Raw genomic sequence first — 113,017 nt, 5'->3', positions numbered from 1 at the left:
CACGGCTCGCAATGCGGCTTCTGCACCCCCGGCTTCATCGTGTCGATGGCGGTGGCGCATCTCAAAGGCAGCCGCGACCACGACAACGCGCTGGCGGGCAACCTGTGCCGCTGCACCGGCTATGCCCCGATCATCCGCGCGGCCGAGGCGGCGAAAGACGCCCCCGTGCCTGACTGGATGAAAGACACGCCCCCCGGCCTGTCGGCGCCGGAAACGCTGGACGAGCTTGCCACCGCCTATGCCGAACGCCCCGACGCCACGCTGATCGCCGGTGCGACGGATGTCGGGCTCTGGGTGACCAAATCGCTGCGAAATCTGGACGACGTGATCTTTCTCAACCGCTGCCAGGAGTTGCAACGGATCGACACATCGCAAGACAGCCTGCGCATCGGCGCGGGCGTCACGATGAACCGCGTGATGGACGCGGTGCAGGCAGACTACCCGTCTTATGCCGAAATGATCCGCAGGTACGGCTCGGAGCAGGTGCGCGCGGCGGCGACCATCGGGGGCAACATCGCCAATGGCTCCCCGATCGGAGACAACCCGCCCGCGCTAATCGCGCTTGGCGCAATATTGCACCTGCGGGCGGGCGATCACCGCCGCGATATGCCGGTCGAGGAATTCTTCATCGAATACGGCAAACAGGACCGCGCCAGGGGCGAATTCGTCGAGGCGGTGACCCTGCCCCTTGGTGAACAGGCGTTTCGCGCCTACAAATTGTCCAAGCGGTTTGACCAGGACATTTCCGCCGTCTGCGGCGCGTTCAATATCCGGGTCGAGAGCGGCAAAGTCGCAGACGCCCGTATCGCCTTTGGCGGCATGGCGGGCACTCCGAAACGGGCCACCGCCGTTGAAGCCGCGCTGACCGGGGCGGATTGGTCCGAGAAAACCGTGCGGGCGGCGACGGCAAAAATGGCCGAGGCCTTTACACCGCTTTCGGACATGCGCGCCAGCGCCGACTACCGGTTGCAGGCCGCGCAGAACATGCTCTTGCGGTACTGGCACGAGGATCAGGGCCTGAACATCAATGTGCTGGAGGTGCCGGCATGAGCGTCTCGAAGCCGCTTCCGCATGACGCCGCGCGCCTGCATGTGACCGGACAGGCCCGCTATGTTGATGACATCCCCACCCCGAAAGCCACGCTGCATCTTGCCTTCGGGCTGAGCACGATCGCGGCCGGACGTATCACGTCGATCAATCTTGACGCGGTTCGGGCCGCCGAGGGTGTCGTCGGGGTCTGGGAGGCAAGGGACCTGCCCAGCGACTGCGACTGCTCTGCGTCAAACCATGATGAGCCGTTGTTGTCGGGGGCCACGATCCGCTATCTTGGCCAGCCTGTCTTTCTCGTCGCCGCCACCAGCCACCTGGCCGCGCGCAAAGCGGCCCGTCTTGGCCGGATCACCCATGAGACGCGCGACGCGATCCTTACGGTCGAGGAGGCCATGGCGACCGACAGCCGCTTTGAAGACGGGCCGCGCATCTGGGAAAAAGGGGATGCGGGCGAAGCGATCGACACGGCCCCCCGCCGGATCAGCGGCGTGATCGAGATGGGCGGCCAGGAGCATTTCTACCTCGAGGGCCAGGCCGCCCTCGCGCTGCCACAGGAAGGCGGCGACATGGTGGTGCATGCCTCGACCCAGCACCCGACCGAGATCCAGCACAAGGTCGCGCATGCGCTGCATCTGCCGATGCATGCCGTCCGGGTAGAGACGCGCCGCATGGGCGGCGGCTTTGGTGGCAAGGAAAGCCAGGGAAATGCGCTCGCCATTGCCTGCGCCGTGGTCGCGGCTGCCACGGGACGGCCCGCCAAGATGCGTTATGACCGCGACGATGATTTCATGATCACCGGCAAGCGGCACGATTTCCGCATCGCCTACAGCGCCGGGTTCGATGAGACCGGCGTGATCCGGGGGATCGAGTTCGAGCACTACACAAGATGCGGCTGGGCGCAGGATCTGTCGTTGCCCGTGGCGGACCGTGCGATGCTGCACGCCGACAATGCTTATCACCTGCCGCATGCGCGGATCGAAAGCCACCGGCTCAAGACGAATACGCAAAGTGCAACCGCCTTTCGCGGCTTCGGCGGCCCCCAGGGGATGCTGGGCATCGAGCGGGTGATGGACCATATCGCGCATGAACTGGGCAGGGATCCGGTCGCGGTGCGGCGGGCGAATTACTATGCCGCAAACGTCGAGGGGGGCCAGCCCCCCACGCCTGCGGCGCCCCCCCGGAGTTTGCCGGGCAAGATGAAGGAGCGCGATATCGCCGCACGCGGCTCTGAAGAGCTGGTTCAGGATACCGGCGCGACAGGCGCGGAGGCCGAGCAGACCACGCCTTACGGACAGGTGGTCGAAGACTTCGTTCTGAGCGAGATGACCGACCGCTTGCTGGCCACATCCGATTACGAGGCCCGCCGCGCGTCGGTCGCCGCGTGGAACGCGGAGAACGCTGTGATCAAGAAGGGTCTCGCCCTTTCGCCGGTGAAGTTCGGAATCAGCTTTACCCTGACCCATCTCAACCAGGCGGGTGCGCTGGTGCATGTCTACCAGGACGGGTCGATCCACATGAACCACGGTGGGACAGAAATGGGCCAGGGCCTGTTCCAGAAGGTGGCCCAGGTGGCCGCCGACAGGTTCGGCGTGCCGGTGGAGAGGGTCAAGATCACCGCGACGGATACCGGCAAAGTGCCCAACACCTCGGCCACCGCAGCCTCGTCAGGGTCGGATCTGAACGGGATGGCCGTCAAGGCGGCCTGTGATACGATTCGCGACCGCATGGCGAACCATTTGGCCAGCCTGCATCAATGCGACGCCCGCGATGTGGATTTCGCCGAAGGGCAGGTCGCGGTGAAGGGCGAACGCTACAGCTTTGCCGACGCGGTGCAGATGGCCTACCAGGCGCGGATCAGCCTTTCGGCCACAGGCTTTTACCGGACACCGAAACTGAGCTGGGACCGGATCAAGGGGGCGGGCCGCCCGTTCTACTATTTTGCCTATGGCGCCGCCGTGAGCGAGGTGGCGGTGGATACGCTGACCGGGGAATATCGCATCCTGCGCACCGATATCCTGCATGATGCCGGGGCGTCGCTGAACCCGGCAATCGATATCGGCCAGATCGAGGGCGGATTCGTGCAAGGCGCGGGCTGGCTCACGACAGAAGACCTGGTCTGGGACGACACGGGCCGGCTGCGCACACATGCACCCTCGACCTACAAGATACCCGCCTGTTCGGATCGCCCGCGCGTGTTCAACGTCGCGCTTTGGGACGGGCGCAATCGAGAGGACACGATTTACCGGTCCAAGGCGGTCGGAGAGCCGCCCTTCATGCTGGGCATTTCGGTGTTCCTGGCGCTGTCGGACGCGATTTCGACATGTGGCAACGCCTATCCGGCGCTTGATGCCCCGGCCACACCCGAGCGGGTCCTGGCGGCGATCAAGAGGGTGCGCGATGGCGTTTGATCTGGCAGAGCTGCGCGCCGCGGTGGCGCATCATGGCGAGGTCGCCCGTGTGGTGATTGCCGAGGTGCAGGGGTCCTCACCGCGCGAGGTGGGCGCGGCCATGCTGGTTTGGGATGGCGGGCAATCCGGCACGATCGGTGGCGGCGCCCTGGAATATCAGGCGGCGCAACAGGCGATCCGGCAAGGCGGGTTCAGCAAACATCCTCTTGGCCCGGCTTTGGGCCAGTGCTGCGGCGGCACCGTGACGCTCTGGACCGAGAGTTTCGATGCAGGCGCAGTTGATCGGCTGGAAGGCGAAACCGTTATCGCACGCGGGTCAGGCGAGATGCCGCTTGCGGTCAAACGCTTGCTCGGCTGCGCGCGCAACCAGGGCGTTCCGATCCGGCCGCGCATGGTGCAAGGCTGGTTTGTCGAGCCGATCGCACAGACCACCCGCCCGGTCTGGATCTGGGGCGCGGGCCATGTCGGGCGCGCCTTGGTCGATGTGCTGGGGCCGATCCCGGATATCGACATCACATGGGTCGATACAGCGCCAAATCGCTTTCCCGACCCCATGCCGGATGGAGTCAACGCCCTGCCGGCCAGCGATCCCTTGCGGGTTGTGCCACACGCCCCGCGCGAGGCGGCGCATATTGTTGTCACCTATTCCCACGCCCTCGATCTGTCCCTTTGCGACGCGCTTTTGCGGCATGGCTTTGGCTTTGCCGGACTCATCGGATCCGATACGAAATGGGCTCGCTTTCGGGCCCGTCTGCGCAAGATGGGCCATCCGGATGCACAAATATCTGGCATCTGCTGCCCGATTGGGCAAAAATCCCTCGGGAAACACCCGCAATCGATTGCCGTTGGGGTCGCCACCCAGCTATTGAGCCTTCCAAACTCCAATGCAGGTGCCCTGTGCCCAACGATCTCCTTCGCCTCTCCGGCTTGACCAAGGCATACCCTGGCGTTGTTGCCAATGACGACGTGTCCTTCGACATCCGCGAAGGGGAAATTCACGCGCTTCTGGGCGAGAACGGCGCCGGCAAGTCAACGCTGGTCAAGATGATCTACGGTCTGGTGACCCCGGACAAGGGGACAATGGCCCTGCACGGGGCGCCGTATGCCCCGTCCGAACCCAGCGATGCCCGCAAGGCGGGTGTGGCGATGGTGTTCCAGCATTTCTCGCTCTTCAATGCGCTGGACGTGGCAGAAAACGTGGCGCTGGGGATGGAAAACCCGCCGCCGCGCCGCGACCTCGCCCGCCGGATCCGGGATGTGTCGGAAACCTATGGCCTGCCGCTCGATCCGGCGCGCATCGTTGGGACGTTGTCCGCGGGCGAGCGCCAGCGGGTCGAAATCATCCGGTGCCTGCTGCAAAACCCGCGCCTGCTGATCATGGACGAACCCACCTCGGTGCTGACACCCCAGGAGGTGGAGATCCTGTTCGAAACGCTCCGCAAGCTGAAATCCGAAGGCACGGCAATTCTCTATATCAGCCACAAACTGGAGGAGATCCGCACGCTGTGCGACCATGCGACCGTGCTGAGGCTGGGAAAGAAAGTCGCCACCTGCACGCCGTCCGAGACGACCGCGCGTGCGATGGCGGAAATGATGATCGGGGCGAGTTTTGCCGCGCCAGCGCCAAAGACGAAGACACCCGGAGACGTTCTTTTGCGCGTGGACAGCCTTACCATGCCAGCCCCTGCGGCCTTTGGCACGCCGCTGCGCGACATCAGCTTCGAGCTGCGCGCCGGAGAAGTGCTGGGCGTTGGCGGCGTCGCTGGTAACGGGCAGGACGAGTTACTTCAGTCGCTCTCCGGGGAACGGCCGCCGCCGCGCGGCACGATTTGGGTCAAGGGCGTGGATGTCAGCCGAGATGGCCCGGTCGCGCGGCGTGCAGCGGGGTTCCTGTCTGCGCCGGAGGAACGTTTGGGCCACGCAGCCGCGCCTGACATGAGCCTGACCGAAAATGCAGTCCTCACTGCCGGTCTGCGGGAAGGCCTGGTTCGCAATGGCCTCATCAACTGGCGCCACGCAGACGCTTTTGCACAAGGTGTCATCGACCGCTTCGACGTGCGCACTCCGGGCACCCATGTTGCGGCCCGCGCGCTGTCGGGCGGCAACCTGCAAAAATTCGTCATTGGCCGCGAGGTGGCGCAAAACCCGGATATCCTCGTGGTGAACCAACCGACATGGGGTGTCGACGCCGCCGCCGCCGCCGCGATCCGGCAGGCCTTGCTGGACCTGGCCACGGAGGGCACCGCGATCCTTGTCATCAGCCAGGACCTGGACGAGTTGATGCAGATTGCAGACCGCTTTGGGGCGCTCAACGAAGGGCGGCTGTCGGAGCTCAAGCCTGTGGGACAGCTCACCATGGAGGAAATCGGCCTTATGATGGGTGGCGCGCATGACATGGAGGTGGCGCATGTTGCAGACTGATCCCGGCGCGCAGTGGAACTGCAAAGCTGCAAAGTCTGATTTGCAAATTTTTGCGGAGACAACGCCTGACGGGTGCGCGCGCTTCCGCCGTTCTTCTCTTTCCAAATATGCAGATCCCGCCGCCTGCCACCTGGCACATTCGGAGGGATCTGCATGATCCGGCTTGAAAAGCGCCCGCAGCCCTCGAAAACCTGGACAGTGGCGACGCCGATCCTGGCAGTGGTCCTGACGATGATTTTCGGCGGTATCATGTTCGGCCTGATTGGCACATCGCCGGTCGAAGCGATCCGGACGATTTTCTGGGACCCGTTGTTCCACCCGCAATTCGCGAATTTCTCGCGGCCGCAACTCTTGGTCAAGGCCGGCCCGTTGATCCTCATTGCCATCGGCCTGTCCATCGGCTTCCGGGCCGGCATCTGGAATATCGGGGCCGAGGGCCAGTATATCATGGGAGCCATCGTCGGCGCGGCAGCCGGGCTGGCGCTTTATCCGATGGAGTCGGCGCTGATCCTGCCTTTGATGATCGTTGCAGGCGCCCTCGGGGGGTGGGCCTGGGCGATGATTCCCGGCCTGCTCAAGGTGAAATTCGGCACGAATGAAATCCTCGTATCGCTGATGCTGGTCTACGTGGCCGAGAATATCCTTGCCTCGGTCTCCTCGGGCGTGTTGCGCAACCCCGAAGGCATGGGCTTTCCCGGGTCACGCAACCTCGCGCAATGGTCCTCGTCCCAGAACCTCGACTTGATCCCGGGTACGGGGATGCATCTGGGTGTTCTGTCGGCCTTCATCGCGGTCATCCTCGCTTATGTGCTGCTCACACGGCATATTCAGGGGTTCAACATTCGCCTGTCAGGGCAGGCCCCGCGCGCCGCGAAATTCGCGGGAGTGGCCCCCGCGCGGATCATTCTGTTCTGTCTCGGGATGGCCGGGGCGCTGGCCGGAATGGCGGGCCTGTTCGAGGTCACGGGGCCCGCAGGGCAAGTCAGCATCGACTTCGGGTCGGGCTACGGCTTCACCGCGATCATCGTGGCCTTTCTGGGCCGCTTGCATCCGGTGGGTATCCTGCTGGCCGGGCTGCTGATGGCGCTGACCTATATCGGCGGCGAGTTGGCGCAACTGATGCTGGGCGTGCCCGGCGCGTCGATCCAGTTGTTCCAAGGGATGTTGCTGTTCTTCCTGCTGGGGGTCGACGTTCTGACAAATTATCGCGTCCGGTTCGGCGCAGGCGAGGTGGCATGATGGACCTGAGCAACATCAATCCGATCCTGCTGATCGCCTCGATCATGATCTCGGCCACGCCGATCCTGCTGGCCGCTCTGGGTGAAATGGTGGTCGAGAAATCAGGCGTTCTGAACCTCGGGGTCGAGGGCATGATGATCTCGGGCGCCGTGATCGGTTTCATCGTCGCGATCAACACCGGCGCGCCGCTTCTGGGCTTTGCCACGGCGGCGGTGGCGGGTGCGGTCCTGTCGCTGAGTTTTGGCATTCTGACGCAGGTGCTCCTGTCCAATCAGGTGGCCACTGGTCTGGGCCTGACACTGTTGGGGCTGGGGCTGTCATCGCTTCTGGGCAAACCGTATGAGGGGATGAAAGCGGAAACCCTGCCGAAGCTCGACATCCCCGTTCTGGGCGATCTGCCCGTGGTGGGGCGGATGCTGTTCAGCCATGACATCATGGTCTATCTCAGCCTCGCGCTGGTGGTCGCGGTCTGGGCCTTCCTCAAGTACACCCGCGCGGGGCTGATCCTGCGCGCGGTGGGCGAAAGCCATGACAGCGCCCATGCGCTGGGCTACAAGGTGGTGCGCGTGCGCCTGCTGGCGATCATGTTCGGCGGCGCCTGTGCCGGTCTTGGGGGCGCCTATCTGAGCCTCGTGCGGGTTCCGCAATGGACCGAAGGCATGACTGCCGGGGCCGGCTGGATCGCGCTGGCCATCGTGGTGTTTGCCAGCTGGCGCGCCGGGCGGGTCCTGATCGGAGCCTATCTTTTTGGCGGGATCACTGTGCTGCAACTCAATTTGCAAGCCGCCGGATTGACTTGGGGTGTGCAATACTTGTCGATGTCACCGTATCTGATAACCATCCTTGTGCTTGTTTTCATCTCGTCCAACCGCAGCCGCAGCAATCATGACGCGCCCGCGACCCTTGGACGGACCTTCCATGCAACCCGCTGAGACCACGTGGGCGCATCACAACCAACGGGGCATCTGCTGCCTCACCAACCGGGAGTAACACTATGATCCGCAGAACACTTCTAGCGACGGCCGCCGCCGGCCTGACGCTGGCCCTCGGCGCGCCTGCCATGGCGCAAGACGATCCGACGAAAGCCTGTTTCGTCTATGTCGGCCCCATCGGGGACGGGGGCTGGACCTATCAGCACCACCAGGGCGCGCTGGCCTTGCAAGAGGAATACGGCGATGCCGTCGAGATTGCTTATCAGGAAAGTGTGCCGGAAGGCGCCGATTCCGAGCGTGTGATCACCCAGATGGCGCTGTCGGGCTGTGACATCATCTTCACCACGTCCTTCGGTTACATGGACCCGACCAACAACGTCGCGGCCAAGTTCCCGGATGTGAAGTTCGAACACTCCACCGGCTACAAGCGCGAGCATCCGAACGTGTCGACCTATAACGCGCGCTTCTACGAAGGCCGCGCCGTGGTGGGCCACATTGCTGGCAAGATGACCGAGACCAACAAGATCGGCTATATCGGGTCCTTCCCGATCCCCGAGGTGATCATGGGCATCAATTCCTACTATCATCACGCCAAGCTGGCGAACCCGGAGGTCGAACTGGTCGTGACATGGGCCTACACTTGGTTCGACCCGGCGAAAGAGGCCGACGCGGCGCGTGCGATGCTCGATCAGGGCGTTGACGTGATCACCGCGCACACCGATTCAACCGCGCCTCTGGCGGAAATCGGCAAGGAAGATGGCTCTGCATGGGGCTTTGGCCAGGCATCCGACATGGCGGCCTTCATGACCAACGAGGACGGCACACCGGGACCGCGCATCGCGTCGATCATCGACGACTGGTCGCCCTATTACATCAAGCGCGTGGGCCAGTTGATGGACGGCACCTACGAGCAGATCGACAGCTGGGCCGGCATGCCCGAAGGGGAGGTCGTGATCGGCGAGATGAACGACGCGATTCCCGATGACGTGAAGGCCGAGGCGGAAGCCCTGATCGCATCGATCGAAACCGGTGAATACCATCCCTTCACCGGCCCGATCAACAAGCAGGACGGATCCGCATGGCTTGCCGAGGGCGAGACGGCCAAGGACGGCACGTTGCTGGGCATGGATTTCTACATCGAAGGCATCACCGGCGACATTCCGAATTGATTGACCGCAGGTCGATATGAAAAGACGCAAAAGCCCCGCGATATGCGGGGCTTTTGATTTTGCAGGACCCGCATTTTCAAGCCGATGGTTTACGTGGCCGCAAGACCGTCCGCTTCGATCTGTTCAAACAGGGCGTCGAACTTGTCTTGCAGGCGACGCGGCCTGTGGCTGACGGATTTCGCCGCTTCGTAATTGTCCATCTTGCCGTCGCCTTCGACGACAATCATACCCGCCATGGCAAGCGACACATGCGGCTGGCACACGTATCCGTAGAACCCTGGCACCTGGAGGTTCAGTTCGACCTCTTCATTGATCCCGCCGCGCCAGTCGTCGGCCCCGTCGGGCAGCATCCCGTCAACAGATACCGTGTTATGCCCCCGGTCAGTGGGGATGAAACGCAGGGTGTCACCGGGCTGTGCCACGATGATGTCCGGGTAGAACACCATATTGATCCGCTCTTCGGGGTGGCGGTTCAGCATTTCGACGTCCAGCGTCTGCTGCGCGAAGGCCCGTCGCGGTGCCAAGGCTGCCGCTGTTGCAGCGCTTGCGGTCATTAAAAGCTGTCGGCGTTTCATCATGAATGGCATTATTCTGCTCCTGAACATTCTTCATGTTGCTGCGTGCACACAGGTTCGTTGCTGTGCAAATTGCAGCCTGCGTTGTCTCACGCATCAACAAGTAGGAGGAATGGAGCCGTGGAAACGCCCGTCTCACAGAGATGTCAGACGGGGTGGACATGCTGAAATCTTGGCTACATACAACGTGCCATTCAGTCAGATTGAACCGACATCAGGTAAGCAACCAGATCGGCCATCGGTTGCGGAACAAGGATGGGCTGAGCATCGGCGAGTTTCATCGGTACATTCGCAACCCCCTCGAAATACGGCCCGAACACCGGCATCGGGGATCCATGGCTCACAAGTGGGTCTGTCCCGTCGATCCGCTTGAGAACCCGCTCCAATGGAAATGTACCGTCATTTCGGCTGGAAAGCGTGGTGAGGTCGATCGGTTGCAAGACAAGCGCCGGGGCCAACGGACCCTGCCCCTCGGCATCGGCACCATGACAACTTGCGCAATGCGTCTGGTACAACGCGCGCCCTTGGTCAGCATCTTGCGCTGGCAGGGCCGTTGCCGACAGACACAGCGCGATAAGGCAGGCAGTGGATCGTCGCATGGGCTTTCTCCTTCTGTCTGAAACACGGGCAATTCTAGGCGCCGTGACAAAAACCCGCGTTGATCGGGATCAATCGCTTTGTCGTTTCCGTCAGGCAGGCTAACCTTTGTGGCGGATGCACGGGAGACGACGATGCGGTATGTGTTGATCTGTTTGATCTGTCTCGCACCGCCCCTTCGGGCGCAGGACACCGATCTTGAGCTGGTTCTGCTGGCCGATGCGTCCGGCTCCATCGACCAGCGCGAGATCGAGTTTCAGCGCCAGGGATACGCGCAGGCGATCACTGATCCCGAGGTGCTCGCTGCCATTGCCGATACGGCCTATGGCTCGATCGCCGTGACCTATGTCGAATGGGCCGCCAACCAGGCCGTTGTCGCCGACTGGCGCCGGATCGACGGGCCGCAGAGCGCAGCCGATTTCGCCGCAGAATTGCTGAACAAACCGCGACAGGCTTACGGCCGCAACGCCATCGGTGCCGCGCTGATCGAAGGGTTGCGGCTGATGGACACCAATGAATTCGACGGCTGGCGGCGGGTGATCGACTTTTCTGGGGATTCCGCGCGCAGCTATTCCGGACCCTCCATCGCCGAGGCGCGCGACACGGTTGTCGCCGCTGGCGTGACAATCAACGCCTTGCCGATCCTGCGTCCCGACGACCCCGGCCGCGCGCAAGGCGGGCTGGAAGCGCAATACGAGGCGCAGATCATTGGCGGGCTGGGCGCCTTCGTCGTGACGGCCGAGGATCGCGCGTCGTTTGCCGACGCGGTGAAACGCAAACTGATCCTCGAGATTTCAGGCGAGATGCCATCGCGCGACGTGGCGGATGTGTCGTCCCCCCGGCCCTGACCTGCAAGCCCCTTGGAAAGGGTCCTGCGCGCGCAAAGACGGGGTCGAAAGCGGTGATGCGCCGTCCCGGTCCGGGCTGCACGTCCCTTGCGTTTGCCGCCCCCGCCTGCGCGGGACACCCGGTCCGGGGCTTATGCGCGTTCAGCGGCCACCAGTGTGCGGGCAAGATCACGGAACGCCCCGGCTTGCGGGCTGTCGGGTTTCGACACGACGATCGGCGTGCCGTCATCGGATGAGGTCCGGATATCTATATGCAACGGGATCTCGGCCAGCAGGGGTATGCCCAGTTTCGCGGATTCCGCCGAGACACCACCGTGACCGAAGATGTGTTCCTCGTGGCCGCAATTCGAACAGATATGCGTCGACATGTTCTCGATAAGCCCGACAATCGGCACGTTCATCTGGTTGAACATATCGATCCCCTTGCGCGCATCGAGCAGCGCCACGTCCTGCGGCGTCGAGACCACGATGGCGCCATCCACATGGGCCTTCTGTGCCAGCGTCATCTGCACGTCACCGGTGCCCGGTGGCAGGTCCACCAACAGGACATCCAGAGCGCCCCATTGCACCTGCATCAACATCTGCTGCAAAGCGCCCATGAGCATCGGGCCGCGCCAGACGACCGCCTGGCCTTCGTTAACCATCAGCCCGATGGACATCATGGTGACGCCGAAATTGCGCATCGGCAGGATCGTCTTGCCATCAGGGCTGGCGGGACGACCCGACACACCCAGCATGCGCGGCTGGCTGGGGCCGAAGACATCGGCGTCAAGAAGACCGACCTTGCGGCCCTCTGCCGCCAACGCGCAGGCAAGGTTCGCCGACACGGTGGACTTGCCCACGCCCCCCTTGCCCGAGGCAATCGCGATGATCCGGTCAACGCCGGGAATTTTCTCGGGGCCTGCCGGTTTCGACTTGGCCCCGCCTTTCAAATCCGGCGGCGGTTTGGGCGCGGAATGAGCGGTCATCACTGCCGACACAGATGTGACGCCCAGTGCCTTGACCGCGTCCTCGGCCGCCTGCCGCACAGGGCCATAGGCTTCGGCCCGGTCCTCTGCCACCTCGACGACGAAACGCACCGCGTCGCCATCCACATGCAGCGCCCGCACAACGCCGGCAGACACGATATCCTTGCCGGAGTCCGGATCGGTCACGGATTTCAGCGCGGCAATGACCGCCTCTCTCTCGATGGCCACGGTCAGTCCTGTCCGGTGATCTTGCCGGTCACGACATGTTCGAGGTCAAGCTCATCAATCGTCAGCACAACCTTCGCGTCAAATGTCTTGCCGCTGATGTCGGCGTTGCGCATCGCCTCTTCGATGACCTGCTGGGACGTCACCCCGACCTGCTTGAGGAACTTGCGCATCGACATGTTGAAATCATCGCTCATATTTTCTCTCCTTGCGGTCCCTGCCCATGTCCGACGAGCTAGAGCAGTGACGGGTCTAAGCCAGCGCCCCGGTGCATTCAACCAAGCCGCACCCCGCGCAAGTCGGCAGCGGGCGTCCCGCTTTTTGTCCCGGCTGGCCAAGCGACGCCGGCGATGCCGCCTTTATCGACGCCTCAGGTCCCGACGCGCAGCACCGCAGACCTTTGCCGAAGCATCGCGATGACGCTGAGCGCGGTGATCTTGCCCGTTGCGGGGTTCTCATCGCTCGGCCGATTCTGGATCTCCATGGTGAAATCCGAACTGTCCGAGGTCACACGCACCGTGTGCAGATTCCGCTCCAGCGCCGGATCAGCCCAGACCTCCATCCGCGTGCAGTCCGGCCCAAACCCGGCAAGGCTCACCGCTGCCGCCACGTTCACATTCGCCGGGAACACCTTCGCAACCTCGCTGACGGTACCGCCAAGAACCAGAAACGGCTCGGACAAATGGCCAAGATCGATCTTGTTTTCCACGACATATGGCGCCTTGACCAAGCCCGCCACGGGCTTTCGCGTCTCGATTACCACGGAATGCAATTCGCCCACCGCGGCACCCTTGATCGCGTCCAGCCCCAACATCGCGCCCGACGGCACAGAGATCCGCGCGCCCGTGGTCTCGGCCAGATCGAACAGGGCTTGCTGGCCCAGTAGTTGGCTTGCCGACAGGACAACCAGTTCCTTGCCGGCCTCGATGACGGGTCGCGCCAAATCCATGAAAAGCCCCGGCGGCAAGGTTTCGATCACGATATCGGCATGTGCAGCGATCTCGTCCAAAGCATAGACCGGCACCGCCCGCGACAATGCCGCGTTGGCCTCGGCCGCCCGCGCATCACTGCGCGCACAGATACCGGTCAAAGAGCAGCCCGGTATCGTGCCGCGATCCAGTTCCAGCGCCACGCGCATGCCAATGGCGCCTATTCCGGCAATCCCGACCCTCATGCGCGGTACCGCCGGGTCATTTCGACAATCCGGTGCCCTGCCGCCACCGACGCCGCGTGATCCTGCGAAAAATTGAGCCGCACGCTAGACGCGGTATGCGGCGCGAACTCCGATCCCGGCGTCACTGTCACCCCGGCCTGTATCCGCAAGAGCCGCACGAATTCCTCGGGCGACACGACCAGCTGCGGCAGTTTCGGGAACAGATAGCTTCCTGCCTGCGGACAGGCGGTCGGGAACCCGGCGTCGCGGAAGATGGCCAGAAGATCGTCCCTGATCGCCTCATGCTGCGCGATGCGCTCCTGCATCCAGCCTTTCGGTTCATGGAACCACGTCCGCAGCGCCGCTTGCGAATAACCGGCCGCGCGCAGCGACACGATGGCTTGCAGCTTTTCCATCCTGTCGATCAAGGCTGCCGCCCCGAAGGCGACGCCAAGGCGAAAGCCACTGAGCGATTCCGTCTTCGACGGCCCCATGATCGTAATCACGTTTTCGGGCCGGTCTGCACAGGCGCGCAGATGGGTAAAGCTTTCACCGCTGTAAAGCAGCCGGGAGTAAAGCTGATCCACGATCACCGTCACACCATGCCGCGCCGCCAGCCGCGCGATTTCGCGGATCGACGCCTCGGGCGTCACGACACCCGTCGGGTTGTTCGGGGTGGAGAAGACAAGCACCTCGGCCCCTGCCGCAAACGCGTCTTCCAACTGGCCAAGATCGGGACCGTTCTTTGCCGCACTGTCCTGATAGTGCAATGTCACGGGCAGGATCTCCCCACCGAAAAACGTCACCAGCTTGCGGTTGGCGAAATAGTCCGGCTCCAGCACCACGACCTTGGTGCCCTGGTCCACCACCGCCCCAAGCGCGAGAAACAACGCGCCTTGCGTGCCCGGCGTGATGATCAACTCGTCCACCGGATCGACGGGTGCGTTGGTAAAGGCGGCCAGGCTGGCTGCCACGGTCTCGCGCAGATCAGCCGCGCCACGATACTCGGTATAGGCCTGCGCGCCCCCTGTCGCGAACCCGGCCTCCCATGCGTCACGGGCACCCGGTGTCGGCGTAAAGGCATCCACGTCACCATGCGAAAAATCCACCGGCACACCGGGCAGGATATCCCCACGCATCACCGATTGCAGATCGTCGCCGGTCTGGCGCGCTTCCTGACCCGGTGCATTCTCGGCCCCCAGCCGCGCAAATTTTGCGTCCAGCCTGCTCATGAGTCGCTCTCCCTATTCTGATCTTTGCATTGCATAACCCGCCCAGACGATCTCTGCCAGTTCTCACGACACGCGGGTCTTGCGCCGCCGGGACAGACCCTCTTTCCTCATGCGACAGGAAATGACACGGGTTTCGGGGTCCGACATCAAAAGCAACAGCCTTCTGGGGGCCGGCGCCCAAATTCCGCCACTTGCCTGTGGCAGGACAATTCGCAAAACTCAGCGAAACGGGTAGAGCCAGACCCGGTAATCATCCACGAGCGTTTGCGCATGTTCGATCTGCTCCGGTGTCATTTTCTTGACCACCTCCTCGACCGAGACCGCCGCGTCGGGGTCGCCGCCGATCGTGCTCAGCTGGTACCAGAGGAAGGCCCGCACGAGATCGGGGGCGGGCATGCCCAATCCGGTCTCGTAATACCATCCGACACCCGATTGCGCGCCCGCATGGCCCTTCATCGCGGACCGCAGGTACCAGTCAAAGGCGCGGACATAGTCCTGCTCGACCCCCAGACCCAGCGCGTACATCACACCGATCAGTTCCTCGGCCTCGGCATTGCCCGAGCGCGCCGCAGGCCAGAGCGCCTCGCGCGCTTCTGCAAACTGCCCCTCCTCCATCAGGTCGCGCGCGTCCTCGATATCGGCAAGGGCCGGTCCCGCAAACGTGCACAGAACAAACAACCATCCGCTCGGCTTCATCTTGGTTTGCTCTTCCCTTTGTGCCTCGGCGCCCGGATGGCCCTGGCCGAGCCGATCACTGCCGAGGATTTCATCGATTTCGACGCGGGTCAGGCCAAACTGGGCCAGCTTTTATTCTACGACAAGATCCTGGCAGGCAACAGGAATATTTCCTGCGGCACCTGCCATCATCACGATCTCGGGGGCACTGACGGTCTGTCGCTCGGCATCGGTGAGGGGGGCCGCGGCCTTGGTCCGGACCGCACGCCCGGCGATGGCGCGGACCGCATTGCCAAGCGCATACCGCGCAACGCGCCGGCGCTGTGGAACCTTGGACACAAGGACGTGGACACCCTTTTCCACGATGGACGGCTGGAGGTGTCGGATATCTACGGCAATGGCTTTGACAGCCCGGCGGAAGAATGGCTGCCACAGGGGCTTGAAACGGTGCTGGCCGCGCAGGCGCTTTTGCCGATGGCATCGCAGTTCGAAATGGCTGGCAACGTTGGCGAAAACGCCGTGATCGGAGCGGTGACCGACCGGATCGATCTGGGTTGGCCGATCCTCGCCAAGCGGGTGCGCACGATCCCCGAATACGGCGCCATGTTCGTTGCGGCATTCGACCATATCGACCGGCCCGAGGATGTCACGATTGTCGAGATCGGAAATGCACTGGCGGCCTTTATCGGAACGGAGTGGGCAAATTACGATAGCCCCTATGACGCGTTCCTGACCGATGGAACCCCGCTGCCTGCCGATGCCGAGCGTGGGCGGCACTTGTTCTTTGGCAAGGCAGGCTGCGCGCAGTGTCACAATGGGCCGCTGCTGAGCGATCAGGATTTCCACGCGATGGCGCTGCCCGCCTTTGGCCCCGGCCGCACGCGCCGCTGGGATCCGGTCCCGCGCGACGTCGGGCGCATGGGCGCGACCGACGATCTGGAAGACGCCTACCGCTTTCGCACACCGCAGCTGCGCAATGTCGCGCTGACCGCGCCTTACGGGCATAACGGGGCCTACACCTCGTTGCGCGATATGGTGCGTCACATGGCCGACCCGGCCAAGGCACGGGCCGATTGGACCCCGGCACAGGCAAAACTGCCCGAAATTTCATGGCTGCACGAGATTGATTTCGTGATCCGGTCCGACCGTTTCGAAATGGCACGACAGGCGGCAACACTCGATACCCGCCCCGTGACGCTCTCCGAGGCAGAGGTCGACGATATCGTGGCGTTCCTCGAAAGCCTGACCGGTAAAACGGCCCTGGACCGCCCTCTGGGACGGCCCGACAGGGTGCCAAGCGGACTGCCGGTCGATTGAGTCGCGAAAAAACGCGGGCAGATGGTTTATTCCACGCTTTCGTGGATTTGACCGTGTTCAAGACGCCTTGAGGAAGTCTCGGATCACCGGTTGTTTGGCTGGTTTTTTCGACAGGCTCTTGAGCAGTTTTGCCAGCTTCGGCTCGCTCACACGCTTGGCTGCATCCTTGGCGCTGAACCAACGGCGCTTGCGTTGGCCGCGCTCTTTCCAATTGCGCTTCAGTTTTTCGACAACCATCGGATAGACATCGACCTCGCATTTCAGCGAGCTGCCATCGCCAAGCCTCTTCTTGTAGGTGTAGGTGCCGATCACATCCTGCCCGATATAGCCAACCGCGCCCGCCTCTTCCAGCGCTTCGATCTCGGCGGCAGTCCACGGCTTTTTGCCATCCATGGTCCATCCCTTCGGCATGATCCAGCGCCCGGTATCCCGCGAGGTGACCATCAGCACCCGGAAATCGCCGTTGTCTTTCCAACGCATTGGCAATGCCGCGATTTGTTTGCCAGTTTCGGCCATGCCCCACCGTTACTTGTTGTTAAAAATGCACTCGATATCCAGAAAATACATATCTTGCATACATTTGGCAAACATACCGCGTCCAGATGACAAGACCTTAAAGACCACTCAGGTCTTTCAAATGCGTCAGGACGGCATCAACGCCGTCCTCTTGCCGTATCGACGCAAAGACGAAGGGCCGATCGTTGCGCACTCGTGTCGCGTCGCGCTTCATCACGTCGAGGGACGCGCCGACATGCGGGGCAAGATCGGTCTTGTTGATCACCAGGATGTCCGACCGGGTCAGCGCCGGGCCGCCCTTGCGCGGGATCTCCTCTCCCGCCGCGACGTCGATCACATAGAGCGTCACATCGGCCAGTTCCGGGCTGAAGGTGGCCGACAGGTTGTCGCCACCCGATTCGATCAATACGACCTCGACATCCGGGTGGCGTTTGACCATCTCGGCCACGGCGGCAAGGTTGATCGACGCGTCCTCGCGGATCGCGGTGTGCGGGCAGCCGCCGGTTTCCACCCCGATCACCCGGTCCTGCGGCAGGATCTGCATCCGCATCAACGCTTCGGCGTCTTCCTGCGTGTAGATGTCATTGGTGATCACCCCCACCGAATGAGTCTCTTTCAACCGTTTGGCGAGCGCCGCCGTGAGCGAGGTTTTCCCGGCCCCCACCGGGCCGCCGATACCAACGCGTAAGGGTCCATTGCGGGAGGTCATGTGCGGAAAATCCTTGGGCTGAGGGTTTCGTGACGCATTGCCGCGATATCGGCGGCAAAGCTCTGGTTTGTCAGATCGTTCAGGGTCTTGTCCTTGCTTGCCCTTGCGACGTCCGAGCAAAGCGGCGCAAGGGCGGCGACGATCCGCTGCGCCTCGGTCTGGCCCAGCGCCATCAGGCGTTGGCAGGCGGCGACCACGGCACTCACCCAGGCATGCAGGTACATTTGCACCGCAAGCGTCAGCGGCAGGTCAAGTTGGCGGATACCGACTCCAAGAGCGACAGGATAAGTCAGGCCCGTCGCCTCGACGTGCCAGGTCGCGCGCAGTTGGGCACAAAAGGCCGCCCCCTGCGCGTCGATCTCCAGCAGACGTTCGCGGCTGGGGCAGACGGCCCGCGCAATCTGGTCCACCTCGATTGGATTGACCGCATGGGCCGCAACCCGGATCAGGATCGCGTCGACCATCCCGTTTCCGTCGCGCAGCATGTCCGACAGCCAATCCTCCACTGTTGCGGGCGTGACGACCCCGTCGGCAATCGCCTGCTCCAGCCCGCTGGAATAGGCGAAGGCCCCGATGGGAAAGCCCGGCGACAACCATTGCGCCAGCGTCAGGACCGGGTCAGTGGGCGTGCGAATGGGTCCGTCCATGACCATACGCGCCTCCTTCGGGGGTGAACGGTTCGACACGTTCCATCACCGTGGCACCCAGCTTTCCCAGCATGTCACGGATCACGTGATCGGGCTGGATCAACAGGCGGGTTTGTTCAACCTGGCACGGCGTGTGGCGATTACCGATGTGCCATGCAAGGCGGACGAGATCGTCACCGGTGATCTCCAGAAGCGGTTCCGGGGCGGCGATCACCTCGATCTCGCGCCCGTCCCCGAGTTTGAGCGCGCCTTTTTGATCGAGCGATGTGGTCTGTTCCAGATCGAGCAGGAAGGACAGGCCGCCATCGGTGGTCAGAACGCGCCGCCGCAGGAAGCGGGACTCGTAGCTTAGGGAAATCGTGTCGGCAGGGGTGCCGTGGGTGTGGGGGTGGTAGGTAGAGGCTGTGAGCATCTGGGACTTCTCAGGTTAGCGATGTGACGCGACCGACCAGGCGCATCAGGCCGCGTTGCGACGTGCATGCCCTTGGACCGGCCCGCATCAAAACAGGAAATACCGCTGCGCCATCGGCAGGACCTCGGCGGGTTCGCAGATCAGCAATTCGCCATCGGCGCGCACTTCGTAGGTTTCAGGGTTCACCTCGACCTTGGGGGTGGCACTGTTCAGCTTGAGGTCAGACTTTCCGATCCCGCGCGTGTTCTGCACGGCCAGCGTTTTCTTGGCGATGCCAAGCGTGTCGCCGATGCCATCTGCCTGCGCCGCTTCGGACACGAAGACCACCGCAGAGTGTTCGACGCTGCGCCCGTAGGCCCCGAACATGGGCCGCGAATAAACCGGTTGCGGCGTCGGGATCGACGCGTTGGGATCACCCATCTGGGCACAGGCAATGGTGCCGCCCAGCAGAACCATATCGGGTTTCACGCCAAAGAACGCCGGGTTCCAGAGGCACAGGTCGGCGCGTTTGCCTTCCTCGATGCTGCCGATGTGCTGGCTGATACCATGCGCGATGGCCGGGTTGATCGTGTATTTCGCGATATAGCGACGGACGCGCATGTTGTCGTTTTCGCCGGTTTCCTCGGCCAGCCGCCCGCGTTGCTTGCGCATCTTGTCGGCGGTTTGCCAGGTGCGAATGATCACCTCGCCCACCCGGCCCATCGCCTGGCTGTCAGACGCGATGATCGAAAACGCCCCCATGTCGTGCAGGATATCCTCGGCCGCGATGGTCTCGCGCCGGATACGGCTTTCGGCAAAGGCGATGTCCTCGGGAATGCATTTGTCGAGATGGTGACAGACCATGAGCATGTCGAGATGCTCTTCCAGCGTGTTCACCGTGAAAGGCCGCGTCGGGTTGGTCGAGGACGGCAGGACGTGCTCTTCGCCACAGATCTTGATGATGTCCGGCGCGTGCCCGCCCCCTGCCCCTTCGGTATGGAAAGCGTGGATCGTGCGGCCCTTCATGGCCTTGACGGTGTGTTCGACAAAGCCGCTTTCGTTCAGGGTGTCGGTGTGGATCATCACCTGCACATCCATCGCGTCGGCGACACTCAGGCAGCAGTCGATCGCGGCCGGGGTGGTGCCCCAATCCTCGTGCAGTTTAAGCGCACAGGCCCCCGCCTTGACCTGTTCTTCCAGTGCAGCAGGCAGCGACGCGTTGCCCTTGCCCGCAAAGGCGAGGTTCATCGGAAACGCATCGGCGGCTTGCAACATGCGCCCGATATGCCAGGGACCCGGCGTGCAGGTGGTGGCCAAAGTGCCGTGTGCGGGGCCGGTGCCGCCGCCCAGCATGGTGGTCAGGCCGGAATGCAGCGCGTCCTCGATCTGCTGTGGGCAGATGAAATGAATATGGCTGTCGAAGCCGCCCGCTGTCAGGATGCGCCCCTCGGCCGCGATCACCTCGGTGCCGGGCCCGACGATGATGTCGACGCCCGGTTGCGTGTCGGGATTGCCCGCCTTGCCGATGGTGTGGATGCGCCCGTCGCGCAGGCCGACATCCGCCTTGTAGACGCCGGTATAATCCACGATCAGCGCGTTGGTGATGACCGTGTCCACCGCCCCTTCGGCGCGCGTCACCTGGCTCTGGCCCATGCCGTCGCGGATCACCTTGCCGCCTCCGAACTTGACCTCTTCTCCATAGACAAGGGCATTCCTGCCGCTGCCAGCAACGGTCGCTGTCCCGACAGCCTCGGCAGTCAGGTCCCGTTCCACCTCGATCACCAGGTCGGTATCGGCCAGCCGCAGCTTGTCGCCCACGGTGGGTCCGAACATGGCGGCATATTCCGCGCGTTTGATCTCTACTGGCATATCATTTCCGTTTGATCCCACGTTTCGTCAGGCGGCGATGGTTGGCGCGGATCTTCTGCCGGATCGGCTTGACCGCCGCCGATGCGATGACATCCGCGTTTTCGCCCGCCCATGCGGCCCGCGATGCGTCCTGACCGCCCTTTGAAAAGGCAAAGAGTTTTTCGGTCAGCATCCGGCTGTTTTCAGAGGGCGGCACGGACCAAACGCCCATTGCCCCCAACAGGCGCATCGCAATCACGCCCTGCGCCTGTGCCTTTACAAGGCCGATCTGCACAGCGTTGGACCAATACTCGACCGGCATTACACCCCTGGCCATCCTAAAGCGCTCCCATGACCTGTTGATTGAAACCGATCACACGACCGGCGCCCACCAAGGGGATCACCTGCACCTCGCGGCGTTGTCCCGGTTCGAACCGCACCGCCGTTCCCGGTGCGATATCAAGGCGATGCCCGCGCGCCGCATCCCGGTCGAACTCCAGCGCCGGGTTGGCTTCAGCGAAATGATAATGGCTGCCAACCTGCACCGGACGATCACCGGTATTGGCGACCATCAGCGTGATCGCTTTGCGGTCGGGGTTCAGGGTCAGCGAGCCTTCCGCCGGGAACAGTTCTCCGGGGATCATTTGCGCGCCCGCAAGCGCGCGGCGGCAAGCCCGCCGGCCACGGCGATGAGACCAAGCGCGGAAACCACCGTCAGCCAATGCGCGCCATCATGTGGATGCACATGCGCGCCGGGATGTGCCATGGCGGCAGACGCCCAGGTCAATGCCACCGCAGCCAAAGCAAAACAGTTTTTCATGGTCATACCTCTTCGCTTCTTCTCTTTGACAAACATGCAAATTCACCGGATCGGATTGTGCACCGTCACGAGCTTGGTGCCGTCTGGGAACGTCGCCTCGACCTGCACTTCGTGGATCATTTCGGGCACACCCTCCATGCAGTGGTCGCGGGTGATCACCTGCGCCCCGGCCTGCATCATGTCGGCCACGGACCTGCCGTCGCGCGCGCCTTCGACCACCGTATCGGTGATCAGCGCAATCGCCTCGGGATGGTTCAGCTTCACGCCACGGGCCAGCCGTTTGCGCGCCACTTCGGCGGCCATGGCGACAAGCAACTTGTCCTTTTCGCGGGGGGTCAGATTCATGCCTTACAGTCTCCAGGATCGCGGCAGGGTGTCATCGCTCAGCCTGTCCAGAACAGGGAGCAGGGTCCGGCGCAATGCAAGGCCATCCGCCGCCAGCGCGCGCAGGACCAGCAGACCGTCCTGCACCAGCGACACGCCTGCCGCTTTCGGCAGCATCGCGCGCATCGGTTCCAGGTGCGCTTCGGCCTCCGGCGCGGCAAACACCACAAGTGCCATCGCACGCGCACCAGCGCCAAGTGCCGGACGATCGAGCGCCGTCGCGATATCGCCGTTCAGGGCACTGGCGTCGCGGAACAAGGGCTCGCCGCCCCGGTCAATCGAGATACGATCGGCGAACCGCGCCCGGGTCACGACCTCGCCCATGGCAAGACGTCCGAACAGCACTGGTTCAACGATCAACACACGGGCGTCATCCGCCATCTTGACATGAAGCGACCGGCACAACGCACCGTTCTGGAACAGGATCGTTTCCTGCGGCAGCCAATCAATCCGCGCGCCCCGGTCCGCGACCAGACGGGTGCGCACCTGCGCCGTGCTGTCATCGGCGGTGCGATACACGCGCTCCGCCGCCTGGGTGGTCAGCCGCAGCCGCGCATCGCGCCGTGCCTCGGCCGACACCGAGAACGTGTCCCCGCCTGTCAACCCGCCGGAGGTGTTGAGTATCACTCCCTCCACTGCATCGCGGGCCGGGGTCACAAGTACCTTGGCCGATCCGGTCTGATGCAAATCCGCCAATACCGACGCAGCGGCATCGCGCAGCTTGGCGGCAATGTGCATCTTGCCGTGGGCGCGTGGCGGAAAGGTTGGCAGAGCGGTCAGATGCGTCATGGGTGTCAGTTGTCGTCCGTCATGCGGGGCCGTTTGAACCCGGCTTACGCATCTGGGCAGGAAATGAGATGAGTCGGATGCGTCTCGACCCGCACGCCAGCCCTGCGTGCATGATTATTGGGCTATATTCGCCTTGCTGCACATAATTTGGGCGCCCTCGAAAAGGCGTCGTCACTCCAGCTCCGCACAGTCCGGCAATTTGTTCAGAACCACGTCACGTGACGGTCGCACGCTGTCCGGCAGATCCCGCAAGACCTCGTCCACAACCTCGGCGCTCAACTCCGCCACCTCGCAGGAATAGTCGCCGACCGTTCCCTCGGGATTGCTGTCCTGCCACGCCCGGAAATCCTGCGTCTCGAAGGCCAGCGCGGCCCCGCCACCGACGAACGGCACGGCCACGACCAGGCGCCGCAACCGCGCCTTGGCCTTGGCGCGCGCGACGGCCCGGGCCATTTCCTTGCGGTGGCGCACTGCCGCAGCCGATGCGCTGGCGGACACTGCAGCAACCTGGGCCGACAACGTCAGCGCGTGCAGGCCAAGGGTCACGACGCTGACCGCCAAGGCTGCGCAAAGCCACAACAGGACCACCGTCGACCGCACCCATCGAAACAGGCGCAGCATGGCTCAACGCAAGCTTTGCAACAGCGCCTGCGACGGCGTTCCCGTCACCGGCAGGCCGCGACTGCTCTGATAGGCGCGGATGGCGGTTTCGGTATTCGGTCCGATGACCCCGTCCACGCCTTGCGTATCAAAGCCCCGCTCGGTCAAACGCGTTTGCAACGCGACCCGGTCCGCCTTGGTCAAGCCGTTGGCATCGGGTGGAAAGCGCGCGCGGAGCGGCCCCGCGCCACCGATCCGGTCGGCCAGGTGCCCGACACCGATCGCATAAGCATCGGAATTGTTGTAGCGCTTGATCACACGGAAATTCGAGGTGGTTGCAAAGCGTGGTCCCCCGGGCTGCGGCTGCAGTGACCCGTTGGGCGACGCGCTGCCCCAGCCAAGGCCCCGCGTCCAGCCATTGCGTTGCAGGTACGCGGCCGCGGAGGCCAGTGCATCCGTCGGATCATCTGACCAGATGTCGCGCCGCCCATCGCCGGTATAGTCGACGGCGAATTGCAGGTAAGAGGTCGGAATAAACTGCGTATGTCCCATCGCGCCAGCCCAGCTTCCGGTCATCTGCGCGGCGGGAATATCGCCATTTTTGAGAATTTTCAGCGCCGCGATCAATTGCTGTTCAAAGAAACGTCCACGCCGCCCGTCAAACGCCAGCGTCGAGGTCGCCGAGATCACCGGCACCTGTCCGCGTCGTTCGCCATAGAAACTCTCCAGCCCCCATATCGCGCAGAGGATCCGGGCATCGACGCCGTAGCGCTCCTCCAGCGCATTGAGCGTGCCACGGTGGCGGTCAAAGGCGGCGCGGCCCTTCCGGACCCGCTCGTCCGAGGCCGCGATGGACAGATAATCCTCAAGGCTGCGCGTGAATTCGGTCTGGTTGCGGTCGCGCGTGACAACGCCGGGCAGGTATCCGGTGCCCCGGAATGCCGCCACAAGCGTGGATCGGGAAATCCCCTGCGCCGCGGCGCGCCCCTGAAACGCGGCCACCCAGTTGTCATAGGCGCCGTTCGGCACAGGCCGCAAATTGGCGGGCAAACCTGTTGCCGTGCCGGACGGGCCGGGTCCGCTGCGCGAACAGGCGGATAGGCCAAGGCCAATGAGCCCCAACCCGAAAATGCGTCGGTTCATCTGCATCGCTCTGCCCACCTCATTCTGCGTTTTGCAAGAGTGTGCAGCCAAGCCGGCGCCCGCGCAATGCGGCATCCTGCGACCCCGCCCTTGCCTGCGGATCGCCGCCATGCACCCAAGGGGCCGGACCTGTCGGCAACTGGTTTGACACCTTGGCGTTTCCTGCCAAACTGCCGGCCACCGGACCACAAGGACAGCTTGATCACATGCCCACGCCCTGCATCATCTGCGTCGCCATCACCGGGTCGCTGCCGACCAAGGCCGACAATCCCGCCGTGCCCGTCACGGCATCGGAACAGATCGAAAGCACCCATGCAGCGTTCGAGGCCGGGGCCACGATCATGCATGCCCATGTGCGCAACGATGATGAAACGCCAAGTTCGGATCCGGACCGGTTCGCGCGGCTCAAGGACGGCGTGGAAAAGCACTGTCCGGGCATGATCGTCCAATTGTCGACGGGTGGACGATCGGGCGCCGGCAGGGCGCGCGGCGGCATGCTGCCGCTCGGGCCGGACATGGCGTCGTTGTCCGTCGGGTCGAACAACTTTCCGACCCGCGTCTACGAGAACCCGCCCGACCTCGTGGCGTGGCTCGCCTCGGAGATGAGGACCTACGGCATCAAGCCCGAGATCGAAGCCTTCGACCTGTCGCATATCTTCCGCGCCGCCGCGATGCACAAGGCAGGCGAAATCACGGACACGCCTTACGTGCAATTCGTGATGGGCGTGAAGAACGCGATGCCGGTCGATCGCGAGGTGTTCGATTTCTATGTCCACACCGTCAAGCGCCTGTTTGGCAACGACGCGCCGTGGTGTGCCGCCGGTATCGGGGCGAACCAGATCGTTCTGAATGACTGGGCAATCTCGTCTGGCGGCCATGCACGCACTGGGTTGGAGGACAATGTCCGGCTCGACCGCGATACGCTAGCCCCGTCCAACGCGGCGCTGGTCAACCGCGCGGTCGAGCTGTGCGAGAAATATGACCGCCCCGTCGCCACATGGCAGCAGGCGCGCGCGATGCTTGGCCGGCGCACCATCGTCGCCTGACGCCGGCTTCTCCGGTTTTCAAATATCCTGCGGCTTCGAAGGCTTCCGGGGGCTGGTCTCTCCTGTCTTCGTCACCGCAAACAGGCAATGCGTTCTCGTATCACCCGATAAAAAAACCCCCGCATCCTGCGATGCGGGGGTTTGATTTTCGTATCCGACAGATCGCGATCAGTCGTCGTCGCTTTTCAACGCCGCACCAAGGATGTCGCCCAGCGATGCGCCCGAATCGGAGGATCCGTACTGCTGAACCGCTTCCTTCTCTTCGGCGATTTCGCGCGCCTTGATCGACAGGCCCAGGCGGCGGGTCTTGCTGTCCACGTTGGTCACGCGCACATCGACCTTGTCACCGACACTGAAGCGCTCGGGGCGCTGTTCGGCCCGGTCGCGGCTCAGGTCCGACCGGCGGATGAAGGACTTCATGCCCTCGTACTCCACCTCGATGCCGCCATCCTCGATCGCGGTCACCTGCACGGTGATAATCGAGCCGCGCTTCGTGCCACCGACGGCCTCGGCGAACTTGTCGCCGCCCAGCGCCTTGACCGACAGCGAAATCCGCTCTTTCTCAACATCCACTTCGGTGACAACGGCCTGAACCATGTCGCCCTTGCGGTAGTTCTGGATCGCGTCTTCGCCACGTTCGTCCCATGACAGGTCGGACAGGTGAACCATGCCGTCGATGTCGCCTTCGAGGCCAACAAACAGACCGAATTCGGTGATGTTCTTGACTTCGCCTTCGACTTCTTTGCCCTCGGGGTGTGTTTCTGCAAACACTTCCCACGGGTTGCGCATGGTCTGCTTGAGACCCAGCGACACGCGGCGCTTGGCGCTGTCGATCTCCAGCACCATGACCTCGACCTCTTGCGAGGTGGACACGATCTTGCCGGGATGGACGTTCTTCTTGGTCCAGCTCATCTCCGAGACGTGGACAAGGCCCTCGACACCGGGTTCCAGCTCAACGAAGGCACCGTAATCGGTGATGTTGGTCACGCGGCCCGTATGCACGGATTCCAGCGGATACTTCGCTGCGACCAGATCCCACGGGTCTTCCTGAAGCTGCTTCATGCCAAGGCTGATGCGGTGGGTTTCCTTGTTGATCTTGATGACCTGAACCTTGACCGTCTCGCCGATGGCGAGGATTTCCGACGGGTGGTTCACCCGGCGCCATGCCATGTCGGTCACGTGCAGCAGACCGTCAACACCGCCAAGGTCCACGAAGGCCCCGTATTCGGTGATGTTCTTGACAACACCGTCGACGGCCTGACCTTCGGACAGGTTGCCAATGACCTCGGCGCGCTGTTCGGCGCGGCTCTCTTCGAGGATCGCGCGGCGCGAGACAACGATGTTGCCGCGGCGACGGTCCATCTTGAGGATCTGGAACGGCTGCTTGAGACCCATCAGCGGGCCGGCATCGCGCACCGGGCGCACATCGACCTGGCTGCCGGGCAGGAAGGCCACGGCCCCGCCAAGATCGACGGTAAAGCCGCCCTTGACCCGGCCAAAGATCGCACCTTCGACGCGGGCGTCGTCGGCATAGGCCTTTTCGAGACGATCCCATGCTTCTTCGCGCCGCGCCATTTCGCGGGAAATGACCGCTTCGCCGCGCGCGTTTTCCGCAGAGCGCAAGAAAACCTCGACCTCATCACCGACAGAAATGTCGGGCGCTTCGCCAGGGTTTGCAAATTCCTTGAGATCGACGCGGCCTTCCATCTTGTAGCCGACGTCGATGATGGCCTGGCCCGCCTCGACAGCGATGACCTTGCCTTTGACAACGGACCCTTCGTCCGGTGTGTCCATTTCGAAGCTTTCGTTCAACAGCGCTTCGAATTCTTCCATAGATGCGTTATGAGCCATGTGGCGTCTTTTTCCTTTACGTATCATTTTTCTGGCCGCGCGGTTGTCTCCGCCGGTCTGGGGTGATGCCCGCACTTGTGGCGAACGAATTTGGTCAGGGCATTCACAAAACAAAGAGGGCCGGTAAGTGCCGACCCCTGCTCGATCAATGTCTTGCGGCTATGTTTGCCCTCTGCGACGCGCGGGAATTACCAGAACCCGGGCAGCAAGGCAAGTGTTTACACCGCGCATGTGTCCTTCAGGGTCTGCCGCCGGAGCGATACGGGGCGACTGTCTGCATCATCGCGGCCTGCGTTGTCGGGCCGCTTCGATCACGTCCACCGTCTGCGCCACGGCTTGCGCAATGGTCAGGTCCGATGTGTCCACGACCACCGCGTCCTCGGCCGGGCGCAGCGGGGCATCACTGCGGTTCATGTCGCGGTCATCCCGCGCTTTCACCTCTGCAAGCACCGTCGCGAATTCCGTGTCGTAACCCCGGTCCCGAAGTTCCTCGAAGCGCCTCTGCGCCCGGACTTCGGCGCTTGCGGTCACGAACAGTTTGACCTCGGCCTGCGGACAGATCACCGTGCCGATGTCGCGCCCATCAAGAACCGCCCCGCCAGAGCGCCGCGCAAAAGCGCGCTGAAAATCCAGCAGCGCCGCGCGCACCTCCGGGATCACCGCCACCTTGGAGGCCGCCTGGGCCGTTTCGGCGGTGCGCAGGGCCGGCGTGCCAAGGTCTTCGGCCACAAGGGCATGCGCGGCAGCGATCGGATCTTCCCCGGTCAGCATCCGTGCCCCAACCGCGCGGTAAAGCAGCCCGGTGTCCAGATGCGCCAGGTCGAAATGCGTCGCGACCGCCTTGCTGATCGTGCCCTTGCCAGCCGCAGCTGGTCCGTCGATGGCGATCGTGAAAGGTTGCATCAGTCCGGCTTTCGAAAGGTCATGTAATGCGGCATGCGCCCTTCGCGCAGCGCTTTCATCTCGTAGCGGGTGGAATACCAGTCCTCCCAAGGGTGGCGCCAGTCACCGGGCCGTTCGGCCAGCCATTCGAACCCGGCTTTCGGCACTTCGATCAGGGTTTGGCGGACGTAGTCTGGAATATCGGTGGCAACGCGGAATTCGGCCCCCGGTGCCAGCACGGTGTAAAGCGGGGCAAGATGGTCCTGTGTGACAAACCGCCTGCGATGATGCCGCTTTTTCGGCCATGGATCGGGATAGAGCAGGAACGCCTTCTCGATCGACCCACCGGGCAGAACGTCGAACATGTTGCGCACATCGCCGGGAAAGACCCGCAGGTTGCTGACATCGGCATCGCGGATCTTGCGCAGGAGCATGGCAACGCCGTTGATATACGGCTCGCAGCCGATAATCCCGACATCGGGGTAACGCTGCGCCTGGTGCACAAGATGTTCGCCGGCTCCGAAGCCGATTTCGAGCCAGACAGGCTTGTCTCCGAACATCGCGTCCAGCTTGAGAGGCGCGCGATCCGGGTTGTCTTCCCATGTCACCGGTCCGGGGCTGAGCCTGGCCAGATCCTCGGTCAGATAGGCCTCCTGCGACTTGCGCAGGCCCTTGCCCTTGAACCGGCCATAGAAATTTCGCCATGGTGCGCCGGAGGGGTGCTTTGTCTTTGTCTTGTTCATGCCGCCCCGTTTAGCGTCGGCATCGGCTGGTCGCAACGGCGGTCAGCTTCATGGATCGATCAGGATGGATCCGAGCACATCAAGACCATCACCGGCATGACGCACGACCAACACTTCGCCCGACCGTGTCGTGGTCCCGGTAAGCGCGCGAATATTGACCTGGTGACTTACGACAAAGGGGCGCCCCTGCTGATTTTCCAACAGTTCCAACGCCGCGTCCGTTCGACTGTCGCGTGCCGCGAAATCGCGGAAAAAGGAATTGAATGCGGGCGTGTCTTCTACCGGAGCCAGCGACAAAAGCGTGGCGGTATCCCGGCTCCGGCACCATTGGCTGGTCAACACCACATCAAACGCGTGACCACGGTCGCGAAAGGCGGCACCGAGCCGCTCTGCCTGTGCCCGGCCCCTATCGTTCAGATTGCGCTGGGTGCTGCAATCGCCCAGCGCAAAACGCGCCGGATCACCGGTACCGGGGGCCAGCGCATGTCTCATGATTGCGAACGCGCCGGGGGTATCCAGCGCGTCCCAATCGTTGGCCCAAACCAGCCCGGGCCAAAGCAGAGCGAGGAGCAGGACAGCCCGATGGATCATGTTTGCTCGTCAAGGAAGTCCAGAAGCCCTTGCCAACTGCCCTGATCCGCAGCGAGGTCGTAATCGTTCGAACCGAACACCGTGAAGCTGTGGCGGGCACCGCCGAACACCTCTGCCCCGTGGGTCACACCCGCAGCCTGCAATTCATCCAGCAGCGCCGCAAGGTCAGCCATCCCGGACACCGGATCCGCGGAGCCATGGAACATCATGATCGGCGCGGTGGCAGCAGAGTAATCCTGCCCCTCGGGTGTGCCCAGACCGCCGTGAAAGCTCACGAAGCCATCAAGGTCCGCCCCTGCGCGCGCCGCCTCGAGCACCGCCGCGCCGCCAAAGCAATAGCCCATCATGACATGGGTATCGGTGGCCCCGGTGATGTTCGCGGCCTCTTCGATCGCCCCCATCAGCCGCGCCCGGAATTCCTCGCGGTCGCTGTACATCGCGCCGGACAGGGCACGATATTCATCGACGCTTTGCGGGGTCTCCTCCGCGCCATAGACGTCGATTGCAAAGGCGGTGTAGCCTAGGGCTGCCAGCATTTCGGCGCGGCGTTCCTCGTAATCGGTCATCCCGTCCCAGTCATGTACGATCAGAACGGTGCCCTTCGGCGTGATCGCCGTGTTGGTGGCGACGTACCCTTCATACTCCCGGTCACCGACGGTGTAGCTGTGGTACTCGGCGGACATCTCGGCCTGTGCGGCAGTCGCGGTCAGGGCAAGCGTGGCCAGAAACGGTTTGAACATGAGGATCTCCTTTTTGTTGTGCTGTGGCACTAAAGTTAGCGCTGGATGCAGAAAGACAAACCGCGGCCGCTAGCTGCCGCCGCCCGTCACTGTCAGCCCAAGCAGCCGCCAGACCTGCATCCCGCCGCGATAATAGGAGATCTTGTCTGCGGGAAACCCCGCCTCGACCATGTTGCGGATCGCGGTCGGAGACTGGCCACACCAGATGCCGTTGCAAAACAGTGCAACCTGTTTGGCCCCCGCGCAGTCCCAGCCCTCGAAATCCGGTTCGCAGCCCAGCTGGCCCAATTCGTCCAGGACATAGGGATAGGGGATGTTGATCGCGCCCGGGATCGTCCCCCCCTCGAACCAGTCCGATGTGCGGCTGTCCACGACCACCGCATCGGGGTCTTGCAACAGGTCGATCAATTCCAGCTCTCCGATGGTGCTGACACCCTCGGCGGGCGTGATGGGCTGGATACAAAACTCCGGACAGGGCCGGGAGGTACGGGCCCATTCCCCCGTTACTTCGTTCTCGGTGTCCTGAACCCGTCCGATCTCGACCGGACCGTTTCGGGTTTCAACGGTGGTGGTTGGCATATCCTTGGAAATGCCCACCTCGGTTTCCGCCCCGGCCGCCGTGGCCAAGGCAGCCAGAGCAACGCTCATTGCGATCTGTCTCATCGGGTCTCCTCCTTCGACATGTCAGCTTGTGTGACAAGCCTAGCCGTCGGCGGCCCCGGAGTCACCGGGGGATCAGACCTCTTTCGCCAGCGCCTCGGCCAGATCGGTCCGTTCCCAGCTAAACCCGCCATCCGCCTCGGGCGCGCGGCCGAAATGGCCATAGGCCGCCGTGCGCTCGTAGATCGGCTTGTTCAGTTGCAGATGGGTCCGGATGCCACGCGGGGTGAGGTCCATGACCTTGGGGATCGCCCGCTCGATCGCCGCGGCGTCGATCTCTCCGGTGCCATGCATGTCGGCATAGATCGACAGCGGCTTGGAGACGCCGATCGCATAGCTCAGCTGGATCGTGCAGCGCTCTGCCATGCCCGCCGCGACCACGTTCTTCGCCAGATAGCGCGCCGCATAGGCCGCCGAGCGGTCCACCTTGGTCGGGTCCTTGCCCGAGAACGCACCACCGCCATGCGGGGCCGCCCCGCCATAGGTATCGACGATGATCTTGCGGCCCGTCAGGCCCGCGTCGCCATCCGGTCCGCCGATCACGAATGTGCCGGTCGGGTTCACCCACCATTCGGTATCGTCCATCAGCCAGCCTTCGGGCAACACCTCGCGGATGTAAGGTTCGACGATTTCCCGGATATCCTCGGAGCTTTGACGGTCATCGGCGTGCTGGGTCGACAGCACGACGGAGCGCACGCCCATCGGCTTGCCATTCTGATAGACCACCGAAACCTGCGACTTGGCATCCGGGCGCAAAAGCGGCTCGGCCCCCGATTTGCGCGCCTCCGCCAGTCGGCGCAGGATCGCGTGGCTGAACTGGATCGGTGCGGGCATCAGCGCGTCCGTCTCGTTCGTGGCATAGCCGAACATGATCCCCTGGTCACCCGCGCCCTCATCCTTGTCGCTGGACGCATCGACGCCCTGTGCGATATGCGCGGACTGGGGATGCAGCAGGTTGGTGATCTCGCAGGTTGCGTGGTGAAACTTGTCCTGCTCATAGCCAATGTCCTTGATACAGGCGCGTGCGATATCGGGAATACGCGCCATGTAGCCGTCCAGGCGGGATTGATCTGACAGGCCGACCTCGCCGCCGATCACGACGCGGTTCGTGGTCGCAAAGGTTTCACAGGCGACACGGGCTTCGGGTTCTTCGGAAATCAGCGCATCAAGGATCGCATCCGAGATTCGGTCACAGACCTTATCCGGGTGGCCCTCGGACACGGATTCCGAGGTGAAGATGTAATTTTGTCTGGACATGAGTGCTCCATTGGGGTCTGCCGTCACGTCAGGAAGCCGTTGTGACGGGAATGAGGCTTTGCGTTACGCCCGGGGCGCGGATTGGTCAATGGGATTGCGCTGTTCGCGAATGACCAGCGCCCCAAATGCCACAAAAGCCGCGAGCAAGGCCAGCCAATCTCCCGAGCGCGCATAAAGCGTCGGGGCGCCAGCCACCGGCACGGGCACATCCAGAAATCCGGCCCGCCCCAGAGGCAGCGCGTCGATGATCCGGCCCGCCGGGTCGATCACGGCCGAAATGCCGGTATTGGCCACCCGGATCATCGGAACCCCTTGTTCAATGGCCCGCAAGCGCGCCTGCGCCAAATGCTGTTGCGGCCCCGCATAGGTGCCGAACCACGCATCGTTGGTGATCTGGAGAAGAAGGTCCGGCCGCGATGGCGCGCCATTCACATCTTGCGGAAACACCGCCTCGTAACAGATCAGTGGCAGCGCCTGTCCCAACTGACCAAGATCGACCAGCGCTGGCCCCGGCCCTGCCGAATACCCCGCATCGGCGCGCGCGGCGAGGCCAAGGATATCGAATCGCGCGAAAAAAGATGCAGCCGGCATGTATTCGCCGAAAGGCACCAGATGGTGCTTGTCGTAAAGATCAGAGACCGCGCCCCGCGCGTCCAGCCGGACCAGCGAGTTGAAATACCGCCTCTCTTCTTCGCGCTGAATGCCCAGCACCACCGGCGTGCCGGCGGCAGCTTGCGCGATCACGTCAAAGGTTGCACCCGCGTCGTCCAGCAAGTTCGGCACCGCCGTTTCCGGCCAGACGATCAGATCGGGTTCGGGCCGCTGCGCGGTGAAATCCACCTGACGGTTGAAAAAGACCGGCATATAGGCGCGGTCCCATTTCTGATGCTGCGGCGCATTGGGCTGGATCAGGCGCACGACGGGACGATTCGTCAGGTCTTGCAGCCCCGGGGTCAGGGCTGTGCCGCCGATCCACAGGGCACCTGTCGCCCCGATCACCGCACCGCCGATCACGGCAGAGCGCTGCAAGATTGCCTGCGCGGCCAGCGCCGCGAGCAGCAATGTCACCAATGTCAGGCCATGCGGCCCGAAAACGGCGTGCCACTGCGCAGCCGGCGTGGGTGCCCAGACATAGCCAACCAGCCCCCACGGAAACCCCGTGAACAGGTAAGCGCGCACAAGCTCCATAACGGCCCAGCACAGCGCGATGCCATAGGCCGAACCGCTGACCCGCCGCCCCAGCCAGAAGGCCAGGGCCCAGAGCAGGGCAAGACCGCATGACAGGCCGATGACCGCGAACGGCGCCATCCAGCCCGTCAGGGCCGCATCCACCTGGAACGGCTGGTAAATCCAATGCAATGAGACCGCGAAATAGCCTGTTCCGAACAGCCAGCCCGTCCAGCCCGCCGGGCCCGATGCGCGATCCGCGCGTGACAGCACAAAAAGCGCCACCAGCGCCGCAATGGCGGCCCACCACAGATCGAAGGGCGGCTGGCCCAGCGCAAAGCCTGCCCCCAGCGCCAGTGCTCCGAAACGGCGGGCCAGTGCCATGGTATCAGGCGCTGGGGGCCGTCGCGGCGTCGGCAGCCTCGTGCGCCCGCGCCATGTCCCCCTTGGCGGTGGAGATCAACCTAACCCGCATGCGTTTTATGCGGCGGGGATCGGCGTCGATCACCTCGAACTCGGGGCCTTGCGGGTGCGGCACGACCTCGCCCCGGGCGGGCACATGGCCGGCCAGCATGAAGACCAGCCCTCCAAGCGTATCGATTTCCTCGCCGTCGATATCGTCATGATGCGTCAGCCCCATGCCGATCTCGGCCTCGAATTCCTCAAGCGGGGTGCGGGCGAACGCAAGGTAGACGCCCTGCTTTTCGCGGGTGAAATTGCGACCTTCGTCAAGATCGTGTTCGTCCTCGATGTCGCCGATGACCTGTTCGATCAGGTCCTCGATCGTCACCAGCCCGTCAACCCCGCCATATTCATCGATCACCAAGGCCATGTGCCGCCGCTCGGTCTGCATCTTCGCCAAAAGGACACCGATCGGCATCGACGGCGGCACGAACAAGAGCGGCCGCAGCATCTCCTTGAGGTCGAAATCACCGTTGTCGCCATTGAAGCCGTATTTGAGCGCGATATCCTTGAGATGCGCCATGCCAATCGGTGTATCGAGCGTGCCGGTATAGATCGGCAACCGGGTCATCCCGCTTTCGCGGAAGACACCGACCAGCTCTTCCTTGGTGATCGCATCCGAGACCGAAACGATATCGGCGCGCGGCACCGCAACATCCTCGACGCGCATGCGGCGCAGGTTCATCATGCCGTGTATGGGTGTCATTGCTCGGCTTACCTGGGGTGATGGCACGCTTGCACCCTCGGACTCGGTGCCGCCGAACATGCCGCGCACCCGCGTCAGAAATCCGCGCTCCATTGTTGTGTTGTCCGTCCCTCGCGCGCCCTGCGCCGCGTTAGACGAGTCGTCGTTGTCGTCCATCTTTACCTGTTCCAATGGGACCCGTCCCGGGCCTGATACTCGATATATGGGTCCGCGATCCCCATCTTGCCAAGTATCCGCCCTTCAATAGCTTCCATCAACGTGGCATCACGGTCACGAATGTGATCGTAACCCAAAAGATGCAACACCCCGTGCACAACCAGATGGGTGATGTGATCGCGCAGCGGTTTGCCCGCGGCTTGAGCCTCCCGCAGGCAGGTTTCATAAGCAATGGCGATATCGCCCAGCGCCTCGCCCATGAGCGGATCGGGCGGCGGCGGAGCGGCGGGCGTTTCGCCATCCCTGTCGGGCGCAAGATCAAGGGCGGGCCAGCTCAGGACATTGGTGGGGGCAGGTTTGCCGCGAAATTCGGTGTTCAGCCGGGCAATGCGGGGATCGTCACAGGCCAGGATCGCGATTTCATACCCGGCAATCGGCAACGCCAGATAGTCCAGTGCGGTGCAGGCGGCCTGTTCGGCCAGCGACGCAAAGCCGGTCGCTGTCCAGCGCGGGTCCTCGATGACGATGTCGGTCAATGTGGTCACTGGCTGTCCATTGGGGGCCAGCCCCCAAACCCCCGGAGTTTATCTGGCAAGATGAAGATCAGGGCGTCTCCGCATCCTGCTCATAGGCGTCGATGATCGCCGCCACAAGCGGGTGGCGCACAACATCCTTGCCGGTGAAGTAATTGAAGCTGATTTTCGGGATCGTCTTGAGCAACCGTTCCGCATCCGAAAGGCCAGAGGCAACGCCGCGCGGCAGATCGACCTGTGTCCGGTCGCCCGTGACCACCATGCGCGACCCTTCGCCAAGGCGGGTCAGGAACATCTTCATCTGCATCGAGGTGGCGTTCTGCGCTTCGTCCAGCACCACGAAGGCGTTGGACAGCGTCCGACCGCGCATGAAGGCCAGGGGCGCGATCTCGACGGTCTTTTCCTCGATCATCCGCGCCAGTTGCTTGCCTGGCAGAAAATCGTTCAGCGCATCGTAAAGCGGCTGCATGTAGGGATCGACCTTGTCCTTCATGTCGCCCGGCAGGTAGCCCAGCTTTTCGCCCGCCTCGACTGCCGGACGGCTCAGGATGATCTTGTCGACCTGCCCGGTGATGAACATGTTCACGCCCACTGCCACCGCCAGATAGGTCTTGCCCGTGCCCGCAGGCCCGATACCGAACGCCAGTTCGTTTTCGAACAGCGACCGGACATAGGCTTTTTGCGCATCGGTCCGCGGCTCCACCAACTTCTTGCGGGTCTTGATTTCGACCTTGCCGCCCTCGAACATCTCGATCTGGCCCTCGGGCACCGCGTCCTCGGGCGCCATGCGAAACTCGCGGTCAATATCGGCGGGATTGACACTCTTGCCCTGTTCGAGACGCTGGTAGAGCGCCATGAGCACCTCGCGGGCGTCGGCCTGCGCATCGCGGTCACCATGGATCGCCAACTGGTTCCCCCGGCGCAGGATCTGCACGCCCAATCGCGTTTCGATCTCGGTCAGGTTGCGGTCATATTCGCCGCACAGGTCGATCAGCAAACGGTTATCAGGGAATTCTACAAGCGCATCTGACAATATGTCTGTGGTCACGCGGGTCTCCGGATCAAGGGTGGCGGCATCAGGGTGTCAAGTTCCGTCACGCAGCGCAAGCGCTCACCCCACCGATCAAAGAGGGTCCCCGATCAGCCCGGTCGATCCAGCCTTGAAATTGCCGATCGCGGTGTTGGGTTCATCGGCATTGCCCGAACAGATCGGCCGGCCCCGCGCATCGAGCCGCGGCGTCAGGTACCCTTCAACCCCGTCGTCGATGATCCAGTGATCGCAGCCGTTCGGATCAATCCAGATACCCGCCTGCAATTCGCTCAGCGGCTTGGCATCCCAGCCACGATCGACGCTTTTGTCGGGGGTCGACCTTTCACAGGCCGCCAAGGACACGCAAACGAGGGTTAACATGGTGATCCGAAGCATCGCGGGTCTCCTCAGCGCAGGCACAGGATTTCCACCCGGCGATTCTCGGCCATTCCGGCCGCACTTGCATTGCTGGCGGTGGGGCGGCCTTCGCCGAACCCCCGAACAGAATAAACCCGCGCGCCCGCCTGTTGCGCGACTTGGGCGACCGCCCGGGCGCGCTGTTTGCTCAACCTCATGTTGTAAGCCTCGGAGGCGCGGCTGTCGGTATGGCCTTCGATCACGAACCCGTTGGCCGACCGCGACGCGAAGAACCGTCGCAGCCCCGCGACGCCGGCAGGGGAGATCCGCGCGCTGCCGGTGTCGAACATCGTGTCGGTGGGCACGACGCCACAGCGGCTGATCTCGTGGCAGACCGGCGTTCCATCGCGGCGCAGATGCGGGCTCATGAACCCTTCGATCCCGTCATCCATGGCCCAGTGTTCACAGCCATCCGGATCGATCCAGACCCCGGGGATGTATTTTTCCGCCTGTTGCGCCATGCCGAACTGGGGCACGGCCAGCGCCACGCTGAAGACCAACACGGTCAAACGACTCATCATTCACATACCCCTCGACGGTGGTGCCTGTCCTGCCCGGAGCCAAAACACCCGATTCACCTGCATACTACCAAAGACAGCGGGGCTTGGAAGGGTAAACCTCAAGATGTCGTAGGTGCGTCACCCTTGCGTCACTCCGCCAGCTCGCCCTTGAGCGAATTGCGTCCCGACTCGACGATGCGCACGCGTCGCAGATCGCCAGCCTGCAAGCCGTCTGCCTTGACGTGCACCGCGTGCAAGTGATCGGACTTGCCCACCATCTGCCCCGGCAGGCGCCCCGGCTTTTCGAACAGAACCCCGACCTCCTGGCCCAGCATCGCATCCTGGGCTGCCTTCTGCTGTTCGGTGATCAGGGCCTGCAAACGCTGCAGGCGGTCGTCCTTGACGTCTTCGCTCAACTGGTCGCGTTCGGCCGCGGGCGTGCCGGGCCGGGTGGAGTATTTGAAGCTGTAGGCATAGCCGTAATTCGACGCGCGGATGATGTCCAAGGTCGCCTGGAAATCCTCTTCGGTCTCTTCGGGGAAGCCGACGATGAAATCGCCGGACAAGAGCAAATCGGACCGCGCGGCGCGCAGCTTGTCGATGATCGCCAGATAGCTTTCCGCCGTGTGCTGCCGGTTCATCCGCTTGAGGATACGATCAGAGCCGGACTGCACCGGCAGGTGCAGATAGGGCATCAGTTTCGGACAGGTGCCATGTGCCTCGATCAGGTCGTCTGTCATGTCGTTGGGGTGGCTGGTGGTGAAGCGGATACGCTCCAGCCCGTCGATATCGTTGAGCGCCCAGATCAGACGCGCCAGAGACCAGTCGCCACCCTGCCCGGCGCCGTGATAGGCGTTCACGTTCTGGCCCAGCAAGGTGATTTCGCGGACGCCGCGTTCCACCAGGTCGCGTGCCTCGGTCAAGACACGATCCGCCGGACGGCTGACTTCTGCCCCGCGCGTATAGGGCACCACGCAGAAGGCGCAGAACTTGTCGCAGCCTTCCTGCACGGTCAGGAACGCGGTCGGGCCACGCCGGGCCTTGGGGCGGTTCTTGAGAACCTCGAACTTGTCCTCTTCGGGAAAATCGGTGTCCAGCGCCTTTTCGCCGCCTTGCGCCTTCGCTTCCAGCTCTGGCAGACGATGATAGCTTTGCGGGCCGACAACCAGATCGACCATCGGCTGGCGGCGCATGATCTCCTCACCCTCGGCCTGCGCGACGCAGCCGGCGACACCGATCTTCAGGCCCGGCTTGTCTGCCTTCAGCCCCTTGAAACGGCCCAGCTCGGAATAGACCTTTTCCGCCGCTTTCTCGCGGATATGGCAGGTGTTGAGCAGGATCATGTCTGCATCATCGGGCGTTTGCGTCTCGACATAGCCCCGACCGCCCAGCACCTCGGCCATGCGTTCGCTGTCATAGACGTTCATCTGACAGCCATAGGTTTTGATATACAGCTTTTTCGGCTCAGACATGGTCGAGTCCTCCGGGCAGGTTCAGAGCGTGGCGATACCGCATGTCACCCCTGTCTTGCAATGCACGCTTTTTTCATCGATTCTGCGAAAAATTCCCGCAGAGGACCCTTCATGCGTTTTGCAGGCTACACGGAGTTTCTTTCAAAGGCCCCCCGCGCGATTGCCAAGGGGCCGGTGGCGCTTGTCTTTGTCGAAGACGCGGTCGAGATCGACACGACGCTCCGGCACAACCTGCAACTCGGGTTTGCATCGGTGGTCGCTTTCATGTCACCGACGTTTTCAGTGGCAGACGACGTGGCCGAGCAGATCATTCGGGTCGACGCCGACCTCGCCCGTGACAACAACCGCGAAGAGATCGTGAATGCGATCATCGCCAAGGCGCCCGGCGTCTGGTTCTACACCTGTTACAATACCGAGTACCTGTTCTTCCCGTTCTGTGAAACGCGCACGATCACAGAGCTTTTGGCCTTTCACACCGAAGAACGGCGCGACGCGATGCTGTGTTATGCGGTCGATCTCTATGCCGGGGATCTGGACACCCATCCCGACGCCGTGTGCCTGGACGACGCACATCTCGACCGGTCAGGGTATTATGCGCTTGGTCGTCTCGACCCGGTCACGCACCATCCCCGGGACCGGCAGCTCGATTTCTTCGGCGGCTTGCGCTGGCGCTACGAGGAACATGTTCCCGCAGAGCGCCGCAAGATCGACCGCATCGCGATCTTTCGGGCCAGGCCCGGGCTCGAATTGCGGCAGGACCACACGTTCAATGACGAGGAGTACAACACCTATTCCTGTCCGTGGCATCACAACCTGACGGCGGCCGTGGTATCATTCCGCACGGCCAAGGCGCTCAAGCGCAACCCCGGCTCCACGTTTTCGATCGACACCTTTTGCTGGCACAATTCGGTGCCCTTTGAATGGCACTCGCGGCAATTGCTGGACTTGGGGTTGATGGAATCGGGCCAGTGGTTCTGACCTGGCCTTCGGTCAGTCCAGATCCTCCGTCACGATCCGGCTTTCCCCGACCCCCAATGACAAGAGCGCAGCCTGGATGTCGGCGATCATCGGCTCGGGGCCGCACACATAGATCGGGCCGTCCGAACCTTCGATGATGCCTTCCAGGAACTCCGCATCAATCCTGTCGCGAGAAAATTCACTGTCGGGATCATCCGTCACGACGAAATGACAGGTCAACCCCGGCATCGACGTAAACGTCTCTCGCAGGATGATGTCGGCCTCGGTCTTGTTGGAGAACACGAGCTGGCAATCTTCGAGGGTGCCATGGGTTTGCAATCGCCGTTTCAGGACCGCGATGAACGGCGTGACCCCGGCGCCACCGGCAATGAAGATACCCGGCCCCTTGTCTTCGATCGCGCCCCATGGCGCACCGATCTCGACCTGATCGGTCATCTGCATTCCACCGATCTGCTCGGTGACGCCGCCATGGTCGGGATAGGACTTGATCACGAATTCCAGCGTCGGATCGGTGGGCAGCCCGGTGAAGGTGAAGGGGCGTTGCTCGTCCCGCCAGCCGTCTCGGGCGAGCGCAAGATCACAAGCCTGACCGGGGACGTAATCGTAAGTGTCGGGCTTGTTGAACACCAGGTGATAGGTATCGTGCGTCACCGGTTCGATGCTTTGCAGCGTCAGCGTATGGGTCATGACAGGAAGCCTCCTTTTGCGACGTCAACGATCCGCCAAGGCCCCTGTTCCGATCCGGGTCAAAGATGCTCGTATTGCGGCATCCCCAGAACATGGAACCCGCCATCGACGCGCAGGATCTCGCCCGTTGTGCAAGCCCCGGCGTCCGAAGCAAGGTAAACCGCAGTGCCACCCACCGCCTCGAGCGTCGCATTCGACCGCAGCGGCGCGTTCTGATCGGTATGCTTGTACGTCTTGCGTGCCCCGCCAATCGCGGCCCCCGCCAGCGTTTTCATGGGTCCGGGCGAGATCGCGTTGACGCGAATCCCCTCCGGACCCAGATCATTGGCAAGATACCGGACCGAGGCCTCAAGCGCGGCCTTTGCCACGCCCATGACATTGTAATTCGGCGTCACGCGCGTCGATCCCATGTAGGTCAAAGTCAGCAGCGTGCCGCCGTTTTCGACCATCAGGGGGTGCGCCCGCCGCGCCACGTCAATGAAGCTGTAAGCCGAGATATCGAGCGAGCTTTTGAAATTGTCCCGAGACGTGTTCAGGATCCGGCCCTGCAATTCGGATTTGTCGGAAAAGGCGATCGCGTGAACAACAAAATCGATCGTCGGCCACCGCTTGCCCAAGGCCTCGAAGGCGGCATCCATCGACGCGTCATCCGTAACGTCGACATCAACCATGAAATCGGACCCGACACTGGCCGCCAACGGCTCAAGCCGCTTGCCGAATGCCTCGCCCTGGTACGTAAAGGCCAGATCCGCCCCGGCCTCGGCCATTGCCTTGGCGATTCCCCATGCCAGGGACCGTTCGTTGGCAACGCCCATGATAAGGCCGCGACGGCCCTGCAATTGTCCACTCATGCTCAATCCAAGTATTTCGACATCAACATCGACCCGTTGGTGCCGCCAAAGCCAAAGGAATTGGTCATCACCGTATCCAGCCCTGCATTTTCCACAAGTGCCGTTGCGATTTCTTGGGGCTTGAGCGCGGGATCAAGCGTTTCGACGTTGATCGACGGGATGATGAAATCGTCCCGCAACGCCAGCAGGCAGTAGATCGCCTCTTGCGCGCCAGTTGCGCCCTGGCTGTGGCCCGTCATGGATTTGGTCGAACTGACCGGCGGTGTCGATCCGTCGCCGAAGACGCGCCGCACCGCTTCGATCTCACCGACATCGCCCACCGGGGTCGACGTGCCATGCGCATTTATATAGCTGACGGCGCGCCCCTCCGGCAAAGTCCTGAGCGCCCCGCGCATGGCGCGCTCCCCGCCCTCGCCGGACGGCGCGACCATGTCGGCCCCGTCACTGGTCGCCGAGAACCCGGTGACTTCGGCATAGATCGTGGCCCCGCGCGCCAAGGCCCGATCCAGCGATTCGAGAACCACCATCGCACCGCCGCCCGAAATGACGAACCCGTCGCGCCCTTCGTCAAAGGCGCGTGACGCTTTCTGTGGCGTATCGTTATATTTCGATGACATCGCGCCCATCGCGTCGAACAGGCACGACAATGTCCAGTCCAGCTCTTCGCCACCGCCCGCGAACATCACGTCCTGCGCGCCCAGCGCGATCTGCTGCGCCGCCATGCCGATGCAATGCAGGGAGGTCGAACAGGCGCTGGTGATCGAGAAATTCATCCCCTTGATCTGATACGCAGTGGCGAGATTGGCACTCACCGTGGACGACATCGTCTTGGGCACGGCAAACGGACCGATCCGCTTGGTCCCGCCGGTCTTGAGCACTGTCTGGTGTGCCGCCAGCATGGCACTGGTCGACGGCCCCCCCGACCCGGCAATCAGCCCGGTCATCGGGTCCACCACATCCGCCTGGGTCAGACCGGCATCGGCAATCGCCTGCCCCATCGCGATATGCGCATAGGCGGCACCGGGCCCCATGAAGCGCAGGGTGCGCTTGTCCACATGATCAGCGAGGTCCAGGTCGATGGCCCCGGCCACCTGGCTGCGGAACCCATGTTCCGCCATTTCGGCATTCGCGGTGATCCCCGAACGGCCCGCCTTCAGGCTCTCGGTCACTTCCGTTGTATTGTTCCCGATGGATGAAACAATTCCCAATCCTGTCACGACGACACGGCGCATCACGGCTCCTTACAATTGTTGCAGGCGTGTGTAGGCAAGGTGGGGCGCATGGGCAAGCACTTCAAATGCCGACCGCGCTGCGAACTGCGCACTGCCGCGACATATCAGGTTTCCGACAGCGCGACCTTCATGTCCTTGACCTGATAGATGGTCTCTCCATCCGCCTCGACCCGGCCGTCGGCGACACCCATGGTCAACCTGCGGGTCTGCACCGCCTTGGTGAAATCCACGTAATAGGTCAGCATCTTGCGATCCGGCCGCACCATGCCCGTCAGCTTGACCTCGCCGACACCCAGCGCATACCCGCGCCCCTGCCAGCCGCGCCAGCCAAGGTTGAAACCGGTCAGCTGCCATAGCCCGTCAAGCCCCAGACATCCCGGCATGATCGGATTGCCGGGGAAATGACATTCGAAGAACCATAGGTCTGGCTTGATGTCGAACTCGGCCACGACATGGCCTTTGCCGTGTTCCCCGCCATCCGCCGAAATATCGGTGATACGATCCATCATCAGCATCGGCGGTTCCGGAAGCTGTGCATTGCCCGGCCCGAACAGCTCACCCCGCGCGCATTTCAAAAGCTCGTCACGGTCAAAACTGCGTGGATAATCAGTCATATTGGGCAAGGCTCCCGTATCATCTTGCAATATTCCGATCCGTCTAGCACCCGGCCTGACGCGCGCGCAAGCCCGCCATGACGGCGACCTGAGACAAGGTGCTGCAGGAAAATGGTTTGAAATCCGGCGCCATCGCCCTCTATATATGACAGAAGGAAACACGGGTTAATCATGTCTTCAGCAGCAATCGAACGTGGAACAGACTGGCTGGCAGAAGGCGGCGTTCGTCCGACGCGCCAACGCGTGGCGCTTGCGTCCCTGCTCGTTGGTGACGGCAACAACCGGCATGTGACCGCCGAAAGCCTTTTTGCAGCCGTTCAGGACACGGGTGAGCAGGTTTCACTCGCCACCGTCTACAATACGTTGCGCGCCTTCTGCGACGCCGGCTTGATGCAAGAAGTGACCGTCGACGGGGCCCGGAGCTATTTTGACACCAACACGCATGATCACCCCCATTTTTTCTGGGAAGAAGAAGGCCGTCTGACCGATGCGCCAGCCGATGAACTCGAAATCGCGCGCATTCCTGGCCCCCCCGACGGGGCCGAAATTTCAAGCGTGAATGTGGTGATCAAGCTGCGGCGCACTTGAAACGGGTTCACCACGTCGATCGGACCGGCCCAGACCAGCGTTGAAGTCCCTGTCTAATCTGACCCAGCGCTGGTTCCGGGCTTACCCTGTTGGCCAATACGGCCCCGCAGGCAGCATTAATTTTTAATACGAAGTTTCACTATTTTCGAACCGGATATCTGCCGCATGCCCTGGCTGGTGGCAGATACGGTCAAACCCATGTCACTCCACATGATTTTCCCTGGCGATCCGCCGCTTTCACGGCTGATGGCGACGGCACGGTTTTAGTCAAAATCGACCTTTAAGCTCTCGTTCACACCCCACCCCTCATCACCCGAAGCGGGGGCGATTTGGATGAGTGGAGTGGGCATGGAACCCTTGACCGACGTTTTCGGAACGCAAACTTCTGCGGCAGCGATGGCCATTGGACTTCGGGGGATCGTTGATTGGAGCGTACAGCAGCCGTTCCTCGATGTCTTCAAAACCGCCCGTCCCTGGTCGGGAAATGCAGATGGACAATGGGGCGCCTATCGCGAGGCGGATTTCGAGGCGATGGGGCTACTGGATGAAAATGGCTGGCTGACCCGAATTCCCGACGATATTGAGCAGGTCCAGACCCTCATCCTCACCGAGATGCCGGCCGCTGCCAGCTCGACCGCCGGGCTTTACCGGCTGAGCTATGACGGCGCGGGCGACATCGGCGTCTCCGGTGCCGAAATCGTATCCCGAACCGATGGCGAGATCTGGTTCGATCATCAACCGACCGGAAACGGCATGGTGGTGATTGCGATCCGGTCGACCGATCCGCAGAACACCGGGGATTACCTGCGCAATATCGAGGTGGTAAAGCAAGAGCACATCCCGGCCTACGAGGCGGGACAGATGTTCAATCCGCTTTGGCTGGACGTCATCGCCGAGTCCCATGCGCTGCGTTTCATGGATTGGCAAGAAACCAACAATTCAACCATCCGAAACTGGTCGGAACAGCCGCAGCAGAACGATTACACCTACAATTCCGGTGTGCCTTTGTCGGTGATGGTCGCGCTGGCCAACGCAACCGGGACAGAGCCCTGGTTCAATATGCCGTTTCACGCGGACGAGGCCTATATCCGCGAGTTCGCAAGCTATGTGCGCGACGCCCTCAACCCCGATTTGCGCGCGCATTACGAGTTTTCGAACGAGGTCTGGAACTGGATGTTCGACCAGGCGACGGATTCGGCCGACGCGGCCCGCGCCCGGTTCGGGCAGGACCTCGGGGATGGCTGGATGCAGGAATACGGGGCGCGCTCTGCGGAAATGGCACGCGTTCTCGACGACGTCTACGCCGGTGCCGAAGATCACTTGGTCAAGGTTCTGGCGACGCACACCTATTGGCCGGGGCTGGAGAACTCGATGTTGGACGCCCCGGCCTGGCAGGCCCTGAGCGGAGCAAACGCCGCACCGTATCAATCCTTCGACACCTATGCGATCACCGGGTATTTCGGCAACAGCCTAGGCACGGATGCCAAGGCCAACATGGTCCTTGACTGGATCTCTGAAAGCGAAACGCAAGCCCGGCAGGACGCCGCGGCACGAGGCCTGAACGGTGCGGCGGCGGATGCTTATATCGCCGAACATCGCTATGATCTGGCGGTCGATATGGCCATGCGCGAATTGCGGGACGGATCGATCTCCGGCAATTCAGACGATTCGTTGCAAGGCCTGTTCGAGATGTTCCGCTATCACAAATCGGTGGCCGATTCCCGTGGGCTGGACCTTGTCATGTACGAAGGCGGCACGCATGTGGCGGGTGTTGGCGCCTGGGTGGACAATGACCGCCTGACCGATTTCTTCATCCACCTGAATTTTTCGGATGGCATGGGCGAGCTTTATGCCGAGTTGCTCGACGGCTGGGAAGCCGCAGGCGGGACGCTCTTCAACGCCTTCGTCGATGTCTCGGAGCCAACGAAATGGGGCAGCTGGGGATTGCTGCGCCATCTTGACGACTCCACGCCGCGGCACGATGCCGTGGTCGATTTCATGCGCGACCACCCTGCCCCGGACCACATGAAAGACGGCACCTGGGCATCCCAGCCGGTCGACTTTGGTCCCGCGCCCATACCCGATGCGGATTTCGATCCCGCGCCCGATCAAACGCCGGTCGCCGAGCCTGACCCGGTACCGCAGACAGACGCCGATCCTGATCCCGTTCCCGATCTGGCCCCGAACCCGAACCCGCCCGCCCCATCGGACGACGTGCGCGAATATGTGTTCGGCAACAGCCATTATGTCTGGGCGGTGGGCAACCCGGAGCTTTCTGTTGCACATTGGGTGACGAAAATGGCGGAGTCGGCGGGCCATTCATATGCCACCGCACTGCAAACGGGCATGCTGACACTGCATGACGATCTTCCCCCCGATCCGCATATCACCCTGCCCACGGTCCGCGAGGCCTGGGACCCCGATACCGGCCAGAGCTTTGCCGATGCAGAGTTCAACCAGATCACGATTTCCGCGGTGAACTTCGTTCAGGGTCAATCACCCGACACCCCCTACTGGATCGATCCGAGCACATCGCCAGTGGAGTCGGCGCTCCGGATCATCGAATGGGCCGAAAGCCGCGCGCCCGGCGCCGCGATCAATATCTACGAAACCTGGCCGCACCTGGCGGGTTTCATCTCCTCTTTCCCGCCCAGCGCAGCAGAGGTCGCCGCCTGGGAATCCTACATGATGGGCGAGTGGCATGATTGGTGGGTGTCGCTGACCGAGGAAATTCGAAGCGCCCGCCCTGATCTGGATGTCCGCCATATCAGCGTCGGCCCAGAGGTTGCGGCCATGCTCGACGATCCGTCTCTTGGCCTGACAGGGCTTGGACCGACTGATTTGTATATCGACGATGCACCGCATGGCACTCCCACGCTCTACTTCCTGGCGTCGATGCTGCATTATGCAACCGTCTTTGGTGAAACGCCGCCCCGGGACTTGTCACTTCCCGACAGCGTGCATCCTGCGATTGCTGCAAATCTCGACGCGATCGTCGAATGGATCGAGGATCGCACTCAGGGGCCCTTGCCGAACCCGATTGTCAATCCGTACCAGGATCAGGCTGACCCAAGCTCAGACAGTGGCGCCGACAATCAGCGGATCGCGACGCCCGGCAACGACGAGGATCGCATCACGTCCGATGATGCATCTGGCAGCATCGATGGGGCCACAGGTCTGCAGACCGCGGTCTTTGACGGACACCAGAGCGGATACACTGTTCGTTTCGAGGACGACATCATCCGGGTGGAACACAGGGCCACCGATTCCAATATGACCCTTCGCGATGTCGACACCCTGGATTTCGGGCAGGAAATCGCCCCGTTCGGCGACAGCGGAATGCCGATCGAACTGTTCGATGGCATGGCCGATCTGGACGCCGCGTCGATGGCGGCGCTGACCGAGCTTTATATTGCGTATTTCAACAGGGCCCCCGATGCCATTGGCCTGTTCTATTGGGGCGACCAGATGGCCGGCGGAATGAGCCTGACTGAAATCGCCGGGCATTTCTTTGACCAGCCGGAAACCCGTGCGCTCTACGGCGATTTGGAGGATTTGCCGGAATTTGTGCAAACGGTCTACCAGAACGTACTGGGCCGCGCGCCGGATGCCGTCGGGATGGCGTATTGGCTCGACCAATTGGAAGGTGCTGGCCCCGTCACGCCGCCAACCTTCATCCAGTCTGTCATATCGGGCGCCAAGGCAGATACCGGCGGTGCGGTGGATGCGGCGTATCTTGCCAACAAGGTCTTGCTGGGCGGCCATTTTGCCATCACGCGCGGTATGTCCGACGTGGAGGACGCGGCCCTGCTCATGCAGGGGTTCGATGGCTCGGCGACCAGCACGCAGGCCGGGTTCGATCAGACTGATGCAGTTTATGCCGATATCCTGTCCGGGGCAGATGACGGGTTCCTGATGCAGCTTGTCGGGATCGCGGACACGCCGCTGGTGTAACACGTGATCACGCGGGGCGGCCCGGCCCGGTCGGGCGGCCCCGCGCAAGCCAATCAGGTAGCGAAAGAGCTGGAGTATTGACAGCAGTGCGGGCATCCGGACACCTCTCCTTGGTATTGGTTTGAATAAGGCGCTTCCGCCTTTCTCCCGCCCAGTTTTCGTGCCAAACCTTTAATAAGGTCTTTCGCGGACCCGGGATGCGTCGAATTGTACATATCCCGATATTCGGTTTGCGCCGTGGCGGCTCTTCTGGAAGACTGTTGGCGATGGTGGCTGGCACCGCGTGTCGGCCCAAAAGGGAATACGGTGAAAATCCGTGACTGCCCCCGCAACTGTGAGCGGCAAGTGCATCGCGCAAAACCACTGGGCCAAGAGCCTGGGAAGGTGCGACAGGCATGACGACCCGCGAGTCAGGAGACCTGCCATCATGAAAGAACTGAACCCGGGCGGGGTGCACCGGAGGACGATCCGCGCGGCGCGTCGGGCGCCCAGGCTCCGTCTCTCTTGTGTGCCATTCGCCCTTGTGCGGAGGGTGCTGTCATGTCTATCGAACGAACCTTGACCCAGTTGCAGGTCAATCCAACCACGCCAGAGCGGGCGCGCGAGATCGGCCAGCTTGGCTACATGCAATGGCTTGACGGGCTGCCTGGCGATGCCTGTTACCTGACCGAGGCGACCTGCGCCTATATGGCGGCGGCCCCGTTCGAGGCGACCGATCCTGCGGTTGCAGAGTTTCGTGCGTTGTTGAAACAGTCGCTGGATGCACCGATGCAGCCGCTCGATCTTGCCCTGCCGAAACCACGGCGGCGCGGCGGCGCACGGGAACGGCGGTTGTCACTATAGCGCCGCGCCCCCCGGGACCAAGGATCACCCCGCGTCCGACAGGGCGCACTCCAGTTCGTCCAATGTCGGCGGGTTGCATCCGGCGCGGCTGCAATTGATCGCGGCGGCCCGTCCGGCGCGACCGACAAGATCCGCGACCTGGGCCTGGGTCAATGTGCCCACCCCGTCTTGCGACAGTGCCCCGATCCGCGCGAGACCCGCCAACAGCGTGGCCATGAACGTGTCCCCCGCGCCAACGGTATCGACAAGTCCGGGCACACGTGGTGCGGGCGCCTTGACATGGATGTCGCCGCACCAGGCTTCGGCACCATCCGGTCCTTTCGTCATCACGACGAGGTTCGCCGCGGTTGTCTTGCGCAGCAGATCGAGCGCCCCCTGCTGCGTCATGTCGGGATACAAATCACCGAGATCTTCATCGCTCAGTTTGAGAAGATTGGTCTTTTCCAACATCCGACCGATCCGGGCGCGGTAGCTTTCGACATCGGCGACCACGGATATCCGCACATTCGGGTCCAATGACACGAGCGTTCCGCTATCGAACGCTGCTGCGCAGGTTGTCTCCCACGCCTCGGCATCCGCCCCCATCGTCAGGGCAAGCGACCCCGTGTGCAGCGCCGCCGTGTCCGCCGGGATCACCTCTTGCAAGAATGCCGGCGTGACAGTGCGTTCGGCGGTTCCATCGCGTTCGAACCGATAGTCCGGGATGCCATCGCGCACCGTCACCCGTGCGATGGTTGTCGGGGCATCGCTGCGCCCGCCGCTGAGCGTGACATTCGAAGACTTCAGCGTGTCTGCCAAATGATCGCCCCAGGAATCGGTCGAAATCGGGGTGACATAGCGCACATCCGCCTGCTGCCGGCCCAGCGCCATCGCCACGTTGAACGGGGACCCGCCGGCCAAAGCCGATTGCGCGCCATCGCGGGTCACATGGTCGATAAGGTTTTCGCCGCCAACGCAGATTACAGGATGTGTCGTCATGATGGTTCCTTCCGACGCAAGGGATTAGTTACTGGTAAGGGTCACGTCCGGCAACGTGTCGAGGGCTTGCTTGAGCGCGTTGCCCCATTGGGTCGAGATTGCCTGGAATTCCGGGTTGTCCGGTTCGACACGGCCGACTGTGTCGACCTTCAAACTGTCCGTCCGGTAGCAGAAATAATCCAAAGGCGCGCCGACCGAAAGATTGGCCTTGAGGGTCGAATCAAAACTGACCAGCAAGAGCTTGAGCGCATTGGCGAATGTCAGATCCGGATCATAGGCCCGCACCAGGATCGGGCGGCCATATTTGATCTCCCCGATCTGGAAGAAAGGCGTATCCGTGCCGGCCTCGATGAAATTGCCGGCCGGGTAGATCAGAAAGAGACGCGGCGGGCTGTCCCCGATCTGACCACCCAGGATCAGGGTCGCGTCAAAGTTGCTGTCAGCGCGCTGGCCGCCCTTGGCAAGATCCTGGATCACCTCGCGCAGCGTGTCTCCCACCATGCAGGCCGCCTGGAACATCGACGGTGCCTTCATCAGTGACGGCTCGCGGTCCTCGGGCTGTTTGCTGCGCTCTTCCAGCAGGCTGACAACCGCTTGGGTGGTGGCCAGATTGCCCGCCGACATCAGCGTCAGGACGCGCTCACCGGGGTCCTCCCAGATCGTCATCTTCTTGAAGGTCGAGATATTGTCCAGACCGGCGTTGGTCCGTGTGTCGGACATGAAGACCAGGCCGCTGCGCAGCATCATTCCAACGCAATATGTCACGCGGTATTCCTATTGCTGAACCACATTGATGCGGACGTCCAGCACCTCGCCGGACCCGCCAATTCGGGTCCCAGATATCGGTGCCGCATCGGAATAGTCCAGCCCTGTCGCGACGCGAACGTAACGTGTGTCCGGGGAGATCCCGTTCGATACGTCGAAACCGACCCAACCAAGCCCGTCGACATAGGCCTCGGCCCAAGCGTGCATCGCCTCCTGAACCGTGGACTCGTTCAGCATCAGGTACCCCGAGACATACCGGGCCGGAAGCCCCATGGCCCGTGCGCAAGCAATGAAGATATGCGTGTGGTCCTGACACACCCCCTTTCCAGCCGAAATCGCGTCTTCGGCGGACCAGCTCGGCTCGGACGCGCCCAGGGTAAAGGTCACAGTTTCGCAAATCCGTGCCGACAGCGCGTGCAAATCGGGGATACCGGGCGCGGAGACGATGTCACGCACCAGCACGCGTGTGCCCGCTCCAACCTGCGTGCGCGCGGTGGGCATCTGGTAGAGCCACAGTGGCGCAGGGCCATGATGCGCGCCGAGGATGCCGACATTCTCCTCGATCTCGACATCGCCTTCGCTGGTCACCGAGAGTTCGATGGTATCGGGATCAAAGCTGATCAGCTCGGTCGTGTTGTGGTGGTGATCCTCGAAAACCACTTCCTTGCGGCCGCCGTCAATCCGGGTTTCCCACTGCACAACAGATTGATTACAAGAGGATTTTGGCGTCTTGCGCAGCTGCTGCAAGCCGTAGATCACGGGCGTGGTGAACCGGTACTGCGTGGTATGATCGATCTTCAGACGCATGACGCGCTCGTGCCGGCAAAATCAGGCATAGAACCGGAACTCCTCTTCGATCTGGCGCGAAATGGCGGTCAGGTCCTTGAGCGTCGTTTGCAGGAATTCATGCAGACCGTGGCGAAAAATATCATCGATCGATTTTGACAGCAGGCCGTTTTCCAGGGCACGCACCTTGTTGCGCGACGCCTGGCCGACATCCCCACCCTTCGCGAGAAAGCCCAGGTTGGTGCTCAGCTCACCGGCGCAAAAGGCCAGTGACCGTGGCATGCGCTTGTCCAGGATCAGGAAATCCGCGATCTCGCGCGGGCCGCCGCCGGCCCCGTATTCCATGCGAAAGCCGCCCCGAGCAGACACGGACCTGAGAATCGACTCCCATTGCACGTTGTCGATCGACGAGCCGACCGACCGGGCGGATGGCAGCAGGACGTAATATTTCACGTCCAGAATGCGCGCCGTGTTGTCCGCCCGTTCCAGGAATGTGCCCAGTCGGGCGAAATCGTAAATCTCGTTGCGCAGCATGGTTCCATGCGTGACCCCACGCACCAGTGCCGCATGGTGCCGGATCAGGCGCAGCACACTGGGCAGTTCCCGCTCGGACACCTTGCGCCCCAGCGCCTTTTTCAGCGTCATGTAGGCGGAATTGACGGCCTCCCAGACCTCACCCGTGATCGCGGTCCGCACCAGCCGCGCGTTCAACCGCGCCGCGTTTATGCTGGAGACAACCGAAGATGGGTTGTCCTTGCTCCGCAGCATCCAGTCGACGGCAAGATCGCGGGACATCTCGTCATGCGTGGCCGTATAGCCTTGCAGGCAATCACCCGACCGCAAGACCGACGCCCATTCCTTGTCCGTCTGGTTCAACCGGGTCAGGGCGATCCGCTGCCCGGTCTCGATGAGCCGCGCAGCGTTCTCGGCGCGCTCCATGTAGCGGTACATCCAGTAAAGACCGTTCGCGGTTTTTCCCAGCATGGCCTTACTCCTCCAGCACCCATGTGTCCTTGGTGCCGCCGCCTTGCGACGAATTCACCACCAGGGATCCTTTCTTCAGCGCCACACGGGTCAGGCCGCCAGGCGTGATCTTGATGCCATCGGGACTCACGAGCACGAAGGGGCGCAAATCGACATGCCGTGGAGCCAGCCCTTTCTGCGCAAAGATCGGCACCGTCGACAGGCTCAGCGTCGGCTGGGCAATGTAGTTCTTGGGGCGGGCCTTGAGCTTGCGGCGGAACGCGGCAAGATCTTTCCTCGTCGCGGTAGGGCCGATCAGCATGCCATACCCCCCCGACCCGTGAACCTCCTTGACCACCAGGTCCTCTAGGTTGTCCAGAACATAGGCCAGCGCATCGGGTTCGGAACAGCGATGGGTGGGCACGTTTTGCAACAAGGGGCGCTCACCGGTATAAAACTCGACGATTTCCGGCATGTAGGAATAAATCGCCTTGTCGTCGGATATCCCGGTTCCGGGCGCGTTGGCGATGGTGATCCCGCCCGCGCGGTAGACATCCATGATGCCCGGCACGCCAAGCTGGCTTTCGGGATTGAAATTCAGCGGGTCCAGGAAATCATCGTCGACCCGGCGGTACAGCACGTCAATCGCCTTGTAGCCATGGGTCGTGCGCATCGCCACGCGACCATCCACAACCCGCAGGTCATGCCCTTCGACCAGTTCGACACCCATCTGGTCGGCTAGGAACGCATGTTCGAAATAGGCCGAATTGTAGATACCAGGCGTCAGCACCGCGACCGTGGGGTTGGCGCCTGCCGCCTTGGGCGCGCAGGCGGCCAACGACCGGCGCAGGTCGATCGGGTAATGCTGCACGGGCTGGACGCGGTTCTTGGAAAACAGCTCGGGAAACATCTGAAGCATGGTTTCGCGATTTTCGAGCATGTAGCTCACCCCGGAGGGCGTCCGCGCGTTGTCCTCCAACACGAAAAACTCACCCGGCCCGGTGCGCACAAGGTCGATCCCGACGATATGCGTATACACCCCGCCCGGCACATCGACCCCGATCATGTGCGGCAGGAACGCCTCGTTCTGGGCGATCATCTCTTTCGGGATGCGTCCGGCCTTCACGATCTCTTGCGTATGGTAAATGTCATGCAGGAACGCGTTGATCGCGCGCACCCGCTGATCGATACCGCGCGACAGCTTGGCCCATTCAGACCCTGAAATGATCCTCGGAATGATATCGAAGGGGATCAGACGCTCTTCAGCCTCGGACCGGCCGTAAACGTTGAAAGTGATCCCGGTCAGGCGAAAAAGATCCTCGGCCTCGCGATTCTTCGCCCGCAGGCGCTTTGGGTCTTCCTGGTCGAACCAAGCGTGGAAATTCCGGTAAGGCTCACGCAGCCCCGCGTCCCGGCCCCACATTTCATCAAAAACAGAGTGATCAGACATGCTTGACCGTTGCGCAGGCCCGCAAGACACGCAAGCTGATGCGGCATGCCACATGGTCAGATGCAAAAATTATGGGCTATTTGCCCAATTAATGGGCGGATCTTCGAGGCCCCGCACGGGCACGCCCTGCCTGTGCCGCACATGGCGCGCGCAGACGCTCTCCGGCTCGGCTCAATTTACCTGCCGCATTTGGCCACACAACCCTTGGCGCGCGATGCACCGCACCGTATCATGCGCCGAAACGCGGTGGTGTTTCGCGCCCGGCAAAAGACCCCTGCCGCACAGATACATTCGGGACCGCAACAGGAATTCCAGGTTCGGACGATCAGGGAGATGGATCGAAAGACCCGCTTTCGGCACCCGGTACGGACGCCCCGGATCGACCGCCGCAGATGACCAATAAAGGGAGCATGGACATGCTTGACGCATCGAACGCAGGCCACGGGCCGTCACTGGCAGACTTCGACTGGGAAGACCCCTTGGGCTTGCGCGCGGCGCTGGAAGAGGACGAGCGCATGATCGCCGACAGCGCTGCGGCCTATGCGGCAGACAAACTCGCTCCGCGCGTGTCGGACATGTATCTGAACGAAGGCGTCGCCCCCGAGATATTTGCCGAGATGGGCGCGATGGGCTTGCTTGGTGTGACCATTCCCGAGGAATTCGGCGGCTTGGGTGCGAATTATGTCAGCTACGGCCTTGTCGCCCGCGAGGTCGAGCGCGTGGATAGCGGCTACCGGTCGATGATGAGCGTTCAAAGCTCCCTGGTGATGTACCCGATCCATGCCTACGGCTCAGACGAACAGCGCAAGAAATACCTGCCCGGCCTGGCAGCCGGCACTCTGATCGGCTGTTTCGGCCTGACAGAACCCGATGCCGGATCGGACCCGGCGGGCATGAAGACCGTCGCCAAGAAAACCGAGGGTGGCTATGTCATCAACGGGGCCAAGATGTGGATCTCCAACAGCCCGATTGCCGATGTCTTCGTCATCTGGGCCAAGTCCGAAGCGCATGGCGGCAAGATCCGGGGTTTCGTGCTCGAAAAAGGCATGACCGGCCTGTCGGCGCCCAAGATCAACGGCAAGCTGTCGCTGCGCGCGTCGGTCACCGGCGAGATCGTGATGAAGGATGTCGAGGTTGGCGAAGACGCGCTGCTGCCCGGCGTCGAGGGCCTCAAGGGTCCGTTCGGCTGTCTGAATCGCGCGCGCTATGGCATCGCCTGGGGCGTCATGGGCGCCGCCGAGGACAGCTGGCACCGGGCGCGTCAATACGGGTTGGACCGGGTGCAGTTCGGGCGTCCTCTGGCCCAGACGCAGTTGTTCCAGAAAAAACTGGCCGACATGCAGACCGAAATCGCGCTTGGCCTGCACGCCGCCCTTCAGGTGGGACGCATGCTGGATGCCGGCACCGCCGCCCCCGAAGCGATCAGCCTGATCAAACGCAACAATTGCGGCAAGGCGCTCGACATCGCGCGCCACGCCCGCGACATGCATGGCGGCAACGGGATCATGGCGGAATACCACGTCATGCGGCACGCGCAGAACCTCGAAACGGTCAACACCTACGAAGGCACGCATGACGTGCACGCCCTCATCCTTGGCCGCGCACAGACAGGGTTGCAGGCCTTTTTCTGATGACGGCCCCGCTGGAAGGTTTGAAAGTTCTCGAATTGGCCCGCATCCTTGCCGGGCCGATCGTTGGCCAGACATTGGCCGATCTTGGCGCGACCGTGATCAAGGTGGAAAGCCCCAAGGGCGACGATACCCGCACATGGGGGCCGCCGTTCATCGACCGTGCAGGTGAAGACCGGCCGTCAGCCGCCTATTTCTACAGCTGCAACCGGGGCAAGTATTCCGTCACGGCGGATCTGACAACCGACGAGGGCCGCGCCTTTGTGCAAAGCCTGGCCGCAGAGGCCGATGTCCTGATCGAGAATTTCAAGGTCGGCGGCCTGGCGAAATACGGTCTGGATTATGCCAGCCTCTCCACCTCGAATCCCGGTCTTGTCTATTGTTCGATCACCGGCTTCGGCCAGACCGGGCCCTACGCCGACCGCGCCGGGTATGATTACCTCATCCAGGGCATGTCCGGTCTCATGTCGATCACCGGAGACCCGCAGGGCGCGCCGCAGAAGGTGGGCGTGGCCGTGACCGATATCTACACGGGGCTGTATTCGGTGATCGCCATTCAGGCGGCGCTTGCCGCACGCGACAGGACAGGACAGGGCCAGCATATCGACATGAGCCTCCTGGACGCCGGGGCCGGCAGCCTTGCCAATCAGGCGATGAATTTCCTGGCCACCGGCCAGTCCCCCGACCGCATGGGCAATCAGCACCCCAATATCGTGCCCTACGAGGTGTTTCCGGTCTCCGACGGCAACATCATCATCGCGGTAGGAAATGACGGCCAGTATCAACGCCTGTGCGATACCTTGCGCCGCGCCGATCTGGCGGCGCAGCCGGATTACCAGAGCAACGCCGACCGCGTGCAAAATCGCGACAGGCTGGTACCCGAACTCAAGTCGGAAACCGCGACATGGTCAAAAGCCGATCTGCTGGCGGCCCTGAAAGCGGTGCAGGTCCCCGCGTCCCCCATCAATAGCGTGGCCGAGGTGTTCGCCGATCCGCAAATCGATCATCGCGACATGAAGATCCTCCCGGAAGGCGTACCCGGGGTCCGCACGCCGATCGCCTTCAGCGCCTCCAGCCTCGCGCTGGACAAAACCGCCCCCTCGCTTGGCGCGCACACAGACGCGGTGCGTCGCGCGGGGTGGGCCATCAAGGGCTGACCGCTGTATCCGCTTTTTGGCAATGCCCAAAGCCACGCCGTCCCGATGTGTCGCGCGGCCGCTGTCAGACCAGACGCCGTGCAAACACTCGTTGGTGTTGGATGTCATGCGGACAGCATCCAGGCGCATCGGGTTCGCTCCCGCCGACGCGCCATCAACCGCATCATCGCCGTGGTCCATGCCCGGACGAAATATCCGGTCCGCGTTCCACGCGCCATTGCGGTCGTCCGAAGCGGTCGTCCGAAAACACCATCCCGGTCGCGGATGTTTCCGGCAGGGCCATATCGGAGCATAGACACGCGTCTTCGATCACATCCCAAGACGTGCGGCACATTCGGTGGCAAGTCCGAAGGGCGCTGCCCACGCGGGGCTTGAACCACTGATATCAGAAAACCTGGCTGGGGTGGCAGGATTCGAACCTGCGGTACGCGGTACCAAAAACCGTTGCCTTACCACTTGGCTACACCCCAACCGTGCGGCGCTACTTACGCCGCTCCGCAGATGGGATCAAGACCCCTAAAACCGAAAAATGCCTTCACCGTCCGGGGCATCGGTCTTGGGCCGATCATCCTGCGCTGTCACGGCCCGTTTGGTGGCCACACTCCGGACCGGTTGCTTGTCCCGATCGGCTTGAAAATCGCCCAGGCTGGCCGTCTTCACTGCACGCGCGGCGTCTTCGGGGACCAGCGGGATACAAGGCGGTCACGCCTGCGCCGGCTCTTGCGGCGCTGCAAGCTCTGTCAGGCTGTGTCCCATGTCCTCGGTCCAGAGCCGGTAGCGGCCACGCCCGGCGCGTTTGGCTGCATAAAGCGCGATATCGGCTCGCTCGATCACGCCTTCGGGCGTGACCTTGGGGGTAGATGCGCTTTGGGCGATCCCGATCGACACCCCGATCTGAACCTGCATCCCTTCATAGTCGACCGGCTGCGACAGGTCGTGGATCAGCGACCGGGACAGCTGGTCCAGACGCGCGTGATCTGTCAGTCCGGGACAGACAACCAGGAATTCATCGCCGCCGGTGCGCACAACCAGATCATCCTGCCGGGTCTGCGCGCGCAGAATCGACGCAACGCGCCGGAGCACGGCATCACCCGCTGCATGGCCCAGCGTATCGTTCACCGGCTTGAAGCGATCGAGGTCCATCTGCAGCACCGCGAAATGCGTGTCGGATTGTCCCAGGCGGCCCAGCGCACCGTCCAGCGCCCGACGGTTGTGCAGCCCCGTCAGCCCATCTGTCATGGCTTCGGTTTCGGCCGCAAGCCGCGCGCCATCAAGCCGCGCGTTCAAGCTGAAAGAGGCGGCCATCGCGCTCGATTTGGCCTCTTGAAGGAACAACAGTTCCACCGCCAGATCGCTTGCCGCGAAGTCCCGCGCCGTCAGACCGAAGCGCTGCACCGCCTCGATCACCGCGATGCCGAAGGACAGGTCCAGGATCACGCCCCCTGCCCCGTCGTCAACCACCAACGCGCGCAGGATCATTCCCGGTTCGGCCCGCAACCGCAGTCGCAACACCTGCCCCGCAAGTGATCGAAGACCGACCATGCCGGACGGCTGGGCGGGGCGCAGGACCTCGAACGCCTCGAGAAAGCGAAGGCCGGTCAGGTCTCCGGCCCCCAGCTTGGCAAGGCTGTGGCCCACTTGCCGGATATGTCCCGTGCGCCCGACGCAAACATGCAAGGGGCGCAGCTGTGCCAGAAGGTCCAGTGCAGTGATCATGTCAGCGCATCCTCCGCGCGGTCGGCAAGCATGAATCCGCGATCTTCCGAAAAGGCGGCTTCGACCACCGCGACCTCGATCACCTCTGCCGCGTCGCGGACGCCCCGATGCTCCAGCACGGCCAATGTGCCGTAATCATCCGCCATCGCGCGCAACAGGCCCACCAGGACATGCCCGAACCCGGCAGGGTCGCCGTGGCATGTGACGACGAACTGATGCGGAATCGGTTCGCGGATATTGATCTGCGGCAGTTCCAGACCGGACACAGCGAGCCGTGTGCGCCCGGGCAATTCGTCCAGCGAATGAAGCAGTTCGGAATAGGTATCGCCCCCGAATCGCATCAAGCGACGCACCGAAGCATGGTTCTGATGCGTGATCAGATATGCGCCGATGTCTTCAAGGATCACGGATCTGGGACGATCCAGCGCTTCGGCGCAGCCGTCCAGCAGCCTTGGAAAATACGCCGGGTCATATTGCAGCATGGCCTCGAAGGCGCTGACCTCGAGCCCCGCGATCGCCACCGCGTCCTGCCAGGATCCTGTCCCGAATGCGTCTGAAACGAACGCCTCAACCGTGCGAAAGATCAATCCATGCATACCCTGTGCCCTTACCTTGCCGCGCAGGATCACATGGCGGTCTTAAAATTCCGCAAACCTCTAAAATCCTAACAACTGACCCCGGTGTTCAGCCACGTCGCAAGCGCGCAAACCGGAGATACCGAAGGGCCAGGGCCCTAGAAATCGGTTGGTGCGCCGCCTTCTTGCTTGCGACGGGTCACAAAGGCCTCCAGCTCTTCCCGGATCGCCGGGTCCATCGCCGGGGGCTGGAAATCTTCAAGGATCGCCTTGTAAGTCGCATGTGCGCGTTCGGGGGTCCAAACGCCGCCCGCAGCGTCCCAGGCTTCGTAATTTTTCCAGTCGGACAGGAAGGGTTGGTAGAATGCCGTCGTATAGCGGTCCTGTGTGTGCTGCGTGCCAAAGAAATGGCCATTGCTGCCCACCTCCCGGATCGCCTCTAGGCCCAGCCCGTCATCGCTGACGTCACAGATCATCGGGTCCATGTAGCGGATCATCTGCTGGATCACCTCGCAATCCATGACTAATTTTTCCGGGCTGGCGATCAGCCCGCCTTCGAGCCACCCAGCGGCATGATAGACCATGTTGGACCCCGATTGGATCGCCGCCCAAAGGCTGTGTTCGGTCTCCCACATGGCTTGGCCGTCCGGAACATTGGCGGCGCACACCCCAGAAGACCGCATCGGCAATCCGTAAAACCGCGCCATCTGCCCGGTCATCTGGGTCGCGCGCATGTATTCCGGCGTGCCGAAGGCGGGCGCGCCGGATTTCATGTCGACATTCGAGGTGAAGGTGCCAATGGCGCAGGGCGCCCCCGGACGCACGATCTGCGCCAGCACGATCGCGCTCAGCCCCTCGGCCAATGATTGCGCCACGGCACCGGCCATCGTCACGGGGGCCATCGCACCGGCCAGCGTGAACGGCGTCACGATGCAGCCCTGCCCGCGCGCGGCGCAGCGCATCCAACCGTCCAGCATCGGATAGTCATGCCTCAAAGGCGACGTGCTGTTGATATTGGTATACATGCGCGGGGTGGCCTCGAACTCCGCATGGCTCAGGCCACCGGCAATCCGCACCATCTCCATCACGTCCTCGACCCGCTCCTTGCCCAGGGAATAGGCATGGGCCACCTTGTCGCAAAGTGTCAGCTTGTCATAAAGCACATCCAGATGCCGGACGCTTGGGTGCACATCGACCGGCTCCACCGGGTAGCCGCCAACAAAATGGATGCAGTTGAAATACTGCGAGAGCTTGAGGAAATTGCGGCACATCTCGCGCGTGCCCGGCCGCTTCCGGCGCGTCTCCATGTCCCAGGAATTCGGCGGCGATGACACGTTTCCAAACACGATATGCCCGTCACCGATCACGATCCGGCGGTCCGGGTTGCGCGGTGTGATGGGAAAGGACGGCGGCGCCTTGCGGATGTGCTCCATCACGAACGCACGATCCATGCGCACGTTGTCCCCCGTCACGCGACAGCCCGCCGCCCGCAGGAGTCGCACCGCCTCGGGATTGAGGAACGCGATCCCGATCTCTTCGAGAATCGTCATCGCCGTGTCGTGAAGCCGCGCCACGCCCGCTTCGGTCAACGGTTCGGTCGGCCGGTCGATGTTGCGCGGCACGCACCAGGGCAGTTGGTCGATCGCCGCAGTGCCCCGCCGGAGAGCATTGCCGGATCGCCCGCCGCTGCGACGTTTGCGCGTGATGGCCTCGGTCATGGACAGCCTCCTGAGTTGCCCTCTCAGCTAGGCATCCCGGATGCGGCTTATCCTGTCGGAACACGACGCATCCCGTCGCTTTCTGACCGCGCTACTCGGCCCCGAAGCCAAGCCACTGTGGCAAATGCCCGATATCGGGCAGCACCACATCGGCATGCGGCGACAGATCCTCGGGTCCCGCGAGGCCCGTCAGCACGGCCACGGTCCACATCCCGGCGGCCCGGCCTGCAACAAGGTCATGCGTGCTGTCCCCGACCATGATGATCCGCTCCCGCGGGACGCCGACGGCCTCGCTGAATGCCAGGAGCGGGCCCGCGGCCGGCTTGGCCCCGTAGCCGCTGTCCGACCCGGCGATGAAATCGAACCTGTCGCGCACTTGCGCCGCCTCCAGATGCGCAAGGGCCGGTGCCTCGGCATCGTTCGTCACCACGCCAAGGCGCATTCCCTGCGCATGGAACAGGTCCAGCAACGGGACCAGGGGCACCGCTTCGACCAGTGGCGCGGCGGCGGCCTCGACGTTGATCCTTGCAAGGAGATCAGAGCGTGTCAGACCCGGCAACTCCGGCGACAGCACATCGACAAGGTCGTCCGGGGTGCCCGCGATCACGAAACTGTCGGGCGAAAACCGCGATGCCTCCAGGTCATAGCCGATCAACCGGCCCAGATCTGCGGCGCGCGCCCGGTCCCCCTCGCCCAGTTGCAGGAGCAACTTCTCGGCCCAGCCATTCCACGTCGCCCCGAAATCGAAAAGCGTGCCGTCCTTGTCGAACAACACCGCCCCGATATCGCGGCGCGTCATGTCCAATGCACCTGCTGGCCACCCGGCAAGGCCGCGCGCGCCTGCATCAGGCGATCATAGGCGATGCCTTCATTGTCGCAGAAGGCGACCACCCAGGCATCGTCCATCAGGATGAAATCCAGCACCGAGGCCTGGAAGTCCGGATTGTCCAGGCCGCTGCGGAACGCCGCCTCATCCGCGCCGGTGGAGCCCATGAACACCGGCAAGAGATCCTCATTGCCTGCAAGCCAGGCGATGGCCGTTAGGGCAACCTGTTGTGCTCCATCTTCCGAAAGCGTCATTTTTAGATATTTCCCAAACTCTTTCTTAACCAATAGCGGCAATGAATTGGTGAGCAAAGTCTTAACACCTGTTCCAATACGGAGGCGTCGTGCCCGGTCACGTCCTCATCATCGACGCCGTGTCGAACCGGCGTATCCATCTGCGCGCGCAACTGGACACCGCCGCCTACGCGGTCGATCTGGCCGACACGCTGCGGGACGGACTGACGCGCCTTCAGCACGATCCGCCGGATGTCGTGATCCTCGCCGATGATCTGCCGGGGCTGCGGCTGCGGCAGGTCTGCAAGGCCCTGCGCGCCAATACCAAGACCCAACTGACCACGATCGTGGTGGCCGTGGCGCGCGAAAACCATTCGGCCCGGATCAGCGCGCTGAGCGCGGGCGCGCATGACGTGATCGACCATCACTCGGACGCCTCCGACCTGCGGGCGCGACTGCGCAATTTCATGCGCATCCGCCAAACCACCGAAGAAACGCAGCACCAAAAGCAGGGACTCACCACCGGTCTCGCCGAAGCCAGGCAGGACTTTACGCCCAAGACCCGCGCCAGCGTCATTGCCACGGGCGGCACAAAGGACATGACCACCCGCATCGCGGCGATGCCGGACGACAGCGGGGTGCGTGCCCATTTCGTCACCGCCCTGTCGGCCCGCCGCACACCGGATCCGGAAACGGACGTGTTCGTGATCGTCGAATCCGGATCGGGGCCGGATGCACGCGACCTTCTGGGCGCCCTTCTGACCCATCCCGACAGCCGCCACGCGCGCATCCTTTTTGTGTCCGACAGGGGCGCTCCGGCGGCGTCCCCGCTCGATCTCGGCGCAGACGATCATGTGCCGCATTCGGTAACACCCGCCGAACTGGCCGTCCGGATCGGCCGGCTCGCCCGCCGCAAACAAGAGTCTGACCGCGCGCGAAGCGCGGCCAGGCACCTCAACGAATTGGCCTATACCGACCCGACGACCAAGCTCAACAACCGGCAGGCGATGGACGCATATCTGACCCGGTTGGACCGCACGCTGGCCGAACATCCACGCCCCCTGGCGCTGCTGATCGCCGACCTCGACCATTTCAAGGCGATCAACGACAACCACGGTCACGCCGCAGGAGACGACATTCTTGCGCATATCGCGACACTGCTGAAATCCGGCCTGCGCGAAGGCGACTTCATCGCGCGCTACGGCGGCGAGGAATTCCTGATCGTCCTGCATGATGTCGGCCCCGGCCAGGCCCGCAGCGTCGCCCAGCGCCTTGGCAACCGCGTCGCCGCGACTCCGAAACGCATCGAGGACGGGCCCCATGTGCGGGCCACGATCAGCATCGGGCTGGCACATGCCAGCCGCACGGACCGCCTGTCGACACGCGCGCTGCTGCGGGCGGCTGATAATGCGCTCTACCTGGCCAAGGGCAATGGCCGGAACCGTATCGAAGTGGCCGGTCAGCAGGATTTCGAACGGCTGCCGGCCCGCGCGGTTGACGCGGTCACCCAGGGCATGACCTGACCGGTGTCACCAACTACCGGCGCGCCCGGTCGGCCAAAGTGTCCAGATTATCCTCGATCCGGGCGGCATAGGCGGCGCGCTCGGCATCGCTCATCGCGGCGATCCGCTCTGCCAGGGCCGCGCGGCCGATCGCGTCGCGCTGCGCCCGTCGCGCCGATTGATCCCCCAGGAGAGCGGCAAAACCCTCCGCATCAAAGGGCGTCGCGCGCAGCGCCGCAAGGCTGGTGCGGAAATCTTCGATCATGCCGCCCCGGTCGCGGGCCCTGTCGCGCAGGTTTTCCAGAAGGTCCTGCCGAAGCGCGCGCCGGTCCGTCGGATCGAGCGCCCGGATAAAGACCGGCACCGGATCGCCCCGATCTCGCAGGGCCCGGTGCTCCGGCCCGCCGAAAACGAAGGCCCCGGCGACCGCGCCGATCACCAGCAGGTTCAGGGCAAGCGACCCCAACAACGTCAGGCGCAGCCACAATGGCGTTCGCGGTTTTGCCGTGTCCACCATGTCAGCCATCCACCAGCAAGAGATCAAACGCGCTCAACCCGGTCCCTGTGTCCAGCGCAGCGCTGGTCACCGGATCGAACGCAAACATCACGTCATCGGGCATCGCGCCGCCAACCCACAGACCGGCGCAGGCCGTTGCCGCCAGCCCGGCCATCGCGGGCCAGCCCCCCAGGGTGCCAAAGATCTGCCGCCAGACCGGCAGGCGCCGGGGTTGGGGCATCTCGGCCGCGGCATCCGCCATCACCCGCGCCAGCAGGCCGTCGGGCATCTCTGGTCGCGCCTGCCGTGCCTGCGCCAATGCCGCTTCGAGCGGATCGTCAAGAGGAGGTTTCGACTGTGTCATCCATATACCCCAAATTCTCGCGCTGACCGCTCAGACGCGCGGTCAAGGCCCGTTTGCCCCGCGCGGTCAGACTTTCCACGGCCCGCGGGCCGATGTCCATGATCCGGGCGATCTCGGGATTGCCCAGCCCGTCGATATGGCGCAGCACGACCGCCTGCCTCTGGCGGTCGGGCAAGTGCATCAGCGCCTCTTCCAGCGCCATCTGCCGGTCCCGCGCCTGAAGCAGCGCCTCGGCCCCCGGTTTGCCATCGGCCATTTCGCTGTCCTCCGGCAACCCGGCGGGCCGCGTCTTGCGCAGCCGGTCGATACACAGGTTCGCCGTCACCCGGTAAAGCCAGGTGCGAACCGACGCCGCCCCCTGCGCGTCCCATCCGGCCGCCTGGCGCCACAGGCGCAACATGGCCTCTTGCGCCACGTCCTCGGCCTCGGCGCGGTCGTTCAGCATGCGCACCGCATGGGCATACACCAGCGGCGCAAGGCTCTGCGCCAATGCGCGCGCGGCGGCAGGCTCGCCTGCGGCATAGGCTGCAAGCAATTCCGCCTCGGTCTCGGGATCGGACTGTCTCTGGCTCATGCCACCGCGCTGGTTACTCTCGGATCAACTCTAGCATGGACCCCGGACGATGCACGCGCACCGCCCGAAGCGTTTGGCTCAGCGGTGGCCGTGGCGCATGCCACCTTTCATTCCGCTCATGTGGCCCTTCCGCATCTCCGCGAATTCCTCTTCGCTGATCATGCCGTCCGCGTTCGTGTCCAGACGGTCGAACATCGCACCCTCGCCCCGGCGTGCGGCAAACTCGTCCTCCGACACGGCGCCATCGCCATCGCTGTCAAGCCGCGCAATCTTACGCGACCCGCGGTCTTGCATGTGGCCCCGGCCGACGGAGTCCAGCTCTTCGGCGGTGATCTGCCCATCGCCATCCGTGTCCAACCGCGAGAACATCTCCGCAGGCCGTTCGCCGCGATCCATCCTGTCCTGCGCCAGAACCACGGTCGCTGCACCGGTGACACTCATGGCCGCGACAACAAGGGCCATGACCTTCTTGTTCAAAGTCATCTCGTTTCCTTTCCTGCCCGGCACGCCGGCCGGACCCTGTGGCTTGGTGGATCAAGACAAGGCGTTTGCCCTTGCCATCCACTTCGTTCCACGCAGGGCGCGTCCGATCCCGTCGGATTTATTTGCCGGGCGGGGCATTTTTTTCTCCGCACGGTCGGTCCCCGTCGCCAAAGTCCCGCGCCGGCGGCCAATCGGCCAGGATGTTTGCGACATCCAGCCGCAAGGACAGTTTGGCAACTGTCCAATATGTCTCGCGCTCTGCATCTTGCGCGCAGGAGAGCGAACATGGCGACATCACACGTAACGACACATGACGAGCGTGAAACCTGGCCGGCCCTGCGCAAGGGCTGGAGCAGGAAATGCCCCAATTGCGGAAACGGTCCGCTTCTGCGCGGCTATCTCAAGGTGCGCGACACCTGTCCTGTCTGCCGCGAAGAACTGCACCACCACCGCGCCGATGACGGTCCGGCGTATCTGACCATCCTGATCGTCGGCCACCTGATGGCGCCGCTTCTGCATATCGTCTTCGTGCAGTTCCGCCCCGAACCGCTCGTGCTCTTCACGATCTTCGCGGTTGGCTGCGTCGGGCTGACGCTTTACCTTCTGCCCCGATTGAAAGGGGCAATCGTCGCGTTCCAGTGGTCGCGCTACATGCACGGCTTCGCACCCGGCACCGGCTGACCCCTGCAGCGCAACAGGGGGTCCCGTGTGACCGACGCACCGAACATCGACAAATCCGCGCTCCGCGATGCCGCCACGGTGATCGTCCTGCGCGACCGGGGCCACGCCCCCAGCATCCTGATGGGCCAGCGCGGCGCCAAAGCCGCCTTCATGCCGAACAAGTTCGTCTTTCCCGGCGGCGCGGTCGATCCCGAGGATGCGCATGTTCCCTTCGCCAATCCGCTGTCACCGCTCTGCGAAAGCCGCCTGCTCGACGATGCGCCGCCGGGCTGCGCGCCCGCCCTCGCCGGCGCCGCGATCCGCGAACTCTGGGAAGAAACCGGCCAGGTTCTCGGCACACCCGGAGAATGGCCCACCCCGACACCGCGCAATTGGCGCGATTTCGCGGCGCAGGGCCAACTGCCCAACGCAGCTCCGCTGCAATTCGTCTTCCGCGCCATCACGCCGCCAGGCCGCCCGCGCCGGTTCGATGCGCGGTTCTTCCTGCTCGATGCGGAGGACCTCGCCACGGACCCGGACGATTTCTCGGCGGCCTCCGACGAATTGGCGCATCTGCAATGGATCGCCCTGGACAAGGTGCGCGGCTTTGATTTGCCCTTCATCACCGAGGTCGTCCTTGCCGAAGTCGCAGCCCGCGCCAGGGACCGCGCCCCGCCTGCGTCGGTGCCGTTTTTCCGCAATGACGACGAGGAAAGCCTGTTCCTGCGGCTCCACGGCAAACCGCTGCCAGACTGAGCTGCCGAACTGATCTGCGTTATCGGGCCTTCCGTACGCCACGCGCGCTCGAACGGCTTGTGCAGGATATCCTGCTTCCGCAAGGCGCCATCGGGCGGCTACACAGCCAGATCGTCATGGATCAGGCCAAGGACGACCCCGCGTTGCCGCTGCCGACATGAGCCCCGCGCACAAAGACGCGCCCGACACGGGCCAACAGCCCCTTTCGGGCCGGGACAGGTGACCGCACCTCAATCCACCGTGACAAAGCGCGCTCCGCCAGAGGTCGAGCGTTGCCCGATCGTGACCCGCTTGGCGCCGGCCGACACCGGCGCACGGGCCGCATCGTTCCGCATCTCGCGTCTGAGTTTTGCCACGGTCGCCGGCAAGGACATGCCAATCGCGTCCTTGCTGCCATCCTCGAACGTGCTCATCATCGAAATCACCGACGCGATGCGCAATCTGCCATCGACTTTGACGAACACCGGCGCGCCGGAGGATCCGAAGGTCACATCGCAGTCAAAGCTCATCAGCCCGCCGCGATATGTTTCCTTGTGCCGACACCCGGATTCGCGCTGGAGCGATGTGTTGCGACCGCGCCCATATGACACCAGCGTGACCTTGCCCTTGCTCGACACGCCGTCATGCACCTTGAACGGTTCGGCCTCGGTGCTGAAAATCGGCCTGTCCAGCCGCAGGAGCGCCAGGTCGGTCCGCACTTGGTCTGTCAAGGAGGCATCGCCCGAACCAAGATAGCCATCGGCCAGAACGATCTTGTCGATCCGCCGCGTCGCGGCGACAAAGTCATGTGCCAGACCGGCATGAAAGCGCATGGGCGCTTTTGGCAACAGGGTTTGCCGGGACGTGTCCACCACGCAATGCGCGGCGGTCAGGACCAATGTCCTGGTGATCAGTGCCCCCGTGCAGGTGCTGCCCCCAAGGTCCAGCCGCCCGACGCCTTCCCAGCCCAGAAGCTCACCGCGCCGGTCAAGACGGTCGCGCTCCTGAACCTGCGCCATGCCGGGGGCAAGCAGAAGCACCGCAAGGATCACGTAGCTCAAAATCCGCATGTCGTCTTGCCTTCTCGAAACCGCGCAGCGGGGCGGCATACAAGACGGATGGGGCACAAGATGGGCCGATTTGCGGCAACGGCTTGCAAAGGGTCTGGATCGGGCAAAGGTTAAGAAACTGTGAACCGGTCTCTGTAACCCATTGATTTCAGGGCGTGCCGCCGCGTCCCACGCGTGGGACGCCGCTCAGACGAACTGTTCCCGGATCAGCCGCTCCTCAAGCCCGTGACCCGGATCGAACAGCACCCGGTGGGCCGTTGACGGCTCTGACCGGATATCGACCCGCACCACGTCCCGCACCGCGCGGGAATCCGCCTCGGCCATGACCGGCCGCTTTTCCGGGTCCAGAACCTCGAAGGTGACCTCCGCCGTCTTGGGCAGCAAGGCCCCCCGCCAGCGCCGCGGCCGGAATGCCGACATCGCCGTCAGGGCCAGCACATCCGATCCAATGGGCAGGATCGGACCATGGGCGGAATAATTATACGCGGTCGACCCGGCAGGCGTCGCGACCAGGGCCCCGTCACAGACCAGCTCGGCCATCCGAACCCGCCCGTCCACGCTGATCCGCAGCCGTGCCGCCTGCGGCCCCGCCCGCAAAAGCGAAACCTCGTTGATCGCCAGCGCCCGCTGCGTGATGCCGTCCATGGTCGTGGCCAGCATCGACAGCGGGTTGATCACCTCTTCTTGCGCCCGCTCCAGCCGTGCCTCCAGATCGTGCTCGGAATACTCGTTCATCAGGAACCCGACCGTGCCCCGGTTCATCCCGTACACCGGCGCCGCCAATTCCTCTGTCCGGTGCAACGTGTGCAGCATGAACCCGTCGCCCCCCAGCGCCACGATGACGTCGGCTCCGTCCTCGGCATGATCGCCGTATTTCCGCGTCAGCCCGGCCTTGGCCGCCTCGGCAATCGGCGCGGAACTGGCGGCAAAAGCGATACGCATCGACATGAGAAATGCTTCCTATCGGGGTCATCCCGGTCCGAAACAATCACAAACATTCCCGCCACGCCAGACGTGGCGCAGCTTTCTGGCCTAGGATCGCTTTCCCGCATTTGCCTTTTCCCCCGTTTCCGATAGGTAGACAGTCATCGAAAATATGCTTCAAGGAGGCGCAGCCCATGAATGCCCCGCACCGCGAAACCGGCTTTTTCACCAAATCCCTGGCCGACAGCGACCCTGACCTGTTCACGTCGATCACCGACGAACTGGGCCGTCAGCGCGACGAGATCGAGCTGATCGCATCGGAAAACATCGTCAGCCGCGCCGTGATGGAGGCGCAGGGATCGGTGATGACCAACAAATATGCCGAAGGCTATCCGGGCCGTCGCTATTACGGGGGATGCCAATACGTCGATGTGGCCGAAAACCTTGCCATCGAACGGGCCTGCGACTTGTTCGGCTGCAGCTTTGCCAATGTTCAGCCCAACTCAGGCAGCCAAGCCAACCAGGGCGTGTTCACGGCGCTTTTGAAGCCAGGCGACACGATTCTCGGCATGAGCCTGGACGCGGGGGGGCACCTGACGCATGGCGCCGCGCCCAACCAGTCGGGCAAGTGGTTCAACGCGATCCAGTACGGGGTGCGCAAGGAAGACAACCTGCTTGACTATGATCAGGTGCAGGCGCTCGCGACCGAGCATCAGCCCAAGCTGATCATCGCGGGCGGCTCTGCCATCCCGCGTCAGATCGACTTTGCCAAGATGCGCGAAATTGCCGACAGCGTCGGCGCCTACCTGCATGTCGACATGGCCCATTTCGCCGGATTGGTGGCTGCAGGCGAACACCCCAGCCCGTTCCCCCACGCGCATGTCGCTACCACGACGACCCACAAGACGCTGCGCGGACCGCGCGGCGGCATGATCCTCACCGACGACGCGGCGCTGGCGAAGAAATTCAACTCCGCCATCTTCCCCGGCATTCAGGGTGGGCCCCTGATGCACGTGATCGCCGCCAAGGCCGTGGCCTTTGGCGAGGCGCTGCGCCCGGACTTCAAGATCTACCAACAGAACGTCATCCGAAACGCACAGGCCCTGTCGGATCAGCTGATCAAGGGCGGTCTGGACACCGTGACCCATGGCACCGACACCCATGTGGTGCTGGTCGATCTGCGCCCCAAGGGCGTCAAGGGCAACGCCACGGAAAAAGCCCTGGGACGCGCACATATCACCTGCAACAAGAATGGTGTGCCCTTTGATCCGGAAAAGCCGATGGTCACCTCCGGCATCCGCCTTGGCACGCCGGCCGGCACGACACGTGGGTTCGGAGAGGCCGAATTCCGCCAGATTGCGGATTGGATCATCGAGGTCACAGATGGCCTTGCGGCCAATGCCGAGGATGGCAATGCAGCGGTGGAGGACAAGGTGCGCAGCGAAGTCGCAGAGATGTGCGCCCGCTTTCCGATCTATCCCGACCTCTGAGCGCGGCGCAGGACGCGTCGATGCATCCTGGCGTTTGCCTCAACGGACGCTCTTGGGGGCCAGCCCCCAAACCCCCGGGATATTTTTGAACCGAAGAAGCACAGGACGCTCCCGAAGCCGGGGGCGTCTTTTTTTCCCAAACGACTTTTCTTTCGGGAATTGCTGGGTATGATATCCTGCATGACATGTTTGGCCCATATCGCATTCCGCTCGCACAGCTGTGCGCCTCTTGCGTTGGCCACCCGTCTTCTCCTAATCCGCCTCTGAGCGCGGCGCATCCGGCGCGACCGCTCAGAGGATGACCGTTTCGCGCCGACGGATTTGGACAAGACATGAAAGACCCTGACCATGACAAGCACTGACAAGAACCGCGTGGTGATCTTCGACACCACCCTGCGTGACGGCGAACAATCTCCCGGCGCGACAATGACGCATGCCGAAAAGCTCGAGATTGCCGAGCTGCTGGACGATATGGGTGTCGACATTATCGAGGCCGGGTTTCCCATCGCCTCGGAAGGCGATTTCCGCGCCGTGGCCGAGATTGCGCGGCGCAGCAAGACATCGGTGATCTGCGGCCTTGCACGTGCGCAGCTTCCCGATATCGACCGCTGCTGGGAGGCGGTCAAACAGTCCGAGCGTCCGCGCATTCACACCTTTATCGGCACCTCGCCGCTGCACCGCGCGATTCCGAACCTCGACCAGGATGAAATGGCGGAGCGGATCGAACAGACCGTGACCCACGCCCGCAACCTGTGCGACAACGTGCAGTGGTCGCCGATGGATGCAACGCGCACCGAGTGGGATTACCTCTGCCGCGTCGTGGAGATCGCGATCAAGGCAGGCGCGACGACGATCAACATTCCGGACACCGTCGGGTATACCGCGCCCGTGGAAAGCGCGGACCTGATCCGTCGCCTGATCGAAACCGTGCCGGGCGCCGACGAGATCGTCTTTGCCACGCACTGCCACAACGACCTTGGCATGGCGACCGCCAACGCCCTCGCCGCCGTCGAGGGCGGCGCGCGGCAGATCGAGTGTACGATCAACGGGCTCGGTGAACGCGCGGGCAACACCGCTCTTGAAGAGGTGGTGATGGCGCTGAAGGTGCGCACCGATATCATGCCCTATCACACGGGTGTTGACACCAGGAAGATCATGCAGATCTCCCGCCGGGTCGCGACCGTTTCGGGATTTGCCGTACAATTCAACAAGGCGATTGTCGGCAAGAACGCCTTTGCGCATGAATCCGGCATCCACCAGGATGGGATGCTCAAGAACGCCGAGACCTTCGAGATCATGCGCCCCGAGGATGTGGGTCTTGCCGCGTCCTCCCTGCCTTTGGGGAAACATTCCGGCCGCGCCGCGCTGCGCGCCAAGCTCAAGGAATTGGGCACCGATGTCGGGGACAACCAGCTCAAGGATATCTTTGTCCGGTTCAAGGACCTCGCCGACCGCAAGAAAGACGTCTATGACGAGGATATCCTCGCGCTTGTGACGGCGACAACCGAAGGCTCGGACGCCTTGCAACTGGTGAACCTGAAAGTCGTTTGCGGCACCGCCCCGGCCGAAGCCAGTATCGAGATGGAGGTGGACGGAAAAGAACACTCTGCCACCTGTGCCGGCGACGGCCCCGTAGATGCCACGTTCAAGGCGATCCGGCAGGTGCATCCAAACAAGGCCAAGCTGCAACTCTATCAGGTCCACGCCGTGACCGAAGGCACCGACGCACAGGCGACGGTCAGTGTGCGGCTGGAAGAAGACGGCATGATCTCGACCGGCCAATCCGCCGATACCGATACGGTTGTGGCGTCGGCCAAGGCCTATATCCACGCGCTCAACCGGTTGATCGTGCGGCGCGGCAAGACCGGCAAGGACGTCAAGGAAATCTCGTACCGCGATGTGACCTGAAAAAGATGCGTGCAGGCAAGGGCACCCGGCGCAGGGTGAGTGCCTGCACGCACCGTGATCAATAGGGCACGCGCCATTTCGGTTTGCCGGGTGCCGCCTCGACCCGCGCGAGGCCGCTGGTTTCCATCAGGCGCGTGACCTCTTCTTCCAGCAATCGTTCGTCAGCGGAACCGCGCACCGGAACCCGGCCCGGTTCGAGGAACAGCGGTGCTGCGAGCGGTGTCACGCGATCGAGACGAAGCAGGTCGATGCGGTCACCGACCCGTTCGGCCATCTCGCGGATGCGGGCGAAATCGACCAGCCCGCGCATCGCCTCTTCGCGGGTGATCTGCATGAGCAGGTGATCGGGATCGTATTTCAGCAGCGTGTCATAGAGGATATCCGACGACATGGTCGCTTGCCGCCCGGTCTTGCGCTGACCGCCAAGGTTGCGTTCGATCAGCCCCGCGATGGTGGCGCAGGCGCGGAACGTGCGTTTCATCACGGCGTTGCCCGCAAGCCAGCCTTCGAGACCAGCCTCCAGCGCGTCGATATCAAAAAGCGGCGCGGGGTCGATCACCGCGTCCAGCCCCCAGATCAGCACGGCGTAATCGGTGGCGACAAAGCCCATGGGAGCCAGGCCTTCCTCCTCCATCCGCTTGGTCAGCAACAGCCCCAGCGTCTGCATCGCGTTGCGCCCGGCGAAACCGTAGACGACAAGCTGTTCGCGCCCGTCATGCCGGAAGCTTTCGATCAAGAGCCGCCCCGGTTCAGGCAGGCGGCTGACCCCGCGCTGCATGTGCAACCAATCGCGGGTATGGCGCGGCAGGTCGGGCCAATCGTCCTGTTGGAACATTCGGACAATGCGGTTTGAGAGCTGCGTGGAGGTGGCGAACTTGGTGCCCATGAAGGTGGCGATCTTGGGTTTGCGTCCGGGGTCGCGGGTGACTTCGACAGTCAATTCGCGCAAGCCCTCGTAGCGCACGATCTGGCCGCCGATCAGAAACGTGTCGCCCTTGGTCAGCGTGGCGGCAAAGCCTTCCTCGATTTCGCCCAACGGCGCGCCGCCGCGGCCCCGCCATTTCACCTTGAGCGTGTCGGTGTCCTGGATCGTGCCGATGTTCTGCCTTATGCGCGCGGCGGACCGGGGATCGCGCAATTGCCAGCGCCCGTCGGGCAATTGTGTCAACCGCTGCCACTGGTCATAGGCACGCAGGGCATAGCCGCCGGTGGCGCAGAAATTCAGGCAGGCGTCGAACCCGTCGCGGCTCAGATCCGCATAAGCCCCGGCGGCGGTCATCTCCGCATAAAGCGCATCCGCATCGAAGGGGCCGGAACAGGCGGCGATCAGGATATGCTGGCACAGCACATCGCGCGGGCCGCGCCCGCGCCATTCGCCGTCCAGATCATGCGCCTTCACTGCCTCCAAAGCCGCAACGCATTCGACCACTTCGAACCGGTTGGCGGGCACCAGAAGCGCCTTGCTGGGCGCGTTGTACCGGTGGTTGGCGCGCCCGATCCGCTGCACCAGACGTTTGACGTTCTTGGGCGCGCCGATCTGTATCACCAGGTCCACATCGCCCCAGTCGATGCCCAAATCCAGGCTTCCGGTGCAGACAATCGCGCGCAGATCGCCGCGCACCATCGCCGCTTCGACCTTTTCACGCTGACCGCGATCAAGGCTGCCGTGGTGGATTCCGATGGGCAAGGCGTCTTCGTTGGCAAGCCAGAGGTTGTGAAAGAAGATCTCGGCCTGCGCGCGGGTGTTGTGAAAAATGAGCGTCGTGTTGTGCTGTTTGACCTGTTCCAGCACTGCCGGAATGCTGTATTTCGCACCGCCCCCGGACCAGGGCGGCGCCTCTGCCGTGACCAGCATGGAGATATCGGGATCCGGCCCCGGATCAGCCTGAACGATCTTGCATGGGTCGGGGTGCCGCGCCAGCAGGCGCGCGATGGAAGCGGGATCATCAACGGTGGCGGACAGACCGACACGGCGCAGGTCCGGGCACATGGTCTGCAACCGCGCCAGCGCCAGCATCAACTGGTCGCCGCGTTTGCTTTCGGCCAAAGCGTGAATCTCGTCCACCACCACCCGCTGCACATCCTTGAACATGCGCGGCGCGTCTTCGTAGCTGGTGAGCAGCGCCAGCGACTCCGGGGTCGTCAGAAGAATATGTGGCGGATCGGCGCGTTGCCGTTTCTTGATGTGCTGCGAGGTGTCACCGGTGCGATCCTCGACCCGGATCGCCAGTCCGGCCTCGTCAATCGGCGTGCGCAGGTTGCGCTTGATGTCTGCGGCCAATGCCTTGAGCGGGCTGACGTAAAGCGTGTGCAACCGCTCGCGCGGCGCCTCGGCCAGCTCTGCGAGCGTCGGCAGGAACCCGGCCAATGTCTTGCCACCCCCGGTCGGCGCGATCAGCAAAAGGCATGGATCGTCGGCGCGGTTCAGCATGTCCTGCTGATGCGGATGGATGGTCCACCCACGCGAGTCGAACCACGCGGCAAGGGAGGGAGGAAGGGCAGTCATCGCCTATACATATGCCACGCGGGGCCAAAGAAAACGGCCTATCGGCAAGGCCACCTGCCCCTGATCGCGAAATGTCGCGGCTCTCTCAGCAGGCGCGCGGCGCTGCGCAACGCGCCGCGCTACTCCTGCATCTCTGCAAGACGCGCAACATAACGCGCCAGCGTGTCGATTTCGAGATTGACCCGGTCGCCGACTTTGGACACGCCCCAGGTGGTCACCTCCTGCGTGTGCCGGATGATATTCACCCCGAAGCGCGTGTCATCAACTTCGTTCACCGTCAGGGACGTGCCGTCCAGCGCGACCGATCCCTTTGGCGCGATGAACCTGGAAAGGGCACGCGGTGCCTCGAAGGTATATCGCACGCTGTCTCCTTCGCTGCGCATCTGCACGATCTCGGCCAGACCGTCGATATGGCCGGAAACGATATGCCCGCCCAATTCGTCTCCAACCTTCAAGGCGCGTTCGAGGTTGACCTTCTGTCCCTCCGACCACGTGCCGATATTGGTCTTGTTCAATGTCTCTACACTGATCTCCACATCGAACCAGTCCGGACCAAGCTGCACAACGGTCAGACAGACCCCGCTGCAGGCGATGGACGCTCCGATATCGATGCCGTTCGTGTCGTAGCCCGTACCGATACGCGCGCGCAGATCGCCCGCGTGTTCGAGGCTGCGGATCTCACCTATATCCGTGATGATGCCGGTAAACATGATCTAGCCCCTTTTGTTTCTAGCCACACAAAACCTTGGGAATTTTCATTCTCAGAAGCATATCATTCATGATAGCTTATCCCTCATTCGAGGGGTACTGCGACACCATGGCAAACACAACGGTCACGCCGGAATCATCGTCTTCAAGGGTGTTCCTGTTTTTGCAGGGGCCGCATGGGCCGTTCTTCAGCCAGTTGGCCGATCATCTCAAGGAAACGGGCGCGCGCTGCTGGCGGGTGGCGTTCAACGCGGGTGATGGATCGAAGTGGCGCGACGGCGAAACGCTCTTGCGATTTTGCACCCCGATCGAGGAATGGCCGACCCGGTTTCTCGAATGGGTCAAGATGATCAGGGCAACCGATCTCGTGCTCTATGGCGACACTCGCCGCCACCACGCCGAGGCGATCGCCGCCGCGCGCAGTGCCGGATTGACGATCCATGTCTTCGAGGAAGGCTACCTGAGGCCCTATTGGGCGACCTATGAGCGCGACGGATCGAACGGCAATTCACGCCTGATGACGATCACCATCGAAGAGATGGAACGCGCGCTGACATGTACCGAGGAGCCCCCGGCATTGCCGCCCGACCGTTGGGGGGATTTGCGGATGCACATGGTGCACGGGGCACTCTACCATTGGCATGTGCTCTTCCGAAACCAGGCCTTCCCACATTACCATCCGCACCGCGATCAGAACGTGGCCGAGGAATTTCGTCTGCACCTTCTTCGGCTCCTGCGGCGTCCGCGCCACATTGTTGAACGCTGGATGACCACGCGCACAATTCGAAAGGCGGGCTGGCCCTACCACGTCGTCCTTTTGCAGCTTGACCACGATGCCAGTTTTCGCGCCTTTTCCGACTTTCCCTCGCAGACGGACTTTGTCGCGCATGTGATCGAAGCCTTTGCCAAGGGCGCGCCGCAACACCACCGGCTTGTTTTCAAGGCGCATCCGCTGGAAGACGGCCGCGCCAAGGTGGACATGCAGGTTCGGGACATCGCAAAGCGGCACGGTGTCGACGGGAGGATCAGCTTTGTCCGAGGCGGCAAGCTGGCTTTCCTGCTCTATGCCGCGCGATCAGCCGTGACGGTGAATTCGACATCGGCGCATCAGGCGCTGTGGCGCGGCCTGCCGGTACGCAGTTTCGGCATCAGCGTCTATGACAAGCCAGGCCTCGTATCACACCAGCCGCTGACCACGTTTTTCGCTGACCCGACGCCACCGGACCCGGTGGCCTATGCGATATACCGGCAATTCCTGCTGGAAACGAGCCAGATTCCCGGCGGGTTTTATTCGGCCAAGGGCAGGTCCGAACTTTTGCGCAATGTTGGAGACCGCATGTTGCGGTCGGCAGGTCCCTATCCACAACGACTGGATCCGTCCGAGACCGCCGCGCAACACTTGCGGCTTGTTCGCTAGAACGCCGATCTCCGGACGCTGGCCAAAGAGCCGATCTTTCGATACTTTAACGAAAAAACGAACCGAGGCAGACAATAACTGGTCGAGGAGACCGAGCAGTGTTCAAAATGAATTTCCGGTGGGCCAAGCCCATCGCGGTGGTGCTTTCGGCATCCCTCGTGGCGTCATGCGGCTTGCCGGGTGTCGGCCCGAACAAGAATCAGATCTTTGCCGGCTCCGTTCAACGCGAAGGCGATGCGTTCGTGGTGTCTGTCGACGACCGCGTGACGCGCGCAACCGCTGTGGTGCCTGCCCTGGGATTCACGCAGTCACTTGTGAACGCGAACGTGCAAAGCGCGGACATCATTCGCCCGGGCGACACGCTGGGGCTGACGATCTGGGAAAATGTCGATGACGGTCTGCTGACCGGTGAAGCCTCGAACGCGACCGTCCTCGAAGCGGTTCAAGTCGATGGATCCGGCTTTATCTTCGTGCCCTATGCCGGCCGCATCAAAGCTGCCGGGAACACGCCCGAGGCCATTCGCCGGATCATTACCAACAAGCTGGAAGACCAGACCCCCGACCCGCAGGTACAGGTGCGCCGAACGGCGGGCGACGGGGCGACCGTTTCGATTCTCGGCTCGGCCGGCGCGCAAGGCGTCTTCCCGATCACCCGCCCGACAAGCACGCTCGGCTCCATGGTGGCCAGCGCGGGCGGCGTCGGGACATCGCCCGAAATTGCCCAGATCACCCTGACACGGGGCAATCACAGCGAAACCATCTGGCTTGAGGATCTTTACGACCACCCGGAACTCGACATCGCCTTGCGCAATGGCGACCGCATCCTGATCGAAGCCGATCAGCGCGCCTTCACCGCTCTTGGCGCAGCCGGCGCGCAAACGCGGATGACCTTTGAAACGCGGACCCTGTCGCTGGTCGAGGCTCTGGCCCAGTTGGGCGGGTTGATCCCGACAACTTCTGACCCCACGGGTGTCTTCGTCTTTCGCAACGAGCCGGCGGATATCGCCAACGCGGTGCTTGGACGGAACGATTTCGTCGGCGCCCAGCGCATGATCTACGTTCATGACCTTACCGAACCCAACGGGCTCTTCACGGCACGGGATTTCCTGATCCGCGACGGTGATCTGATCTACGTCACAGAAGCGCCCATCGTTCAGTGGAACCGGACCATATCGTCGATCACCGGCACGCTGGGCGGCGCACAGAGCCTGACCACGGCCGCAACCGGCGGACCCCTGACCGAGTAAACGGGCCGTGCAGGCGGATCCACCCCCAACGCACGCCGGAGGCACCAGCCTCCGGCGACTTTACGTTTACAACAGCGGGTTTTTCACCCGGCGCCGGATCAAGCGCATTCTGGAGCTTTCCAGCTGGCGGGTGGCCCTCGGACGACCGAACTCCGATGACTGGATCGGCATCTGGGGCGCCGCCCCAAGCGCCAGACGTGGCACGTCGCAGGCCCGCGTGCGGGGTGCGCCCGTGCTGCGGGTCGAAGATGCCTTCCTGCGGTCCTTGCATCCGGGCCGAATTGCAAACGAACCACCGCTTGGCCTGACCCTCGACCGGACAGGCGTGCACTTCGACGCGTCCAGCCCGTCGGATCTGGAAACCCTTCTTATCGAAGAACCGCTGGACGATACCGCGGAGTTGAACACCGCGCGCGACCTCATGGCGCGTATGGTGCGCGGCAAACTGTCGAAATACGCAGCGTACGACCCGGACCTGCCCTTGCCCGACCCCGGCTATGTGCTTGTCATGGACCAGGTCGCGGACGATGCGTCAGTACATGCATCGGTCTCGGGTCCGGACATGGCCCGGGCAAGATTTGCCGAAATGCTGTATTTCGCACAAACAGAACACCCGAACAGCCGCATCCTGATCCGGGCGCATCCCGAGACACGGGCGGGCACGCGTCCAGGCCATTTTACAGACGATCACGCGCGGGGGCGCGTGTCCTTTATCGACGGTGCCCACGCGCCGATGGATTTGCTGGATGGCGCGATCGCGGTCTATACCCTGTCGTCGCAGATGGGGTTCGAGGCGATCCTCGCAGGGCACCGGCCCCGCGTCTTCGGGACCCCCTTCTATGCCGGGTGGGGGCTGAGTGACGACGAGATTCATCTGCCGCGTCGCCAGCGCAAACTCACCCGCAGTCAGATCTTTGCCGGGGCCATGATGCGGTTTCCTGTCTGGTATGATCCTTACCATGACCGCCTGTGCAATCTTTCCCGCGTGATCGACACGGTCGAGGCCACCCGCCGCGCTTGGACCGAGGACCGCGCGGGTTGGGTGGGCCGAAACATGCGCCTGTGGAAGCGCCCACATATGCAAAAGATCTTCGGCGCGCACCATCCCATGCGGTTCTCGGAAACCCCGTCCGGGACGGCACCTCGCGTGATGCGCTGGGGGGCGGGAGCCGACGAGGACACATGGACCGTCGAGGACGGGTTCATCCGATCGCAGGGCCTTGGCGCAGAGCTGATGCCGCCACTTTCACTGGTGCTGGACGATCTTGGCATCTATTTCGACCCATCACGGCCATCGCGGCTTGAACGGTTGATCGCCGACAGCGTTCACCTGCACGAGTCCTCGCTCAACCGAGCGCGACAGGTGATTGCCCGGATTGTCAAAAACGAGGTGAGCAAATACGCCGCTGATCAAACGGCGCCCGATCTGCCGGACAGCCAGGGGCGACAGGTTATCCTCGTTCCGGGTCAGGTCGAGGATGACGCCTCAATCCGGTTGGGATGCCCGGATATCACGACCAACGCCGCGCTTTTGCAACAGGTCCGGGCCAGCAATCCGGACGCCGTCCTTGTCTACAAACCTCACCCCGATGTGGTCGCCGGCTTGCGCCCCGGCGCGGTAAGTGGCGCGTCTGATTGGGCGGATCACATTGTCACCCATCGTGCAATCGCCCCGCTGTATGGCCAGATCGACGCGGTCTGGACCCTCACCTCGCTGAGCGGGTTCGAGGCGCTTCTGCGCGGAGTTCCGGTTACCACCCTGGGCCAGCCGTTTTACGCAGGCTGGGGTTTGACCACGGATCTATGCGCCATGCCGGCACGGCGCGGACAGTCCGTCAGTCTCGACGCTTTGGCCCACGCCACGCTCATCGACTACCCGCGCTATTTCGATCCGGTGACGGGGCAGGCCTGCCCTGTGGAGGTTGTTCTGGACCGGCTTGCGAACGGCCAGATCAAACAGCCAAAGCGCCTGAGGCGCCTGGCCAAGATGCAAGGGATGCTGACCAGTTACGCATGGATCTGGCGGCGTTGACGCACCCAGCTTTGCACCACGTCATCGCCGCTTTTCCACAGGTCGCACAAGGCAAAGCGCGGTGCGTCCGACAAGCGGTCGAGACCCAGGGCGCCGAGCGCAGGGCGCCCCTCGGCCCCGATGATCACACCGCCCATATGCACCTCCAACCGGTCCACCAGATCAGCGGCAATCAGGCTCGCAGCAAGCTCCCCGCCACCTTCGCAGAGCACCCGGGTCAGTCCCTCGCGCCCCAGCCGCTGCATCAGCGCGGCGATATCGACCTGGCGTCCATCGAGTGGCAGATGCAGCAGCTTGGCTCCGATACCGGACCAGGCTTCGCGCGCATCGATCGGCGCATCGTCGGAATGGCATAGCCAGACCGGCGCTTGATCCAGCGTCTGGCCAAGCCGCCCATCAGTTGGCATATCCAACCGTCTGGACACGACAATGCGCACCGGTTGTCGCGGCACATCGATCCCGCGTACCGTCAGCAGCGGATCATCCGCCCGCACCGTGCCCGCGCCCACCAGCACAGCGTCGTGACAGGCGCGCAAGCGATGCACACCCGCGCGCGTCTCGGCTCCGGTGATCCACTGGCTGTCGCCATTGGCGGTGGCGATGCGGCCATCAAGACTGGTGGCCAGTTTCAGGGTAACGAGCGGGCGACCGCTGGAGAGGCGGCAAAAGAACCCGGCATGATCATGGGCCGCGGCATCGGTGCCAATGCCGGTCTCGACCGCGATCCCGGCTTCGCGCAACCGGGCAAAGCCTTGCCCCGACACGCGTGGGTCCGCGTCGGCAAAGGGGGCGACGACGCGGGCAATACCGGCGGCGATCAAGGCCTCCGTGCAGGGCGGTGTCTTTCCGTGATGGGCGCAGGGCTCCAATGTGACATAGGCCGTCGCGCCCTTGGCCGCTGCGCCGGCCATGTCCAGCGCCTGCCTCTCGGCATGGGGGCGTCCGCCCGGCTGGGTCCAGCCTTCGCCGACCACGCGCCCATCCCGCACCACGACACAGCCGACCGCCGGGTTGGGCCAGGTGTTGCCCAGCCCCTGCCGACCCAGCGCCAGCGCCCGGTCCATATGACGCGTGTCATCGGGGGGGCCGGGCACGGTCACTCTTCAGGTTTGGATTTGTCCTTGTCGGACGGGCGCAACTCGCTGACAAACTTGTCGAAATCGTCGGCTTCCTGGAAATTCTTGTAGACGCTGGCAAAGCGCACGTAGGCAACCGTATCGATCCGCGCCAGCGACTCCATGACGATCTCGCCGATCTGCTTGGAGGGAATGTCCGTGTCGCCAAGGCTTTCCAGACGCCGCACGATGCCGGAAATCATCTGGTCGATCCGTTCCGGGTCCACGGGGCGTTTCTGCATCGCCATGCGGATAGAGCGTTCCAGCTTGTCGCGGTCGAAATCCTCTCGGCGTCCACTTGTCTTGACGACCACCAGATCGCGCAATTGGACGCGCTCATAGGTGGTAAACCGCCCGCCGCAAGCCGGGCAAAAGCGTCTGCGCCTGATGGCGACATGATCTTCTGCCGGGCGGCTATCTTTTACCTGTGTATCGATATTTCCGCAAAACGGGCAGCGCATTGGCCGTCCCCCTTCTTTTTCGTCTCTGCCTCAGACTGTGGGTTTCCCCCACTTATCCACAGCGACTATAGGTCAGCCGCGAGGTTTTGGGTAGCCCGGAATTTACCCCGCAAGGACTGGTGGTTCCGCTGCATCAGATTGCATGTGGACCCGGGTTTTCCGCGGCGCAAGATCACCCCAGATGCGCCAAAACGCGCCGCCTGTGAGGCGCGTTGCGATGTTCAAAGACATAAATGCCCTGCCATGTGCCCAATCCGATCTCCCCGTGCACCACCGGGATCGACAGGCTCACCGGCAGCATCGCCGCCTTGATATGGGCCGGCATATCGTCCAGGCCTTCATGGGTGTGCGTCAGGTAGGACATCCCCGGATCGGTGGTCGGCGGCACGAGGCGATGAAAATAAGCGCTCAGATCGGTCTTCACCTCGGGATCGGCGTTCTCCTGGACCAGCAGGCTGGCGAAGGTGTGCTGGATGAACAGCGTCAACAGGCCATCGCCCTGCACCCATGCCGCGACATCGCGCGTGAACTCGTAAAGGCCCGGGCCTGTTGTCTGGATTTCAAAGGTTGCATGTTTCATGCGCAATCCCGCCTCTGCATCGTGAAATACCTTGGATATACACAAAACGCGGCCTTACGGCACAGCGAGGGAACCTGTCCCACCCCCTGGCGCGTTATCTTTCCGACATGGACCACAAATCTCAGGACCCGATCATGCCCAACAAAACAATCTTCATCACCGGCGCATCGACCGGCATCGGCGCAGCCACAGCCCGCTTCGCCGCAGACAGCGGGTGGAATGTCGGCCTTTTCGCCCGCTCCAAGGACAAGTTGGAAAAACTTGGCCGTGAAATCGGCGACCGCGCGCTGGCTCTGCCCGGAGATGCGGCCCGGCTCGACGATCAGGTTCAGGCGCTGGACAACTTGGCGGATCACTTCGGCGCGGTTGATGCCGCCTTTGCGAACGCCGGCACGGGGCTGAGCGCAGCGGGCACCGAAGCCGGCGACCCGGACGAATGGCACAAGATGATCGAGTTGAATGTCATGGGCCTGCTCTGGACCACGAAGGCCGCGATGCCGCACCTGAGAAAGAGCACGGGGCATCTGCTGATGACGGGATCCGCTGCGGGACGGCGCCACATCAAAGGCTCTGTCTATGGGGCGTCCAAATGGTTTGTTCATGGCTATGGCGGCAATATGGCCGAGGAAATGCGCGAATGGGGCGGACGTTGTACCGTGATCGCACCGGGCATGGTGGACACACCCTTCTTTGACGAGCCGCATCCGGACAAGTTGCAAGCAGAAGACGTGGCAGACGCGGTTGTCTTCGCGCTCGGCGCCAACCCGCGCGCCAACGTGCAGGAAGTTTTCGTAATGCCGACGCAATAGGAGTGACAGGATGAGCACAGACAACACCGACCCGAAAAAGGGACCCGGCACAACATCGGACCCCAATCAGGCAGACCGAACCGGAAACCCCGGTCACGATCCCTTCAAGGATGTTCCCGATGAAACGGACGGGCCAAAACAGACGAACCGCGATCCCGAGACGGGACCGGGCACGACCAAGGACCCCAATCAGGCAGATCGGACATGATCACAGCGACAGGCTGACGACCTGATCTATTTGAAGATGCTGTCGCCCTGTTGGTCGACCAGCATCTTCGCCTTGCTCACCGACGCTTTCGCCGCGTCGCCGTAATCTTGCAGGCTATCGGCACGCATCATGAAATGTGATTTCAACGCGCCGTCGATTTCTTTTTCGATCTGCGCCCCGATGCGCCATGTGCCGCCGTCTTTGACCGGCTCTGGCCGGATCGTGTACCCGTTATGATGTTCCGGGGGTGCCGGCGGGGGCGATGAATCACCGCCGCCGCCAAAGAGCTTCTTGAGAAACGACATGGGTTACTGATCCAGGAAGCTGCGCAGCTTGCGGCTCCGCGACGGATGCTTCAGCTTGCGCAGTGCTTTCGCTTCGATCTGGCGAATACGTTCTCGCGTAACAGTGAACTGCTGACCCACCTCTTCGAGAGTGTGGTCGGTGTTCATACCGATCCCAAATCTCATCCGCAGAACACGTTCCTCGCGCGGGGTGAGCGACGACAGAACCCGCGTCGTGGTTTCCTTGAGGTTGTCCTGTATCGCGGCATCCAGCGGCAGAACCGCGTTCTTGTCCTCGATGAAATCGCCAAGCTGACTGTCTTCCTCGTCGCCGATCGGCGTTTCGAGGCTGATCGGCTCCTTGGCGATTTTCATCACCTTGCGCACCTTCTCCAAAGGCATCTGGAGCTTTTCGGCCAGTTCCTCGGGCGTTGGCTCGCGACCGATTTCGTGCAGCATCTGCCGACCGGTGCGGACCAGCTTGTTGATCGTTTCGATCATGTGCACCGGAATACGGATGGTGCGCGCCTGGTCTGCGATGCTCCGCGTGATCGCCTGGCGGATCCACCATGTCGCGTAGGTGGAGAACTTGTAGCCCCGGCGGTATTCGAACTTGTCCACCGCCTTCATCAGGCCGATGTTCCCCTCCTGGATCAAATCCAGGAACTGCAAACCACGGTTGGTATATTTCTTGGCGATGGAGATCACGAGGCGCAGGTTCGCCTCGACCATTTCCTTCTTGGCCTGCCGCGCCTCTTTTTCGCCTTTCTGGACCTGGGCGACGATGCGGCGGAATTCAGATATATCTAGTCCGACATACTGACCCACCTGCGCCATGTCGGCACGCAATTCCTCGGCCTTGGGCAGCGAGCGTTCGATGAACATCTGCCAGCCACGGCCGGTCTTTTCGCTCATCTCTTCGAGCCAGTTGGGGTCAAGCTCGCGACCGCGGTAGGCATCGACGAATTCGCGGCGGTTGATGCGCGCCTGGTCGGCCAGCTTCACCATGGACGAATCGATCGACATGATGCGCTTGTTGATCCCGTAAAGCTGATCGATCAACGCCTCGATCCGGTTGTTGTGCAGGTGCAATTCATTCACCAGCTCAACGATTTCCGAGCGCAGCTTCTGGTAACGTTCCTCGTCCACCTTGCTGAAGGAACCGTCCTCGTTGAGCGTTGCCGAGATACGGTTGTCCTGCATGCTGGACAGTTCTTCGTAGTCCTGTGCAATCCGGCCAAGCGTTTCGAGAACACGCGGCTTGAGCGCGGCTTCCATCGCGGCGAGCGACATGTTCGCCTGCTCTTCCTCGTCCTCGTCATCTTCTGTCGCAATCGGATTTCCGTCCGCATCAAGCTCCTGCTTTTCTTCGGACTTCTTCTCGGAGGACGATGTGTTCGTCGCAGATTCGCCGCCGGTCTGGGTCGCAACGGCCGCCGCCACCTCTTCCTCGTCAACCATCTGGTCGCCGAATGTCGTCTCGAGGTCGATGACGTCGCGCAGCAGAATGTCCTCTGACAGCAATTCCTCGCGCCAGATCGTGATCGCCTGGAAGGTCAGCGGGCTTTCGCAAAGCCCGGCGATCATCGTATTGCGCCCGGCTTCGATGCGTTTTGCGATCGCGATCTCGCCCTCGCGCGAGAGCAACTCGACGCTGCCCATCTCGCGCAGGTACATGCGCACCGGATCATCGGTCCGGTCCAGCTTTTCCGATCCGCCCGACGCGACGGTCACGTCACCGGGCTTGGCGGTCTGCACAAGATCCGTGGCGCCCTTGTCCTCTTCCTCGGACTCTTCATCCGCCTCGGTGATCTGGATGCCCATTTCGGACAGCATCGACATCACGTCCTCGATCTGGTCGGAACTGACCTGATCCGGCGGTAACACCTCGTTCAGTTGGTCATACGTGATGTAGCCGCGTTCACGCGCGTCTGCGATCATCTTCTTGACCGCAGTCTGGCTCATGTCGAGGCTGACATCTTCTTCGCGGTCTTCAGTCTTGGCGTCATCGTTATCTTTGGCGGCCATGGATGCTCCTGTCGAGACGGGGCGATTCGATTGACCCGAATCAATAGCGCGAATAAGTGATTCGCACACCCGTTTACCCTGTTTCGTTTACGCTTTCCTTAGCAAAACACCGTCAGCTGCGGGGTTTATCGAAGCGAATTGTCTCCATCAAAGCGGCAAATGCGCTGCGTTCCTCCCGATTTATCGCGGCCCCGTTGGGGCCAAGATCATATTCCGTCCTGTCTTCGGACTGTGCCCGCTGTGCGGATTGCCGGGCCTGTGCTGCCTGGCCTAGCCGCCATGTCAGCGTTTCGTCTGCCGACGCATACAAATCTTCGGCGGCTTCGGCGATTTCCGCATCAAGCCCCGTCCCCGCTTCGAGTTTGGCCAGTTCTTCGGCAATGGTCTGGCGGGCCAATTCCGGATCGCCGGGGTTGCGCAAACACGGGGTGATGGCGACATGGCGTGCGCGGCACAGCATTTCAAGGGCATCATCGCCAACAGCCGCATCAGCAGCGGTGCGCACCGCCTCCACCGTATCACCGGCGTGGCGCAAAAGACACGCCTTGAGCGCGGCATGGTCACGATCGGCGCAGGGCATTTCCTCGATCTTGGCCTCGAATTCGGGGATCAGCTCCGGTGTGACGATCAGCGCAGCAAGAATCACCGCCTCGCGCAGTCGGATTTCCACATCCTTGCCGCCTGCCACCAGAAGCGATGCTCGCGTGTCATCTGCCGGTTTGGACGGGGCTTGCATAGTGAATCGGCGTCGGCCGGGATGCGCTTGCCGCGATGGCCCGCGAAACAGCTCCCAACGCAGACGCTTGATCTCTTCGCCGTAATGGTTGCGCAACGACGGGTCCTGAATCGTGCGAATGCGGTCGCGCAATGTCTTGTCCAGCGCCGCCTTGCGTTCCGGGCTGTCGAACACACGCCCTTCCGTCTCGCGTCGCCACAAAAGCTGCACCATCGGCTGCGCATCGGTCAGCAGGGTGCGCATCGCGTCGCGCCCTTCGGAGCGGATCAGGTCATCCGGGTCCTGGCCTTCGGGCAACAGCACAAAGCGCAAGGATTTTCCCGCTTCGAGAAGTGGCAAGGCCGTGTCGATCACCCGGTACGCCGCGCGCAGCCCGGCGCCATCACCGTCCAGCGCCATCACCGGCTCGTCGGTGATCCGCCACAACATCTGTAGCTGGTGCTCTGTCACGGCTGTCCCCAAAGGCGCCACAGCCGCCTCGAACCCGCCTGATGCCAGCGCGATCACATCCATGTAGCCTTCGGCCACGACCAACGGCTGGCCCTTGCCGGCCGCCTCGCGCGCCGGGCCGTGGTTGTAGAGCGTCCGGCTCTTGTCGAACAGCGTGGTTTCCGGGCTGTTCAGATATTTGGCATTGTCGTTGGGGTCCATCGCACGACCCCCAAACGCGATGGCCCGTCCGCGCGGATCGCGGATCGGGAACATGATGCGGTTGCGGAACGTGTCATAGGGTTTGCCCCCCTTCTGCGACGGTTTGGCCAGGCCCGCCTCGATGATCTGTTCGCCCGGCACGCCATGCCCGATCAAATGGTCCCAAAGCGTCTGCCAGCCGGGCGGAGCAAACCCGATGGCGAAGCGCTCCTGCGTCGCCTGGTCCAGGCCGCGGCGGGCCAGGTATTCGCGCGCATCCGCCCCGGCACCGCTGCGCAATTGCCGGCCGAAAAAGCGCACGGCCTGCTCCATCACCTCGGTCAGCCTGGTCCGATGATCGGATTTCTCCTGCGCTTGTGGATCGCGTTTCGGCATCTGCATCCCGGCCTCGGCGGCAAGAATTTCCACCGCCTCCATGAAACCGACATTCTCGGTTTCGCGCACGAAAGAAATTGCATCCCCTTTGGCCTGACAGCCAAAGCAGTAATAATAACCTTTGCGATCATCGACATGGAAACTGGCCGACTTTTCCTGGTGAAAGGGGCATGGTGCCCACATGTCGCCCTTGGCCTGGTTCGATTTGCGCGTGTCCCACAGAACCTTGCGGCCAACCACCTGCGACAGGCTTGTGCGGGTGCGCAATTCGTCCAGAAAATTCGGTGGCAGGCTCATCACCGGAATATCGGGCTTTGCCAGCCAAGAGTCCAGTGGGGCGCGGCACCAGAAGGTCCCGCGCGATACGTGCTTATTGCGACATGCAAGCCTGATACAGCGCGTTGCTGACCTCCTGGGTCAACTGCTCTTCAGGCAGGCCGTAAATCCATTCGACCATCGCCGGAACCGCAACTTCATAGCTTTGCGCATCTTCCGGCAGCATTCCGATCACACGCCTTTCAGCGCGGCGGGCGTTCGTGCCGTTCTTGCGCTCGGACATGATGTTGGTCGCGATCTGGCCCTGTTTGAGGCATTCGGTGTCGTCTTCCTGACCGGCCGCGGGGATCGTCAAGCAAAACGTCAGGGCTGTGGTGGCAAGCGCAGTGCGGAGCATGTGCATCCTCGTTTGGTGGCTGGATCAGATGTGCCGCACGTCTAACCCAGCCATAGCGGATTGTCATCCAATCCGTCAGAGACCCTTGGCCCGGTAGCTCGCGGCGACCTTTTCGATCGCCACGAGATAGGCCGCGGTCCGCAAGTCATGCACGTCATCCCGGCTGTGCCAGGCTTCATGCATCGTCTGGTAGGCAATGCGCATCGTGTCATCCAGCCCCGAGCGCACCAGTTCCAGTTCATCCGCACCACGCAGGTAACGGTCCTTGAAATCGGGGGTCATCGACCATTTGTCGCCCAGCATGTTGTCCAGCCGCTGCAATTCGTCGATCACCAATTGGTGCCGCGCCTCTTCCTGACGCCGCTGCATCCGGCCAAAGCGGATGTGGCTGAGGTTCTTGACCCATTCGAAATAGGACACCGTCACACCGCCGGCATTGGCATACATGTCGGGGATCACGACCGTGCCCTTCTCGCGCAGGATATCGTCGGCCCCGGCGGTGATCGGCCCGTTCGCCGCCTCGATGATCAGCGGCGCCTTGATCCGTTCGGCATTGCTGAGGTCGATCACCCCTTCAAGCGCCGCCGGGATCAGGATGTCACATTCCGCCTCCAGAACGCTCGCCCCGTCCGCAGTATGGGCCGCATCGGGATAGCCGCTGACCCCCCCGTGCTTGATGATCCATTCACGCACCGCTTCGACATCGATGCCTTTTTCATTGAAAAGCGCCCCGTCGCGTTCGATGATGCCAATGATCTTGCACCCATCCTCGTCACGCAGGAATTTGGCCGCATGGTACCCCACGTTGCCCAGACCTTGCACGACAACCCGCTTTCCATCGAGCGAGCCGGTCAGCCCGGCGGCCTTCATGTCTGGTGGATGACGGAAAAATTCGCGCAGCGCATATTGCACGCCGCGCCCCGTCGCCTCGACCCGGCCCGCGATCCCGCCATTGTTCGGCGGCTTGCCCGTGACACAGGCCCGCGCATTGATATCGGTGGTGTTCATCCGGGCATATTGATCCGCGATCCAGGACATCTCGCGCTCTCCGGTTCCCATGTCCGGGGCCGGGACGTTCTGGGCCGGGTGGATCAGGTCCCGCTTGGTCAGCTCATAGGCAAAGCGGCGGGTGATCTGTTCCAACTCGAATTCGTCGTATTCTCGGGGGTCGATGCACAACCCGCCCTTGGACCCGCCAAAGGGCGCCTCGACCAGGGCACATTTATACGTCATCAGTGCTGCCAGCGCCTCGACCTCGTCCTGATTGACCGCCGTGGAAAAACGGATCCCCCCCTTCACGGGCTCCATATGTTCCGAATGCACCGAGCGATACCCGGTGAACGTCCTGATCTGGCCTCGCAGGCGCACCCCGAAGCGCACCGTATAGGTCGCGTTGCAAACGCGTATCTTCTCCTCGAGTCCCGGCGGAAGATCCATCAGCGCCACGGCGCGGTTGAACATCAGATCCACTGATTCGCGGAATGTCGGCTCATTTGGCGCGTTGTTACTCATAAACTCCTCCCGGTTGGCAGGCTTTCGCCCAGTGTCAAAGCGCAGCCTATGACAGCTTTGTAAATTTCGCACGCATTGCGTGGAACATTCTTTTCAAATCATCCCGCCAAGTCTGAAGAACTGTTTCACCCATTGCATCAATTTGACCAAAGAGCCGTGAATTATCTTTTAAATTCAGCATACTCCTTAATTTTTCCACATTTCCTGCCCTATTGCCGCCGCCTTTCGCCTTCACTTCTCCTCAAATCGAAGTGGGGTGTCAGTCCGTCCTGAATGGATGGGAGAGAGGTAACAAATGATCGGATTAAGCAACCTTCTGCCAAAGGTGCCGGTCGCGGGACGCAAGAAATCAAAGTTGAGGTCCAGTGCGGCCATGACTCTGTATCGCTTCGGCCGTGACACCGATGGCAACATGTCAGTCATGGCGATCATCGCCGCCATGATGATGCTGGTCTACGGCGGCATGGGGATCGATTTGATGTATGCCGAGGTCGAGAGAACCCGGCTTCAAGCAACGCTGGATCGTGCCGTGCTCGCCGCGGCCGACCTTGAACAGCAGCTCGAGCCACAAGTCATCGTCGATGACTACCTGCAAAAAATGGGTCTCGATGATGCAGACATCTTGGTCACGCCGGATTCCGGGCTGAACTACCGGAACGTATCTGCCGAAGGAGAGCGGATCTTCCCGGCGAAATTCCTTCAGCTGATCGGTGTCGACAACCTGAAGGCGGTCGGCAACGCGGCTGCCGAGGAACGCATTTCGAATATCGAAATTTCACTCGTCCTCGACGTCTCCGGATCGATGGGTCAGAACGAGCGTATCGACAACCTCAAGGTCGCTGCGACGGAATTCATCGAAACCGTTCTCAACGACGACACGTCGGGCCTGACCACGATCAACATCGTGCCCTACAATGCGACGGTGAACCTCGGACCGACCTTGTCCCAGCATTACATTCTGACCGAAGAGCACGAAAACTCGACCTGCGCGTCCTTCCCGGATTCCGCGTTCTATTCGCGGGGGATTGATCCGGGATCCCAGTTGCAGCGCCTGGCGCATTTCGACCCGTACACGCTGGATCAGAATACGGTTGAAACGCCGTCGTCATGGTGCCCTCTTGGTGAAGAAAACAAGATCATTGCGCAGAGCGACAACGAAGCGGACCTCACCGCGCTTATCGATACCTTCCAGGCGGGCGGCAACACGGCGATCGACCTTGGGATGAAATGGGGCGTTGCCCTTCTCGATCCCTCTGCCAGACCGGTTGTCAGCTCACTTGCGTCGGACGGTCATATCACGTCGGAAGCAATCGGTCGCCCGGCCGACTACACCGCCGAAGACGCGATGAAAATCGTGGTTCTCATGACGGACGGGATGAACACGACGCAATATGATCTGTCGCCCGAATACGCCAGCGGCATGTCCGATATCTGGATCGACGACCGAGGCGACAATGACCCGTACAACGACCGGTTTTCCCACCGCGTTTCAGATGGTGGCAGATGGAGCAGCGAAGAATACTACTGGGTTCGCTTCGACAATGATTGGCGCAACAGGTATCAAAGTGAACCGGACGGCGGAGCTGCCGCACGCCCTATGACCAACGCCGAAGTCTTCGCACGCTGGGGCACCCGCGCCTTTGGCCAAAAGTTCTTCCGCCGGCCATATTACGACAATCGCGTGTCCTATAGCGAGTATTACAACGCCTACTATGCCTACGAGACAATCGTCAGCAATTCGGAGGCAGATTCCCGGCTTTCGACACTCTGTGCGGAAACGCGTGATGCGGATGTCACCATCTTTTCCATCGGCTTTGAAGCCCCGGACCGAGGACAAGCCGCGATGCGCGATTGTGCATCCTCGCCGTCCCACTACTTCCCGGTGGAAGGCCTTGAAATTTCGGACGCGTTCCAGGCGATTGCCCGGACCATTAACCAGCTGAGGTTGACACAATGACGCGGCAAGACATGAAATATATCCGCCGCTTCCTGCGGGATGAAAACGGCTCTGTGGTATTGCTTCCATTCGCCCTTTGGCTACCGGTTTTCATGGCAATCATTATTGCCGGACTTGAAATCAGCGCCGTGTCGCTGCGCCATACCGAGCTGGAGCGTGGACTCGATGCGACCGTGCGGGATGTGCGGCTGGGTACCGGGGACTCCTTCGATCACAGCACGCTCAAGCAGAAGATCTGCGAGAATGCGAATATCATGACCGAATGCAATGAGAATTTGTACCTCGAAATGATCCCTCTTGATCTGCGGAACTGGAGTGAACCGTCCTTGTCAGCAACATGCGTGGACACAACCGAAGAGGTTCGCCCGGCCATCACATTCGACGCAGGCGCCCCGAACGAGCTGATGCTGCTTCGCGCCTGCTACAAGTACAAGCCGATCACACCGACGGGCGTCATTGGAGGATCCCTTGAAAAGGACTCCGAAGGATATACCGCGCTGGTGTCCTACACGGCCTTCGTACAGGAGCCTTACTAATGCTAGTTCGTATCAAGAATGATATCTCGCGGTTCTTCCGCGACCAGAAAGGGGATGCGTCGCTCGAAGCGATCATCTTCATCCCGATCCTCCTGGTCATCTTTGTAGCCACATGGATCTTCTTCGATGTGTTTCGCCAGACCGCGATCAATCAAAAGGCAAATTATACAATCGGCGACATCATCTCGCGGGAAACCGAGATACTCGACGAGACCTATATCGATAATGCCCAGAGCCTTCTGTACCACCTTGCACAGGCCGAGGAGGAAGATGTCGACTTGCGGATATCGGTCGTTCAATTTGTCCAGACCGGGGAGGAAAGTACGGATGGCTCGTATATGTTGGCCTGGTCCAAGGCACGGGGCGATTGGTCTGCCCACGTTCAGGCAGACATGGTGAATTACACCGACCAACTGCCGCTCCTTGCGCCGGGTGACCAGTCGATCCTTGTCGAAACACGAGACTGGTACGAACCGACCTTCCAGATCCCGGGCATCGAGGATTTCGACATCTCGACCTATTCCTTCACCCGTCCGCGGTTTGCACCGCAGGTGATCTTCGAAGGGATCAACGACGGAACGAACAAGCAGTGGCAGAACAATGGCTGGGGCAATGGCGATCAGGACGCGCCCGGTGGGTCACTGTGCAACAACAACGCCGAGAACGGCTCTGAGGGCGACGCCGATCACACTAGCTGTTCGAGCGACTCGTCAAAGGCCAACGGGAAGAAGAACAAGAAGCAATCCTGACGGCTAAGCGTCGCGCTGGGCAATCATCACGCTGATGATGTCGGCCATCGGACGGGCTTGCGCCCCGGGGGTCACCCCGCCGACGGCCACCCGGCGCCCCAGACGCCACCACAGACCCGGCTGCCACGCCCGTGGCGCCGGGTTTTTCAGTTTTATCGTGAACCCGTTCGAGGGCTTCATCGCAAAAGCCCCCCGGCTGACCGCTTCAACGTCTTCGATCCGGGCCAGCACCCTGCCATCGCTGTCGGCAATATGCTCACGCGTCAGATAGAGGCACCGGGTTGTCGCCACCTGAAGCTTGTACGCCATTCCCAACGCGCCAAGCCCCATCGCGATCAGGAACACCTGCCACCCCAGGTGCGCCGGCGGCTGCGTGAACGCCAGGTAGAGAACCAGCGCCCCGAGCGTCAACAACATGCCAAGCGCAAGGACCCGCCGTGGCCCGCGCGGGTCTACCTCTGCCAATATCTCATCCTGCACAGCGTCTCTCCCGGTGATGCACCGACGCCGATAGCCCATTCACGCGCCTAAGGCGAGACCGCCTGATCAACCCTGACGCGTCACAGGACGGACGAGCCTATTCCGCCGCCATACCATCGGTGAACTGCAACCGCGCCAGACGCGCATAAAGCCCGTCCTCCGACACCAGGGCGTCATGCGCCCCGGTGGCAACCACATGGCCCTGATCCATGACGATGATCCGGTCGGCCTTCTTCACCGTGGCCAGCCGGTGCGCCACGATCACCGTGGTGCGCCCCTCTGACAGGTCATCCACGGCATGCTGCACCGCGCGTTCGCTTTCCGCGTCCAGGGCGCTTGTCGCTTCATCGAGCAGCAATACCGGCGCATCGCGCAGAATGGCACGCGCAATGGCGATCCGCTGCTTCTGGCCTCCCGACAGCATCACACCACGTTCGCCCAACCAACTGCCATACCCCTCGGGCAGCGCCGCGATAAACTCATGCGCCGCCGCCGCCTTAGCGGCACTCTCGATCTCTTCATCGCTCGCATCGGGCCGGCCAAACCGGATATTGTCGCGCGCCGAGGCGGCAAAGATCACCGGGTCCTGCGGCACAAGCGCGATATGCTTGCGGAAGGTATCGCGGTTCAGCGCGTCAATCCGCACGCCGTCAAGGCAAACAGCACCCGAGTCCGGGTCATAAAACCGCTGGATCAATTGAATGATGGTTGTCTTGCCTGCACCGCTCGGCCCGACAACCGCCACTGTTTCCCCGGGCTCGATCCGCAGGTTCACACCGTCCAGCGCCGCAACGCCCGGTCGGCTCGGATAGGCGAAATGCACATCCTCGAAGGTGATCTCGCCGCGCACCGGCTCGGTCAGGGTCAGCGGCGTGTCCGGGTCATTCACCGTGTCCTCGGCATGCAGCAATTCGACCAGCCGTTCCGTCGCACCGGCCGCGCGCTGCAATTCACCGAAAATCTCGGACAGGGCCGCAACAGAACCCGCCACCATCACCGAATAGATAACGAATTGCACCAGCGCACCCGCACTCATCGAGCCACTTCGAACATCCGTCGCGCCGATCCACAACACGCCGACGATGCCGGTGAACACGAGGAAAATGACGATTGCCGTCATCTGCGCCCGGGTCCAGATCCGCCGCCGCGCCGCGTCAAAGCTCTTTTCCGTCACATCCGCAAACGCCTGCTTTGAAATGGTCTCATGCGTGAACGCCTGCACCGTCTGAACCGACAAAAGCGTTTCGGAGGCATTGCCCGAGGACGCCGCGATCCAATCCTGGTTCTCGCGGCTCAGCTTGCGCATCTTGCGCCCCAGTACAAGGATCGGAATCACCACAGCAGGCACGATTAACAGAACCATTCCCGTCAGCTTGGCCGAGGTGAACAACATCAGGATCATGCCGCCGACAAACAGGAGCGCATTGCGCAGTGCGATGGAAATGGACGACCCGATCACGCTCAGGATCAGCGTGGTGTCCGTGGTGATCCGGCTCAGAACCTCGCCGGTCATGACCCGCTCGTAAAAGGTCGGGCTCAGTCCGACAACACGCGCGAACACCGCCATGCGGATATCGGCCACCACCCGTTCGCCAAGCCGCGTGACAAGCGCATAGCGCAACGCGGTGCCGACCGCGAGCAAGCCGGCAATGGCCAGGGCGGCGCCGAAATACCGATCCAGCAACGCCCCATCCGACGTGTTGAAATTATCCACCACCCGGCGCACGGCCATCGGCAGGATAAGCGATACGCCAGCCGTTGCCGTCAGCACGAAAAGCGCCGCGAACATCAGCAGCCGGTAGGGCGCAACAAATGGCCAAAGCGCGGCAAGCGATCCAATCTTCTTGGATTTTTCGCGGTCGTCTTTCTTGTTCGGTATTTGTGTTGCGTCCGCCATCAGGGTCCCGTTTTCAGTTGAACACGCTTAAACATTGGCCCGCCGGTATTGGTCAAGCCGAAGCCTGCGGAAATTACCATTTGCCGCGCCAAGACGGGCAGCGCACAAGGTCCGCGATGTCGGGGATGTTGGAGCGGGCGACGGGAATCGAACCCGTATCATCAGCTTGGAAGGCTGAGGTCTTACCATTACACAACGCCCGCGCAGCGTGGTGTCTGGTATTTCATGCGCGCAGGGAGGTCAAGTATCTGCTGAATGATGAGGAAGGAAATTCGCAGACCACGCCGCGTGCTGTCGGTATCGGGCGATGGGCGGTCCGCGTCTTTGGCAAGAGATCAGGTGCCAGATCGGCCCTGACCGCTGGCCTCCTTTGTGGCATGCACGGCTGACCAGTCTTTCGCCAGGCGGCTTTCCTTTCGCGTTTGCCGACGACGGAATATGCGCTTGAATCGCGGTTTTTCCCCGGGCGTCGTGGCGGTCAACCAGCCGCCCCGATGCTGGCCCTTCGGACAGTGCGCCCGCAGAACACCGGTTTGGCATGGACGCACGCGTTGTGACACCCTATGGCAGGACCATGCAGACCACGACCTCAATCTCCCCACCCACCGATCGCATCCTTGCCGGTGTCGTTCTGATGCTTGGGTTTTGCGTGACCGCCCCCATGCTCGATGTGGCGGCCAAGCTGGCGTCGGACACCATTCCCGTGGGACAGATCACAACCGCACGCTTTGTCGTGCAATGCGCGCTGATGGCCCCCTTTGTCTGGGCCATGGGGCTATCGCTGAGGGTTGCGCGGGAGCACTGGCTGGCTCTGCTGTGCCGTGCGGCCTTGCTGTTGATCTCGACCTTTTGTTTCATTGCCGCGATCCGCGTCATGCCTCTGGCCGATGCGCTGGCGATCGTGTTCGTGGCCCCGTTCATAGTGCTGCTGGTGGGCAAATTCTACTTGGGCGAAGATGTCGGCCCGCGCCGCGTGGGGGCGGCGGTGGTGGGCTTTGCTGGGGTCTTGTTCGTGATCCAGCCCAGTTTCGCGGCCTTCGGCGCGGTGGCGCTGTTTCCATTGGGCACCGCGGTGGGGTTCGCGTCCTACATTCTCGTGACACGCGGGCTGTCACGGCGGATGCATCCGGTGACCTTGCAGTTCCACACCGGCCTGATCGCCAGCCTGCTGTGCCTGCCCGGAATGCTGCTGGCCGAGGGCACCGGATCGGATCTGCTGGACCCGGTCTGGCCCGAAGGCTTCGTGTGGGTCTTGCTGCTGGCGGTCGGTTTTTTCGCCACGCTGAGCCATATGATGATGACCTATGCGCTGTCCTTTGCCCCCTCGGCCACCCTGGCACCTTTGCAATACCTGGAATTGCCGGTCGCGGCCTTGCTGGGGTATCTGGTGTTCCGCGACTTCCCCAACGCGCTGGCCCTGACCGGCATCGCCATCATCATTGGCGCGGGGCTTTATATGATCCACCGCGAAAGGGTCACCGCGCGGCAGTTGGTCACCGAGCGCGCCGCTCCCCCGTTCTGAGCCGGCAAGACCTCCATACCGTCAGGAACAGACCCGCGCGGCACGTCCGCCGGATCGCACGGACCCATCGCTGTCGCGTCCCAGACGAGAGCGTCAGGCGACCCCATCGGGCAGGGGTCGCGCTGCGAATGACAGGTCTTTTCAGCCTCCCCGGGCAGGTGTTTCCGAGGGGATCACGTGCCGGGCGGATGTCGGAACAACCAGCCCGGCCGAGGATGCACATGTCCTTATCCCGCGCGGGATAGGCCGGGGGGCTTGCGCCCCCTGCGTCAGACCGCGCGCGCCCGCATCCCGTCATCGGCGGCGCTGGTTGGAACAAGCGCCCGCACAAGATCCTGCATGTTCAGCACGCCAACTTGACGTCCGTCGCGCATGACCCGGTAGCTCAAGGCGGTATCCCCGCCCGAAAGGGCAATCAGCGATTCCAGCGTATCATCTGGTCCGACGTCTCCGGCGAACGGCCCCGCGCCATCCACGGACTTTGTCATGACAGAGCGCACGCGCAAAACCCGTGCACGATTGATGTCGCTGATGAAATCCACGATATAGGGATCGTTGGGATGCAGCAGAATTTCCTGCGGCTCACCCTGCTGAACGACGTAGCCATCCTTCAGAATGACAAGATGGTCGGCGAGCTTGAGCGCCTCGTCGAGGTCGTGACTGATGAAGACCACCGTCTTTTGCAATTCCGCCTGCAATTCGAGCAGCAAGTCCTGCATGTCTGTCCGGATCAGAGGATCCAGCGCAGAGAACGCCTCGTCCATCAGCATGATGGGCGAGTTGGACGCCAGCGCCCGCGAAATGCCGACGCGCTGCTGCATCCCGCCAGAAAGCTGATGCGGATACTGACCGCCCTGGCCGCCCAGCCCGACACGATCAAGCCACTTGTGCGCGTCGTCCTGGTAGTCCGATCGGGTTTCACCGCGCACGGCGCGGGCCATTCCGGTGTTCTCCAGTACCGTGCGGTGCGGCAAGAGCGCGAAATGCTGGAACACCATCGACATCTGCTCGCGCCGCAATTGCCGTAAAGCCCGCTCATCATAGGCAAGCACATCCTCGCCATCGAGCAGGATCTGGCCCGCAGTCGGCTCGATAAGGCGATTGAGATGCCGGATGAGCGTCGATTTGCCCGACCCCGACAGCCCCATGATGACGGTTATCTCGCCATCCTGCATGTCGACGTTGATGTTCTGCAAGCCCAGCACGTGGTTGTGCTTTTCCCACAACTCCGTCTTGTCCATGCCCGCGCGCACGCGCTCGAGAGCGCGTTGCGGGTCGGGGCCGAAAATCTTGTAAAGGTTGCGGATAGAAAGCTTGACGTTGTTTGCCATCGGTGCGGTTCCCGTCATGAGTTGTTCTGCGCCGCACTGGCGGCATTGACACGGTCAAGGGCGGCCTTGGTCACGCGGTCCAGGATGATTGCAAGAAGCACGATGCCAAGCCCGGAAATCAGACCGACACCCAGTTCAAGGTTACGAATACCGCGCAGAACGAGCACACCAAGACCCGGTGCAGAGACCAGCGAGGCAATGACGACCATGGCGAGGCTCATCATGATGGTCTGGTTTACCCCGGCCATGATGTTCGGCAACGCCAAAGGGATCTGAACGCCAAAGAGCTTTTGCCGGTTCGTCATGCCAAAGGAATCTGCCGCTTCGATCACCTCCTTGTCGACCAGTCGAATCCCGAGGTCCGTCAGGCGAATAACCGGGACGATGGCGTAAAGGATGATGGCGACGCCATAGAGCTTCGGCTCGGTCACCGAGAACAGGAAGATCAGCGGGATCAGGTAGACGAAGGGTGGCAATGTCTGGAGCATGTCCAGAACCGGGATGGTCAGACGTCGCATCGTGTCGCTGCGGGACATCGCAATGCCGATGGGCACCCCTAACAAGACGCACAGGAAAGCACAGACAAAGATGATCGCAAGCGTCTGCATCGCGGGGTCATAATGGTCGATCAGGGCCAGAAAACCGAAACAGGCGGCCACGAATCCCACCAGCTTGAACGATTTTGATGCCACGTAGACCACGGCCAGCAGCAGTGGAATCATGATGAACCAGGGTGTCACCTCGAACAAGGCCAACGCGTTGCGCAACATCCAGCTCAGAGGCTGCGTGATCGGATCCAGCACGATCTGAAGCGAATCCTTGATGCCCAGGAAACCGTCCTCGACCGCCTGCGTCACATCGCTGGATTGGGCGATCCGCCCACAGGAATCACTCAGCGTGTTCAGCGATGGAAACGGCAGGTTCCAGATGGATGGCTCCTCGCCTTTACCGCCCTTGGCCAACAGATCGGCCATGGAGACTGGCCCGCTGTCACCCGTACCGCCGGCATCGCACCAATCCTGCAACCCGAGCCATTCGAATATGAAATCATATGCCGCCATAACAGCTTTCCCTGTCCAGATCCTGTCGCCCGTTCTTGGCGGGCATTATTGAATAATATGCCCCGCCGAGTCAGGACCCGGCGGGGCGTCTGGCAGAACCTTGGCAGGCTCTGCCAAGTGTCAATCACTCGATAAAGGCTGCGAGTTCTTCGCGCGCCGCATCGCTGACCCAATCCGACCAGGTGTCGGCATAGTTGGTCAGGAAATATACGGCCGCTTCCTCGGAAGAGGCGCCGTTCTCGTCCGACCAGGCCAGCAGCATGTTCAGCGTGTCGACCTCGAACGAGACGTTCGACATCAGTTCGACAATCTCCGGCTCGCGCTCGGCCAGGTCACTGGTCGCCACGGTCAGAACCGTACCCACCGGAAAGTCGGACACGGCGGGGTTTTCGTTGTCAGCGTTCTGGTTGGCGGTGTGGATCTCCGTATCCACCTCACCAAGGTCGATCCGGGTCATGTCGTACTTGCCCAAAACGGCTGTCGGACCCCAGTAGTAGCCCAGCCACGGCTCGTCGTTTTCAACCGCGGATGCCAGCGACGCGCCCAGCGTTTCGCCCGAGCCATGGTCAAAGATATCCATCGTGTCGCGCATGTTCAGCGCTTCGATCAGGTTGTCACTGACAATCCGGCATCCCCAGCCGTCCGGGCAATTGTTGAAGCGTCCGTCAACCAGTTCCGGGTTGGCAAGGATGCCTTCGATGGTGGCCACTTCGGGGTGTTCCTCGATCAGCGACGTGGGCACCCACCAGCCTTCGACGGCACCGGGTGTGATCACGTCTGTCAACGGCGTGATCACACCGGACTCGAGAAGTTTGGCGAACGCGTCGCCCGTGGAGTTCTCCCACAGCTCTGTCACGATGTCAGGCTCGCCATTCTCGGCCAGCGATGCGACAGCGGTGGTTGTTGCCGACGGTATGATATCGACGTCGCAGCCATAGCCTTGTTCCATCAGGAACGCAGAGGTGCGCGTGATGATCTGGGCAGACGCCCAATCCATCTCGGAGATCGACACCTTGCCACAATCGGCCTGGGCGATCGCAGGCGCGGCCAGGGCGCCAAAAGTCAGTGCAAGTGTAAGTTTCTTCATCATTTTTTCCTGTGAGTGGTTTCGTAGGTCACATGTGAGTATCGTCTTGGTCAGTCATTGTCACCCCTTGTGGCGCCGGCACCCGCCCTTGACAATTCAGACGGCGGGACGGTGACGCGCATCGAAAGGGCACTGAGCGCAGCCCAGTCATCCGGACCAACAGACCCGGTGGTCCGAAATAGGTCGGGCGCCCGCAATCTCAAGCCCGGAGCGAACTCCAGCCCCAGATCGACCGGTTTTTCGGCGTGATCACGGACCGGTTCGGCATCGGGAAATGCCTGGTCGGCCCAGACCGTGACGCCAGCCCCCGTCCAGCCGATCCGAAGAGGCTGGACGCGATGTCGGGCAACACGCGCCGCGAAGGGCAAGACAAGGAGCGGATGACACACCGCCTCCATGCAAAAGGCTGCGTCTCCCGGACCGTCGGCAAGTCCCGCATGATCGGCCAGCGCCATGCCGCTGCGCAGCGGGCAAAGCGGACCTTCCGGCGACCGCCAGCGTCCGGCCGCAATCTGCGGATATTCCAGCCGACTGGCATGCTGAAGCCGTTGCAACAGGATGCGCGGCCCGGCGAACCCGGCGCGCGACAGCCAGGCACTGGCCCATCCTGCCTCTTCAGCCTCGCCCCAGCTCAACCCGGACCCGCGGGCCGCCTTGAAGCACAGCGCATTGATCTCCGACAGCGACAGCCGGACCTGCGCTGCGGATTGCGCCCCTGCGTCAGATGCGCCACACGCGGCGGATAATCCGCCGGTCGGCTCGATGGCGGGCATCATCAAGCCGCCGCTCCCGCGGCAAGGTCATCGGGATAGATCGCCCCCTGAAAGAGACTGATCCGCACCCAGCGATCCGAGCGCGGATCGAAGCGCGTCGCGCCGAAAAAGGCAAGCTTGCAGCGCAACAGGTCGATGGGCAGCATGTCTGCGGCAATCAGGTTGTCGCGGATTTCCGCAAACGGGTGGCGCTTGGTCGTCTGAACCCGGCGGACCATCAGACGATGGTCCGGATGCGCAAGCAGCAGCCGCGCCACCGGCGTGTCATCCGGCGCGTCCCGCAATGCCTCCCAGAGCGCCGCCGCCTGCCGCCCGGTATCAAGCGGCAATTCGCGGCTGGCACCGGGCTCATCAAAACGTTCCCCAAGCCGCGGCTCGAGCTTTTCCTCGGATATGTACCAAAAGCGCGCGCAATTGCGCGGCGCGACGTAATCGATGCCAAGCGCCCAGCCATAGTGCGTTTCCAGCAGGGCTCTCAACTCCGCGGTCGTCATCGCGCCATCAATCCCGAAACAGGTCTCTTCGTCAGCCCGCATGCAGCCCCCCAACCCGTCGATCAGATCGCCGTGCGGCTCCAGCATCGCCGCAAGAAGAGCCTCCTGCGCCTCGAGCGGCAAGGCCGCCTGCCCCCAGTCCCAGACTGTGTTCCAGGGATTGGCGGCGCTGCTGTCCCATTCGCTGGCTGCAAAGCGGTCCAGCCGCGCCAGCCCATCGCGCAAATCCGACAGCTTTGCCTGCTGGACAGGATGATCACTCTGCCAGTCGGACGCATTCACCCGTGCCGCCTCGAGCGCTGCACGAAAACCGTCGACCGCGGATTGGCTGGCGGCGTGCTGCGCCCGCACGCGCGCCAGCGCCTCTTCACGTGCCATCATCCAGTTGTTCAGCAGCACCGGATGCCAGACAAGGAAAGGCGCCATACCAAGACCCGTGGAATTGCCCACGCCAAGGCCGCGCCGCAGATCGGGGCGCAGGCGCACCGCGCGCTCCCCGCCGCGCGCCCGGGCCATGTGTTCGACCAGATCGACCGTGAAGGCGCGCGTCAGCCAGACCGACAGCATTTCCGCCTGGAATGGCGCCGACAGCCCCGGCCGCCCGGCGATCATGGCGTGGTCCGCTGCGCCGAACTTGCCCGAGCCGTAAACGGCCGTGGTCCGCATGAGATAGCCGGTCTCGCGCAGCATCCGTTCGTCCGGCTGCTGCCCCGCTGCAAGCCGTTCGAGCACGTGATCGAAGATCCGCACCGACCGATTGGCCCGGCTGAGCGACAGCTCGCGCGGCGTCACGCGCCCGGCCTCTTGCAGGGGCACATTGGCTTGCAGACGCTCCAGGTCATCCGCGTCCGGCGTCCCGTCAAACAGCGCGAATGTCGCGTCCCACGCGGTGGCGATCACCCGATCGGACCGCTGATCGGCGGGCAGGTCATGGGCAAAGGCGACAAGGCTGAGCGCCCCGTCCGGCGTGGTCATGCGGTAGACCGCACGCCCGACGCCACATGCATCCATGTCCCATAGGGGGCGGTCGAACACCCAGCCCTCGGTCTCGATCCGGCGCAGCAGTTGGCGCAGGAAGGACAGGCGCGTCGGGTGGCTGCATCCCATGCGCGCCAGACGCATGACCTCTGCCGGAGACCGCCGGAAATCCGCCGCCCGAGGCATCGGTGTCCGGCTTTCGCAGCTCACTGCGCGGCCTCTCTCTGGCCGGACCCGACGGCGCCAAAGCTCTCGGCGAAGAACCGCGCCCAGTTGCCGCCCATGATGCCAGCGACTTCCGCATCGCCCAGCCCCGCGGCACGCAGACCCTGCGCGATCGTCTCGAAATCGCGGTTGTCGCGGAACCAGTCCGGCATGGGCGGAAAGCCCGGACTGTCGGCACTCCCTTCGCCGTAGTCCCGTGCCTTGGTCCAGCGGCCCGCGCGCATCCAGTCCACCACGCTGTCAGGTTGATCCTGGCACAGGTCCGACCCGATACCAACACGGTCCACGCCCACGCGCGCAGCGGTTCGCGCGACCATTTCGCAAAAGTCGCCGAGCGTGCAGTCGCTGCCGCCGCGCAGGTGATGCGGATAAAGCGAAAAGCCCAGCATCCCGCCGCTTTGTGACAGCGCGTCAAGCACGCGCCCGGAGACATTGCGCCGGGCCGGGTGCCATTCGGACGGGTTGGCATGCGTGATGGCGATGGGCCGGGTTGACTGCTCGATCGCATCGAGCGTGGAGCGTTCGCCGGAATGGCTCATGTCCACCACCATCCCCACCCGGTTCATCTCGGCCACGACCTCGCGGCCCATGCGCGTCAGCCCGGTATCCTCCGCCTCGTAGCAGCCCGTCGCCAGCAACGACTGGTTGTTGTAGCTGAGCTGCATGAAACGCAGGCCAAGGCGGTGCAACACCTCCACCAGCCCGATATCGTCCTCCATGCAAGACGGGTTCTGCGCCCCGAAAAAGATCGCCGTGCGCCCGCTGCGCTGTGCAAGCGCTATGTCATCGACGGTGAAGCCCTGGAAGATGCGCTCGGGGTATTGCTCGAACCAACGGTTCCACGTCTCGATATTGCGCACTGTTTCACGAAAATTCTCGTGATAGGTGATCGTGACATGCACCGCATCGACATTGCCCAGGCGCATCTGGCGAAAGATCTTCTCGGACCAGTTGGCATATTGCAGCGCGTCGATGCGGGGCGCGGTCATGCGGAATCTCCCGTGAAGATGTCGGTATAGCGGCCCTCGCCACGCGGGCCAAAAGCAACGTGGTCGTCCGGTCCAGCGGTGGGCAGGATGACCATCACACGGCCGGCCCGCGCATGGCTGCGCAAATGCGGAACACGCGACAGCGGACGGGTCTTGCGGGTCTCTTCGGTCATGCGCGTCCTTCCGGGTTTCAGGTGGTTCAGGCGGCGGCGATCCTGTCCAGCAAGTCTTGTGGCACCGAAACACCCTCGGCCTCGGTGCGGGCGCGATTGGCGGCACGGCGCGCGCCCGGCAGCCGGGCGCCCTCCTGTTCGGAAATACTCTCGGCCAACCGCGCCATGGCAGGGCCGAAGGCATCGCCGGCAAAGGCTGTCGGGTCCACGGCGATAAAGAATTGCCCCGTACCCGGCGGTCCGCCCTTGGGCCCCGAGAAGGGGCTGGCATCAAGCCCGAGATTGGCCCCGGAAAGCGCGGCCGCGAAAATCTCGGCCATCAGCCCTGCGCCGAATCCCTTCTGGCCGCCGGCAGGGCACATCGACCCCGCGAGCGCGGCCTGCGCCTGCGTCGTCGCGTTGCCGTCAGCATCAAGCGCCCAGCCCGGCTCGATCGGCTCTCCCTGACGGGCGCGCAGCACGATTTCGGACTTGGCGATGGCGCTGGCGGATTGGTCGATGACCAGCCGCGCACCCCCCGCCCCGTCCGGCACGGCCAGCGCAAACGGGTTGGTTCCGATCACTGGTCGGTGGCCACCGGTTGGCGCCATCGACGCGGGCGCATTGGTGAAACACAACCCCACCAGACCATCCTCGGCCAAGCGCTCGGCATGGTGGCCCAGCACGCCGCAATTGTAGGATCGCGAAAGCGCCAGCGCGGCAAGGCCGTGATCCCGCGCAGCGGCGGTGAATTCGGGCCAGCCCGCATCGATCCCGGCATGGGCAAAGCCATTGGCCGCATCCACCAGAACCGCGCCGGGGCGCGGATGCCGGACGATCGGCGCGGCGTCGCCAAGCACCTTGCCACAGCGCAGATGCTCGGCATAGACCGGCACATACATCAGGCCATGGCTGCGGATGCCGTCGCGTTCGGCAAGACGGGTCGACCGCGCCACCGGCGCCGCCTGAGCGGCCGAGGCGCCCGCGCGCAGCAGAGTCGCGCGCGACAGGTCCTCGATGGCGTCCAGGGTCATGTGCTGTTCCGACACGCGCATCCTCCCGTTGGTCAAGGCAGCCTGCGAAGACGCATGGATAAGATCAAGCGAATTTAACTTGAATCCATTTCAGCAAACCTGAAATATCCGCGCATGATCGGAATTGCCCCCCTGCGCGTCTTCGTGCATGTCGCCTCTTGCGGCAATATTCGCGACGCGGCGACACGGCTCCATCGCACGCCCTCCGCGATCTCGATGACCCTCAAGCAATTCGAGACCGACCTGGGCGCCGCCCTGTTCGAGAGCGACCGCAAGAACCGCCTGACCAAGCTCGGTGAAGAGGTGTTCGAAGCCGCAAGGGACGTGCTGCGCGAACATGACCAGGCGCTGGAACGCATCGAAGCGGTGGCGGCGGGCCGGCACGGGCGCCTGCGGCTTGCGTCGGTGCCGTCGGTTGCGGCGGAACTTTTGCCGCATCTGTTGACCGATTTCCTCGATACGCGGCCGGGGTTGACGGTCGAGCTTATCGATACCGACAGCGGTGGCGTGCACGCCCTTGTTGCCGACGGCACGGTAGAGCTGGGGATCGCGGCGCCCCCGAAAGATGCGTCGGACTTGCGTTTCAAGACATTGTTTCAGGATCCGTTCCGGCTTGTCTGCCGCTCCGACAATCACCTGGCCGAACGGCGGACGCCGCTGTGCTGGTCCGACCTCGCCGGGATGCGCATCATCGGCAACGATGCCGCAGAGGCGATCGACGCGGCGGCGTGCCGCCGCTTGATCGCAGGCTCGGCGCTCAAGGCCCGCAGCGTCATCTCGCTGCTGGCCCTCGTGCGCGCGGGGGCGGGTGTCACGCTTTTGCCGCGCCTGGCCACGGTGTCGCTGGCCGCGGACCTGATCGCGGTGCCGATGGCCGATCCCTTGGCCGTCCGCAAGGTCGGGGTTATCCTGCGCGATGGCAGAGCGCCAAGCCCGGTCTGCAAGGCCGTCCTGGCGCGGCTGGAGCAGGCCACCGCAAACATCCTCTCGACAGGTCAGGATATGTCATGACAGGGCACGGCCGAGATGCCCGGCCCCCCGGTCCGACCATCTGATTGCCGACATCCACGAACCTGTCTAGTACTACAGTTGCACATTGAGCCGCGCTTTCCGATGTGCGAGGGCTGCGATGGCTTGATGCTGTCTTCGCCATCGGGACCAGCTCCAGATGAAGGCGACGGTCAATACCGGTCGCAGCAAGAGGCGGGCGATCAGGTGACGGATTTCTGATGTGGTCAGGGTGTTTCGAAGCCTGAAGATCACGCTGCTTCCGGCTGAGCCCGCGGACTCGTTTTGTTCGGTTTGCTGAATGCCGTGCGGCGCTGATCAGCGCTGAGGCTGGCCAGAAATGCGGCAGCGGCCATCACCAGACTCATATGTCGATGCCATCCGTGCCAGGAGCGCGCCTCACAGTGATCGAGACCGAGATCATCCTTAGCGCGAAGGAAGCATTCCTCGATGGTCCAGCGCAGCCCAGCGGCGGCCGCCAGTTCCGGAAGCGTCGCATCCGTGCGGGCATATGCAAAATAATACGCGATGGCTTCCGGGTCACGCCGGCTTCGACGGGCAAGCAACCAACGGGAAAAACCCTCTCCGGCCGTATAGTTCAGGGGCACTCGAGCCCAGTCATAGAGCCTGTGTCCCTTGGCACCTTCACCCGCACTGAGCGCCTGCCAATCCATGGGCGGCAGGTCTGCGATCATTGTGGCAGGGTCGGTTTGAACGAGATGCCACTCGTCGAGAAACCGTAGTGTATGGTTCGAACGCACAGCCAGGACATAGGGCTGTTCACGCGTCTCCAGCATCCGACGGAACCGGGAATCGGACCCGTAGACCGCATCGGCCAGCACGAAGGCACACGGCGTTCCCTCGTCCAGCAGGTTTGCTATCATTTCGCAGGCCATGGCCGGCTTGGTGGCAAAGGCCACGTCTTTCGGCACATGCGCCTTTGCACGACGGTCGGGGGCATTTGCCCAGGCTTTGGGAAGATAAAGCCGCCGATCGATCAACGCATGACCCCAGCGGCTGGCATAGCTCACGAAGACGCCAATCTGGCAATTCTCGATCCGTCCAGCGGTACCGGAATACTGCCGTGCAACGCCGACGGAATGTGTCCCCTTTTTCAGGAACCCGGTCTCATCCACGACCAGCACGCCATCCGGATCGCCAAGCGCCTCAATCGCATAGCTCCGAACCCGCTCGCAGAGCGTATCCGCCGACCAGGATGATCTACCCAGCAAAGACTGGATCCGATAGGGCTGCGCCAACCCCGCCTCTTCCGCAAGCATCCAGCCCGTCTTGCGCTCCACCCCGGACAAAAGGCCGTCGATAAACACCCCGGCGGAGCCGCTTTGCTCGGAACGTTTGAACGCTGGGGCGATGAATTCTTTCAAGTCGGCAAGCGCATGCGACCAATCCGAAATGCAGCCGGCCCAATCCGAAACAGTCATGACATATCCTCCCATTCCTTGAGAAGGATGAACCATGGATCTTCCGCAAGTGCAACTGTAGTACTAGGTTGCCATCTTTCGGTCATGCGCCGAACGCCCTCCCCATGAGCATGTGCGGCGTCATGCGGGTTGGGCTCTTGCTCCGAACCGGCGGTTGTAAAGCGTTCGGTAGGCCTCTGCAGATGCAGGCAAATGGGCGCGAACCGCCGCGACAAGCGCATCTTGCGAGGTGCCACGCATAGCTGCGATGATGTCGTAGTGCTGGCTGACGATCTGCTTCATGTGGACCCGGTCTTCGTATTTGATGACCCGAATGGGCTGCGCCGCGCGGGCATGCTTGCTGATCAGTTCCGCAAGGCGCGGGTTTCCGCAGCATGAATATTGCACCTCGTGAAATTCCTGATTGAGCCAGAAGACGGCGCGCAAGTCCTGTTCGTTTACCGCGGTTTCATGGCGTTTTGCGATGTCGTTCAGCCGCGCCGCGATTTGCGGATCACAGGGAAGATCGGTGCGTTCCGCGGCGGCCGTTTCCAGGATGATGCGCACGTCGTACAGCGCGTCGACTTCGTCCGGGGTGAAATCGACCACCTCGACCCCGCGATTGGGACGCCGCACCAGCAGGCCGCGTGCTTCCAGCTCTGCGAAGGCGTTGCGGACCGCATGCCGCTTGGCGCCGTATATCTCCATGACGCGGTCCTCGATAATTCGCGCACCCGGCGGGAAGACCCCGAAGATGACGTCATATTCAAGGTCCTGTGTCAGTTGGTCGGACATTCTGAGCACTCCGTGTCGATCACGTTCACACCTTATCAGGTCAGGAAAAAACCGTCCATTCAGGATTATCAATATTATTATTGACGAAGCGGGGTGGCTCCGGTATCGGTGACGGATGTTAAGGGAGGAGACCATGAAAACACTTAGCAGTGCGATTGCGATCGCGGCATCACTCTGGGGCGCTCAGGCCCATGCATGGGAGGCCATGGAAGGTCGGCCCTTCGATGGTCAGACCGTCAACGTGCTCGCCGTGAAATCCAGCCAGTTCGAAGCCCACGAGGCGCGCCTGGCCGAATTCGAAGACGCGACCGGCATCGACGTCGTTTACGATTACGTGCCATTCCCGAATATGAAAGAGGCCTTGACGACCGAGATGGTGGCGGGCGGCGACTATGATGTCGTGTCGGTGATGGACCAGTGGGTTCATTCGCTTCAAATGCTGATGGAGCCGATTGGACCGGGCATTGAAGCACAGGGCACCGACCTGAGCGATTTTCCGGCCGCACACATACGCCATGGTATGCTGAACGGCGAATTGATCGGTTTGCCGGTGCGTGGTCACGTGCAATTGATGTTCTACCGCACCGACCTGCTGGCGCAGGCGGGCGTCACGCCACCCCGAACATGGGGCGACATGGTGACAGCGGCCAAGGCCATACAGGACAGCACGGATGCCGCCGGGGTTGCATTGCCATATGGCAAGCTCAACGGTCAGAACCTGATGGTCTGGATGAACCTGCTTTGGGGCAATGGTGGCGATCTGTTTGATGCGGACGGCAACGCGATCTTCAATTCCGATGCCGGTGTTGCGGCGACCGAGACCTATATCAGCTACCTGACGGAAGAAGAAATCGTGCCCGCCGGTTCCGCAGTGTTTGTCGAACAGGACGCCGTGAACAGCTTCAAGCAAGGCAATTCCGCCATGCTGCCGGTCTGGTGGTGGGTCCGCTCGCAATTGACCGACCCGGAGCAATCCAGGCTGACGCCCGACCAGGTCGGCTTTACGGCGCTTCCGTCGGTTGCCGGCGCGGATCGCACGACGTTCACGAACACGTGGATTTTCGGCGTCACATCCGAATCCGACAACAAGGACGCGGCGACCGAATTCCTGGGTTGGCTGACGGATCCGGCGCTTGAGCGTGACGTGCTCATGGACCCGGACCTGTCCGAGGTTGTCGCGGTTCACATGTCCAACCTGACCGATCCCGAGGTCAACGAACGCTGGGGCGGGATGCACCAGGCGGCAGCGGATGCGCTGGCGACCGCGGATGGCGTGGAATTCGGGGATAACTGGCCGCGAATCGTCCTGATCCTGGAGACGGCGATTTCCAGCCTCGCCTCGGGTGAAGCGACGGATGTGCAGGCCGTGCTGGACACGGCTGCCGAAGAAATCGCGGCGATCCGCTGACCGCGCGGGGGGCGGGCACCAGCGGTGACCCGGCCCACGCCCTTTCCCGAAAACGAGATGAGGTTTCCACCGTGAAAGATCGGCTGTTGCCCTACTGGCTGTTGATCCCGGCCTTCGTCATCGTGTTGGCGACGACGATCTACCCGCTCGCCCATTCGCTCATAACCTCGTTGCGCGACTGGGACCTGACCAAGAGCCGGCGCCCGGAAGGGTTCGTCGGTTTTGACAACTACGTCTACGCCGCAAGCGAAAGCCAGTTCCTGAATTCGCTCTGGGTGACCTTCGTCTTCGTGATCACGAGCGTGATCCTCACGGTGATCCTGGCGATGGCACTGGCATTGCTGCTGCGCCGCAAAGGGCCGATGCACACCTTCACGCGCATCATCCTGATCCTGCCTTTCGCCATGAGCCCGGCGCTGATCGGCGTCAGCTACCGGTTCATGTTCAACCCGGAATTCGGCGTGCTCGCCAAAGGCCTGGGCGCGATCTTTCCCGCCTTGCAAGGCGTGCCATGGCTGGCGGACCCGCAACTGGCGATGGCGATCCTGGTGCTGACCGATGTCTGGCACTGGACCCCTTACATGACATTCATGTGCCTTGGCGGCCTTGCCTCGATCCCGCGTGAAACCGAGGAAGCCGCGCGCATTGATGGCGCGTCGAACCTGCGCATCGTTTTCGGAATCATCCTGCCGCAAATGAAAGGTGTGATCCTTGTGATGGCCGTTCTGAAAACGATCTTCGCACTGAAAATGTTTGACCAGGTCGTGACATTGACGGGCGGTGGCCCCGGCACATCCACCGAAACCCTGGCTTATTTCATCTTCAATGTCGGCTTCCGCTGGTTTGACATGGGCTATGCCTCTGCCCTCGCGTGGATCCTGACAGCGATCATGATGTTCATCTCGATCTGGTATGTTCGCATGCTGCTGAGCGAAAGAAAGATGGCAACCGCATGAAGCGTAACCTTGCATATCTGGGCGAACGCGCCCTTCTGGTTCTGATTTCCGTCGTGGTCCTGTTTCCGATCGGATGGATGTTCCTGACAGCTTTCAAGCAGCCGCGGGACGCCTATTCGCTGTCGCTGGACTTCGAGCCGACCTTTCGGAACTTCGTCACCGTGTTCTCGGACCCGTGGAACCTGGGCTCGATGGTCATGAACTCCGTGATCGTGGCGACTGTCACGGTGGCCATCGCGGTGCCCTGCGCAACGCTGGCCGCCTATTCCTTTTCGCGGTTTCGGGTGAAGGCGCGGAAATTCATGTTCTTCCTGATCCTGTCGACCCAGTTCATCCCGGCGGTTGTCATCGTCTTGCCGTTCTTTCTGATGTTCCGCCAGCTGGACATGCTGGACACGCGCCTCGCCCTGATCATCGTCAACCTCGCCATCGTCACGCCCTTCGTGATCTGGATGATCAAGGGCTTTATCGACGCAATCCCGACCGACAGCGAAGAAGCCGCGATGATTGATGGCGCGTCCCGGCTGCGGGTCATCAAGGACATCGTGTTGCCCATGGCCGCGCCGGGCATCATGACCTCGTCCATCTTCTGCTTCATCCTGACCTGGAACGAATTCCTGTTCGCCCTGATCCTGTCACGCCGCGATGCCGTCACCCTGCCGGTCGGCCTGGTCAGCTTCCGCACCGAACGCGGGGACCTGTGGGAACTGATGTCGGCGGCCGGTGTCATGATAACCGTGCCGATCTTCATCATGGCGCTGTTCATCCAGAAACATTTCACGCGCGGCATGACGGCCGGCGCGGTCAAATAGAAGGAACAAGATCATGGCCGAAGTCCGTCTTGTCGATATCGAAAAGAGGTATGGTGGTTTTCTTGCCGTCCCGAAACAGAGCCTGACCATTCATGAGGGCGAATTTCTTGTGCTGCTCGGGCCGTCGGGGTGCGGGAAGACCACGACAATGCGCATGATCGCGGGCCTGGAGGACATTACCGCTGGCGACATCCTGATCGCGGGGGCCCGCGTCAACGACAAGCCGCCCAAGGACCGCGACATCGCGATGGTGTTCCAGAACTACGGTCTTTATCCGCACATGACCGTGCGCCAGAATATCGACTATCCGCTCAAGCTGCGGGGAATGAACTTGGCAGACCGCAAGGCGCGGGTTCTGGAAACGGCTGCAAAGGTCGAACTGGACGCACTTCTGGACCGCCGCCCGTCCGAGCTGTCCGGCGGTCAGCGTCAGCGGGTCGCCCTTGCACGTGCCATCGTGCGCACGCCAAGCATTTTCCTGCTGGATGAACCGCTCTCGAACCTAGACGCCAAGCTGCGTGTCACCATGCGGGCCGAACTCAAGCATCTGCACCACGAGCTGGGTGTGACCACCGTCTATGTGACGCATGACCAGATGGAGGCCATGACCCTGGCCAGCCGCGTCGCCGTAATGCGCGACGGCAGGATCGTTCAGTTGGACACCCCCAAAAAGATCTATGCCGAACCGGCCGACTTGTTCGTCGCCGGCTTTATCGGGTCGCCGTCGATGAATCTGATCGATGGGCACATTTCGGGCGGCCTGTTTCGCGCCGACGGCGTGGAATTGCCTGTTGACCTGGCGGATCGCGACGGGGTGGTTCTGGGCATTCGTCCCGAGGAACTCGACATCACCCATGACACGGGCGCAGCCATTAGCGGCAAGCTGTATGCGCTCGAGTTGACGGGGGAATCCACCTTGGTGACCCTGCGAAACGGGCCGTCATCGGTCTGTGCGCGCGGCCACGCGGACTTTGAAGCCGAGATCGATTCCCCCTGCCACCTGAAACCAAGAACTGGAGCCCGCATTCATCTGTTCGACCGTGAAACGGGCGAACGGCTCGGATAAGAAAGGACACCACATGACCCCCACCATCACGCAGGCAAAAGCCGACGCGCGCCATATCAAGCGGGACGACTACGTATCCTGCACCGTGGCTTTCATTGATTGCAAAAAGCCCGGATCGGACACGAAGGAAAACTATTCGATCATCGGCCCCGGTGTGACGTCCTCCGACGATCAGGTCGTGAACCTGCCAGAGGCGCACGGCTTCAACATCGGCGCCGCCGCCATGCCGCACGGGATAACGAACAATCTGCATATTCACTTCACCGCTGAGGTGTTCATCGTGCAGGCGGGCGAATGGACGTTCCGGTGGGGGTCGGACGGCGAAAACGAGATTACCGGCCGTAAAGGCGATATCGTTTCGGTTCCGACATGGATTTTCCGAGGGTTCACAAATGCAGGGCCCGACGATGGATGGCTGTTCACTATCCTGGGCGGCGACAACACCGGCGGCGTGATTTTCCACCCCGAGATCATCCGGGAAGCGGCGGATTACGGCCTTTACATTTCTTCGGACAATCGCCTGATCGACAAATCGCGCGGGGACGAAGTGCCCCCGGAAAGCGGCCGCATCCCGCCCATGCCCGATGAAGACGTCGCCGCCCTGCGCAATGTGTCGCGCGATGAGATGATGTCGCGGATCGTCACCGCCGATGACCGCGATTTCCGGCCCGGTTTCATCGACCAGGCCCTGCCAAGCGGCGGCGCCCAGATCGCGCCTGTCATCGGGTTCGGCATGACGCAAAACCGCGACCATGCCGCGACCATCACCAACCCGCACGGGTTCTCTGCCGAATGGCTGCGCATCGAACCCGGCAAATCCCTCGGACCGTTCCTGCTGGACGACAAGATGGTCTTGATTATGCACGAAGGACAGGCCCGGCTGGACTATGCCGATGGCGGCGCGTCCGTCACTTTGGACGCATGGGACACCTATTCGGTCCCGGCTGGGGTTTTTCGCACACTCACGGCAACCGGCGACACGCCCGTGGAGGCGCTTGTCGTCCTCAGCGGCGATCACCGCAAACGCCCCGTTTTCGCGCCTGAAACCCTTGACGCCGCACGGGACGCAGGCCTTGGTCTTGATGCCAGTGGCTTTGTCGCCAAGGCGAGCCTTCTGCCAAGTTACGGACGGGCAGGGTAATGCGCGCCAATACGGTTCGAACCCGCCTCGCGGCGTCGCAGATCGTGATCAACGGCTGGCTGTCGATCGCCTCGTCCTATTCTGCCGAGGGTGTCGGCCACAGTGGCGTCCATGCCGTGACGGTCGATCTGCAACATGGAACGCTGGGGTTTTCGGACGCCCTGGCCATGATGCAGGCCATTTCGG

Annotated in this window: 111 protein-coding genes, 2 tRNA genes, 1 pseudogene and 2 riboswitches (1 of these 116 cut by a window edge); of the genes and pseudogenes, 37 read left to right on the top strand and 77 right to left on the bottom strand. The window is 62.5% G+C overall.

The window, feature by feature from the left end; all coding sequences use genetic code 11:
• From LCF59_RS03605 to LCF59_RS03575, 7 genes are all read left to right on the top strand, one after another.
• Nucleotides 1–1,050: the 3' portion of a xanthine dehydrogenase small subunit gene (locus LCF59_RS03605; RefSeq protein WP_292285668.1), read on the top strand. It extends 297 nt beyond the left edge of the window; the window shows 1,050 of its 1,347 coding nt (coding positions 298–1,347); its start codon lies beyond the left edge, outside the window; it ends in the stop codon at nt 1,048–1,050.
• Nucleotides 1,047–3,458 carry a xanthine dehydrogenase molybdopterin binding subunit gene (gene xdhB / locus LCF59_RS03600; RefSeq protein WP_292285666.1) on the top strand — a complete coding sequence of 804 codons (2,412 nt, stop codon included), beginning with the start codon at nt 1,047–1,049 and terminating at the stop codon, nt 3,456–3,458. Before LCF59_RS03605 ends, xdhB begins: the two co-directional genes overlap by 4 nt.
• On the top strand, nt 3,448–4,389 hold the full coding sequence (gene xdhC / locus LCF59_RS03595) for a xanthine dehydrogenase accessory protein XdhC (RefSeq protein WP_292285664.1): 942 nt from the start codon (nt 3,448–3,450) through the stop codon (nt 4,387–4,389). The genes xdhB and xdhC overlap by 11 nt, the downstream gene beginning before the upstream one ends.
• Entirely contained in the window at nt 4,356–5,879 is a 1,524-nt protein-coding gene (locus LCF59_RS03590) for an ABC transporter ATP-binding protein (RefSeq protein WP_292285662.1), read from the top strand. The genes xdhC and LCF59_RS03590 overlap by 34 nt, the downstream gene beginning before the upstream one ends.
• A 153-nt stretch (nt 5,880–6,032) precedes the next feature.
• A complete protein-coding gene (locus tag LCF59_RS03585) occupies nt 6,033–7,118 on the top strand; it encodes an ABC transporter permease (protein WP_292285660.1) in 1,086 nt (361 codons plus the stop codon).
• A complete protein-coding gene (locus LCF59_RS03580) occupies nt 7,118–8,050 on the top strand; it encodes an ABC transporter permease (RefSeq protein WP_292285937.1) in 933 nt (310 codons plus the stop codon). Before LCF59_RS03585 ends, LCF59_RS03580 begins: the two co-directional genes overlap by 1 nt.
• A gap of 62 nt (nt 8,051–8,112) precedes the next feature.
• Complete coding sequence (locus LCF59_RS03575) at nt 8,113–9,219, top strand: BMP family ABC transporter substrate-binding protein (RefSeq protein WP_292285658.1); 1,107 nt, start codon at nt 8,113–8,115, stop codon at nt 9,217–9,219.
• Nucleotides 9,220–9,308: 89 nt separating this feature from the next.
• Here the strand turns inward: LCF59_RS03575 and LCF59_RS03570 are convergent, their stop codons facing one another.
• Complete coding sequence (locus LCF59_RS03570; protein ID WP_292285656.1) at nt 9,309–9,806, bottom strand: plastocyanin/azurin family copper-binding protein; 498 nt, start codon at nt 9,804–9,806, stop codon at nt 9,309–9,311.
• A 182-nt stretch (nt 9,807–9,988) separates the two neighbouring features.
• Nucleotides 9,989–10,393 (bottom strand): cytochrome c, encoded by a 405-nt coding sequence (locus LCF59_RS03565; protein ID WP_292285654.1) that lies wholly within the window; start codon nt 10,391–10,393, stop codon nt 9,989–9,991.
• Nucleotides 10,394–10,525: 132 nt separating this feature from the next.
• On the opposite strand from LCF59_RS03565, the gene LCF59_RS03560 reads away from it, so the two are divergent.
• Nucleotides 10,526–11,239: a DUF1194 domain-containing protein gene (locus tag LCF59_RS03560; protein ID WP_292285652.1), complete on the top strand. Its 714-nt coding sequence runs from the start codon at nt 10,526–10,528 to the stop codon at nt 11,237–11,239.
• 131 nt (nt 11,240–11,370) lie between these two features.
• On the opposite strand, the gene LCF59_RS03555 is transcribed toward LCF59_RS03560, so the two are convergent.
• The 5 genes from LCF59_RS03555 to LCF59_RS03535 form a co-directional block, all read right to left on the bottom strand.
• Nucleotides 11,371–12,435 (bottom strand): Mrp/NBP35 family ATP-binding protein, encoded by a 1,065-nt coding sequence (locus tag LCF59_RS03555; RefSeq protein ID WP_292285650.1) that lies wholly within the window; start codon nt 12,433–12,435, stop codon nt 11,371–11,373.
• Nucleotides 12,436–12,437: 2 nt separating this feature from the next.
• The gene (locus LCF59_RS03550; protein WP_292285648.1) at nt 12,438–12,629 is read right to left on the bottom strand and encodes a DUF6494 family protein; all 192 of its coding nucleotides are present in this window, start codon (nt 12,627–12,629) and stop codon (nt 12,438–12,440) included.
• A 173-nt stretch (nt 12,630–12,802) separates the two neighbouring features.
• Nucleotides 12,803–13,606, bottom strand: a complete 804-nt coding sequence (locus tag LCF59_RS03545; RefSeq protein WP_292285646.1) for an aspartate dehydrogenase — start codon at nt 13,604–13,606, stop codon at nt 12,803–12,805.
• Nucleotides 13,603–14,817, bottom strand: a complete 1,215-nt coding sequence (locus LCF59_RS03540; protein ID WP_292285644.1) for a pyridoxal phosphate-dependent aminotransferase — start codon at nt 14,815–14,817, stop codon at nt 13,603–13,605. The genes LCF59_RS03545 and LCF59_RS03540 overlap by 4 nt, the downstream gene beginning before the upstream one ends.
• 219 nt (nt 14,818–15,036) lie before the next feature.
• A complete protein-coding gene (locus tag LCF59_RS03535) occupies nt 15,037–15,513 on the bottom strand; it encodes a tetratricopeptide repeat protein (RefSeq protein WP_292285642.1) in 477 nt (158 codons plus the stop codon).
• 36 nt (nt 15,514–15,549) lie between these two features.
• Between LCF59_RS03535 and LCF59_RS03530 the strand changes: the two genes are divergently transcribed.
• Complete coding sequence (locus LCF59_RS03530) at nt 15,550–16,809, top strand: cytochrome c peroxidase (RefSeq protein WP_292285640.1); 1,260 nt, start codon at nt 15,550–15,552, stop codon at nt 16,807–16,809.
• Nucleotides 16,810–16,866: 57 nt separating this feature from the next.
• Here LCF59_RS03530 and LCF59_RS03525 read toward each other — a convergent pair whose 3' ends face one another.
• The 12 genes from LCF59_RS03525 to LCF59_RS03470 form a co-directional block, all read right to left on the bottom strand.
• Entirely contained in the window at nt 16,867–17,289 is a 423-nt protein-coding gene (locus LCF59_RS03525) for an NUDIX hydrolase (protein WP_367273343.1), read from the bottom strand.
• Nucleotides 17,290–17,422: 133 nt separating this feature from the next.
• A complete protein-coding gene (gene ureG / locus LCF59_RS03520) occupies nt 17,423–18,034 on the bottom strand; it encodes an urease accessory protein UreG (RefSeq protein WP_292285636.1) in 612 nt (203 codons plus the stop codon).
• Nucleotides 18,031–18,681 (bottom strand): urease accessory protein UreF, encoded by a 651-nt coding sequence (locus LCF59_RS03515; RefSeq protein ID WP_292285634.1) that lies wholly within the window; start codon nt 18,679–18,681, stop codon nt 18,031–18,033. The genes ureG and LCF59_RS03515 overlap by 4 nt, the downstream gene beginning before the upstream one ends.
• On the bottom strand, nt 18,653–19,093 hold the full coding sequence (locus LCF59_RS03510; RefSeq protein WP_292285632.1) for an urease accessory protein UreE: 441 nt from the start codon (nt 19,091–19,093) through the stop codon (nt 18,653–18,655). The genes LCF59_RS03515 and LCF59_RS03510 overlap by 29 nt, the downstream gene beginning before the upstream one ends.
• Before the next feature lie 87 nt (nt 19,094–19,180).
• Nucleotides 19,181–20,941, bottom strand: coding sequence for an urease subunit alpha (gene ureC, locus LCF59_RS03505; RefSeq protein WP_292285630.1), 1,761 nt, complete (start codon nt 20,939–20,941; stop codon nt 19,181–19,183).
• A 1-nt stretch (nt 20,942) separates the two neighbouring features.
• A complete protein-coding gene (locus LCF59_RS03500) occupies nt 20,943–21,257 on the bottom strand; it encodes an antifreeze protein (protein WP_292285628.1) in 315 nt (104 codons plus the stop codon).
• A gap of 1 nt (nt 21,258) precedes the next feature.
• Nucleotides 21,259–21,564, bottom strand: coding sequence for an urease subunit beta (locus LCF59_RS03495; RefSeq protein WP_292285626.1), 306 nt, complete (start codon nt 21,562–21,564; stop codon nt 21,259–21,261).
• A complete protein-coding gene (locus LCF59_RS03490; protein WP_292285624.1) occupies nt 21,561–21,740 on the bottom strand; it encodes a hypothetical protein in 180 nt (59 codons plus the stop codon). Before LCF59_RS03490 ends, LCF59_RS03495 begins: the two co-directional genes overlap by 4 nt.
• Before the next feature lie 42 nt (nt 21,741–21,782).
• Nucleotides 21,783–22,085 (bottom strand): urease subunit gamma, encoded by a 303-nt coding sequence (locus LCF59_RS03485; protein WP_292285622.1) that lies wholly within the window; start codon nt 22,083–22,085, stop codon nt 21,783–21,785.
• A 3-nt stretch (nt 22,086–22,088) separates the two neighbouring features.
• The gene (locus LCF59_RS03480) at nt 22,089–22,913 is read right to left on the bottom strand and encodes an urease accessory protein UreD (RefSeq protein ID WP_292285621.1); all 825 of its coding nucleotides are present in this window, start codon (nt 22,911–22,913) and stop codon (nt 22,089–22,091) included.
• A 171-nt stretch (nt 22,914–23,084) separates the two neighbouring features.
• Nucleotides 23,085–23,534 carry a hypothetical protein gene (locus LCF59_RS03475; RefSeq protein WP_292285619.1) on the bottom strand — a complete coding sequence of 150 codons (450 nt, stop codon included), beginning with the start codon at nt 23,532–23,534 and terminating at the stop codon, nt 23,085–23,087.
• Nucleotides 23,535–23,537: 3 nt separating this feature from the next.
• Nucleotides 23,538–24,662: a lytic murein transglycosylase gene (locus LCF59_RS03470; protein ID WP_292285617.1), complete on the bottom strand. Its 1,125-nt coding sequence runs from the start codon at nt 24,660–24,662 to the stop codon at nt 23,538–23,540.
• A gap of 200 nt (nt 24,663–24,862) precedes the next feature.
• Here LCF59_RS03470 and LCF59_RS03465 point away from each other — a divergent pair, with 200 nt between their 5' ends.
• Nucleotides 24,863–25,702: a 3-keto-5-aminohexanoate cleavage protein gene (locus tag LCF59_RS03465; RefSeq protein ID WP_292285615.1), complete on the top strand. Its 840-nt coding sequence runs from the start codon at nt 24,863–24,865 to the stop codon at nt 25,700–25,702.
• A gap of 168 nt (nt 25,703–25,870) precedes the next feature.
• On the opposite strand, the gene rpsA is transcribed toward LCF59_RS03465, so the two are convergent.
• The 14 genes from rpsA to miaB all read right to left on the bottom strand — a co-directional run bounded on the left by rpsA (nt 25,871) and on the right by miaB (nt 38,869).
• Nucleotides 25,871–27,553: a 30S ribosomal protein S1 gene (gene rpsA, locus LCF59_RS03460; RefSeq protein WP_292285613.1), complete on the bottom strand. Its 1,683-nt coding sequence runs from the start codon at nt 27,551–27,553 to the stop codon at nt 25,871–25,873.
• A 279-nt stretch (nt 27,554–27,832) separates the two neighbouring features.
• The gene (gene cmk, locus LCF59_RS03455) at nt 27,833–28,456 is read right to left on the bottom strand and encodes a (d)CMP kinase (protein ID WP_292285611.1); all 624 of its coding nucleotides are present in this window, start codon (nt 28,454–28,456) and stop codon (nt 27,833–27,835) included.
• Nucleotides 28,456–29,178 (bottom strand): tRNA (guanosine(46)-N(7))-methyltransferase TrmB, encoded by a 723-nt coding sequence (locus LCF59_RS03450; RefSeq protein WP_292285609.1) that lies wholly within the window; start codon nt 29,176–29,178, stop codon nt 28,456–28,458. Before LCF59_RS03450 ends, cmk begins: the two co-directional genes overlap by 1 nt.
• Before the next feature lie 48 nt (nt 29,179–29,226).
• A complete protein-coding gene (locus LCF59_RS03445; RefSeq protein WP_292285607.1) occupies nt 29,227–29,769 on the bottom strand; it encodes a histidine phosphatase family protein in 543 nt (180 codons plus the stop codon).
• Nucleotides 29,766–30,509, bottom strand: a complete 744-nt coding sequence (locus LCF59_RS03440; protein ID WP_292285605.1) for a dienelactone hydrolase family protein — start codon at nt 30,507–30,509, stop codon at nt 29,766–29,768. Before LCF59_RS03440 ends, LCF59_RS03445 begins: the two co-directional genes overlap by 4 nt.
• Before the next feature lie 69 nt (nt 30,510–30,578).
• Nucleotides 30,579–31,172, bottom strand: coding sequence for a rhodanese-like domain-containing protein (locus LCF59_RS03435; RefSeq protein ID WP_292285603.1), 594 nt, complete (start codon nt 31,170–31,172; stop codon nt 30,579–30,581).
• Between the two features lie 72 nt (nt 31,173–31,244).
• On the bottom strand, nt 31,245–32,426 hold the full coding sequence (metK, locus tag LCF59_RS03430; RefSeq protein ID WP_292285601.1) for a methionine adenosyltransferase: 1,182 nt from the start codon (nt 32,424–32,426) through the stop codon (nt 31,245–31,247).
• 3 nt (nt 32,427–32,429) lie between these two features.
• A riboswitch (SAM-SAH riboswitch) is annotated at nt 32,430–32,477 on the bottom strand.
• A 12-nt stretch (nt 32,478–32,489) separates the two neighbouring features.
• Nucleotides 32,490–33,977, bottom strand: coding sequence for an apolipoprotein N-acyltransferase (gene lnt, locus LCF59_RS03425; RefSeq protein WP_292285599.1), 1,488 nt, complete (start codon nt 33,975–33,977; stop codon nt 32,490–32,492).
• Nucleotides 33,978–33,981: 4 nt separating this feature from the next.
• The gene (locus tag LCF59_RS03420; RefSeq protein WP_292285598.1) at nt 33,982–34,917 is read right to left on the bottom strand and encodes a hemolysin family protein; all 936 of its coding nucleotides are present in this window, start codon (nt 34,915–34,917) and stop codon (nt 33,982–33,984) included.
• Between the two features lie 2 nt (nt 34,918–34,919).
• Nucleotides 34,920–35,462, bottom strand: coding sequence for an rRNA maturation RNase YbeY (gene ybeY, locus LCF59_RS03415; RefSeq protein ID WP_292285596.1), 543 nt, complete (start codon nt 35,460–35,462; stop codon nt 34,920–34,922).
• A 58-nt stretch (nt 35,463–35,520) separates the two neighbouring features.
• Nucleotides 35,521–36,498, bottom strand: coding sequence for a PhoH family protein (locus tag LCF59_RS03410; protein ID WP_292285594.1), 978 nt, complete (start codon nt 36,496–36,498; stop codon nt 35,521–35,523).
• A gap of 75 nt (nt 36,499–36,573) precedes the next feature.
• Entirely contained in the window at nt 36,574–36,876 is a 303-nt protein-coding gene (locus LCF59_RS03405) for a hypothetical protein (RefSeq protein ID WP_292285592.1), read from the bottom strand.
• 11 nt (nt 36,877–36,887) lie between these two features.
• Nucleotides 36,888–37,418, bottom strand: a complete 531-nt coding sequence (locus LCF59_RS03400) for an OmpA family protein (RefSeq protein ID WP_292285590.1) — start codon at nt 37,416–37,418, stop codon at nt 36,888–36,890.
• Between the two features lie 128 nt (nt 37,419–37,546).
• A complete protein-coding gene (gene miaB / locus LCF59_RS03395; protein WP_292285588.1) occupies nt 37,547–38,869 on the bottom strand; it encodes a tRNA (N6-isopentenyl adenosine(37)-C2)-methylthiotransferase MiaB in 1,323 nt (440 codons plus the stop codon).
• 111 nt (nt 38,870–38,980) lie between these two features.
• Here miaB and LCF59_RS03390 point away from each other — a divergent pair, with 111 nt between their 5' ends.
• Entirely contained in the window at nt 38,981–39,847 is an 867-nt protein-coding gene (locus LCF59_RS03390; protein WP_292285587.1) for a hypothetical protein, read from the top strand.
• A 12-nt stretch (nt 39,848–39,859) separates the two neighbouring features.
• On the opposite strand, the gene LCF59_RS03385 is transcribed toward LCF59_RS03390, so the two are convergent.
• From LCF59_RS03385 to fabA, 4 genes are all read right to left on the bottom strand, one after another.
• Complete coding sequence (locus tag LCF59_RS03385; protein WP_292285585.1) at nt 39,860–40,534, bottom strand: FAD-binding oxidoreductase; 675 nt, start codon at nt 40,532–40,534, stop codon at nt 39,860–39,862.
• Nucleotides 40,535–40,593: 59 nt separating this feature from the next.
• Nucleotides 40,594–41,385 carry an enoyl-ACP reductase gene (locus tag LCF59_RS03380; RefSeq protein ID WP_292285583.1) on the bottom strand — a complete coding sequence of 264 codons (792 nt, stop codon included), beginning with the start codon at nt 41,383–41,385 and terminating at the stop codon, nt 40,594–40,596.
• A gap of 2 nt (nt 41,386–41,387) precedes the next feature.
• Nucleotides 41,388–42,617 (bottom strand): beta-ketoacyl synthase N-terminal-like domain-containing protein, encoded by a 1,230-nt coding sequence (locus LCF59_RS03375; protein ID WP_292285581.1) that lies wholly within the window; start codon nt 42,615–42,617, stop codon nt 41,388–41,390.
• 104 nt (nt 42,618–42,721) lie between these two features.
• Entirely contained in the window at nt 42,722–43,231 is a 510-nt protein-coding gene (fabA, locus tag LCF59_RS03370) for a bifunctional 3-hydroxydecanoyl-ACP dehydratase/trans-2-decenoyl-ACP isomerase (protein WP_292285578.1), read from the bottom strand.
• Between the two features lie 171 nt (nt 43,232–43,402).
• On the opposite strand from fabA, the gene irrA reads away from it, so the two are divergent.
• From irrA to LCF59_RS03355, 3 genes are all read left to right on the top strand, one after another.
• Nucleotides 43,403–43,819: an iron response transcriptional regulator IrrA gene (irrA, locus tag LCF59_RS03365; RefSeq protein ID WP_292285577.1), complete on the top strand. Its 417-nt coding sequence runs from the start codon at nt 43,403–43,405 to the stop codon at nt 43,817–43,819.
• 348 nt (nt 43,820–44,167) lie between these two features.
• The gene (locus LCF59_RS03360; protein WP_292285575.1) at nt 44,168–47,773 is read left to right on the top strand and encodes a DUF4214 domain-containing protein; all 3,606 of its coding nucleotides are present in this window, start codon (nt 44,168–44,170) and stop codon (nt 47,771–47,773) included.
• Nucleotides 47,774–48,023: 250 nt separating this feature from the next.
• Nucleotides 48,024–48,215, top strand: a riboswitch (cobalamin riboswitch).
• 98 nt (nt 48,216–48,313) lie between these two features.
• The gene (locus LCF59_RS03355) at nt 48,314–48,616 is read left to right on the top strand and encodes a hypothetical protein (RefSeq protein WP_292285573.1); all 303 of its coding nucleotides are present in this window, start codon (nt 48,314–48,316) and stop codon (nt 48,614–48,616) included.
• A 24-nt stretch (nt 48,617–48,640) separates the two neighbouring features.
• On the opposite strand, the gene LCF59_RS03350 is transcribed toward LCF59_RS03355, so the two are convergent.
• Genes LCF59_RS03350 through LCF59_RS03330 form a run of 5 tightly spaced genes read right to left on the bottom strand, consistent with a single transcriptional unit; the run spans nt 48,641 to nt 53,558 of the window.
• A complete protein-coding gene (locus LCF59_RS03350) occupies nt 48,641–49,594 on the bottom strand; it encodes a carbohydrate kinase (RefSeq protein ID WP_292285571.1) in 954 nt (317 codons plus the stop codon).
• A 24-nt stretch (nt 49,595–49,618) separates the two neighbouring features.
• Nucleotides 49,619–50,359: a peptidase gene (locus LCF59_RS03345; protein ID WP_292285569.1), complete on the bottom strand. Its 741-nt coding sequence runs from the start codon at nt 50,357–50,359 to the stop codon at nt 49,619–49,621.
• Between the two features lie 9 nt (nt 50,360–50,368).
• Entirely contained in the window at nt 50,369–51,166 is a 798-nt protein-coding gene (locus tag LCF59_RS03340) for a transglutaminase family protein (RefSeq protein ID WP_292285567.1), read from the bottom strand.
• Nucleotides 51,167–51,187: 21 nt separating this feature from the next.
• Nucleotides 51,188–52,129 carry an alpha-E domain-containing protein gene (locus LCF59_RS03335; protein ID WP_292285565.1) on the bottom strand — a complete coding sequence of 314 codons (942 nt, stop codon included), beginning with the start codon at nt 52,127–52,129 and terminating at the stop codon, nt 51,188–51,190.
• Nucleotides 52,130–52,133: 4 nt separating this feature from the next.
• Nucleotides 52,134–53,558: a circularly permuted type 2 ATP-grasp protein gene (locus tag LCF59_RS03330; protein ID WP_292285563.1), complete on the bottom strand. Its 1,425-nt coding sequence runs from the start codon at nt 53,556–53,558 to the stop codon at nt 52,134–52,136.
• A 416-nt stretch (nt 53,559–53,974) separates the two neighbouring features.
• On the opposite strand from LCF59_RS03330, the gene LCF59_RS03325 reads away from it, so the two are divergent.
• Nucleotides 53,975–55,189, top strand: coding sequence for an acyl-CoA dehydrogenase (locus LCF59_RS03325; RefSeq protein WP_292285562.1), 1,215 nt, complete (start codon nt 53,975–53,977; stop codon nt 55,187–55,189).
• Nucleotides 55,189–56,343: a CaiB/BaiF CoA-transferase family protein gene (locus LCF59_RS03320; RefSeq protein WP_292285560.1), complete on the top strand. Its 1,155-nt coding sequence runs from the start codon at nt 55,189–55,191 to the stop codon at nt 56,341–56,343. Before LCF59_RS03325 ends, LCF59_RS03320 begins: the two co-directional genes overlap by 1 nt.
• A gap of 395 nt (nt 56,344–56,738) precedes the next feature.
• Here the strand turns inward: LCF59_RS03320 and LCF59_RS03315 are convergent.
• From LCF59_RS03315 to LCF59_RS03290, 6 genes are all read right to left on the bottom strand, one after another.
• Nucleotides 56,739–56,813 (bottom strand) — tRNA-Gln (locus tag LCF59_RS03315).
• A gap of 232 nt (nt 56,814–57,045) precedes the next feature.
• Entirely contained in the window at nt 57,046–58,059 is a 1,014-nt protein-coding gene (locus LCF59_RS03310) for a diguanylate cyclase (protein ID WP_292285558.1), read from the bottom strand.
• Nucleotides 58,056–58,655, bottom strand: coding sequence for a heme NO-binding domain-containing protein (locus tag LCF59_RS03305; RefSeq protein ID WP_292285556.1), 600 nt, complete (start codon nt 58,653–58,655; stop codon nt 58,056–58,058). The genes LCF59_RS03310 and LCF59_RS03305 overlap by 4 nt, the downstream gene beginning before the upstream one ends.
• Nucleotides 58,656–58,792: 137 nt before the next feature.
• On the bottom strand, nt 58,793–60,352 hold the full coding sequence (locus LCF59_RS03300) for a trimethylamine methyltransferase family protein (RefSeq protein ID WP_292285555.1): 1,560 nt from the start codon (nt 60,350–60,352) through the stop codon (nt 58,793–58,795).
• Between the two features lie 91 nt (nt 60,353–60,443).
• Complete coding sequence (locus tag LCF59_RS03295; RefSeq protein WP_292285553.1) at nt 60,444–61,151, bottom strand: HAD family hydrolase; 708 nt, start codon at nt 61,149–61,151, stop codon at nt 60,444–60,446.
• Nucleotides 61,148–61,432, bottom strand: coding sequence for a DUF3572 domain-containing protein (locus LCF59_RS03290; protein WP_292285935.1), 285 nt, complete (start codon nt 61,430–61,432; stop codon nt 61,148–61,150). Before LCF59_RS03290 ends, LCF59_RS03295 begins: the two co-directional genes overlap by 4 nt.
• An 89-nt stretch (nt 61,433–61,521) precedes the next feature.
• Here LCF59_RS03290 and LCF59_RS03285 point away from each other — a divergent pair, with 89 nt between their 5' ends.
• Nucleotides 61,522–62,934 (top strand): diguanylate cyclase, encoded by a 1,413-nt coding sequence (locus LCF59_RS03285; RefSeq protein ID WP_292285551.1) that lies wholly within the window; start codon nt 61,522–61,524, stop codon nt 62,932–62,934.
• Nucleotides 62,935–62,947: 13 nt separating this feature from the next.
• On the opposite strand, the gene LCF59_RS03280 is transcribed toward LCF59_RS03285, so the two are convergent.
• From LCF59_RS03280 to LCF59_RS03265, 4 genes are all read right to left on the bottom strand, one after another.
• Nucleotides 62,948–63,430, bottom strand: a complete 483-nt coding sequence (locus tag LCF59_RS03280; protein WP_292285549.1) for a periplasmic heavy metal sensor — start codon at nt 63,428–63,430, stop codon at nt 62,948–62,950.
• A 1-nt stretch (nt 63,431) separates the two neighbouring features.
• On the bottom strand, nt 63,432–63,773 hold the full coding sequence (locus LCF59_RS03275) for a hypothetical protein (RefSeq protein ID WP_292285547.1): 342 nt from the start codon (nt 63,771–63,773) through the stop codon (nt 63,432–63,434).
• On the bottom strand, nt 63,748–64,347 hold the full coding sequence (locus tag LCF59_RS03270; RefSeq protein WP_292285545.1) for a sigma-70 family RNA polymerase sigma factor: 600 nt from the start codon (nt 64,345–64,347) through the stop codon (nt 63,748–63,750). Before LCF59_RS03270 ends, LCF59_RS03275 begins: the two co-directional genes overlap by 26 nt.
• A 78-nt stretch (nt 64,348–64,425) precedes the next feature.
• Entirely contained in the window at nt 64,426–64,830 is a 405-nt protein-coding gene (locus LCF59_RS03265) for an EF-hand domain-containing protein (RefSeq protein WP_292285543.1), read from the bottom strand.
• Nucleotides 64,831–65,115: 285 nt separating this feature from the next.
• Here LCF59_RS03265 and LCF59_RS03260 point away from each other — a divergent pair, with 285 nt between their 5' ends.
• Both LCF59_RS03260 and LCF59_RS03255 read left to right on the top strand, forming a co-directional pair.
• Nucleotides 65,116–65,511 carry a DUF983 domain-containing protein gene (locus LCF59_RS03260; protein WP_292285541.1) on the top strand — a complete coding sequence of 132 codons (396 nt, stop codon included), beginning with the start codon at nt 65,116–65,118 and terminating at the stop codon, nt 65,509–65,511.
• A 27-nt stretch (nt 65,512–65,538) separates the two neighbouring features.
• Nucleotides 65,539–66,246, top strand: a complete 708-nt coding sequence (locus LCF59_RS03255; RefSeq protein WP_292285539.1) for an NUDIX hydrolase — start codon at nt 65,539–65,541, stop codon at nt 66,244–66,246.
• A 230-nt stretch (nt 66,247–66,476) separates the two neighbouring features.
• Here LCF59_RS03255 and LCF59_RS03250 read toward each other — a convergent pair whose 3' ends face one another.
• Nucleotides 66,477–67,295: a trypsin-like peptidase domain-containing protein gene (locus LCF59_RS03250; protein WP_292285537.1), complete on the bottom strand. Its 819-nt coding sequence runs from the start codon at nt 67,293–67,295 to the stop codon at nt 66,477–66,479.
• Nucleotides 67,296–67,481: 186 nt separating this feature from the next.
• Entirely contained in the window at nt 67,482–68,243 is a 762-nt protein-coding gene (locus tag LCF59_RS03245) for an NAD kinase (protein ID WP_292285535.1), read from the bottom strand.
• Nucleotides 68,244–68,413: 170 nt separating this feature from the next.
• Between LCF59_RS03245 and glyA the strand changes: the two genes are divergently transcribed.
• Nucleotides 68,414–69,709, top strand: a complete 1,296-nt coding sequence (gene glyA / locus LCF59_RS03240; RefSeq protein WP_292285533.1) for a serine hydroxymethyltransferase — start codon at nt 68,414–68,416, stop codon at nt 69,707–69,709.
• A gap of 348 nt (nt 69,710–70,057) precedes the next feature.
• Nucleotides 70,058–71,617 (top strand): 2-isopropylmalate synthase, encoded by a 1,560-nt coding sequence (locus LCF59_RS03235; protein ID WP_292285531.1) that lies wholly within the window; start codon nt 70,058–70,060, stop codon nt 71,615–71,617.
• A 58-nt stretch (nt 71,618–71,675) separates the two neighbouring features.
• On the opposite strand, the gene LCF59_RS03230 is transcribed toward LCF59_RS03235, so the two are convergent.
• Both LCF59_RS03230 and LCF59_RS03225 read right to left on the bottom strand, forming a co-directional pair.
• Nucleotides 71,676–74,123, bottom strand: coding sequence for a ligase-associated DNA damage response DEXH box helicase (locus LCF59_RS03230; RefSeq protein ID WP_292285529.1), 2,448 nt, complete (start codon nt 74,121–74,123; stop codon nt 71,676–71,678).
• Between the two features lie 119 nt (nt 74,124–74,242).
• Nucleotides 74,243–74,833 (bottom strand): riboflavin synthase, encoded by a 591-nt coding sequence (locus tag LCF59_RS03225; protein WP_292285527.1) that lies wholly within the window; start codon nt 74,831–74,833, stop codon nt 74,243–74,245.
• A gap of 107 nt (nt 74,834–74,940) precedes the next feature.
• On the opposite strand from LCF59_RS03225, the gene LCF59_RS03220 reads away from it, so the two are divergent.
• The 3 genes from LCF59_RS03220 (at nt 74,941) to LCF59_RS03210 (ending at nt 79,527) form a co-directional block, all read left to right on the top strand.
• Nucleotides 74,941–76,248, top strand: coding sequence for a capsule biosynthesis protein CapA (locus tag LCF59_RS03220; protein ID WP_292285525.1), 1,308 nt, complete (start codon nt 74,941–74,943; stop codon nt 76,246–76,248).
• A gap of 107 nt (nt 76,249–76,355) precedes the next feature.
• Complete coding sequence (locus tag LCF59_RS03215; protein ID WP_292285933.1) at nt 76,356–77,495, top strand: polysaccharide biosynthesis/export family protein; 1,140 nt, start codon at nt 76,356–76,358, stop codon at nt 77,493–77,495.
• A gap of 7 nt (nt 77,496–77,502) precedes the next feature.
• Nucleotides 77,503–79,527: a capsular polysaccharide biosynthesis protein gene (locus LCF59_RS03210; protein WP_292285523.1), complete on the top strand. Its 2,025-nt coding sequence runs from the start codon at nt 77,503–77,505 to the stop codon at nt 79,525–79,527.
• On the opposite strand, the gene ribD is transcribed toward LCF59_RS03210, so the two are convergent.
• The 3 genes from ribD to LCF59_RS03195 form a co-directional block, all read right to left on the bottom strand.
• Complete coding sequence (gene ribD / locus LCF59_RS03205; protein ID WP_367273341.1) at nt 79,503–80,621, bottom strand: bifunctional diaminohydroxyphosphoribosylaminopyrimidine deaminase/5-amino-6-(5-phosphoribosylamino)uracil reductase RibD; 1,119 nt, start codon at nt 80,619–80,621, stop codon at nt 79,503–79,505. The genes LCF59_RS03210 and ribD overlap by 25 nt on opposite strands.
• 2 nt (nt 80,622–80,623) lie before the next feature.
• Nucleotides 80,624–81,103, bottom strand: a complete 480-nt coding sequence (gene nrdR, locus LCF59_RS03200) for a transcriptional regulator NrdR (protein WP_292285521.1) — start codon at nt 81,101–81,103, stop codon at nt 80,624–80,626.
• Between the two features lie 172 nt (nt 81,104–81,275).
• Nucleotides 81,276–81,683, bottom strand: a complete 408-nt coding sequence (locus LCF59_RS03195) for a secondary thiamine-phosphate synthase enzyme YjbQ (protein ID WP_292285519.1) — start codon at nt 81,681–81,683, stop codon at nt 81,276–81,278.
• Nucleotides 81,684–81,817: 134 nt separating this feature from the next.
• Here LCF59_RS03195 and LCF59_RS03190 point away from each other — a divergent pair, with 134 nt between their 5' ends.
• Nucleotides 81,818–82,492, top strand: coding sequence for an SDR family oxidoreductase (locus LCF59_RS03190; protein WP_292285517.1), 675 nt, complete (start codon nt 81,818–81,820; stop codon nt 82,490–82,492).
• Between the two features lie 10 nt (nt 82,493–82,502).
• Nucleotides 82,503–82,700: a hypothetical protein gene (locus LCF59_RS03185; protein ID WP_292285515.1), complete on the top strand. Its 198-nt coding sequence runs from the start codon at nt 82,503–82,505 to the stop codon at nt 82,698–82,700.
• A 26-nt stretch (nt 82,701–82,726) separates the two neighbouring features.
• On the opposite strand, the gene LCF59_RS03180 is transcribed toward LCF59_RS03185, so the two are convergent.
• From LCF59_RS03180 to LCF59_RS03160, 5 genes are all read right to left on the bottom strand, one after another.
• Entirely contained in the window at nt 82,727–83,005 is a 279-nt protein-coding gene (locus tag LCF59_RS03180) for an HlyU family transcriptional regulator (RefSeq protein WP_292285513.1), read from the bottom strand.
• Between the two features lie 3 nt (nt 83,006–83,008).
• On the bottom strand, nt 83,009–85,012 hold the full coding sequence (rpoD, locus tag LCF59_RS03175; protein WP_292285512.1) for an RNA polymerase sigma factor RpoD: 2,004 nt from the start codon (nt 85,010–85,012) through the stop codon (nt 83,009–83,011).
• Nucleotides 85,013–85,124: 112 nt separating this feature from the next.
• Nucleotides 85,125–87,071, bottom strand: coding sequence for a DNA primase (gene dnaG, locus LCF59_RS03170; protein WP_292285510.1), 1,947 nt, complete (start codon nt 87,069–87,071; stop codon nt 85,125–85,127).
• 73 nt (nt 87,072–87,144) lie between these two features.
• A complete protein-coding gene (locus LCF59_RS03165; protein ID WP_292285509.1) occupies nt 87,145–87,447 on the bottom strand; it encodes a hypothetical protein in 303 nt (100 codons plus the stop codon).
• 75 nt (nt 87,448–87,522) lie between these two features.
• Complete coding sequence (locus tag LCF59_RS03160) at nt 87,523–88,959, bottom strand: Glu/Leu/Phe/Val dehydrogenase (protein ID WP_292285507.1); 1,437 nt, start codon at nt 88,957–88,959, stop codon at nt 87,523–87,525.
• A 295-nt stretch (nt 88,960–89,254) separates the two neighbouring features.
• Here LCF59_RS03160 and LCF59_RS03155 point away from each other — a divergent pair, with 295 nt between their 5' ends.
• Genes LCF59_RS03155 through LCF59_RS03145 form a run of 3 tightly spaced genes read left to right on the top strand, consistent with a single transcriptional unit; the run spans nt 89,255 to nt 92,201 of the window.
• Entirely contained in the window at nt 89,255–90,916 is a 1,662-nt protein-coding gene (locus tag LCF59_RS03155; protein ID WP_292285505.1) for a TadE/TadG family type IV pilus assembly protein, read from the top strand.
• A complete protein-coding gene (locus LCF59_RS03150; protein ID WP_292285503.1) occupies nt 90,913–91,452 on the top strand; it encodes a pilus assembly protein in 540 nt (179 codons plus the stop codon). Before LCF59_RS03155 ends, LCF59_RS03150 begins: the two co-directional genes overlap by 4 nt.
• Nucleotides 91,452–92,201 carry a hypothetical protein gene (locus LCF59_RS03145; protein ID WP_292285502.1) on the top strand — a complete coding sequence of 250 codons (750 nt, stop codon included), beginning with the start codon at nt 91,452–91,454 and terminating at the stop codon, nt 92,199–92,201. The genes LCF59_RS03150 and LCF59_RS03145 overlap by 1 nt, the downstream gene beginning before the upstream one ends.
• Nucleotides 92,202–92,204: 3 nt before the next feature.
• Here the strand turns inward: LCF59_RS03145 and LCF59_RS03140 are convergent, their stop codons facing one another.
• The 3 genes from LCF59_RS03140 to LCF59_RS03130 all read right to left on the bottom strand — a co-directional run bounded on the left by LCF59_RS03140 (nt 92,205) and on the right by LCF59_RS03130 (nt 94,781).
• Nucleotides 92,205–92,666: a hypothetical protein gene (locus tag LCF59_RS03140; RefSeq protein ID WP_292285500.1), complete on the bottom strand. Its 462-nt coding sequence runs from the start codon at nt 92,664–92,666 to the stop codon at nt 92,205–92,207.
• A 112-nt stretch (nt 92,667–92,778) separates the two neighbouring features.
• Entirely contained in the window at nt 92,779–94,578 is a 1,800-nt protein-coding gene (locus LCF59_RS03135) for an ABC transporter transmembrane domain-containing protein (RefSeq protein ID WP_292285498.1), read from the bottom strand.
• A 129-nt stretch (nt 94,579–94,707) separates the two neighbouring features.
• Nucleotides 94,708–94,781, bottom strand: a tRNA-Gly gene (locus LCF59_RS03130).
• A gap of 371 nt (nt 94,782–95,152) precedes the next feature.
• Between LCF59_RS03130 and LCF59_RS03125 the strand changes: the two genes are divergently transcribed.
• Nucleotides 95,153–96,100, top strand: coding sequence for a DMT family transporter (locus LCF59_RS03125; RefSeq protein ID WP_292285929.1), 948 nt, complete (start codon nt 95,153–95,155; stop codon nt 96,098–96,100).
• Nucleotides 96,101–96,369: 269 nt separating this feature from the next.
• Here LCF59_RS03125 and LCF59_RS03120 read toward each other — a convergent pair whose 3' ends face one another.
• The 8 genes from LCF59_RS03120 to LCF59_RS03085 all read right to left on the bottom strand — a co-directional run bounded on the left by LCF59_RS03120 (nt 96,370) and on the right by LCF59_RS03085 (nt 104,224).
• Nucleotides 96,370–97,431, bottom strand: coding sequence for a glycine betaine/L-proline ABC transporter ATP-binding protein (locus LCF59_RS03120; protein WP_292285496.1), 1,062 nt, complete (start codon nt 97,429–97,431; stop codon nt 96,370–96,372).
• A gap of 14 nt (nt 97,432–97,445) precedes the next feature.
• Nucleotides 97,446–98,492: a proline/glycine betaine ABC transporter permease gene (locus LCF59_RS03115; RefSeq protein WP_292285494.1), complete on the bottom strand. Its 1,047-nt coding sequence runs from the start codon at nt 98,490–98,492 to the stop codon at nt 97,446–97,448.
• 124 nt (nt 98,493–98,616) lie between these two features.
• Entirely contained in the window at nt 98,617–99,579 is a 963-nt protein-coding gene (locus LCF59_RS03110; protein ID WP_292285493.1) for an ABC transporter substrate-binding protein, read from the bottom strand.
• A 50-nt stretch (nt 99,580–99,629) separates the two neighbouring features.
• Nucleotides 99,630–100,355, bottom strand: coding sequence for a DUF3726 domain-containing protein (locus LCF59_RS03105; RefSeq protein WP_292285926.1), 726 nt, complete (start codon nt 100,353–100,355; stop codon nt 99,630–99,632).
• Nucleotides 100,355–102,010 (bottom strand): hypothetical protein, encoded by a 1,656-nt coding sequence (locus LCF59_RS03100; RefSeq protein WP_292285925.1) that lies wholly within the window; start codon nt 102,008–102,010, stop codon nt 100,355–100,357. Before LCF59_RS03100 ends, LCF59_RS03105 begins: the two co-directional genes overlap by 1 nt.
• A 20-nt stretch (nt 102,011–102,030) precedes the next feature.
• The gene (locus LCF59_RS03095) at nt 102,031–103,038 is read right to left on the bottom strand and encodes a membrane dipeptidase (protein WP_292285491.1); all 1,008 of its coding nucleotides are present in this window, start codon (nt 103,036–103,038) and stop codon (nt 102,031–102,033) included.
• Nucleotides 103,035–103,211 (bottom strand): hypothetical protein, encoded by a 177-nt coding sequence (locus LCF59_RS03090; RefSeq protein WP_292285489.1) that lies wholly within the window; start codon nt 103,209–103,211, stop codon nt 103,035–103,037. Before LCF59_RS03090 ends, LCF59_RS03095 begins: the two co-directional genes overlap by 4 nt.
• Before the next feature lie 26 nt (nt 103,212–103,237).
• Nucleotides 103,238–104,224, bottom strand: a complete 987-nt coding sequence (locus LCF59_RS03085; RefSeq protein WP_292285487.1) for an Ldh family oxidoreductase — start codon at nt 104,222–104,224, stop codon at nt 103,238–103,240.
• Between the two features lie 114 nt (nt 104,225–104,338).
• On the opposite strand from LCF59_RS03085, the gene LCF59_RS03080 reads away from it, so the two are divergent.
• Complete coding sequence (locus tag LCF59_RS03080; RefSeq protein ID WP_292285485.1) at nt 104,339–105,235, top strand: LysR family transcriptional regulator; 897 nt, start codon at nt 104,339–104,341, stop codon at nt 105,233–105,235.
• A 248-nt stretch (nt 105,236–105,483) separates the two neighbouring features.
• Here the strand turns inward: LCF59_RS03080 and LCF59_RS03075 are convergent, their stop codons facing one another.
• Both LCF59_RS03075 and LCF59_RS03070 read right to left on the bottom strand, forming a co-directional pair.
• Nucleotides 105,484–106,674: an IS701 family transposase gene (locus LCF59_RS03075; protein ID WP_292285483.1), complete on the bottom strand. Its 1,191-nt coding sequence runs from the start codon at nt 106,672–106,674 to the stop codon at nt 105,484–105,486.
• A 120-nt stretch (nt 106,675–106,794) separates the two neighbouring features.
• Nucleotides 106,795–107,448: a GntR family transcriptional regulator gene (locus LCF59_RS03070; protein ID WP_292285481.1), complete on the bottom strand. Its 654-nt coding sequence runs from the start codon at nt 107,446–107,448 to the stop codon at nt 106,795–106,797.
• Nucleotides 107,449–107,581: 133 nt separating this feature from the next.
• On the opposite strand from LCF59_RS03070, the gene LCF59_RS03065 reads away from it, so the two are divergent.
• The 6 genes and pseudogenes from LCF59_RS03065 to LCF59_RS03040 all read left to right on the top strand — a co-directional run.
• Nucleotides 107,582–108,856, top strand: a complete 1,275-nt coding sequence (locus LCF59_RS03065; protein WP_292285480.1) for an ABC transporter substrate-binding protein — start codon at nt 107,582–107,584, stop codon at nt 108,854–108,856.
• Nucleotides 108,857–108,927: 71 nt separating this feature from the next.
• On the top strand, nt 108,928–109,812 hold the full coding sequence (locus LCF59_RS03060) for a carbohydrate ABC transporter permease (RefSeq protein ID WP_292285478.1): 885 nt from the start codon (nt 108,928–108,930) through the stop codon (nt 109,810–109,812).
• Nucleotides 109,809–110,624: a carbohydrate ABC transporter permease gene (locus tag LCF59_RS03055; RefSeq protein WP_292285475.1), complete on the top strand. Its 816-nt coding sequence runs from the start codon at nt 109,809–109,811 to the stop codon at nt 110,622–110,624. Before LCF59_RS03060 ends, LCF59_RS03055 begins: the two co-directional genes overlap by 4 nt.
• 13 nt (nt 110,625–110,637) lie before the next feature.
• Entirely contained in the window at nt 110,638–111,690 is a 1,053-nt protein-coding gene (locus LCF59_RS03050) for an ABC transporter ATP-binding protein (RefSeq protein WP_292285473.1), read from the top strand.
• A gap of 13 nt (nt 111,691–111,703) precedes the next feature.
• Nucleotides 111,704–112,831 carry a hypothetical protein gene (locus tag LCF59_RS03045; protein ID WP_292285471.1) on the top strand — a complete coding sequence of 376 codons (1,128 nt, stop codon included), beginning with the start codon at nt 111,704–111,706 and terminating at the stop codon, nt 112,829–112,831.
• Nucleotides 112,831–113,017 (top strand): annotated as a pseudogene (locus LCF59_RS03040) (2,4-dihydroxyhept-2-ene-1,7-dioic acid aldolase); the annotation flags it as partial. The gene LCF59_RS03045 and the pseudogene LCF59_RS03040, both read left to right, overlap by 1 nt.

The organism is Marivita sp., assembly GCF_020055675.1.
GTDB lineage: Bacteria > Pseudomonadota > Alphaproteobacteria > Rhodobacterales > Rhodobacteraceae > Marivita.
This window is presented reverse-complemented; position numbering and strand designations above follow the sequence as displayed.

Coding starts and splice junctions, on each gene's coding strand:
- xdhB (WP_292285666.1), top strand. CDS start 1,047: ATGAGCGTCTCGAAGCCGCTTCCGCATGACGCCGCGCGCCTGCATGTG.
- xdhC (WP_292285664.1), top strand. CDS start 3,448: ATGGCGTTTGATCTGGCAGAGCTGCGCGCCGCGGTGGCGCATCATGGC.
- LCF59_RS03585 (WP_292285660.1), top strand. CDS start 6,033: ATGATCCGGCTTGAAAAGCGCCCGCAGCCCTCGAAAACCTGGACAGTG.
- LCF59_RS03580 (WP_292285937.1), top strand. CDS start 7,118: ATGGACCTGAGCAACATCAATCCGATCCTGCTGATCGCCTCGATCATG.
- LCF59_RS03575 (WP_292285658.1), top strand. CDS start 8,113: ATGATCCGCAGAACACTTCTAGCGACGGCCGCCGCCGGCCTGACGCTG.
- LCF59_RS03570 (WP_292285656.1), bottom strand. CDS start 9,806: ATGCCATTCATGATGAAACGCCGACAGCTTTTAATGACCGCAAGCGCT.
- LCF59_RS03565 (WP_292285654.1), bottom strand. CDS start 10,393: ATGCGACGATCCACTGCCTGCCTTATCGCGCTGTGTCTGTCGGCAACG.
- LCF59_RS03560 (WP_292285652.1), top strand. CDS start 10,526: ATGCGGTATGTGTTGATCTGTTTGATCTGTCTCGCACCGCCCCTTCGG.
- LCF59_RS03550 (WP_292285648.1), bottom strand. CDS start 12,629: ATGAGCGATGATTTCAACATGTCGATGCGCAAGTTCCTCAAGCAGGTC.
- LCF59_RS03545 (WP_292285646.1), bottom strand. CDS start 13,606: ATGAGGGTCGGGATTGCCGGAATAGGCGCCATTGGCATGCGCGTGGCG.
- LCF59_RS03540 (WP_292285644.1), bottom strand. CDS start 14,817: ATGAGCAGGCTGGACGCAAAATTTGCGCGGCTGGGGGCCGAGAATGCA.
- LCF59_RS03535 (WP_292285642.1), bottom strand. CDS start 15,513: ATGAAGCCGAGCGGATGGTTGTTTGTTCTGTGCACGTTTGCGGGACCG.
- LCF59_RS03530 (WP_292285640.1), top strand. CDS start 15,550: ATGGCCCTGGCCGAGCCGATCACTGCCGAGGATTTCATCGATTTCGAC.
- LCF59_RS03525 (WP_367273343.1), bottom strand. CDS start 17,289: ATGCGTTGGAAAGACAACGGCGATTTCCGGGTGCTGATGGTCACCTCG.
- ureG (WP_292285636.1), bottom strand. CDS start 18,034: ATGACCTCCCGCAATGGACCCTTACGCGTTGGTATCGGCGGCCCGGTG.
- LCF59_RS03515 (WP_292285634.1), bottom strand. CDS start 18,681: ATGGACGGACCCATTCGCACGCCCACTGACCCGGTCCTGACGCTGGCG.
- LCF59_RS03510 (WP_292285632.1), bottom strand. CDS start 19,093: ATGCTCACAGCCTCTACCTACCACCCCCACACCCACGGCACCCCTGCC.
- ureC (WP_292285630.1), bottom strand. CDS start 20,941: ATGCCAGTAGAGATCAAACGCGCGGAATATGCCGCCATGTTCGGACCC.
- LCF59_RS03500 (WP_292285628.1), bottom strand. CDS start 21,257: ATGGCCAGGGGTGTAATGCCGGTCGAGTATTGGTCCAACGCTGTGCAG.
- LCF59_RS03495 (WP_292285626.1), bottom strand. CDS start 21,564: ATGATCCCCGGAGAACTGTTCCCGGCGGAAGGCTCGCTGACCCTGAAC.
- LCF59_RS03490 (WP_292285624.1), bottom strand. CDS start 21,740: ATGAAAAACTGTTTTGCTTTGGCTGCGGTGGCATTGACCTGGGCGTCT.
- LCF59_RS03485 (WP_292285622.1), bottom strand. CDS start 22,085: ATGAATCTGACCCCCCGCGAAAAGGACAAGTTGCTTGTCGCCATGGCC.
- LCF59_RS03480 (WP_292285621.1), bottom strand. CDS start 22,913: ATGACGCATCTGACCGCTCTGCCAACCTTTCCGCCACGCGCCCACGGC.
- LCF59_RS03475 (WP_292285619.1), bottom strand. CDS start 23,534: ATGCTGCGCCTGTTTCGATGGGTGCGGTCGACGGTGGTCCTGTTGTGG.
- LCF59_RS03470 (WP_292285617.1), bottom strand. CDS start 24,662: ATGCAGATGAACCGACGCATTTTCGGGTTGGGGCTCATTGGCCTTGGC.
- LCF59_RS03465 (WP_292285615.1), top strand. CDS start 24,863: ATGCCCACGCCCTGCATCATCTGCGTCGCCATCACCGGGTCGCTGCCG.
- rpsA (WP_292285613.1), bottom strand. CDS start 27,553: ATGGCTCATAACGCATCTATGGAAGAATTCGAAGCGCTGTTGAACGAA.
- cmk (WP_292285611.1), bottom strand. CDS start 28,456: ATGCAACCTTTCACGATCGCCATCGACGGACCAGCTGCGGCTGGCAAG.
- LCF59_RS03450 (WP_292285609.1), bottom strand. CDS start 29,178: ATGAACAAGACAAAGACAAAGCACCCCTCCGGCGCACCATGGCGAAAT.
- LCF59_RS03445 (WP_292285607.1), bottom strand. CDS start 29,769: ATGATCCATCGGGCTGTCCTGCTCCTCGCTCTGCTTTGGCCCGGGCTG.
- LCF59_RS03440 (WP_292285605.1), bottom strand. CDS start 30,509: ATGTTCAAACCGTTTCTGGCCACGCTTGCCCTGACCGCGACTGCCGCA.
- LCF59_RS03435 (WP_292285603.1), bottom strand. CDS start 31,172: ATGAGACAGATCGCAATGAGCGTTGCTCTGGCTGCCTTGGCCACGGCG.
- metK (WP_292285601.1), bottom strand. CDS start 32,426: ATGTCCAGACAAAATTACATCTTCACCTCGGAATCCGTGTCCGAGGGC.
- lnt (WP_292285599.1), bottom strand. CDS start 33,977: ATGGCACTGGCCCGCCGTTTCGGAGCACTGGCGCTGGGGGCAGGCTTT.
- LCF59_RS03420 (WP_292285598.1), bottom strand. CDS start 34,917: ATGGACGACAACGACGACTCGTCTAACGCGGCGCAGGGCGCGCGAGGG.
- LCF59_RS03405 (WP_292285592.1), bottom strand. CDS start 36,876: ATGCTTCGGATCACCATGTTAACCCTCGTTTGCGTGTCCTTGGCGGCC.
- LCF59_RS03400 (WP_292285590.1), bottom strand. CDS start 37,418: ATGATGAGTCGTTTGACCGTGTTGGTCTTCAGCGTGGCGCTGGCCGTG.
- miaB (WP_292285588.1), bottom strand. CDS start 38,869: ATGTCTGAGCCGAAAAAGCTGTATATCAAAACCTATGGCTGTCAGATG.
- LCF59_RS03390 (WP_292285587.1), top strand. CDS start 38,981: ATGCGTTTTGCAGGCTACACGGAGTTTCTTTCAAAGGCCCCCCGCGCG.
- LCF59_RS03385 (WP_292285585.1), bottom strand. CDS start 40,534: ATGACCCATACGCTGACGCTGCAAAGCATCGAACCGGTGACGCACGAT.
- LCF59_RS03380 (WP_292285583.1), bottom strand. CDS start 41,385: ATGAGTGGACAATTGCAGGGCCGTCGCGGCCTTATCATGGGCGTTGCC.
- LCF59_RS03375 (WP_292285581.1), bottom strand. CDS start 42,617: ATGCGCCGTGTCGTCGTGACAGGATTGGGAATTGTTTCATCCATCGGG.
- fabA (WP_292285578.1), bottom strand. CDS start 43,231: ATGACTGATTATCCACGCAGTTTTGACCGTGACGAGCTTTTGAAATGC.
- irrA (WP_292285577.1), top strand. CDS start 43,403: ATGTCTTCAGCAGCAATCGAACGTGGAACAGACTGGCTGGCAGAAGGC.
- LCF59_RS03360 (WP_292285575.1), top strand. CDS start 44,168: ATGGAACCCTTGACCGACGTTTTCGGAACGCAAACTTCTGCGGCAGCG.
- LCF59_RS03355 (WP_292285573.1), top strand. CDS start 48,314: ATGTCTATCGAACGAACCTTGACCCAGTTGCAGGTCAATCCAACCACG.
- LCF59_RS03350 (WP_292285571.1), bottom strand. CDS start 49,594: ATGACGACACATCCTGTAATCTGCGTTGGCGGCGAAAACCTTATCGAC.
- LCF59_RS03340 (WP_292285567.1), bottom strand. CDS start 51,166: ATGCGTCTGAAGATCGATCATACCACGCAGTACCGGTTCACCACGCCC.
- LCF59_RS03335 (WP_292285565.1), bottom strand. CDS start 52,129: ATGCTGGGAAAAACCGCGAACGGTCTTTACTGGATGTACCGCTACATG.
- LCF59_RS03330 (WP_292285563.1), bottom strand. CDS start 53,558: ATGTCTGATCACTCTGTTTTTGATGAAATGTGGGGCCGGGACGCGGGG.
- LCF59_RS03325 (WP_292285562.1), top strand. CDS start 53,975: ATGCTTGACGCATCGAACGCAGGCCACGGGCCGTCACTGGCAGACTTC.
- LCF59_RS03320 (WP_292285560.1), top strand. CDS start 55,189: ATGACGGCCCCGCTGGAAGGTTTGAAAGTTCTCGAATTGGCCCGCATC.
- LCF59_RS03310 (WP_292285558.1), bottom strand. CDS start 58,059: ATGATCACTGCACTGGACCTTCTGGCACAGCTGCGCCCCTTGCATGTT.
- LCF59_RS03305 (WP_292285556.1), bottom strand. CDS start 58,655: ATGCATGGATTGATCTTTCGCACGGTTGAGGCGTTCGTTTCAGACGCA.
- LCF59_RS03300 (WP_292285555.1), bottom strand. CDS start 60,352: ATGACCGAGGCCATCACGCGCAAACGTCGCAGCGGCGGGCGATCCGGC.
- LCF59_RS03295 (WP_292285553.1), bottom strand. CDS start 61,151: ATGACGCGCCGCGATATCGGGGCGGTGTTGTTCGACAAGGACGGCACG.
- LCF59_RS03290 (WP_292285935.1), bottom strand. CDS start 61,432: ATGACGCTTTCGGAAGATGGAGCACAACAGGTTGCCCTAACGGCCATC.
- LCF59_RS03280 (WP_292285549.1), bottom strand. CDS start 63,430: ATGGTGGACACGGCAAAACCGCGAACGCCATTGTGGCTGCGCCTGACG.
- LCF59_RS03275 (WP_292285547.1), bottom strand. CDS start 63,773: ATGACACAGTCGAAACCTCCTCTTGACGATCCGCTCGAAGCGGCATTG.
- LCF59_RS03270 (WP_292285545.1), bottom strand. CDS start 64,347: ATGAGCCAGAGACAGTCCGATCCCGAGACCGAGGCGGAATTGCTTGCA.
- LCF59_RS03265 (WP_292285543.1), bottom strand. CDS start 64,830: ATGACTTTGAACAAGAAGGTCATGGCCCTTGTTGTCGCGGCCATGAGT.
- LCF59_RS03260 (WP_292285541.1), top strand. CDS start 65,116: ATGGCGACATCACACGTAACGACACATGACGAGCGTGAAACCTGGCCG.
- LCF59_RS03250 (WP_292285537.1), bottom strand. CDS start 67,295: ATGCGGATTTTGAGCTACGTGATCCTTGCGGTGCTTCTGCTTGCCCCC.
- LCF59_RS03245 (WP_292285535.1), bottom strand. CDS start 68,243: ATGTCGATGCGTATCGCTTTTGCCGCCAGTTCCGCGCCGATTGCCGAG.
- glyA (WP_292285533.1), top strand. CDS start 68,414: ATGAATGCCCCGCACCGCGAAACCGGCTTTTTCACCAAATCCCTGGCC.
- LCF59_RS03235 (WP_292285531.1), top strand. CDS start 70,058: ATGACAAGCACTGACAAGAACCGCGTGGTGATCTTCGACACCACCCTG.
- LCF59_RS03230 (WP_292285529.1), bottom strand. CDS start 74,123: ATGACTGCCCTTCCTCCCTCCCTTGCCGCGTGGTTCGACTCGCGTGGG.
- LCF59_RS03225 (WP_292285527.1), bottom strand. CDS start 74,833: ATGTTTACCGGCATCATCACGGATATAGGTGAGATCCGCAGCCTCGAA.
- LCF59_RS03220 (WP_292285525.1), top strand. CDS start 74,941: ATGGCAAACACAACGGTCACGCCGGAATCATCGTCTTCAAGGGTGTTC.
- LCF59_RS03215 (WP_292285933.1), top strand. CDS start 76,356: ATGAATTTCCGGTGGGCCAAGCCCATCGCGGTGGTGCTTTCGGCATCC.
- nrdR (WP_292285521.1), bottom strand. CDS start 81,103: ATGCGCTGCCCGTTTTGCGGAAATATCGATACACAGGTAAAAGATAGC.
- LCF59_RS03195 (WP_292285519.1), bottom strand. CDS start 81,683: ATGAAACATGCAACCTTTGAAATCCAGACAACAGGCCCGGGCCTTTAC.
- LCF59_RS03190 (WP_292285517.1), top strand. CDS start 81,818: ATGCCCAACAAAACAATCTTCATCACCGGCGCATCGACCGGCATCGGC.
- LCF59_RS03185 (WP_292285515.1), top strand. CDS start 82,503: ATGAGCACAGACAACACCGACCCGAAAAAGGGACCCGGCACAACATCG.
- LCF59_RS03180 (WP_292285513.1), bottom strand. CDS start 83,005: ATGTCGTTTCTCAAGAAGCTCTTTGGCGGCGGCGGTGATTCATCGCCC.
- rpoD (WP_292285512.1), bottom strand. CDS start 85,012: ATGGCCGCCAAAGATAACGATGACGCCAAGACTGAAGACCGCGAAGAA.
- dnaG (WP_292285510.1), bottom strand. CDS start 87,071: ATGAGCCTGCCACCGAATTTTCTGGACGAATTGCGCACCCGCACAAGC.
- LCF59_RS03165 (WP_292285509.1), bottom strand. CDS start 87,447: ATGCTCCGCACTGCGCTTGCCACCACAGCCCTGACGTTTTGCTTGACG.
- LCF59_RS03160 (WP_292285507.1), bottom strand. CDS start 88,959: ATGAGTAACAACGCGCCAAATGAGCCGACATTCCGCGAATCAGTGGAT.
- LCF59_RS03155 (WP_292285505.1), top strand. CDS start 89,255: ATGATCGGATTAAGCAACCTTCTGCCAAAGGTGCCGGTCGCGGGACGC.
- LCF59_RS03150 (WP_292285503.1), top strand. CDS start 90,913: ATGACGCGGCAAGACATGAAATATATCCGCCGCTTCCTGCGGGATGAA.
- LCF59_RS03145 (WP_292285502.1), top strand. CDS start 91,452: ATGCTAGTTCGTATCAAGAATGATATCTCGCGGTTCTTCCGCGACCAG.
- LCF59_RS03135 (WP_292285498.1), bottom strand. CDS start 94,578: ATGGCGGACGCAACACAAATACCGAACAAGAAAGACGACCGCGAAAAA.
- LCF59_RS03125 (WP_292285929.1), top strand. CDS start 95,153: ATGCAGACCACGACCTCAATCTCCCCACCCACCGATCGCATCCTTGCC.
- LCF59_RS03120 (WP_292285496.1), bottom strand. CDS start 97,431: ATGGCAAACAACGTCAAGCTTTCTATCCGCAACCTTTACAAGATTTTC.
- LCF59_RS03115 (WP_292285494.1), bottom strand. CDS start 98,492: ATGGCGGCATATGATTTCATATTCGAATGGCTCGGGTTGCAGGATTGG.
- LCF59_RS03110 (WP_292285493.1), bottom strand. CDS start 99,579: ATGAAGAAACTTACACTTGCACTGACTTTTGGCGCCCTGGCCGCGCCT.
- LCF59_RS03105 (WP_292285926.1), bottom strand. CDS start 100,355: ATGATGCCCGCCATCGAGCCGACCGGCGGATTATCCGCCGCGTGTGGC.
- LCF59_RS03100 (WP_292285925.1), bottom strand. CDS start 102,010: ATGCCTCGGGCGGCGGATTTCCGGCGGTCTCCGGCAGAGGTCATGCGT.
- LCF59_RS03095 (WP_292285491.1), bottom strand. CDS start 103,038: ATGACCGCGCCCCGCATCGACGCGCTGCAATATGCCAACTGGTCCGAG.
- LCF59_RS03090 (WP_292285489.1), bottom strand. CDS start 103,211: ATGACCGAAGAGACCCGCAAGACCCGTCCGCTGTCGCGTGTTCCGCAT.
- LCF59_RS03085 (WP_292285487.1), bottom strand. CDS start 104,224: ATGACCCTGGACGCCATCGAGGACCTGTCGCGCGCGACTCTGCTGCGC.
- LCF59_RS03080 (WP_292285485.1), top strand. CDS start 104,339: ATGATCGGAATTGCCCCCCTGCGCGTCTTCGTGCATGTCGCCTCTTGC.
- LCF59_RS03075 (WP_292285483.1), bottom strand. CDS start 106,674: ATGACTGTTTCGGATTGGGCCGGCTGCATTTCGGATTGGTCGCATGCG.
- LCF59_RS03070 (WP_292285481.1), bottom strand. CDS start 107,448: ATGTCCGACCAACTGACACAGGACCTTGAATATGACGTCATCTTCGGG.
- LCF59_RS03065 (WP_292285480.1), top strand. CDS start 107,582: ATGAAAACACTTAGCAGTGCGATTGCGATCGCGGCATCACTCTGGGGC.
- LCF59_RS03055 (WP_292285475.1), top strand. CDS start 109,809: ATGAAGCGTAACCTTGCATATCTGGGCGAACGCGCCCTTCTGGTTCTG.
- LCF59_RS03050 (WP_292285473.1), top strand. CDS start 110,638: ATGGCCGAAGTCCGTCTTGTCGATATCGAAAAGAGGTATGGTGGTTTT.
- LCF59_RS03045 (WP_292285471.1), top strand. CDS start 111,704: ATGACCCCCACCATCACGCAGGCAAAAGCCGACGCGCGCCATATCAAG.